Raw genomic sequence first — 113772 nt, 5'->3', positions numbered from 1 at the left:
CTCGACGGGGCGCCGCTGCCGTACCTCTCCACGCTCATCGCGCCCGCCCGGCGCGACGGCGGGCGGGGTGGGAAGTTGTGAGCCCTTCCGGGCCGGCCTCAGCCCGCCGCTCCCACCACGAGCCAGATGAACAGCACCCCCGCGATCGTGCACAGCAGTGTCGAGCGGGCCGGGTGTTCGTGGTGGGCCTCGGGGAGGATCTCCGCCGCCGCGAGGTAGAGCAGGGCACCGCCGAACAGGCCCAGATAGCCGCCGAGCAGGCCCTCGGGGATGGTCACGAACGTCGTACAGGCGGCGCCCACCACGGGCGCGACCGCGTCCGCGAACAGCATGGCGAGGGCTCTGCGGCGGGCGTTGCCGTACAGGCTCGTGATCGTGTACGTGTTGAAGCCGTCCGCGAAGTCATGGGCGATCACCGCGAGAGCGACCGCCGTGCCCATGCCGCCGCCCACTTGGAAGGCCGCGCCGATCGCCACGCCGTCCATCGCGCTGTGACCGACCATCGCCGCGGCCGCCGTGAGGCCCACCTCAGGGGCACGGCCGTCCTTCTCGTCCGCGCCGTGCGCGGCCTGGCGGGCGGCCAGCAGCCGTTCCACCAGGTGGGCCAGGAGGAAGCCGGCCACGAACAGAAGCAGCGCGGCCGGTACGCCGTAGATCTCCTCGCCCGCCGCCTCCAGCGCCTCAGGCAGCAGGTCGAGGCCGACCACGCCCAGCATCAGGCCGCCGGCCAGGCCCAGCACGAGGTGGCGGCGGTCCGTCACGCGTTGCGCCGTCCAGCCGCCGGCCAGCGTCATCAGGAACGCGCCGAGCGCTACGAAGACCGCCATAGGGCCTTGCTATCCGATCGGCGTCCGTCCGTGCGTGTCCGACGCCCGCGTGCCCACTGACTTTCAACCCCGACAGCACCACCGCTCTGTAGGAGAGGACCGATCCCCATGGCCGATGCCCCCACCGGCAAGGTGACCTTCGTCGGTGCCGGCCCCGGCGCCGCCGATCTGCTGACGTTCCGTGCCGCGCGTGCCATCGCCGAGGCCGACGTGGTGATCTGGGCGGCCAGCCTGGTCCAGGCGGAGGTCCTCCAGCACGCGCGCGAGGACGCGGAGATCCTCGACTCGGCGACCATGTCCCTTGAGGACGTCGTCGCCGTGTACGAGCGGGCCCTTGCAGAGGGTCTGCGGGTCGCCCGTATTCACTCCGGGGATCCCGCTCTGTGGGGCGGTACCCAGGAGCAGCTCGACCGGTGTGCCCGGATCGGGATCGCCACCGAGGTGATCCCCGGCGTCTCCGCCTTCTCCGCCGTCGCCGCGCTCGCCCAGCGCGAGCTGACCATTCCCGAGGTCGCCCAGTCCGTCGTACTGACCCGGCTGGGTGGCGGCAAGACGCCCATGCCGCCCGGTGAGGAGGTACGGGAGTTCGCCAAGCACGGGACCACCATGGCGATCTTCCTGTCGGCGGCCCGTAGCGGGCAGTTGGTGCGGGAGCTGCTGGAGGGCGGCTATCCGACCGACACCCCGGTCGTGGTCGCCTACCAGGCCACCTGGCCGGAGGAGCTGATCGTGCGGTGCACGGTCGGCACCCTGGAGGAGACCGTCAAGGAGCACAAGCTCTGGAAGCACACCCTCTTCCTGGTCGGCCCGGCGCTCTCCGCGCACGGCACCCGCTCGCACCTGTACCACCCCGGTCACTTCCACGGCTTCCGCAAGGCCGACCCGGAGGCCCGCAGGGCGCTGCGTGAGCGGGGGGCGAGCACGTGATCACGGTCGTCGGTACGGGGACGGGGGCGCCGGTTCCAGCCGAGGTGCTGGCCGGGGCCCGGCTCGTCGTCGGCGGGCGGCGGCATCTGGACGCCGCGCCGGTCCCGGCCGGTGCCGAGCGGGTCGTCCTCGGTCCGCTGGCGCCGGCGCTGGACGTCATCGAGCGGCATATGGAGAAGTCGGACCGGGTGGTGGTGCTGGCCTCCGGGGACCCGGGATTCTTCGGGATCGTGCGGGTGCTGGCCGAGCGGTTCGGGTCGCGGGAATTGGACGTGCGGCCCGGTGTCTCCTCCGTGGCCGCCGCCTTTGCGCGGGTCGGGGTGCCGTGGGACGACGCGGTCGTGGTCAGCGCGCACGGGCGGGAGTTGCGTACGGCCGTCAATGTCTGCCGGGCGCGGCCGAAGGTCGCCGTGCTGACCGGGCCCGGGTCCGGTCCTGCCGAGCTGGGCGCTGCCCTCAGGTGCGAGGCGCGGGTCCTGTTCGTCGCCTCCACGCTGGGCACCGCCGAGGAGCGCGTCGAGCGGGTCACGCCCGCCGAGGCCGCGGCCCGCGACTGGGGTACGGCGGTGAGTGTCGTCCTGTGCCTGGACGAGACGCGGTCGCTGGGACCGGCGCGTACGGTCGCCGGGCCGCCCGTCGGCCCCGCCGGATGGGCGCTGGACGAGACGGAGTTCGCCCACCGCGACTCGATGATCACCAAGTTCGAGGTGCGGGCGCTGGCCCTGGCCAGGCTCGGGCCCCGGCTCGGCGATCTGGTCTGGGACGTCGGCGCGGGCTCGGGTTCGGTGGCCGTGGAGTGCGCACGTCTCGGCGCCGCCGTCACCGCGGTCGAGAAGACCCGGGACGGCATCGAGCGGATCCGCGCCAACGCGGCCGCGCACGGGGTCGACGTACGGGCCGTGCACGGGGCCGCGCCCACGGTGCTGTCCGATCTGGACGATCCCGACGCCGTGTTCATCGGGGGCGGGGGGCGCGAGCTGCCCGCCATCGTGACCGCGTGTGCGCGGCGGGCGCGGCGGACCGTGGTCGTCGCCATGGCGGCACTGGACCGGGTGCCGGCCGCGCAGGCCGCGCTCACCGGCGCGGGGTTCGACTGCGACGGGGTGCTGTTGCAGTCCTCGCGGCTCGCGCCGCTGCCGGGGGATGTGTCCCGGCTGGCGGCGACCAATCCCGTATTTCTGCTCTGGGGTGTGCGAACGCCCCTTTCTCACGAAGGAGTTGCTCAGTGATCGGCCTGATTTCCGCCACCGCGGCGGGGGCGGCTGCGCGGGACCGGCTGGCCGCGGCGTGGCCGGACCGTACGCGTGTGTACGAGGGTCCCGTGACGGACGCCGTACGGGCCGCGTTCGCGGAGTGCGAGCAGCTCGTGTGTTTCCTGGCCACGGGGGCGGTGGTGCGGCTGGTCGCGCCGCTGCTCGATGACAAGCGGACCGACCCGGGCGTGGTCTGCGTCGACGAGGGCGGGCGGTTCGCCGTGTCGCTGGTCGGCGGGCACGGCGGCGGCGCCAATGAACTCGCGGACGAGGTCGCCGAGTTGCTGGGCGCGCGGCCGGTGGTGACGACGGCGACCGATGCCGTGGGGCTGCCGGGTCTGGACACCCTCGGCTTCCCGGTGGAGGGTGATGTGGCCGCCGTCTCGCGGGCCCTGCTGGACGGCGAACCGGTCGCGCTGAAGGCCGAGTTGGCGTGGCCCCTGCCGGCGCTGAAGGTGTCCGAGGAGGGTGCGTACACGGTCCGTGTGACCGACCGTGCCGTCGAACCCGCCGAGCGGGAGGTCGTGCTGCGGCCGCCGTCCCTCGTCGTGGGCGTCGGCGCCTCGAAGGGGGCGCCGGTCGAGGAGATCCTCGGGCTGATCAGCAGCTCGCTGGAAGGTCTCTCGGTCCGCTCGATCGCCCGACTCACCACCGTGGACGCCAAGTCCGAGGAGCCCGGCATCGTCGAGGCGGCCGAGCGGCTCGGCGTGCCGCTGGTGACGTACCCCGCCGAGCGACTGGCCTGCGTGGAGGTGCCGAACCCCTCCGACGCGCCCCTCGCCGCCGTGGGCACCCCCTCCGTCGCCGAGGCCTCCGCGCTCGCGGAGGGCGGTGAACTCCTCGTCCCCAAGCGGAAGTCGGCCATGGCGACCTGTGCGGTCGTACGGCGTCCCGCGCGCGGGCGGCTCGCGGTGGTCGGGCTCGGGCCCGGCGCCCGGGATCTGCTCACCCCGCGCGCGAAGGCCGAGCTGCGGCGCGCTTCCGTGCTCGTCGGGCTCGACCAGTACGTCGACCAGATCCGCGATCTGCTCCGTCCCGGCACCCGGGTGCTGGAGTCCGGGCTCGGGGCCGAGGAGGAGCGGGCGCGGACGGCCGTGGCTCAGGCCCGGAAGGGGCACGCCGTCGCGCTGATCGGCAGCGGGGACGCCGGGGTGTACGCCATGGCCTCCCCCGCGCTGGCGGAGGCGAGCGACGACATCGAGGTGGTCGGTGTGCCCGGAGTCACCGCCGCGCTGGCGGCCGGGGCGATCCTCGGCGCTCCGCTCGGCCACGACCATGTCTCGATCAGCCTGTCCGATCTGCACACCCCGTGGGAGATCATCGAGCGGCGGGTGCGGGCGGCGGCCGAGGCGGACATCGTGGTCACCTTCTACAACCCCCGCTCCCGGGGCCGCGACTGGCAGCTCCCGAAGGCACTGGCGATCCTCGCCGAGCACCGGGAGCCGACGACGCCCGTCGGTGTCGTACGCAACGCCTCGCGACCGGACGAATCCAGCCGCCTGACCACGCTGGGCGCCCTGGACCCGGCGACGGTCGACATGATGACGGTCGTGACCGTGGGCAACACGGCGACCCGGAACATCGCGGGGCGCATGGTGACGCCGCGCGGCTACCGCTGGCAGGAGGGCTCCGAGTGAACCGTGTGGTCCATCCGATCGAGGAGGAGTCCTACCGGCGGCTGCGCGCCCGGCTGGACACCTCGCACTTCCCGCCGCTGACCCGGGCGGTCGTGGAGCGGGTCATCCACTCCGCCGCCGACCTCGACTACGCGACGGATCTCGTCATGGACGAGAGCTGCCTCGAAAAGGCGCACGCCGCGCTGCACGCAGGGGCGCCCGTCGTGGTGGACGTCGAGATGGTGGCCGCCGGGATCACCCGGCGGGAGACCGTCTGCCGGCTCAGGGACGCCGTGGCCGGTGACGGTCTTACGCGTTCGGCGCACGCCATCCGGCTCGCGTACGAGCAGGTCGGCCCCGGTGCCCTGTGGGTGATCGGCAACGCGCCGACCGCCCTGGAGGAGCTGCTGACCCTGGACGCCTCCCCCGCGCTCGTCATCGGGCTGCCCGTCGGTTTCGTCGGCGCGGTCGAGTCCAAGGCCGCGTTGCGCGAGAGCGGGCTGCCCGCCGTGAGCAACGTGTCCGAGAAGGGCGGTTCCGCGGTCGCCTCCGCGGCGCTCAACGCCCTGCTGTACCACCCCACTTCACCCGAGGAGAAACCGTGACCACCCCCCCGCCCGCGCTGATCGTCGCCGGCCATGGCACCCGGGACGATGCCGGAGCCGAGGCGTTCCGCGACTTCGTACGGGAGCTGGGCCGCCGCCACCCCGACCTGCCCGTCGCGGGCGGTTTCATCGAGCTGTCCCCGCCGCCGCTGGGCGACGCCGTCACCGAGCTGGTGGAGCGGGGCGTCCACCGGTTCGCCGCGGTGCCGCTGATGCTGGTGTCCGCCGGGCATGCCAAGGGCGACATCCCGGCGGCGCTGGCCCGCGAGAAGGAGCGGCACCCCGGGATCACGTACACCTACGGCCGCCCGCTGGGCCCGCACCCCTCGCTGCTGAACGTGCTGGAGCGGCGGCTCGACGAGGCGTTCGGCGGCACGGCACGCACCCCCGAGGACCGGGCCGATGTGACGGTGCTGCTGGTGGGGCGCGGGTCGACGGACCCGGACGCCAACGCCGAGGTGCACAAGGCGGCCCGGCTGCTGTGGGAGGGGCGCGGGTACGCGGGCGTGGAGACGGCGTTCGTGTCGCTGGCGGCGCCGGACGTGCCGAGCGGCCTCGACCGGTGCGTGAAGCTGGGCGCGAAGCGGATCGTGGTGCTGCCGTACTTCCTGTTCACCGGGATCCTGCCGGACCGGGTGCAGCAGCAGACCGAGGGGTGGGCGGCCGCGCACCCGGAGGTCGAGGTGCGCTCCGCCGAGGTGATCGGCCCGGAGCCGGAGCTGCTGGATCTGGTCATGGAGCGGTACGAGGAGGCCGTCAAGGGCGATCTGCGGATGAACTGCGACTCCTGCGTGTACCGGATCGCGCTGCCCGGCTTCGAGGACAAGGTGGGCCTGCCGCAGCAGCCGCACTTCCACCCGGACGACGACGGCCACCATCACCACCACGGTCATCACCACGGGACCCACTCCCATGCGCACTGAGGGCCACGACCTTCGGCACCACGGGGACGCCGAGGTCCGTGACGACGGCTCGGCGCTGGTCGACCTGGCGGTGAACGTCCGCGCCGACACCCCGCCGGCCTGGCTGCGGGAGCGGATCGCCGACTCGCTCGCCTCTCTCGCGGCCTACCCGGACGGGCGGGCCGCGCGGGCGGCGGTGGCGGCACGGCACGGGCTCCCGGTGGAGCGGGTGCTGCTGACGGCGGGCGCCGCCGAGGCCTTCGTACTGCTGGCACGCGCCCTGAAGGTCCGTCAACCCGTGGTCGTGCACCCGCAGTTCACCGAGCCGGAGGCCGCGCTGATGGACGCGGGGCACACGGTGGACCGGGTGCTGCTGCGCGAGGAGGACGGCTTCCGGCTCGACCCGGCGGCCGTCCCCGAGGACGCGGATCTGGTCGTCGTCGGCAACCCGACGAACCCGACCTCGGTCCTGCACCCGGCCGCCTCCCTCGCCGAACTGGCCCGCCCCGGGCGGACGTTGGTGGTGGACGAGGCGTTCATGGACGCGGTCCCGGGCGAGCGGGAGGCCCTCGCCGGACGCACGGACGTGCCCGGTCTGGTCGTCCTGCGCAGCCTGACCAAGACCTGGGGCCTGGCCGGGCTGCGCATCGGCTATGTCCTCGCCGCTCCGGAGACCATCGCGGAACTGGAGCGGGCGCAGCCGTTGTGGCCGGTGTCCACTCCCGCGCTGACCGCGGCCCGGGCCTGCGTGGAGCCGCAGGCGCTGGCCGAGGCGGCGCACGCGGCCCATCGCATCGCCGCCGACCGGGCCCATCTCGTCGCGGGCCTCCGCGAGTTCGCCCCGGAGGGCCTGCGGGTGGTGGAACCGGCTGAGGGCCCCTTCGTCCTCGTACGGCTGCCGAGGGCGGCGGCCGTACGAGGGCATCTGCGGGACCTGGGGTTCGCGGTGCGCCGTGGGGACACCTTCCCCGGCCTGGACGAGGAGTGGCTGCGTCTGGCGGTGCGGGACCGGGCGACGGTCAACTCCTTCCTCCAGGCGCTGGACCGGGCGCTGGCCCTGGCGCACCGGTGATCTGAGCGTCAGCCCGACAGCTCCGCCGCGGTGGTGCGCACCGACTCCACCACGGCGGGCAGGACGTCGCGCGCGTCGAGGGTGTCGGCCAGGTCGGTGGTCAGCCGGACCGCCTCCTGGGTGACGCCCTCGCCGCCCGCGGCCAGGGCGACCGCCACCTGTTCGACCTGCTGGGTCAGACCGATGTGGCCGAGGGTGTCGGCCGCGGCGCCCAGGTTGCCGTACGCCTTCTCGATCAGCGGCAGGGCCCGCTCCGGATCGGGTACGACGGCCCTGAACTCGCGGTTGCCGGGCTGCTCGGGGTCCTCGACGAGGATGCGGCCCGGCACGGTCGCCGTACGGCTGAGGGCCGCGGCGGCGTGGACGGCCAGCGCGCTGTCCGGGAGCCGTTCCATGACCTCGCGCAGGATGTCGCCCGCGTGGTCGAGGGCCGGTGTCCGGCCGCGGCTGCCGCCGAAGGCGAGCACCCGGCCGACCTCGTCGGTGTACACGTCCGGGGCGAGCAGTTCCTCCTCGCGGCTCGCGGGCGGCCGGACGTCGATGCCGAGCGGCGCGGAGAGGATCTCGCCGGCCTCGCTCTTCAGCAACGCGTGGATCCGGTAGTGCCCGGGTTCGGCGAGGTCGAAGCCGTTGAGTCCGGCGCTGAGGAACAGCGGCGCGTAGAGGGATTCGCCGGGCTTGAGGACGTACGGGTCGTCCAGGTAGCAGTGGCGGGCGTACGGCACCCACTGGCGGGGCTCGCGGCCGTCGGCCGAGATGATCACGGTCAGGCGGTCGCCGAGCAGGGAGTTGCGGTCCACCACGACCGGCACGAAGGAGGTGTTCTTCAGCTTCACCTCGGCGACCACGGGCTCCAGTGCCTCGAAGCGGGCGGCGGGCCTGTTGACCCGTACGGTGAGCTCCAGGGCGTTCGGCGCGGCCTGCCGGATCCGCTCGAAGGCGTGCTCCTCGAACCAGGGGGCGGCGCCCTGCTTGACCACCCGTTCCGGGGCGTGGCGCAGGAAGAGGAGTTCGTTCTCGCTGAAGCCGTACCGGAAGTCGGCGAAGAACGCGCTCTCGCCGCCGGGGTAGCGGAACGGATAGTTCATGTAGCTGAGGGCGAGGGGCTCGTCCGCCAGCGGGATCCACCGGGTGAGCTCGTCCTTGTCCCAGGAGTGGGCGAGGTTGAAGGTGTGCCCGATCTCGTGCACGGCCGTCCAGAAGCGCAGTCGCTGCACGGCCTGGTCCGAGTGCGGGTCGCCCGGGCGCGGTTCGGAGATGAAGGAGTTGCTGAAGACGGCGCAGCCCTGGCGCTGGGCGGTGCCGATGTCGTCGAACATGATCCCGCCGAGCCCGCTGCCCCGGATGTGCTGCCCGGCGAAGAGCGTCCACACCTGCCACTGGGGTGTGTCGGCCCACTTGGACCAGTGCACCTGCATGGCGTCGTGCATCTCGATGTCGGTCCACAGACCGTCGCTGCCCGCCTTGATGACCGGGACCACGTCGTCGCCGCCCGTCTTGGTGACGGCGATGCCGAGGCGGGTGAAGGCGCCCTCGATGGTGAGGTGGGTGTTCGGCAGGTCTGCGGGCCGGTTCGGGTGCGCGTGCAGGTGGTAGTCGGTGACCGCGGTGGCGTCGCTCGCGCAGTCGTACTCGATGCCCAGCTCGCGGAAGGCGGCCCGCCGGAAGACGAAGGTGCGGGTCGCGTCCGGGCGGCCGCCGCCGGTGAAGGTCACCCGCGCCCTGCGCTGCCCGCCGAACGGGAAGCCGCCGGACAGCGTCACCAGCACATCCGTGTGCGGTACGAGGGACGTCCTGCCGTCGCGGTAGAAGATCGTTCCCGTGTACGCCCGTTGTACGTCGTCCCAGGCCACCCTCGCGATCCAGGTCACCCCGCCGCCGAAGAGCTGGGTCCTGGTGCCGCTGACGGTCATGGTGGGCATCATGCCGTCCACGTCGACGCGGAGTTCCTCCAGCACGAGCCGCGCGGTGGGGATGGTGGGCCGGGGCAGCTCCAGGGCGTAGACGCCGCTGCGCCGCGGGAACGGGATCGGGATCGCGGACGGATCCGTCGCGTCGTCCGCTGTGGGCTCCCTGGTGCTCTCGATGTCGTCGATGCTCATGTGGTCCTCCCCCGAAGACTGTCGGACTCCGGGCGCCCGGCCCGGAGTTCCGGTGGGGCCCACCGTCCTGCCGCGCGGGAACCCCGTCAATGCGCCTTTCTGCGCATTGACGAGGTCCTACGGCCGACCGCGTGGGGAGGACCGGATCCGCTCAGCCCTTGCCCCGGCGGGCCAGTGCCACCGCTCCCCCGCCCGCGGCGAGCAGGACGACCGCGCCGCCCGCGAGATACGGGGTCAGCGAGTTGCCGCCGGTCTCGGCCAGGCCCTCCTCGTCGACCGGGCCGCCCTGCGGCTCGACCGCGGGTTCCTCGCTCGGGGCTGTCTTGACGGCCGGTGCTTCACAGGTCGCCTTCGCCAGGGTCACGGTGCCGGTCACCTCGGCCACGTTCAGCTTCAACGGGTTGACGGACACCGTGAGTTCGAGGGCGGTGGCGGCCGCCGTACGAGAGGTGGTCTCCGTCTTGGACAGGTCCAGGCGGACCTCGCCCACGCCGGGCACCTGGACGTCGGTCGTGCCGCCGGTCGTCACGGTGACCTTCTTGCCCAGGACCGTCACCGCGCCGTGCAGGTTGGAGGTCGCGCTCGGGGTCTTCCCCGCCTCGCAGGTCGCCTTGGAGGTGACGCCCTCCAGCTCGATCAGGGACAGCAGGGGCAGCCCGGGGACATGGAGCTGGGCGTGTGCGAGGTTGGTGCGGCCCTCGGACTTGGTGTCGGTCACCATCGCCTTCGCCGAGGCCACGTCGGCGCGCAGGACGTTGAAGGGCTGTCCGCCGTCCACACCGTCCAACTGGGCGGTGAGCGCGGTCTTCTCGGCGCTCTGCGGTGCCTGGACCTCGTTGAGGGAGACCGCGAGCGGGACGTTCGCGCTCTTGTCGAGCAGGGACACGTCGAGCCCGGTGCGCAGGGCCACGGCGCTCGCGCGGCCCTGGTCGTCGGTCGCGTGCGCGGAGCCCGCGCCGGCCAGCGCCACGGGTCCGGCGGCGAGGGCCGTGGCCGCCGCGACGGTCGCGAAACGGCGTGCGGGCAGGCGGAAGTTGTTGCCGTTCAAGGTGGTGGGACCCCCAGAGAGACGTGCTTGGGACCCCGTAAGGATTACGCGCGGACAGGTGGCCGTCAGCAAGCTGACGAGTGTTCACTCCTACGTGACCATTCCGTGCATGTCTTCGATTCCCAGGGCACGCACATCCTCCACAGTCACCCGGTCAACTCACGACGCGGCCGTTCAGGACGATCCGCCGCGGCACTGCCAGCACCCGTACATCGGCCCTCGGGTCCGTCTCGTACACCACCAGGTCCGCCGGCGCGCCCTCATCCAACCCGGGGCGTCCGAGCCAGCGCCGTGCGCCCCAAGTCGTCGCCGAGAGCGCCTGGGTGGGCGGAATGCCGGCGGTGACCAGTTCCTCGACCTCGGCGGCGACCAGGCCGTGCGGCAGGCTGCCGCCGGCGTCGGTGCCGACGAAGACCGGGATACCGGCGTCGTAGGCGCCCCGGACGGTGTCGTAGCGGCGCTCGTGGAGCCGGCGCATATGGGCCGACCAGCGGGGGAACCTGGACTCGCCGCCCTCGGCGAGCTTGGGGAAGGTCGCGATGTTGACCAGGGTCGGCACGATGGCGACGCCGCGCTCGGCGAACAGCGGGATCAGGTCCTCGGTCAGTCCCGTGGCGTGCTCGATGCAGTCGATGCCCGCTTCGACCAGGTCCTTCAGGGAGTTCTCGGCGAAGCAGTGCGCGGTGACGCGGGCGCCGAGGCGGTGGGCCTCGGCGATGCCCGCCTCGGCCGCCTCGCGCGGCCAGCTGGGGGCGAGGTCGCCGAGGTCGCGGTCGATCCAGTCACCGACCAGCTTGACCCAGCCGTCGCCGCGGCGGGCCTCCTGGTTGACGTAGGCGACCAGGTCCTCGGGCTCGATCTCATGGGCGTAGCCGCGGATGTAGCGGCGGGTGCGGGCGATGTGACGACCCGCCCGGATGATCTTCGGGAGGTCCTCGCGGTCGTCGATCCAGCGGGTGTCGGAGGGGGATCCGGCGTCGCGGACCAGCAGGGCGCCGGCCTCGCGGTCGGTCAGCGCCTGCTTCTCCGCGATGTCCTGGTCCACGGGGCCGTGTGCGCCGAGCCCGACGTGGCAGTGCGCGTCGACGAGGCCGGGCAGGGCCCAGCCGTCGACGGTACGGATGTCCTGGGCGGCCGTGGGACGGTCGTAGGAGATACGGCCGTCGATGACCCACAGCTCGTCCCGGACGTCGTCGGGCCCGACCAGGACCCGGCCTCGCACGTGCAGCACCGCGTGATCGCTCATGTACCGCACACTAGTGCCCTCGCAGGCAACGTTCGCACGGGGCGAACGTTGCCTGTTGGGGCACTGGTCAGCCGCTACTCGGACTTCCCCACCTGGTCGGAGGTCTCCTCCTCCACCTCGGCCATCGCCGGGTCCAGCAGGCGGGAGAGGAAGTGGCGGGTGCGTTCGTGGCGGGGGCTGCCGATGACCTGCTCCGGGGCGCCGTCCTCGACGATCACCCCGCCGTCCATGAAGACGACCCGGTCGGCGACCTCGCGGGCGAAGGTCATCTCGTGGGTGACGACCATCATCGTCATGCCCTCGTTCGCCAGCATGCGCATGACCGCGAGGACATCGCCGACCAGCTCGGGGTCGAGCGCCGAGGTCGGCTCGTCGAAGAGCATCACCTCGGGGCCCATGGCCAGCGAACGGGCGATGGCCACCCGCTGCTGCTGACCGCCGGAGAGGGAGGACGGGTAGGCGTCCGCCTTCTCCGCGAGGCCCACCCGCTCCAGGTTCTCGGCGGCGACCTTGGCGGCCTGGGCCTTGCCGCGCCTGAGCACCCGGCGCTGCGGCAGCGTGAGGTTCTCGGTCACGGTCAGATGCGGGAAGAGGTTGAACTGCTGGAAGACCATGCCGATACGACGGCGTACGGCGTCGATGTCGACGTCCGGGTCGGTGAGCTCGGTGCCGCCGACGAAGACCTGGCCCTTGGTCGGCTCTTCCAGCAGGTTCACGCAGCGCAGCAGCGTCGACTTGCCAGAGCCGGAGGGGCCGATGACACAGACGACCTCGCCCTGCTGGATCTCCAGGTCGATGCCCTTGAGGACCTCGTTGTCGCCGAAGGACTTGTACAGGTCCTTGACGTGGATCTCGGGACGACTCACTTCACGGCCTCCTGGGCCTTGGCCTCCATACGGCGCACGACGAAGCCGAGCGGGATCGTGACCAGCAGGTAGCACAGGCCCGCGACGAGGATCGGAGTGGAGTTGGCGGTCGTGCTGGCCAGGTCACGGCCGTACTTGGACAGCTCGCGCTCCTCCAGGGTGACACCGAGGAACAGCACCAGCGAGGAGTCCTTGAAGAGCAGGACGAGTTCGTTGGTCAGCGGCGGCAGGATGATTCGGAACGCCTGCGGGATGATGATCGAGACCATCGCGCGGGCGGGCGAGAAGCCCAGCGAGCGAGCCGCCTCCATCTGTCCCTTGGGCACCGCCTGGATGCCCGCGCGGATGGTCTCGGCCATGTACGCGGCCGCCACCAGGCCGAGCGCGAGCGCGACCTTGCCGTAGGTGCCGCCGGGGATCTCCGTGCCGGGGAAGGCCAGCGGTACGGCCACGCCGATGAAGATGAAGATCAGCAGGGCCGGCAGGCCGCGGAAGATCTCGATGTACACCCCGGCGAACCAGCGGTACGGGCCCACGGACGACAGCCGCATCAGCGCGATCACCATGCCGAGGACCAGCCCGAAGGCGAAGCCGGACAAGGTGTACAGCACGGTGTTCTTCAGCGCCAGCGTGATGATGTCCGGGAACATCTGCTCGGCGATGTCCGCCTGGGCGAACTGGTTCTGGAGCCGGTCCCAGTCGGCCGCGACCGCGAAGGCGATCACGGCCGCGACGAAGACCGTGTACTGGATGCCGCGTGACAGCTTGCGCTTCTGACGCCGGGTCAGTCCCTTTTTCTTCGGCTGGAGTTGTACGTCTGTATCGGCCATGGGGTCAGGACGCCGACGGCGAGGCGGCGGACTCGTCGTACGGGCCGATCCACTTCTCGTAGATCTCCTTGTACGTGCCGTCGGCCTTGGCGTCGGCGAGCATCTTGTTGATGGCGGCGAGGAGCTTGGTGTTGCCCTTCTTCACCGTGAAGCCGTACTGCTCGCCGGTGTTGATGTTGTCGGCGATCTCGAAGGCGTCGGCGTTGGCCTTGTCCTTCAGCCAGCCCTGGACGACCGGGTAGTCGATGACGACGGCGTCGACCTGGCCGGTGCGCAGACCGTTGAGGACGGCGTCGGAGGACTCGAAGGAGACCGGGTCCAGGCCCTGGTCCTTGGCGTAGTCCTCGCCGGTGGTCTGCGCCTGGGCGCCGACCTTCTTGCCCTTGAGGTCGGCGAAGGACGTGATGCCGCTGTCCTTGTCGGCCAGCACGGCCTGGGTGGCCTCGAAGTACGGGTCCGAGAAGTCGACGTTCTTCTTGCGCTCCTCGGTGATGGTCATGCCGGCGGCGGCCAGGTCGCACTCGCCGGAGTTGAGGAACGCGCCGGTCTTGAAGTTCTCGAACGGCGTGTCGAGGATCTCCTGCTTCACGCCCAGGTCGTCCGCGACGAGGTCGATGAGCGAGACGTCGAAGCCCTGCACCTTGCCGTCGATCTCCGACTGGAAGGGCGGGTAGGGCAGGTGGGTGCAGGTGGTGAGCTGGCCCGCCTTGACGAGCTCGACGCCACCGGCGGCGGTCTTGGTACCGCTGCCGCCGTCGTCGTCCGAGGAGCAGCCGGCCACGAGCACCAGCCCGGCCGTCGCGGTGGTGGCGGCCAGAATGCGGGTCCGGCGCCCGAGGGTCGTCTTCACGGGGGGAGCCTCCTGTACGGGAACTGTGCCTTCCGATTATAAGGAGAAGTTTGAGTGCCTCAAACCAAACCCATGGCCGCCGGGGGCGTTCGGCCTAAGAAGTCGGGGAGCGAGGGGCGCGCTCGGGTGGCGGTCGCCGAAGGTCTGGCCGTACGGGCCGGTGCGCTCAGCGGGGCGAGGTCCAGGAAGGGGTGGGTCAACCCTCAGGCCCCGCGCCGCTCGTACCTGTCGCTGCTGGACTGGAAGGAACGCTGGATCGACGGCGGCCGCCGCGCGCTGCTGTACGGGTCCAGACCCCCGCCCAGCGCCACCGCCCCCGCCCGCGTCGCCGCCGCGGCAGACGCGTGCCGGGACATCACCGTGCTGACGGTGGATGTCGAGGGCGCGGTGCGGGCCGTGGAGGGCGGCCGGCGGTAGCGGTAGCTGTGCGCATCGACGGAGTTACCGGGACCTGAATTCGGCGTAATTCCGAATTCCTTTTCCGGGGCAGCTCCCCGGTCTCTTCTGCCCGCTTTCTTTCGAGCTAAACGCAAAGATTTCGCGAACACCAATCGGAGTAATTCGGACAGGTCTCGTGCAGATTACATGGCTGTGACGCGTTCCACATCCCGACCGATTTGCACTGTATATCACGGGCAAATCGGGTGTTTGACCCCTCGCGCGGATAACACATCGACCCCGTTCACGTAACCCCGTACACCCGTGCATTTTTGAATTTCCCTCGGTAAGTTCAATTCGCATGACTGCCGCACAAGCAGACCTGCAAATCGACCGGCCAACGGTGGCCGACGGCGCCGCGCTGTGGCGGATCGCCAGAGACTCCAAGGCCCTCGATCTGAACTCGTCCTACAGCTATCTGCTGTGGTGCCGCGACTTCGCCGGCACCACGGCGGTCGCGCGCGACGAGCACGGGCAGCCGGTCGGCTTCGTCACCGGCTACGTACGGCCGGACCGTCCGCACACCCTGCTCGTCTGGCAGGTGGCCGTGGACGACGCGTACCGCGGACGCGGGATCGCCGCCGCCCTGCTCGACGGGCTCGTCGCCCGGGTCGGCGGCGAGTACGGCGTCACCCGCGTCGAGACCACCATCACGCCCGGCAACACCGCCTCGGAGCGGCTGTTCGCCTCCTTCGCCGAACGGCACGGCGCCGCCCTGGAGCGCGAGGTGCTGTTCGACACCAGCCTGTTCCCCGACGGGCCGCACGAACCCGAAGTCCTCTACCGCATCGGTCCCCTCACCCACTGACCTCCCCCACGCATCGAGGAGCGATTCGTCGTGACCATCACCCAGCCCGACCTCAGCGTCTTCCAGACCCTGGAGTCCGAGGTGCGCAGCTACTGCCGAGGCTGGCCCACCGTCTTCGACCGTGCGCGTGGCAGCCGTATGTACGACGAGGACGGCCACGAGTACCTGGACTTCTTCGCCGGCGCCGGATCACTGAACTACGGGCACAACAACCCGGTCCTGAAACGGGCGTTGCTCGACTACCTGGAGCGGGACGGCGTCACGCACGGGCTCGACATGTCGACCAGTGCGAAGAGGGCCTTCCTGCAGACCTTCCAGGACCTTGTGCTGCGGCCGCGTGATCTGCCGTACAAGGTCATGTTCCCGGGGCCGACGGGCACCAACGCCGTGGAGTCCGCGCTGAAGCTGGCGCGGAAGGTGAAGGGGCGCGAGGCCATCGTCTCGTTCACCAATGCCTTCCACGGGATGTCGCTGGGCTCCCTCGCCGTCACCGGCAACGCCTTCAAGCGCGCCGGTGCCGGGATCCCGCTGGTGCACGGCACGCCCATGCCGTTCGACAACTACTTCGACGGCCGGGTCCCGGACTTCCTGTGGTTCGAGCGGCTGCTGGAGGACCAGGGCTCCGGGCTCAACAAGCCGGCCGCGGTGATCGTGGAGACCGTGCAGGGCGAGGGCGGCATCAACGTCGCGCGGCCCGAGTGGCTGCGGGCGCTGGCCGATCTGTGCGAGCGGCAGGACATGCTGCTGATCGTCGACGACATCCAGATGGGTTGCGGCCGTACCGGCGCCTTCTTCTCCTTCGAGGAGGCCGGCATCACCCCGGACATCGTCACCGTGTCCAAGTCCATCAGCGGCTACGGACTGCCCATGTCGCTCTGTCTGTTCAAGCCCGAGCTGGACATCTGGGAGCCGGGCGAGCACAACGGCACCTTCCGCGGCAACAACCCCGCCTTCGTCACCGCCACCGCCGCCCTGGAGACCTACTGGGCCGACGGTTCGGCGATGGAGAAGCAGACCCGGGCCCGCGGTGAGCAGGTCGAGCAGGCGCTCATCGCCATCTGCGAGGAGAACCTCGCCGACATCAAGGAGTACCGCGGCCGCGGTCTCGTCTGGGGCATGGAGTTCCACGAGAAGTCCCGCGCCGACCGGATCGCGCGGCGCGCCTTCGACCTCGGGCTGCTCATCGAGACGTCAGGACCCGAGAGCGAGGTCGTCAAGCTGCTGCCCGCCCTCACCGTCACCCCCCAAGAACTGGACGAGGGCCTCAGCGTCCTCGCCCGTGCCGTACGAGAAACCAACTGAGCAGGAGGCGTCCAGAACCGTGATCGTCCGTTCGTTCAAGGACATCGAAGGCACCGACCGGCATGTGAGGTCCGCATCCGGCACATGGGAGAGCAAACGCATCGTCCTCGCCAAGGAGCGGGTCGGGTTCTCGCTGCACGAGACGATCCTGTACGCGGGTACGGAGACGTCGATGTGGTACGCGAACCACATCGAGGCGGTCGTCTGCGTCGAGGGCGAGGCCGAACTGACCGATCACGAGTCCGGGCTGACCCACACGATCACGCCCGGGACCATGTACCTCCTGGACGGCCACGAGAGGCACACGCTGCGGGTGAAGCAGGACTTCCGCTGCATCTGTGTCTTCAACCCGCCGGTGACCGGCCGGGAGGACCACGACGAGAACGGCGTATATCCTCCCCCAGATCCAAAAGACTGGGGGGACCCCCAGCTCACCGAGCCCGAGGAGGTGTGACGCATCATGACGATGACTGATCTGTACCCGAGCCGAGGCGCCACCGAGGTGTCGACCCCGCGCAAGGACCCGGTCGTCTGGTCCCCGCCCGGCGCGCCGGGCCCGATATCGGTCCCGGACCTCCAGGCGTACGAGCGCGACGGCTTCCTCGCCGTCGAGCAGCTCATCACCGACGACGAGGTGGCCGTCTACCGGCAGGAGCTGGAACGGCTGGTCGCCGACCCGGAGATCCGTGCCGACGAACGCTCCATCATCGAACCGCAGTCCAAGGAGATCCGGTCGGTCTTCGAGGTGCACCGGATCAGCGAGGTGTTCGCCTCCCTGGTGCGCGACGAGCGCGTCGTCGGACGGGCCCGGCAGCTGCTCGGCTCGGACGTGTACGTCCACCAGTCCCGGATCAACGTCAAGCCCGGGTTCGGGGCCAGCGGCTTCTACTGGCACTCGGACTTCGAGACCTGGCACGCCGAGGACGGTCTGCCGAACATGCGCACGGTGTCCGTCTCGATCGCGCTGACCGAGAACTACGACACCAACGGCGGGCTCATGATCATGCCGGGGTCGCACAAGACGTTCCTCGGCTGCGCGGGGGCCACGCCGAAGGACAACTACAAGAAGTCCCTGCAGATGCAGGACGCGGGCACGCCCTCGGACGAGGCGCTGACCTCGCTCGCCGCCCGGCACGGCATCCGGCTGTTCACCGGCCGGGCCGGTTCGGCGACCTGGTTCGACTGCAACTGCATGCACGGCTCGGGCGACAACATCACGCCGTTCCCGCGCAGCAACGTCTTCATCGTGTTCAACAGCGTGGAGAACAAGGCCGTCGAGCCGTTCGCGGCTCCCGTACGGCGGCCGACGTTCATCGGAGCGAGGGATTTCACTCCAGTCCGGTGAGCCGAACCCGGCCGGGGGTCCGGGGGGTGTCCCCCGGAGAATGCAGTATCGGGGCGAGGGATTTCACCCCGGTGAAGTAGCCCTCACAGCCACGCCAGCGACGCGGCCGTCTCCAGTACGTTCCGTACGGCGGCCGCGTCGCCCGTGGCGCCCCTCGGCACCTCCTCGGGCGTGCACCGTCCGCCCACGAGGAGGCAGAAGTCGACGGGGTCCAGGGCCAGTTCGGCCTGCACGGGCTCGTCGGCGGAGCCCAGCACCCACTGCTCGCCGCCGCTGACGGAGAACAGCACCGGCGCCGCGTCGGGCCCGAGCGCAAGCCCGAGGACGCGGACGGCGAGCCGCACCAGCCGCTCCAGGTGCTCCTCGGGCGGCGGCGGAACCACGAGCCCGAGCGCCCGGCCAATGTCGTCGGTGTGGATCCACGTCTCGAAGGCGCGCACCACGAAGTGGTCGGCGATCGGCAGCCGGATCCCCATCAACATCTCGGCCCGCGCCGCGAGTTCCCCGTCGCGTGCCTCGGGCGTGGCGAGCAGCGCGTCGGCCTGCGCCGCCCAGTCGGCCACCGTCTCCTCGGGCGTACGGCCGTGCTCGTGGGCGATGACGTCGGCGGTACGCCGGTTCCAGGCATCCTCCCAGCGGGTGTCCTGCGGAAGCACGCTGGCCGGGACCCGCGCGGCGATGCCGAGCCGCCCGGCCAGCGCCTCGTCGGCGGCCAGCAGATGGGCGACGGTCGCGTGCACGTCCCAGTCGTGCACCACCGGCGTGGCCCAGCGGCCCTCCGCCTCGGGCAGGAGTGCGCGCAGGCCCCGGACGGCGGCGGCGTAGGGCGCGGCGTGCGCGGCGGTGCGGGGTGCGGCCGGGCGCCGGGAGAGCAGGGCCGGCGGGAGTCCGGCGGCGGGGCGGGCGGGCAGTCCGCCGATGGGCGGGCCGTCGAGCAGCCGTACCGTCTCGCGCAGCCGCTCGGCCTCCGCCGCGCAGCTCTCGCACCCGGCGAGGTGCGGCGGGACCCGCTCGGCGTCGGCCGGGTCCAGGGCGCCGAAGGCCCAGGCGGCCAGCAGATCGCGTACGTCGTCGTGCTCGGTCACCGAGCGCCTCCTTCCCGTGCGGCACAGGTCCCTACCGCCATCATGCGCCTCTTTCCAGCGCGGGGTCGGGTGGGTCGGCCAGCGTTTCGGCCAGGGTGCGCAGGGCGGTGCGCAGTCTGGTCTTGGCGGTGCCCTCGGGAATGCCGAGTTCCACGGCGGCCTGGCGGTAGGTGCGGCCCGCGAAATAGGCGAGGTGCACCACCTCCCGCTGGGGTTGGGGGAGTTCGGCGAGCGCGGTGTGCAGCAGCAGGGAGCGCTCCCGGTCGACCACGGTCTCGTCGGGGCCGGGTCCCGGCTCCGGGACGGTGTGCAGGGCGGAGTCGTCGGCGTGGGCGTGTTTGCGGTGCCGGGCCTCGCTGCGCACCCAGTCCACGGCCCGCCGGTGGGCCAGCATGGACAGCCAGGTGCGCAGCGAGCCGCGGCGCGTGTCGTAGGCGTACGGTCTGCTCCACAGCTGGGCGAAGACCTCCTGCGCCACGTCCTCGGCGGCGGCCGGGGCGTGGGTGACCCGCACGGCGATCCGCCGCACCAGAGGTCCGTACGCCGTGTACACCTCGGCCAGCGCGGACTCGTCGCCGTAGATCAGCCGCCGGTGCACCTCCGCGTCGGCGGCCGGCGGTACCGACGTATCGCCCGTGGACTCCACGTGCCCTTCCTAGCGTCCCGGCCGGGCCCGCGCCAGTGGTTCAGGCCGACAGGGCGTCCAGCAGCCGGTCGACATCGGCGAGGGTGTTGTAGAGGTGGAAGGCGGCGCGCAAGTTGCCCGCGCGGTTGGACACCTCGATGCCGGCCTCGCTCAACTCGGGCTGGCGGTGGCCGAGTCGGGGGACGGAGACGATCGCCGAGCCCGGGGACGGGATCGGGGTGTGGCCGAGGTCGGCGAGTCCGTCCCGGAAGCGGTCGGCGAGGGCGAGGTCATGGGCGTGGACGGCGTCGACGCCGAGTTCCTCGATGAGGGAGAGGGAGGCGTTCAGGCCGGAGTAGGTGAGCAGCGAGGGGCTCACGTCGAACCGGCGTGCGGAGTGGGCGAGTTCCTCGACCGGGCCGTAGCAGCTCTCCCAGGGCAGTTCGCCCGCGACCCAGCCGGCGAGCAGTGGGGTCAGACCGCCGAAGTCCTCGGGGGTGACGAAGAAGGCGTTGCCGTGCGGGCCCATGAGCCACTTGAAGCCGACGGCGGCGAGGAAGTCGTGGGAGCCGGCCTCCATGGGCAGCCAGCCCGCGGACTGGGAGGCGTCCACATACGTCCGGGCGCCGTGCGCGGAGGCCGCCTCGCGCACCGCGGGCAGATCGGCGAGGCGGCCGTCGGCGGACTGCACGGAGCTGACCGCGACGAGCGCGGTGCCCGGCCGGACCGACTCGGCGAGCCGCTCCAGCGGGACGGCCCGCACCTTGAGATCGCCGCGCATGTGGAAGGGGTTCACCAGGGAGGCGAAGTCGGCCTCGGCGGTGAGGACTTCGGCTCCGGCGGGCAGCGAGGCGGCGATCAGCCCGCCGTACTCGGCGACCGAGGCCCCCATCGCGACCCGCTCGACCGGCACCCCGGCCAGCCGGGCGAAGGCGGCCCGGACACGCTCGGCGTCCTCGTAGAGGGAGCCGATCGGCCGCCCTTCGGCCCGCATCCGCACGGCCTCCTGTACGGCGGCGACGGTGCGGGCCGGCAGGAGGCCGTTGCTCGCGGTGTTGAGGTAGGTGTGCTCCGGGGCGAACTCGGCACGGACGAGGCTCTCGAAGGTCTCCATGGGACCACTCTGCGTCCCTGGGAACTCCCCGTCCATTGCGATTTTTTACGTGGATTCGCTAAGCGGTCCTTATACGTCCGCCCCGACCTGCGGCTTTCAGCCCTGCTGCGGCACCGCGCACCCGTCGGGACCGCAGACCTCGCCGTTGTCGCTCTCGCCCTGGTCGATCAGCGTCAGCGGGGAGCGCTCGCCCCACGCCTGGGTGAGGGCCTGCGCGAAGACCTCGGCGGGCTGGGCGCCGGAGACGCCGTACTTGCGGTCGATGACGAAGAAGGGCACACCGGTCGCGCCGAGCTGGGCGGCCTCGCGCTCGTCGGCGCGGACGTCGTCGGCGTAGGCGGTGGGGTCGGCGAGCACCTTGCGGGCGCCGTCCGCGTCGAGCCCGGCGGCGACGGCCAGCTTCACAAGCCGCTCGTCGTCGCCGAAGACGGAGGCCTCCTCGGCGAAGTTCGCCTCGTACAGGGCCTGGATCAGCTCGCCCTGGCGGCCCTGCTCCTTGGCGAAGTGCAGCAGGCGGTGCATGTCGAAGGTGTTGCCGTGGTCACGGCCCCGGGTGCGGTAGGCGAGGCCCTCGGCGGCGGCCTGGGTGCCGAGGTTGTCCTCCGCGGCCTGGGCCTGCGCCTCGCTCATGCCGTACTTCTTCGCGAGCATCGGGACCACCGGGCCGGTGTCGTCCTTGGCGCGGTTCGGGTCCAGCTCGAAGGAGCGGTGCACGACCTCGACCTCGTCATGGTGCGGGAAGGCCGCGAGCGCCTTCTCGAAGCGGGCCTTGCCCACGTAGCACCAGGGGCAGGCGATGTCGCTCCAGATCTCGACGCGCATGTTTCTCGGCTCTCTCCGGCTCGGACGAATACGGAGACTCCCTCCGCAAAGATGGGTGAACGTTCAAGCGGCCGGGTTCATTCCCCCGAGCCCGCTGCCCCGGGTGTCGGCGCAGGCGGTGCACCGCTCGGGCGGCAGCGGGGTCTGGGTGAACCGGGTCTGCCCGCCGGGCCGTACCGGGGCGACCAGGGCGAGCCGGGCCACCTCGTGCATCGGCATCAGTGCGGGGCTGCTCACGGTGGCCTTCGCGCTCAGCTTCCGTCTCGCAGGTCGTCCGGCCAGCTCGGCCTGAACTCGATGTGCTCGTACGTCACGACACATCCCTCCCCCATCGGCGACTGGGTCATGAAGCCGACGAGGGCCGCGTCGGTCTCCTTCTCGTCGGCGAGCGTGAACAGCCGGACGAAGGTCCACCGCTCGCCGTCACGGGAGGCGTGGAAGGCGAAGGCACGTCCGGTGCGGCTGACCCTGAGCCACACCGAACTCCCCTCCACGGTGAAGGAGTTGGCGTCGTCGGAGTGTCCCCGGGTGACCACCGTGCAGACGGTGGGCACATCCGGGGAGTACTCCAGACAGAGCTTCGCCCAGGCCCGCTCCCCGACATGGACGTACAGCACACCGGCGTCGAAGGCCCCGGCGAACCCCACGGTCACCCGGGCGAGGAGCTGGAAGTCCCCCTCGGGCGCCCCGAGCAGCCGGGGCGCGTCCGAGGCGGGGTCCAGTGCCTCACCGGTGGGCGGCACGAACCGGTCCTGCCGGGCGCCGGCCCATCCGGTGAGCACACCGTCCTCGTAGGACCAGTGGCCGTCGGGGCCGTAGGTACGGAGAGGGAAGGGGAGTTCGGGGAGTTCGAGGTCCATCGACCTAGCGTTCCAGACGGCCGTCGAACCTACGCGGCAGACCCAGCGGATTGTCGTCCTTCAGCTCCGGCGGCAGCAGCGCCTCCGGCGCGCCCTGGTACACGACCGGCCGCAGCCACCGCTCGATGGCCGTACCGCCGACGGACGTCGACGTCGACGTGGTCGCCGGGTACGGACCGCCGTGGTGCTGGGCCGGGGCCACGGCGACACCCGTCGGCCAGCCGTTGACCAGCACACGACCGGCCAGCGGTGTCAGCTCCGCGAGCAGTTCGGGCCCACGGCCCTGCCCCGCCGCCTCCTCCGCCGACAGATGAACCGTCGCCGTGAGATTCCCGGGCAGCCGCGACAGCACCGACTTGGCCTCGACCTCGTCCTCGTACCGCACGACGACGGTGACGGGACCGAAGCACTCCTCCAGAAGAAGGTCGTACGCGCCCTCCTGCGCCAGCTTCTCGGCCGGCACCGTCAGGAAGCCCGGGCTCACCGTGTGCTCGCTGCCCGCCCCCGGCGTCACCGGCGACTGGACCTCGGGCAGTTCGGCACGCTCGGCGACCCCGGCGATGAAGTTGTCCCGCATCCGGTGATCGAGCAGCACCCCGGCGTCGACGTTGCTGACGGCGTCCGTGAGGGACTTGACCAGCTGATCTCCCGCGTCACCGGCCGGCGCCAGCACCAGCCCCGGCTTCACACAGAACTGCCCGACGCCCATGGTCATCGAGCCCGCGAGCCCGGTGCCGATGGCCTCCGCCCGCTCGGCCGCCGCGGCCTCGGTGATGAGCACCGGGTTCAGCGAGCCCAGCTCGCCGTGGAACGGGATCGGCACCGGCCGCGCCGCCGCCGCGTCGAAGAGGGCACGGCCGCCGCGTACCGAACCGGTGAATCCGGCCGCGGAGACCAGCGGGTGCCTGATCAGCTCGACGCCCGCCTCGAAGCCGTGGACCAGGCCGAGGACGCCCTCGGGGATGCCGTGCTCGGCGGCGGCCGTACGCAGCACCCTGGCGACCAGCTCGGACAGCGCCGGATGGTCGGGGTGGGCCTTGACGACCACCGGGCACCCGGCGGCCAGCGCGCTCGCGGTGTCACCACCCGCGACCGAGAAGGCGAAGGGGAAGTTGGAGGCGGAGTAGACGGCGACGACGCCGAGCGGCACCTTGTAGCGGCGCAGGTCCGGGATCGGGGGGGTCGCGGTGTCGTCGGGGTGGTTGATGACGACGTCCAGGAACGCGCCCTCGTCGACGATGTCCGCGAAGGCCCGCAGCTGGTAGCAGGTGCGCGCGAGTTCTCCGGTCAGCCGGACCGGGCCGAGCGCGGTCTCGGCGTCGGCGGCCTCGACGAGCTGCTCCTTGGCGGCCTCAAGCCGCTCCGCGGCGGTGCGCAGGAAGGCCGCGCGCACCGTCCGGTCGACGAGGGCGCCCCGCGCCTCCAGCGCGGCGCGGACGGCGGCGTCCACCTCCTGGGCTGTGGCCTCCACCGCAACCTGCTCACGCTGCTTCCCGGTTCGGGGGTCGACACTCCAGACTGGTGCTGCTGCCACCGCGGGTCCCTCCACACATGTATTGCCGCAGTACTGGGTCATTCACCAAGGCTGTTCGATATACTGAACGCTGTCTCTCATGGTGAATATGCTGTTGGAGACTATTTCGCGTCGAACGAAGGGGTCAAGGGCGATGTCGGCTGGCGAGACGGGGGGCGGCGCGCAGGTCAAGTCCGCCGTACGGACGGTTGAACTGCTCGAATACTTCGCCGGACGCCCCGGTATGCACTCCCTCGCGGCGGTCCAGGAGGCCGTCGGCTACCCCAAGTCCAGCCTGTACATGCTGCTGCGCACGCTGGTGGAACTGGGCTGGGTGGAGACCGACGCGACGGGCACGCGGTACGGCATCGGGGTGCGGGCGCTGCTGGTCGGCACCTCGTACATCGACGGCGACGAGGTGGTCGCGGCGGCGCGTCCGACGCTTGACCGGCTGTCGGACGACACCACGGAGACGATCCACCTGGCGCGCCTGGACGGCACGAACGTCGTCTACCTGGCCACCCGCCAGTCCCAGCACTATCTGCGCCCCTTCACCCGGGTCGGCCGCCGGCTCCCCGCCCACTCGACCTCCCTGGGCAAGGCGCTGCTCAGCACCTACACCGACGAGCAGGTCCGCAAGATGCTCCCCGAGACGCTCCCGGCGCTGACCGAGAACACCATCACGGACCGCGAGCAGCTCATCGAGGAACTCCACCAGGTCCGCGAGCAGGGCTTCGCCGTGGACCGCGAGGAGAACACCCTGGGCCTGCGCTGCTTCGGCGTCGCGATCCCCTACCGCACCCCGGCCCGTGACGCGATCAGCTGCTCGGTCCCGGTGGCCCGGCTGACCCCGGCGCATGAACAGCTGGTGAAGGACGCCCTGTTCGATGCCCGGGACCGGCTGACGCTGGCCACCCGCCGGCTCTGAGTCGATGCCCTTCTCCCCCGTCGGGCGGAGCAGGATCGTCACCGTGCAGGAGGTGGGCCGGGCCACCCTCGCGAGACCGTGAACGCATGACGCAGTCACTCCTCGCCCGGCCCGCCGGCACCCTCGCCCCCTCCCGCCCCCGTGCGCTTCTGCGGGCCGTCGCGATCGTCTCCTGTCTGCCGTATCTCGGGCTGAAGGTCGCCTGGCTCGCGGGGAGCGAGATCGGGATCCCCGAGGGCAGCTCGCTACTGGAGCACCGCACCGCCGTGGCCGTCGCCAACGGTGTCACGGTGCTGATGGACGCCTGTGTCATCGTGCTCGCGCTGGTGCTGACCCGGCCCTGGGGACTGCGGGTGCCGGCCTGGCTGTTGGCGGTGCCGGTCTGGGTGGCCACCGGGCTGCTCACGCCGATCATGACCGGGTTCCCGCTCCAGCTCCTGGTGAGGCTGTTCGGCGGCACGGTGAACTCCGCCGACAACACCGGAGACGAACCCTTCCTCCACGACTGGGTCTTCGGGGTCGTCTACGGCGGTTTCATCGTGCAGGGACTGGCGCTGGGCACGCTGTTCGCGCTGTACGCCCGCGATCGCTGGGGCCATCTGTGGCGGGGCCGGGTGTGGGAGCTGCCCCGCGCCTCCGTCGGCGCCGTCCAGCGCGCCGGAGCCCTGGCGGCCGCTGTGGTCGCCCTGTTCCCGCTCACCCTGCACCTGCTCTGGGCGTTCGGCGCCACCACCGGTCTCAACGAGGGCCGGATCGCCGACCGGACCACCGACTTCCATGTCCTCCAGGCCCTGGACGCCCTCTTCCTCCTCGCGGCCGTGACCGGCGCCCTGCTGCTCGCCTTCCGGCGCGCCCCGGTGCTGCCCGTCCCCGTCCCGCTCGCCCTGGCCTGGGTCGGCTCGGGCGCCGCGGCCTGCTGGGGAGCCTGGCTGTCGATGGCCTCCCTGATCGCCACCGACGACAGCGCCGACCACCCCACACCGCTGATGAACCTCACCTACGCTGGTCAGATGATCACCGGCATCCTGGTGGCCGCCGTAGCCGCCCGCTTCCTCGCGGAGCGGTCCGCCGTCCTCCCCCGGCGCCGCGCGTGAGGAATGTCGCCCGGCTGCTGTTCGGGCGGGGGGCGCGTCGCCGGTGGCTGCATCTGATCATCGGCGGCGCGCTCGCCATGCCGTATGTCTTCGTCGGCCAGCTCGTCGTCGGTCCCGCCACCCACGCCCGGTACGTCTTCTACGACCTGGCGCTGCAACTCCTCTCCTTCGCGGTCGGGTTGCCGCTCGCCGCGGTGACCTCCGTGCTGTTCCCACTGACCCGGCCGCTGGAGGCCGGGGCGGTGCGGTGGCTGTGCGGGGTCGACGGGGACCGGCTCGCCGACGGACCGGCCCGGACGCGGGACGCGAAGGGGCGCACGGCGGCCTGGTTCACGCTGCATCTCGGCTTCGGCGGGATCATCGCGGGGATGTCGCTGGCGGTGCCGCCGTTCTCCGTCGTGCTGATCGCGCTGCCCGTCATCACCGTGTTCAGCGACGATCTGCTCGGACTGCCCGAGGCCATGGGCCAGGGCTGGGTGCTGGCGCTCATGCCGGTGGCGGGCGTGGCCTGTCTGGTCGCGCTCGCCGCGTGCGCGGTCGTCGCGGGCGCCCTGCTCGCCCACTGGGCTCCGGCGCTGCTCGGCCCCACCGCCGAGGAGCGGCTCGCGGCGGCCGAGGCGCGCGCCGCCGATCTCGCCGTACGCAACCGGCTCGCGCGCGAGTTGCACGATTCCGTCGGACACGCCCTGAGCGCGGTCACCCTCCAGGCGAGCGCGGCCCGCCGACTCCTCGACAGCGACCCGGAGTTCGTCCGTGAGGCGCTCGCCGCGATCGAGGACACCACCCGGCGTACCGTCGGTGAACTCGACGCCGTCCTAGGGGTGTTGCGGGAGGGCGACGCGCCCGGCACGGCGCCCGCGCCCACCCTCGCCGCCGATCTCGACGGTCTGCTGCGCCGCACCAGGGCCGGCGGACTGCGCGTCACGGCCACCGTCGACGCCGACCCTCAGGCGCTGTCGCCGGTGCTGTCCCGCGAGGCGTACCGGATCGTGCAGGAAGGGCTGAGCAACGCCCTCAAACACGCGGGCGGCCAAGTGACCGTGACCCTGGGCATCGGGATCGCGGACGGACACCTGGAGATCACCCTGGAGAACCCCCTCGCCATCGCCTCCCCCTGCCGCCCCGGCGGCGGCCACGGCCTGCGCGGCATCGCCGACCGGGCGCGACTGCTGGGCGGTACGGCGCAGGCGGGCGCCGAGGACGGCACCTGGCGGCTGCGCGTGCGCCTCCCCATGAAGAGCCCCATATAAGAGCCCCGCATGAAGAGCTGTGTGAGAGGACCCGCATGACACCCCGCCCACCCGTCCGGATCGTCGTCGCCGACGACGAGCGCATGGTCCGCACCGCCCTGCGCGCCATCCTCTCCGCCGAGCCGGACCTGGAGGTCGTCGGGGAGGCGGCGACCGGCGCGGAGGCGGTGTCCGTCGTCCGGGAGCAGACCCCGGACGTCGTCCTCATGGACGTCCGGATGCCGGAGACCGACGGCATCCGCGCCACCGAGCAGATCCTCGCCACGCTCGCCGAGCCGCCCCGGATCGTCGTGGTCACCACCTTCGAGAACGACTCCTATGTGTACGACGCCCTGCGCGCCGGAGCCGCCGGGTTCCTGCTCAAGCGGGCCGACGCCGACGCGCTGGTGCAGGCGGTACGGCTGGTCGCGCGCAGCGACACCCTGCTGTTCCCGGCGGCCGTACGCACCCTCGCGGCCGAGCACGCGCGCGCGTACCCGGCGTCGCCGCCCTGGGTGGCGAGGCTCACCGGGCGGGAGAGCGAGGTGCTGCGGCTGATGGCGGGCGGGCTGACCAACGCGGAGATCGCCGAGCGCATGGCGGTCGGTCCGGCCACCGTGAAGTCGCATGTGGCGGCCGTACTGGCGAAGACCGGCACCCGGGACCGTACGCAGGCCGTGATCGCGGCGTACGAGGCCGGGTTCATGAACACTCGATGAGAAAGGCCGCGGAACGGAACGATTCGCCCCGCCCCGCTCGTCCTGACCGGTGGGATGAACAAGACGATCAGGCGCGCATCGGTCATCACGCTGCTCATGGTGCTGGCTCTGCTGGTCAGGGCCACCTGGGTGCAGTTCTACGAGGGCCAGGCACTCGCGGACGACAAGGACAACCGGCGGAACGCGATCGAGACGTACGCGGCACCGCTCGGGAACATCATCGTGGCCGGTGAGTCGATCACCGGCTCGGCACGGACGAAGGGCGGCGACCTCGCGTACAGACGCACGTACACCGACGGCGAGCTGTACGCCGCGGTGACGGGCTATGCCTCGCAGTCCTATTCGGCCACCCAGCTGGAGGGGATCTACCAGGACATCCTCAACGGCACGGACAACCGGCTGAAGACGCCCCTGGACACGGTCACCGGCAAGCGGGCCGATCCGGGCAACGTGGTCACGACGATCGACCCGGACGTGCAGAAGGCGGCGTACGAGGCGCTCGGCGACAAGAAGGGCGCGGCGGTCGCGATCGATCCGACGACCGGGGAGATCCTCGCGGTCGTGTCGACGCCGTCGTACGACCCCTCGTCGCTCACCGACGCCAACACGGCCGGGTCGGCCTGGAAGAAGCTGACCAAGGACTCGGACAAACCGCTGACCAACCGTGCGCTGCGGCAGCCGGTGGCGCCGGGTTCGACGTTCAAGCTCGTCGTGGCGGCGGCCGCCCTGGAGGACGGGCTGTACTCCTCGGTGGACGAGAAGACCGAAAGCCCGGACCCGTACACGCTGCCGGGCACGGTCACGGTCCTGGAGAACGAGAACAAGTCCGCGCCCTGCGAGAACGCCTCGATCCGGGTCGCGCTCCAGTACTCCTGCAACAACGTCTTCGCGAAGATGGCCTACGACCTCGGGCAGGACAAGGTGAAGGCGATGGCCGAGAAGTTCGGCTTCAACGACGACGAGCAGGACGTGCCGGTGCGGGCGTACGAGAGCGTGTACCCCTCCGGCATGGACGACGCGCAGACCGCGCTGACCGGTATCGGCCAGTTCGACGTCACGGCGACCCCGCTCCAGATGGCCATGGTGTCGGCGGCCATTGCGAACGGCGGCAAGCTGGAGTCGCCGCACATGGTGTCGCAGGTGACCGACGGTGGCGGCGATGTCCTCAAGGACTACGACTCCGACACGGACACCAAGGAGGTCGTCAGCTCCTCGACGGCCGAGCAACTGCAGTCGGCGATGGAGACGGTGGTCTCCGAGGGCACGGGCACCAACGCGCAGCTCTCCGGTGCCACGGTGGGCGGCAAGACGGGCACGGCCCAGCACGGGGAGAACAACAGCAAGACGCCGTACGCCTGGTTCACGTCGTACGCGAAGTCCGACTCGGGCGGCAAGCAGGTCGCCGTGGCGGTGATGGTGGAGCAGTCCGACGCCGCCCGCTCCGAGGTCAGTGGCAACGGGCTGGCGGCGCCGGTGGCGAAGGCGATGATGCAGGCGGCCCTCAAGGACTGAGGGCCGCCCGGCTACTTCACGCCGAGGAGCTGCTCGATGGGGTCGATGGCGAAGTAGACCAGGAACAGCGCCGAGGTGCCCCACAGCAGCCAGTGGACCTCCTTCGCCTTGCCCAGCACCGTCTTGATGAGGACGTAGGCGACGAAGCCGGCCCCGATGCCGTTCGTGATGGAGTAGGTGAACGGCATCACGGCGATCGTCAGGAACGCCGGGATCGCGATCTCGTACTTGTCCCAGTCGATGTGCTTGACCTGCGTCATCATCAGGAAGCCGACCGCGACCAGGGCGGGGGCGGCGGCCTGGAGCGGGACGATGGTGAGCAGCGGGGTCAGGAACAGGGCGAGGGCGAACAGGCCGCCCGTGACCAGGTTCGAGAAGCCGGTGCGCGAGCCCTCGCCGACGCCGGCCGCCGACTCGATGTAGGAGGTCGCGGAGGACGAGGAGGCCGCGCCGCCCGCGACCGCGGCCGCGCCGTCGATGAGCAGGACGCGGCCGAGGTTCGGGACCTTGCCCTCCTCGTCCAGCAGGTCGGCCTCCGCGCTGATGCCGACGACCGTGCCCATGGTGTCGAAGAAGTCGGACAGCACCAGCGTGAAAACGAGCAGTACGACGGTGATGACGGTGGTCTCGCCGAACGCGCCGAACAGGCTGAACTGGCCGATCAGTCCGAAGTCGGGGGTGTCGACCAGCTTGTCCGGCCACTCGGGCGTGGTCAGGCCCCAGGACTTGATGTCGGCGATCGAGTTGATGACGAGCGCGACGACCGTCATGACGACGATGCTGATCAGGATCGCGCCCTTGACCTTGCGGGCGAGCAGTCCGATGGTCAGCAGCACGCCGAGGCAGAAGACGAGGATCGGCCAGCCGGTGAGGTTGCCGGTGCCCCCGAGCTGCACCGGAACCGTGGTGTTCGCCGCGTCCGGGATCCGGCTGACGAAACCGGCGTCGACGAAGCCGATGAAGGCGATGAACAGGCCGATGCCGACGCTGATCGCCTGCTTGAGCGGTTGCGGGATGGCGTGCATGACGGCCTCGCGCAACCCGGTGACCACCAGCACGCAGATCAGCACGCCTTCGAGGACGACCAGACCCATCGCGTCGTCCCAGCTCATCAGCGGGGCGATCTGGAAGGCGACGACGGCGTTCAGACCGAGGCCCGCGGCGAGCGCGAGGGGCAGGTTGCCGCCGACGCCCATGATGATCGTCATGACGGCGGCCACCAGGGCGGTGGCGGTGGTGAGTTGGACCGGGTCGAGGGTCTCGCCGAACTTGTCCTTCGCGCTGCCGAGGATGATGGGATTCAGGACAAGGATGTAGGCCATCGTGAAGAACGTGGCGAAGCCGCCGCGTATCTCACGACTGAAAGTCGACCCCCGCTCGGAGATCTTGAAGAAGCGGTCGACGCTGCTCACGGCGGGGGGCGGTCCCCCTGGCCGGTCGACGGTCTTCTGGGTCTCGGACATGGCTGTCGCTCCTTGTTGCCTGAATGATCGGTGTGCGGATGCTGGCTGGATTGTTCCCGTGTTGAACCCGTCTCAGGTTTTCCCCGTGTTACGGAATCAGGCCTGCTCACGTGCGAAGGGCCACACGTTGTTCGAAGCCCCGTACGAACCATGCATTCGATCACTGCTACGCTTCCGCACCTCGATCGGAAGATCGCCGGACGATCACAGTCATCACATGTCATTCACATGTCACTCATAGGCACACTCATAGGCAGGAGAGGTCGCCCGTGGGCACAGTCGTCGACGACGCCGCCTCCGTGGAGTTCCATGCCTTCTTCGAGCGCCACTACGCCGAACTGTCCCGCCTGGCCCATCTGTTGACGGGCGAGGCGGACGCCGCCGACGATCTGGCGGCGGACGCGTTGCTGGCCCTGTGGCACCGCTGGGACCGGGTCCGCGCGGCCGACCACCCCGTCGCCTACGCCCGGGGCGTGGTCGCCAACCTGGCCCGTACCCGGATCCGCAGCGCGGTCCGCGAGCGGCGCCGGATCTCCCTGTTCTGGTCGCAGCGCGAGGAGAAGACCGAGAACCCGGACGTGGCCGACGTGGTCGACGTACAGGCGGCCCTGCGTAGACTGCCGTTCCGCAAGCGGGCCTGTGTGGTGCTGCGGCACGCCTTCGACCTCTCGGAGAAGGACACCGCGGCGGCCCTCGGTGTCTCGGTGGGTACCGTGAAGAGCCAGACCTCGAAGGGAATGGCGGAACTGCAGCGACTGCTGGGCCCCAAGGCGGCACCGCTCAGGATGCATAGGGCGATGGCGCGCACCGGTGACGCCGTGGGAAGGGACCGATGACGATGCAGCGGGACGTGCACGACGAGCTGCGCGCCCGGCTGCACGAGGCGGCCGAGGCGCACGAGCCGAACCGCGAGCGCATCCTCGCCCGGATCGAGCGCGGTATGGCCGAACAGACCCGTCCCGACCACCGGGCGACCCGTCCGCCGGTGTTCGGCTGGGTGCGGGTGGTCAGCGCCACCGCCGCGGTCGCGGGCGTGCTCGCCATCGGCGGTTACGCGGTGGCCTCCGCCGTGAAGGAGGACACCCCGCAGCAGACGGTGGCCACCTCGCCGACGCCCACGCCGTCCCCGGACGCGACGAGCCGTGCGCCCGTCCCGCCGGCGCCGCCCGCGGACCCGACGCCGGAGGCCACCCCGGAGTCCCGGGAGCCGAGTTCGTCGCCGTCGACACCACAGCCCACGCCGACCGCGAAGCCGCCCGCCGCCGGCGAGGAGGACGGCCCGCTGTGGTCGGACGGCTCGGTCGACCCGCACAGCAACGAGTTCTGGGCGCAGAGCAATGTGACCCTGAAGACTCAGGAGCAACTCACCGAGCTCACGGTCGAGTTGAAGGTCGCGCAGACCGGCGGGGTGACCTCCGCCGGTGCCTGGCGGTCGCTGCCCGAGGACGACTTCGAGCTGACGGTCGGCGAGCGGGACGGCTTCCTCGTCTACACCTGGGTGCTCAAGGAGGGCCGTACGGTCCCCGCGGGCGAGTGGGTGTTCGCGGGGCAGTACGACCATGGGCGCGGCGGCCGGGACGCCCAGGCCGACGGCTACGCTGCGACGGCCCGCGCGGGCGACGAACAGCTGTCCGTGGCGGGCGACTTCGCGCCGCACGAGGACGACGACGCGGACGCCGAAGGCGACTCGTAAAAAACTTCCGAAGAAGCGGCAACCCTTTCCCCGGCCGTGGCGACCAGGTAGCGCAAGGAACCTCTCCCCACACAAGGAATGGGCATGACTGCACCAGCTGAACAGCGCGTCCGCCACCGTCGCAAGGTCACCAAGCGACGGGCGATGATCGCCGGAGCCTCGGCGCTCGGCATCACCGGTGCGGCGATCGTCACCACGACGATGCTGTCCTCCGCGGGCGCCGCGCCCTCCTGGCCGACGGCCAAGGGCAGCCAGGCCGTGACCAGCACCATCAAGGTCTCGGGCACCTACGACGGCGGCTACAAGAAGTTCTACGGCAGCGGCGCGCTCGGCGGCGACAGTCAGGACGAGGGCCAGGACCCGGTGTTCCAGCTGGCCGACGGCGCGGTCCTGAAGAACGTGATCATCGGGACGCCGGCCGCAGACGGTGTGCACTGCATGGGCTCCTGCACGCTGCAGAACGTGTGGTGGCTGGACGTCGGCGAGGACGCGGCGACCTTCAAGGGCAAGTCCGCCTCCTCCGTGTACACGGTCTACGGCGGTGGCGCGAAGAACGGCTCGGACAAGGTCCTGCAGTTCAACGGTGCGGGCAAGCTGGTCGTGTCCAAGTTCCAGGTCGCGGGCTCCGGCAAGCTGGTGCGCAGTTGCGGCAACTGCTCCACGCAGTACAAGCGCACGGTCATCATCAACGACGTGGACGTCACCGCGCCGATGAACTCGATCGTCGGCATCAACTCCAACTACGGGGACACGGCCGCGCTGCGCAAGGTCCGCATCCACGGCGACAGCGGCAAGAAGATCAAGACGTGCGTCCGCTTCAAGGGCAACAACACCGGCGCCGAGCCGACCCAGCTCGGTGTGGGCCCGGACGGAACGTCATGCCGCTTCACGGCGTCTGACATCACGTACCAGTAACCCCAGGGACCTGCTGGCCTGAGCCCCCCTCGGCCAGCGGAAGAAACGCCCCCGCCGGTGACGACCGGCGGGGGCGTTTTCCTGTGTGCGGTACGTCAGTTCATGGTGGCGCCGATGGTGGTGGAGCCGGTGGTCAGGAAGGTCGTCGCGGGCAGCGAACCGTCCGCCTTGCGGGCGCCGTAGGCGGTCGCCGCATCCACCGACTTGAAGGCCGGCGTCGACACACCACTGTCCCAGTTGTTCGCGGCGGACACCGTCGACGAACAGAGCTTGGAGAGAACCCGGCCTCGGCATTGGAGTACGCGGTGTTGCGGTTCAGCACGATGGCGCCCGGGTTGGAGTTCTCGGTGAAGCCGTTGAGCGTGTTGTCCCAGCCCGCGTTGTTGTTGACGATGTGCGCGACCGTGACGCCCCCGCCGCCCAGCTTGTAGCCGTTGCCGTTGCCCTCGAAGGCCGTGTCGCCCCAGCGGTTCTTGCCGTTGCCGAACGCCCAGGAGTGGTCGATGGTGATCGGCGAGGAGAACTGCCACAGGTCGACGCCGTCATCCAAGTTGTTGTACAGACGCGCCCCGGTGATCCGGTTGCCGGTCCCGGAACCGAACTTCACCGCGATGCCGTCGGCGTTCTGCCCGTGCCCGGCCGGGTCGTAGTTGCCGTAACTGTCCAGGTTCTGCACGAGGTTGTTGCTCGTGCCGTCGCCGCGCAGGGTGAATCCGGAGTCGCCGTTGTCGGCGGTGACGAGGTTCTTGAAGACGCCGCCGACCGACGAGGTGACGACGAAGCCCTGGGCCGGGGAGTTCTGGAAGGTGATGTTCTGAACGGTCCAGTAGTCGCCGAAGATCCCGGCCGGCCAGGAGCCGTCGGCCAGCTTGGAGCCGTCGATCTTCACCTTCTCGCTGCCGTGTGCCTTCAGCGTGATCCGCGCCGAACTGGTGCCGTTCGCGGTCGACTTGAGCGTCGCCGAGGGCGTGTAGGTGCCGCCGCGGACCTGGATGGTGGTGCCGGCGGCCGCGTTCTTCACGGCCGACTCCAGCTGGGCGGTGGAGGAGACGGTGATCGTCGTGGAGGCGGCCTCGGCACCGCCGTTCGTCAGGCCGAGGTAGACACCGCCCGCCCCCGGGGGGACGCCTTGCAGTCGCCACCAGGCCCCGTGAGGTTGCCGCGCCTCAACGAAAACAAGCGAAACTTTCGCTCCCCCTCATCCCGCCCCTACCGATTGACGTGCTGTTTCCCGCTGGTGACACTCCGAAGGCGCGCCCATCATCCAACAGAAACCATCGCACTCACACAGGAGCGACATGCGCCCACGCCTCCTCCTCGTCGCCTGTCTCTCGCTACTCCTGACCCTGCTCACCGCACCGCCCGGCACCGCCGACTCAGGAGCACCACCCGTGAAGAACCCGAAGTACGCCGGCTATCTCTTCGCCTACTTCACCGGCGAGGGCACCGCCGACGGCGAGCAGATCCGCTACGCCCTCAGCCGCGGCAACGACGCCCTGCACTGGCGTGAGCTGAACGCGGGCAAGCCGGTGCTGACCTCCACCATCGGCGAGAAGGGCCTGCGCGACCCGTTCGTGATCCGCTCCCCCGAGGGCGACAAGTTCTACATGATCGCCACCGATCTGCGCATGTACCGGAGTTCCAGCGGCAGTTGGGACCATGTCCAGCGGCACGGCAGCAAGTCCATCATGGTCTGGGAGTCCACCGACCTGGTGAACTGGACCGACCAGCGGCTGGTGAAGGTCTCCCCCGACACCGCGGGCAACACCTGGGCGCCGGAGGCGTACTGGGACGAGACCCTCGGCGAGTACGTCGTCTTCTGGGCGTCCAAGCTGTACGCCGAGGACGACCCGGAGCACACCGGCTCGACGTACAACAAGATGCTGTACGCGACGACGAAGGACTTCCGCACCTTCAGCGAGCCCAAGGTGTGGAACGACCCCGGCTACTCGGTCATCGACTCCACGGTCGTCGAGCACGAGGGCACCTACTACCGCTACACCAAGGACGAACGGGACCCCAGTTCCTCCAGCCCCTGCTCGAAGTTCATCACCGGCGAGAAGTCGACGTCGCTGACCTCGACGAAGTACGACTTCGTCGCCGACTGCATCGGCAGCGGCGCGATGGACCGCGGCGAGGGGCCGACGGTGTTCAAATCCAACACCGAGGAAAAGTGGTACCTGTTCATCGACGAGTACGGCGGCCGCGGCTATCTCCCCTTCGAGACGACCGACCTCGACTCCGGACAGTGGACCCCGTCCACGCACTACCAACTCCCCGCGAGCCCACGGCACGGCACGGTCATCCCGGTGACCCGAGCCGAGTACGCCCGGCTGCTCGCCGCGTATCGCCGGTGAGCAGAACGCTCGTGGGCGCTTAGCTCGATCGTGTGATGGTCGACCCGCAGGCTTGCGGTGCCCAGCGGACGACCAGTGCGCCCAACTACCGTTCGGGGCGTGCGGCTGATCAGGGTCGCTCCTGCTCGGTCCCCAGGGACGGTACGCGATCGTCACCGAGGGCTCCTCGAAGGGGCCTGATCCACTGGAAGGACCACGGGGGATCCTGGATCTGGGCCCGGATGTGAGCTGGGCGGACAAGTACCGTGGGCGCTCGGCGATCGCCGAGCGCGACGGCACGTACTACTTGACTTGACATCCTCCCCCTCGTGGACAAGGGAGATTCCAGCCCTTGCGGACTGAGGTTCACGGGCGCTCGAACCCTTTCGGGCTGTCACCCCTCCGGCGTGTCCCGCCGCGACACGGGTATTGCTCAGGTTGGCGCACGCTTGGCTATCGCTGAGCGCCGAGCCGATCGTACTGTGGCTGGACGTGCGCCGAATCGCCCTGGCGGTGGTTCGACGTCCGATGCCCCGCTACGCGGAAGCCGCATTCACCCCGGCCCTGTGGGACCGGGCACGATCCTGTCCAAGCGCCCCGAGTACGGCATCAAAGGCACCGGACGGTCGACCGTCTGGAGTTCGCGGCCGACGGCACGATCGCACCGGTGGTGCCGACCCTGGAGTCGATCAGGCCGGTCAGGTCCCAGCTCAGTCCATCGTCGCGCCGATGGTCGTGCTGCCCGTGGTCAGGAAGGTGGTCACGGGCAGCGCGCCGTTGGACTGGCGGGCGTTGTAGGTGCTGGTCGCGTCCGTCGAGCGGAACGCCGGGGTGGAGATCCCGGAGTCCCAGTTGTTGCCGGCCGAGACGACCGAGGAGCCCTTGTTCACCAGGCCGCTGCCGTTGCTCACGGCGAGGTTCTTGCCGAGGCGGGCCGCGCCGGTGGCGAAGTAGTAGCCCCACTTGCCGTTGGCGTAGGCGGTGGTGCGGTTGATGACGATGGCGCCCCTGTTGCTGTTCTCGGTGAACCCGTTCCCGGTGTTGCCCCAGGCGGCGGAGTTGTTGACGACGTGCGCGACGACCTCTCCGTCACCGCCCAGCTTGTAGCCGTTGCCGTCGCCCGCGAAGGCCGAGTCGGACCAGCGGTTGACGCCGTTGCCGAAGGCCCAGGTGTGCTCGACGGTGACCGGTGAGGAGAAGGACCAGAAGTCCAGCCCGTCATCCGAGTTGTTGTACAGGCGGGCCCCGGTGATCAGATTCCCGGTGCCGGAGCCGTACTTCACGGCGATCCCGTCGGCGTTCTCGCCGTGGTTGGCGGAATCGTAGTGGCCGTAACTGTCGATGTTCCTGACGGTGTTGTTGACCGTGCCGTCCCCGGTGAGCGTGAAGCCGGAGTCGCCGCCGTTGATGGTCTTGATGTTGTTCCAGACGGTGCCGGTGCAGGACTGGCAGACGACCGCGCTGTCCGGGGAGTTCTGGAAGGTGATGCCGGAGACGTTCCAGTAGTCGGCGGTCAGCTTGAAGATCCAGTCGCCGTCGGGGAGGGACGAGCCGTCGATCTTCACGGTCTCGCTGCCGTAGGGCTGGAGGTAGATCGGGTTGGACGAGGTGCCGTTGGCCGTCGACTGAAGGGTGGCGGTCGGGTAGTAGGTGCCGCCGCGCACCTGGATGAGGGTCCCGGCGGTGGCGCTGGAGAGGGCGCCGCTCAGCTCGGCGCTGGTGTCGACGACGGTCGCGGCCTGGGCCTGGGTGGGGAGCACGGCCAGTCCGGCGCCGAGGGCGAGGGCGGCCGTCAGGGAAAGAGCGGTTCGACGAGACATGGAGTGCGGGTCCTTTCGCCTTGTCAGTGGGGGGAGTCAGGGCCGCCAGTCGCCCAGGTAGGCGCGCTTGGTGTGCGCCTCGGCTTCCGCGGCGGTCAGGGTCTGCCAGGGGTAGGCCTCGCGCATGTTGGTATAGGGCGTCCTCGGCACCCGAGGTGATGCGGGAGCGGACCGCGAGGATGCCGTGGGGGTTGGCGCGGGCCGTGGCGGGGGCGAAGGCCATGCCCTTGGGGGTGAAGTTCACGTCCCTTTGCAGGGTGTGGAAGTGACAGTGCTCGAAGAAGCCCTCTGTGGCCCAGCGCAAGTACTGCCGGTCGAAGACGTCCAGGGCGGTCATGTCGACGAAGAGGGTGTCCTGGTGGGCGAGCAGACGGACGTTGTCGAAGTGCGACCGGTCCCCTGTCACATACGCCGCCACCGCCTGGGTGCCGGTGATCTCGGGGTGGTCGGCACGCAGCCAGTCGTTGGCGAGGGTGACGTCGCGGACGTGCAGGCCGGGGGGCCGCCGAGGTGAAGGTGGCGGATCCGGCCGTGCCGTACGTGCCCGAACCGTCCGTCTTCTGGGTGCCGTTGGCGTTGTCGTGGACGAGGACGGCGTCACGCGGGTCGCGGGTCGCGCCTCGCAGGGTCAACTCGGCCGTGTCCGCGGGCACTTTGACGAGCTCACGGTAGGTGTCCGGGTGCACCACGATCGTCCAGCCGGGGCCGGTGACCGCGTCCACGGCGGCCTGTACGGAGTCACCGGGGCGGACGTGCAGGACACGAGGGCCGTGCGCGAACGCCGGTCCGGCGGTGGCGGCCAGCCCCGCCGTGAGTCCCGTCAGGAGGGTGCGCCTGCGCATCTCAGCAGTCCTCCTTCCATGGCTCCCAGTCCCCGAGATACGCGCCCCGGGTCTCCGACTCGGCCTGCTCGGCGGCGAGTTGGGGGCGGTTCTCCGGCAGGGAGATCTCCGCGCCGGGGCCGGAGTTGCGGTACTCGGCGAACCGCTGGTTCTGCCATGGGTAGGCGTCCGACATGTTGGCGTAGGGCGCCACCGCGTCGATGCCGGGGCCCAGCCAGGTCTCCCGGACGGTGAGCATCGGACTGGCGGTGCGGTCGGAGCTGGGTACCCAGGGGCGGGCCAGCTTGTAGTAGGCGTCCGGGGCTTCGCTGGTCACCCGGCTCCTGGTGACCAGGTAGCCGCGCGGGTTGGCGCCCGCCGTCGAGGGCGCGAAGACGAAACCGTACGGGGCGGAGGCCCGGTCGGTACGGGTCAGCGTGCGGAAGTGGCAGTGCTCGAAGACGGCCGTCGCCCGCCCGAAGACGAAGTCGACGTCGCCCTCGGCGTAGCAGTGCGCGAAGTACTGGCGGGCGAAGACGGTCAGCGCGCCCGTGTCGGCGTACAGGGTGTCCTGGTGGCCGAGGAAACGGCAGTGGTGGAAGGCGGAGCGGTCGCCCATCACCTTGATGGCGACGGCCTGGGTGCCGCTGATCCCGGGGTGGTCGGCGCGCAGCCAGTCGTTGGCGAAGGTGATCCTGCGGGCGGTGAATCCGTCGGCTCGCACGGTGGTGGTGGCCGAGCCGGTGGTGCCGTAGGTGCCGGAGCCGTCGGGCTTGGGGGTGCCGGCGGCGTTGTCGTAGACGATGACGACGTCCCGGGGGCCGTCGCCGGCGCCGAGCCAGGTCATCTCGGTGCGGGTGAGGTCGACGCTCACGGTCTCCCGGTAGGTGCCGGGTGCGAGGACCAGCGTCCAGCCGCTGCCGGTGGCGGCGTTCACGGCGGCCTGGACGGTGGTGTGGTCGCCGCTGCCGTCCGGATCGACGTAGAGCGTGGTCGGGGTGAGGCGGGCGGCCGGTGAGCCGTACGGTCCGAACGGGCGGGGTCCGGCGGCGGCCCGCGCGGGGACGGAGGCAAGGCCGAGAGCGGCGCCCGCTCCGGCGCTCGCCATCAGGAATCCCCGTCTGGACAGGGGTAGTTGGAGGTGGGGCGAGGGCATGCGAGTGCTCCTTCGAAGGCTGCGGAGGGGGCCGGGAGGCCCGGCCCCCTGGGCGGATCAGCAGATACGGCCGGCACCCGCGCGGTGGTCGACGATGCCGGGGACGGCCCGCGGGTGGTCGACCTGGGTCCGCAGCGTGGGCGTCCATCCCGCGCCGGACTGGAGGGTCTCGGCGGGGATCTCCGTGTTGTGGACGGCGATCAGGTCGGTGAGCCTGCCGTTGACGTAGTTGTTCGCGGCGGTGAGGGGTGCCTCGTTCCACTTCTTCAGCACCTTGCCGGTGCTCACCCCGGGCGCCAGCGTGAAGGCGTTGTCGGTGGCGTTGAGCTGGGAGGAGGCGCCGATGCCGAAGACGTAGCCGAACTTCTGGCCGCCGGTCACCACGAAGTGGTTGTTGTACGAGTCGACCTGCCCGAACCGGACGCGTGGCGCCCGCTCCACGATGCCCTCGAACCGGTTGTGGTGGAGGGTGACCTTGAGCTTGCCGGTGTCGGTGGAGCCCGCGCCGTCGCTGTTGCCGATCAGCATGGTCTTGTCGTGGTCCTGGAAGGAATTCCAGGACACCGTCACATGGTTGGCGCCGCGCACCACGTCCACCAGGCCGTCGTGCTGCTGGTAGACCTTGCCGAAGTACTCCGGCAGGGAGCTGTCGGGATAGCGTCCGTCGGTGAGCGTGTTGTGGTCGATCCACACATGGGTGGAGCCGTAGACGACGACACCGTCGTACTCGGAGTTCCAGGCGCCGGTCTTGTTGTCGTCGGTCGGGTCCCACTGCGGGAAGCAGTCGAGCGGGGCCTCGATGGTGAGGTTGCGGACGATCACATTGTCGACGCCCCGGATCTGCAGGCTGCCGCCCCGGATCCCGGAGTCCCGGCCGACGCCCACGATCGTGGTGTTGGCCGGCACGCTCGCCTTGATCATCTTGTTCTGATTGGCGGCGGACGCGGCCCGCAGGGTCTCCTGCTCGCCGCTGACCGGGGTCTCGTTGCCCCACACGGCGGGGTCGTAGTCGGCGAGGTACTGCTGGAAGTCGTACCCCTCGGCGGCGAGGGCGTCACAGCCCTCGGACACCGCGTCGATCACGCCCTTGACCTTGATGATCCGGGGCGCGGTGCCACCCTCCGCGAGCGCGGCCCTGAACTCGGCCCAGGTGGTCACGGTGTGGACATGCGCGGCGTCGGCGGCCGACCCACCGGTGGTCCCGGCCCCCTCCGACGCCCACCCGTCCCCGGCGCCGAGCACCTCGCGCCCGAGGTCACGGGCCGACCCGGCCTGGGCGATCCCGGCACCGCTGGCTCCGAGGACGAGCGAGACACAGCCGGCCAGCACGGCGGCTCCTATGGCATGCCCATGCCATGTCTGTGCGTTCATGATGCGGCTCTCTTTTCTATGTCTCTACGCGATAGGGGTCAGGCGGCGGCTTCCGGCCAGGTGATCCAGGACTGAGGGATCTCCTCGTCCAGCCGCCGCAGGTCCTGCGGGCTCAACACCCGCGTCCGCAGCAACTCCCGCGCCACGAGCCGCGCCACCGCGATGGCCCCGGGCGGGTTGAAGTGCGTGTTGTCCTGCTCGGTGGCGGTCCAGTTGAAGTACTTCTTGGTCTCCTCGACCCCCAGCGACTGCCACAACTGAAGCGACAGCGCCTGAATGTCGAGCAGCGCGACCCGCTCCTCCTCGGCGAGCGAGCGCATGGCCGCCGGGTAGTCGCCGTGACTGGCCTGAGCGTTGCCCTGAGCGTCGAACCGACGCCGCTCCACGGCGGTGGCGAGCACCGGCCGGACACCACGGGAACGGGCACCCTCGATGTACAGCCGCAGATAGTCCTTGTACGTCGTCCAGGGCTCGGTGTATCGAACCGGATCCGTGACCTTCTCGTCGTTGTGAGCGAACTGGATCACCAGAAGGTCCCCGGGCCGAATGGCCCCGAGAATGACATCGAGCCGCCCTTCATCGACGAAGCTCTTGGAACTACGCCCGTTCACGGCGTGGTTGGAGACGACAAGCCCCTTGTGGAGAAAGAAGGGAAGAGCCATCCCCCACCCGGTCTCGGGCGCGGCGTCCGCATACTTCTGAGCGGCGGTGGAATCCCCGGCGATGAAGAGAGTACGACTCCCCCGCTCACCGGCCTGAGCGGTACCGAAGGTGAGAGGCACGGCAGCGACAAAAGCGCCGGCAACCTGTCTACGGGAAAGCGACATGCCTTGGCCTTTCAGGAAGAGGGACCGGCAACACCCTCAGGGGCGCGGGGAACTGCGCGACCAGCCGCAACCGGCCGGCAGTCCCCCACGACAGCAACCCCCGAGTACTCAGGACTTCTGCTCGTTCCACTCGGCCTGAGCCTCGTTCAGCTGCTCGGCAATCGTGTCGAGGAAGGCCTTCGCACTCATCTTCCCGAGCAGCACCTTCTGGAAGTTGGGCTCGTTGTCCGCCTTGGAAATGGTGTTCCAGTCAGGCAGGTAGTAAGGAAGCTGGACGATGGTCGTAGAACCATCGTTCAGCGCGGCGGCAGCCAGCTTCGTGGGCTCGGCCTCATTGATCCAAGCGTCCTTGGCCGCCTCGGTGTTGGACGGAATCGCTCCCGCCGACTCGTTCCACTTCGAGTTCGCCTCGTGCGAGGCAGCGAACTCGATGAACTTCCAGGCCGCGTCCTTGTTCTTGGAGCTCTTGAACAGCCCGAGCCCGTCAACGGGGTTGGACACCTGAACCCGCTTGCCGCCGGAGCCAACAGGCTGCGGAATGCCCCGGAACTTCTCGACCCCGAGCGCCTTCACATGATCCTGGTACGAGCCCAGGTTGTGGTTGAGCATCCCGATCGTGCCGGAGTCCCACTGCGCGACCATCTTGGTGAAGTCGTTGTTGAGGTCGGCGGCCGGAGTGACCTTCTTGAACAGGGCCGCGTACTTCTCCAACGACTCCACGTTCTTGGGGTCGTTGACGGTGGTCTTGTCACCGTTCCAGAACGTGGTGATCCCGCTCTGCCCGTACATCGCGTCCAGGGCCTGCGCGATCGACCCCGCGCCACCGCGGATCGTGTACCCGAACTCGTTCTTGCCGGAGTTCGTGAGCTTGTCGGCGGCCTCGTAGAAGGCGTCCCAGGTCGTCGGCTCCTCAAGCCCCGCCTTCTTGAACAGGTCGGTGCGGTAGTAAAGGACGCCGTTGTTGGCGGAGGTGGGGATCGAGTACATGTGCTCCTCGGAGCCGCCGGCCACCTTCACCGACTCGACCATGTCCTCGTTGAGCTTGCCGTTGAGGGAGGACTCGGCGAGCCGCCCCTCCACGGGCTCCAGCGAGTCCTGCGCGGCGATGCCGGCGAGCATCGCGGCGCCGACACCGCCGACGTCGGGCAGTCCGCCGCCCTGGATGGCGGTGTCGTACTTGGACTGCACCTCGGTGGCGGCGATCGGGACGTACTCGACCTTGATGTCGGGGTTCGCCTTCTCGAAGTCGGCGATGATCTCCTTCCAGATGTCGGTGCGCACACCGCCGTTGTTGTCCCAGAAGACGATCTCGCCCTTGCCGGAGCCCTCGGATCCCTTGTCCCCGCCACTGCCGCTGCCGTCGTCGCCGCAGGCGGTGGCGGTCAGGGCGAGCACGGAGCCCAGGGCGACGGCTGTGGCAGCGCGCCTGCTTCTACGGATGCTGATCTTCATTGGTCGGCTCTCTTCTTCTGGATCCTGCGAGATATGGAGTTGTGGGGGTCAGTGGCGCGCGTACGGCGCCCAGCCGTCCGTGCCCTTGAGGTAGTCGGCGACGGTGTGGGCCCGCGCCTCGATGTCGCCCATCTGCGGCCGGTCCGGCGAAGTCGCCGCCCCCGGGCCGTAGTTGCGGTACTCCGTGAACCGCGCGTCCTTCCACGAGAACCCGCTCATGTCGGTCCACGGCGCGGCCTTGATCGCGGCCGGCAGTTCGGTGTTCCTGATCAGCACCTGGGCGACGGCGTCGGGTTCGCCACCGGGGTGCCAGGGCCGGCCGAGGTGGAAGGATCCGGCCGGGGCGTCACTGACCACCTTGGAGTCGGTGATCAGGAAGCCGTAGGGGTTGCCCTTCCAGGTCGAGGCGGCGGTGATGTAGCCGTTGTTGGTGGCCGAGCCGCGGCTCAGCGCGCGGATCACCGACCGCTCGATGACGGTGGTCGCCCGCCCGTAGACGAAGTCGACGTCGCCCTCGATGTACGAGTCGCGGATGTATACCCGGCTGACGGTGGTCAGCTTGGGGCTGTCGGTCATCAGCGTGTCCTGGTTGCCCAGGAAGGCGGTGTCCTCGAAGACGATCCGGTCACCGGTCGTCTTCATGGCGAGGGCTTGCTCGCCGTTCAGCTCGTGCGCGGCCTCGTCGAAGTCGTTGCTGAAGGTGAGGTTCCGCGCCGTGACGTCGTTCGCGGCGATCCGTACGGTGGCGCTCCCGGTGGAGCCGCCGTACGCGGCGGGCGTGTCGTAGACGATGACGGTGTCGGACCGATCTTGTCCAGTCCCGCGCAGCAGGATGTTCGGCTTGGTCGCGGGGATGAACACCTTCTCGCGGTACGTCCCGGGCGCGACGGCGATGGTCAGCGGCACGGTGTTGCCGTCGGGCACGGCGTCCACGGCGGACTGCACGGTCGGGTAGTCGCCGGGAACGCGCAGCACCACACCGATCCGCTCCTGCGGCCCCGAGAACCGCTTGACCAGCGCGGGCACGGCGGTGGCCGGGTCGAGCCGGTAGTCGTAGAACTCCCGCGGATCGAAGGCGGCACCCCACTCGTCATGGCGGCCGGTGGTGTTCTTCAGGATCGACCCGCGCTGCACCAACTCGGCCGTGGCGTCGGCCTGGTAGGGGTGCTGGACGTCCTGGTAGTAGCTGTTCTCGATGACCATCCTGGTCTTTCCGCGCGACCAGTTCCCGTACGTCCACACGGGGTCGCCCGGATCCGCCTGTGCGGTCAGGTAGTTGTTGTAGAGGTGCGCGTAAGCGGCGTTGTCCACGGACGGGTTGCGCTGTTTGGTGTTGGCGAACCAGTTGTGGTCGATGGTGATCTGCGTCTTCACATTCGTCGTCCAGCCGAGCCCGAACGTCTTGTTGTTGTTCTCGAACCGGTTGTAGGAGACGGTCACGTACTCGCTGTCCTTGCGGACGTCGAGCTGCCCGTCGCAGATGTTCGAGAAGCGGTTGTGGTCGACCCAGACGTGGTGGACGGTGTCCATCTGGATGCCGTCGAAGTCGGTGTCCTTGCAGTCCCAGTTGCCCTCGACCGCCGAGTCGCGGATCGTCAGATTGCGGATGATGACGTTGTGGGTGCCGGGGCTGAGATGGAACTCGCCCTGCACCAGCTCCCCGCCGTCCCCGACCCCGACGATCGTCTTGTCGGAGGCGACCTCGATGTTCGCGCCGAACGGCTCGGCGGTGATCGAGCCCTGGACGCGGATGATGTACGGCTCGGCCGCCGCCGCGTACTTGGCCAGCGAGGCCTGGTCGGTGACCGTGACGACCTTGCCGCCGGCGCCACCGGTGGTGCCCCCTTCGAGGGAGGCGAACCCGTGCGGGCGGTCGCCGAAGCGGTCGGCCGTCGCACCGGGGGCGGTCGCGGCGTCCGCCTCGCCGATGGCCCCGAGTCCGAGGGCGGCGACCAGGCCCAGGACGGCGGCCGTGGTTCTGCCCGCCCCTGGCAAGCGCTTGCCACGGAGTTGCGTCATTGCGGCTCCCAACAGGCGTTCTGATGAGGTGAGTTACGAGGGGGTGACCGTGAAGTGCGTGAAGGTTGCCGCGCCGGCGTGTCCCTGACCGGTGGGCGCGAGGGCGAAAAGGCCGAGCAGGGCGCCGACCCAGCGCCAGGGGGTGGCGGCGAAGACGGGCCCGGACGAAGTCCAGCCGTCTCCGACGTCGTGGAAGAAGCGGCAGCGGGCGCCGGAGGTGATCTCGATGCGGAGCCGGGCGCGGCCCTCGGGGGCGGGGCGGGGGTGGCTCGCGTCGCGTTCGTTCCCCCACTGCCCGAAAGGCGTGGGAGGTGCCCCCATGGCGACGGCCTCGGCGAAGCGGTGGACGAGGTGGACGGTGCCGCCGGTGCCTCGCTGGAGCCCGATCCAGCTGAAGGCGTCCCCGAGCACCGCGAGTCCGGCCCGCGCCCCGGGCTCGGCGCTGTCCAGGCGCAGCTCGACCTCGATGGTGGCCGGCATTCCGGGCAGCCGCTGGGTGAGGACGTTCGGCAGTCTGCGCAGGTCATGCGCGTCGGCCGAGCGGACGCAGGTGAGCCGTAGCCCGTCGGCGGAGTGCTGGGTGGACCAGCCCTCGCGCGGATTGGCCGTCCACTGCCACTGCCGTCCGTGCCGTCCGCCGGGGAAGTCGTCGTCGGTGGCGGGCGCGGCCGGCGGCTGCGGGGGCAGAGCGGGCTTCTTGTGTACGGCGACGGGGGCGCCGTCGGCGCCGAGCACCGGCCAGCCGTCGGGGCCCCAGCGCATCGGCTGGAGGTGCACGACCCGGCCGTAGGCGCCGCGCTGCTGGAAGTGGACGAACCAGTCCTCGCCGGACGGGGTGCGCACCCAGCCGCCCTGGTGGGGGCCGTTGACGTCGGTGTCCTTCTGTTCGAGGACGATCTTCTCCTCGTACGGGCCGAAGAAGCCGCGCGAGCGGAAGGCGCCCTGCCAGCCGGTCTCCACTCCCCCGGCGGGGGCGAGGATCCAGAACCAGCCGTCGTGCCGGTAGAGCTTGGGGCCCTCCAGGGTGAACCAGCCGGGGATGCGGTCGCCGTCGACGATCACCTTGCCCTCGTCGAGGAGTTCGCTGCCGTCGGGGCGCATCCGGTGGCCGGTGAGCCGGTTCTTGATGCCGGAGCGGGACTTGGCCCAGGCGTGCACCAGGTAGGCCTCGCCGGTCTCCTCGTCCCACAGCGGGCAGGGGTCGATCAGGCCCTTGCCGGCCTTGAGGAGGTGCGGCCGGGTCCAGGGGCCGCGGATCTCGGGGGCGTTGATCTGGTGGATGCCCTGGTCGGGGTCGCCCCAGAAGATCCAGAAGCGGTCGTCGTGATGGCGCAGGGAGGGTGCCCAGACCCCGCAGTCGTGCCGTGGGGTCCTGAACTCGGCCGCCGGTTCCAGGCGTTCGAGGGCGTGGCCGATCAGGGTCCAGTTGACGAGGTCGCGGGAGTGCAGCAGCGGCAGTCCGGGGACGCGGCCGAAGCTGGAGGCGGTCAGATAGAAGTCGTCGCCGACGCGCAGGACGTCCGGGTCGGACCAGTCGGCGTCGAGGACGGGGTTGGTGTAGGTGGTCATGCGCTCACCGCCTTGCGGACCAGGGAGGAGGCGGCGTCCCGGTCGAGCCGGCCGTCGGCGACGACCGTGACGATCCGCCGTACGACCGTGTCGCCGGGCGCGATCGGCAGCCGTTCGGTGTGGGCCAGCGACGAGCCCACGCCGGGATATTCGGCGGTGCGCACGAACCACGGGTCCTGGCGGGTCTGTTCGGTGGCCCCGGCGAACACCAGCGTCCAGGTGGCGCCGACCAGGGCGAGCCAGTCGGCGACGCGCCCGTGGGCGTCGGCCTCGCCCTCGGCGTCCGGGGTGAGGACGTCCGGTGCCGTGTCCTCCTTGCGGGCCCGCCAGAAGAAGCCGCCGTAGGCCGCGCCGGGGCGTCCGTTGGTGGCGGGGCTGCCGATGGACAGCGTGCCCGCGGTGACATTGGTGAGCGCGAAGGTGAAGTCCAACGACCAGGCGGATTCGGTGAGTTCGGTGGCGGCGACGGTACGGCGCTCGCGCAGCAGCTCGGCTCCGGCCGCCATCCAGCGCAGCTCCTGGACGAACCCGTCGGGGTCCCGCAGTTGGAAGCCCGCGTGGCGCTGGGCGCCGTGGTTGTCCAGCTCGGTCGGGCCCTGGTCGCGGACGTAGGTGCGCCCGCCCCAGAAGTTGTGCCCCTCGACGTCGGGAACGGCGACGCCGACGCCGAGGTGGTGTGCGTGGTCGGCGGGGCTGAGCTCGCTGACCGCCGTGCCGGCCAGGGTGGTGACCGGGTGCAGATACGGGCGCGGGGAGAGCCGGTCCGGCAGTTCGGGCCGGGTGACGTACCGGCCGACCGGGCGGCCCGCGACGCGCAGGACCGGGGTGTCGTTGGTCGTCATCATGTGCTCACCTCTTTGCGGAGACCGTGGGGAAGCGCCCAGGGGGCGCCGAGCTCGGAGTAGAGGGCGAGGGTGTCGGCGGCGGCCGCGACCAGTCCGTCGACGCCGGGCACGACCCGGCGCTGTTCGTCGGGCAGCAGATGCCAGGCCCCGGCGGGCAGCGGAGCCGGGTCGGGGGCCAGCCGGATCGCCTCGACGACCTTCATGAAGGCGCCGGTCTCCTCCGGGGTGACCAGCAGTTCGTCGCCGTCGGTGAGATGCCGGACGAGGTTCTCCAGCAGGTCGGTGCGGCCGTACTCGGCCTCCTCGGGGCCGTGCCCGGCGCGCTGGAGCAGTACCCGGTCCTGCTTGTACCAGAAGGTGATCCGGCCGCTGCTGCCGTGCACCACGACATACGGCTCGTCGGGGTGCTCGGCGCACAGGGTGACGGCGACGGTGACGGGGTGGCCCTGGGCGGTGGCGACGCGGACGCAGGAGGTGTCGTCGGACTCGATGTCGTTGGCGCGCAGCAGCTCGGTCTCGACGCCCGTGACGTCCTCGGAGCGGGTCGAGCCGCCGAGCGCGAGGGCGGTGGCGACGGCGTGCGCGAGCGGGTTGGTCAGCGCGCCGTCGATCACGTCGACGCCGTTCAGGCGGCGCTTTCCGGCCCAGGGCGCGCGCCGGTAGTAGGACTCGGCGCGGGCCCAGGCGCCGGCCCCGCCGACACCGACGAGCTCGCCGATGGTGCCCTCGGCGATCATCCGCCGGATCGCGGGCACCGCCCGTGAACCGAGCGACTGGAAGCCGATCTGGCAGGTGACTCCGGCCTCGGCGACCCCGTCCGCCATGCGCCGGAACTCGGCGTACGACGGGGCGGGCGGCTTCTCCAGCAGGACATGGACGCCCTTGCGCGCCGCGGTCAGCGCCAGGTCCGTGTGGGTCGGGATCGGGGTGCAGATCACCGCGACCCGGGCGCCGGTGGTGTCCAGGAGGGCGCCGAAGTCGGCGGACTGCTCGGGCGTGCCGAGGCCCTCGGGGATCTCGTCCGCCGTGAGGGGCCACAGCTCGCAGATGCCCGCCAGACGGACGATGCCCTTGTCCTGGAGCCCCCGGATGTTGTCCAGGTGCCAGCGGCCGTGGCCGCGCGCGCCCGCCAGGACGATGTCTACGGTCATGGGATCCTCCCTGCGCCCGCGCCGCGCGCCACCGCTCGGTCGGCCGTCCCGGCGCTGTCGATCTTTGTGTGCAGGGTAGGTGTCCAGCCGACGTCCGCCGTGAGGTCGCGCTCGCTGCCGGAGTTGTAGGCGTTGTAGATCGTGCGCAGGTCCACGGGGAAGCCGTTGAAGAGGGTGCCCTCGTCGTGCAGGGCGCTGCCGTTCCAGCTCTTGACCAGGTCGGCGACCTCGATATGGCCCGGGGCGGTGAAGGCGTTGTTCTGGACGTACAGGGCGGACTCGGTCGAGACGCCGATCGAGTACCGGTGGCCGTCCTTGACGACGTACCGGTTGTTGTAGACGTGCACCTGTCCGAAGCGCACCCTCGGCGCCCGCTGTACGACGGACTCGAACTGGTTGTGGTGCAGGGTGACCCGGAGCTTGCCGCGGTCCCCGGTGGCGGTGTCGCCGTTGCCGATGAGCATCGCCTTGTCGTGGTCGGCGAACCGGCTCCAGGAGACGGTGACCAGGTCGGAGCCGTTGGTGATGTCGAGCAGACCGTCGTGACGCAGGTAGTTGCGGCCGAAGTAGGTGGGCTCGTCCTCGTCGGGGTGGCCCTTGTCGCTCAACGTCACATGGTCGACCCACACATGCGTGGCGCCGCGCAGCCAGAGGTTGTCGTACGCCGTCTTCCAGTCGCCGAGGCCGCCGGAGTTGGGCTGCCAGACGGGGAAGCAGTCGTAGGCGTCGCGGAGTTCGAGATTGCGGACGATGACGTTGGAGGCGTCCTTGATCTGGAGGCCGGCACCTTTCAGGACGGCTTTGTCGCCAAGACCGACGATCGTGGTGTTGGAGCCGACGGCCAGCTCGACGCGCTCGGCCTGCTTGGCGGCCGAGGCCTGGCGGGCCTGTTCCTGGGGGCCGCTGGGCTTGGCGGAGCCCCAGGTGCGGGGGTCGTAGGCGGTGAGGTACTCCTTCAGGTCGTAGCCGTCGGTGGCGTAGTCGGCGCAGTCCAGGTGGTCGCCGTTCTCGTCGGTGTTGGCGTCGATGGCCCCGGCTATCTTGATGATCTTCGGGGTGTCGCTGCCGCCGTCGAGGGCGCGGACGAGTCCGGCGCGGTCCGTCACCGTGAACACATGGGCGTCGTCGGCGGCCGAGCCTCCGGTGGTGCCGGTGCCGTAGGACGCCCAGCCGTCGTTCGCGGGCAGGGTGTCGCGGCTGATGTCGCGGCCCTCGGCGTGCGCGGGGAAGCTCAGCACCCCGAGCAGGGCGAGCGGCACGATGAACCGATGCGTTCTCATCCCTTCACCGCCCCCGCGCTGAACCCGGTGATCAGCCACTTCTGGATGAAGGCGAACACGATCACCACGGGTACGGCCGCGATGATGCCGCCCGCGGCGAGCGCGCCGAGGTCGACGCTGTCCGCGCTCATCAGGGTGTTGAGGCCGACCGGGATGGTCTGCTTGTCCTGGTTGTTGAGGAACATCAGGGCGAACAGGAAGTGGTTCCAGGAGTGCACGAAGGCGAAGGAGCCGACGGCGATCAACCCTGGCCGCAGCAGCGGGAGTACGACGATGCGGAACCCGGTGAAGCGGTTGCAGCCGTCCACCCAGGCGGCCTCCTCCAGCGAGTACGGCACGTTCTTGATGAAGTTGCTGAGCAGGATCATGGACAGCGGCAGTTGGAAGACGGTCTCCGCGAGGATGACGCTGCCCAGCGAGTTGATCATCTGGAGTTCGGCGAAGATCTCGAACAGCGGCACCAGCAGCAGCGCGCCGGGCACGAACTGCGAGCAGAGCAGGGCGAGCATGAAGGCCCGCTTGATCTTGAAGTCGAACCGGGCGAGGGCGTAGCCGCCGGCCAGGGCGACGAGTGTCGTCATGAGGAGGGTGGCGACACCGACCAGGACGCTGTTCTGGAAGTAGGTGCCGAAGCTCCGCTCGTTCCAGACCTTGTCGAAGTGGTCGAAGGTCATCGGCCAGGGCACGAGCGAGGTCGAGCCGCTCGGGCGGAGCGCGAAGAGCAGGATCCAGTAGAAGGGGATCAGGGTGAAGAGCAGATAGATGCCGAGCGGGAGGTAGATCTGCCAGCGCGGGACCTCGTCCCAGGCGCGGTGCCTGCCGGAAGGGTGGGACGGCGGTGGTGTCCTCCGGGCGGCGGGCACGACCGGGGTGGCTTCCTTGATGCTCACTTGCTCTCACCTCCGAACTTGCTCAGCCGCAGATAGACCATCGAGCAGAAGAGCAGGATCACGAACGCGACCGTGGTCAGGGCCGACGCGTAGCCGAAGTTGTGGGCGTCGACGCTGGTGTTGGCGATGTAGAGCGGGAGTGTCGTCGTCTCGCCGGCGGGTCCGCCGCCGGTGAGGGTGTAGAGCAGGTCGACGTTGTTGAACTCCCACACCGCGCGCAGCAGCGTGGACAGGATGATGGCGTCCTTCAGATGGGGCAGCGTGATGTGCCAGAACTGCTTGATCCGGCTGGCCCCGTCGACCTCGGCGGCCTCGTACAGATCCTTCGAGACGGACTGGAGGTCGGCGAGGATGAGGATCGCGAAGAAGGGCACACCGCGCCACAGGTCGGCGACGATCGCCGCCGGGAAGACGGTGGAGGTGTCCGACAGCCAGCTGGTGCCGTAGGAGCCGATGCCCATGTCGGCGAGGTAACGGGTCATGCCTGTCTGGGAGTTGTAGAGCAGCACCCAGATCGCGGAGGTCAGCACACCGGAGACGGCCCACGGCGAGAAGACCATCGCACGGCCCAATCCCCGTCCTACGAAGGTCTGGTTGACGATGAGGGCCAGCGCGAGACCGAACAGCAACTGGAGTCCGACCTCGACGAAGACCCACTTGGCGCTGAAGACCAGCGTGTCCCAGAACAGCGGGTCGTCGGTGAAGGCGTGCACGAAGTTGTCGAAGCCCGCGTAGCCGTTGCGCCATGGCTTGGTGGGGTTGTAGTTCTGCAGGCTGTAGTAGAAGACGCTGATCACCGGGTAGGCGATGAAGCCCAGCATGAGCAGGGCGGCCGGGGCGATCAGCAGGTACGGGAGCCTGCGCGGGGTCGCGGAGGCACGGCGCCGCCTCGGTGGCGCGGGCGGTTTCGCCACGGCTGCGGCTTGGGCCATGACTGTTCTCCGTTCTCGGTGAAGCGCTTTCCGATCACTGTTCGGGGTCTCGACCAAAGGAGGTGGTGGTCGAGGGGTGGTTCAGCCGGCGTACGGGTCCTGCACCTTGCCGGGACGGGCGAGGAACTCGAAGTCGCAGCCGGTGTCGGCCTGGGTGATCTGTTCGTTGTAGAGCGCGCCGTAGCCGCGCTCGTAGCGCGCGGGAGGTGGTGTCCACTCGGCCCGGCGGCGTTCCAACTCCTCGTCGTCCACGTTGAGTTGGAGCGTGCGCGCCTCGACGTCCAGGGTGATGGAGTCCCCGGTCCGTACCAGGGCCAGCGGTCCCCCGATGTACGACTCGGGCGCCACGTGCAGCGCGCAGGCGCCGTAACTGGTGCCGCTCATCCGGGCGTCGGAGATCCGCACCATGTCCCGTACCCCCTGCTTGAGCAGATGGTCGGGGATCGGCAGCATGCCGTACTCGGGCATGCCAGGACCGCCCTTGGGCCCGGCGTTGCGCAGCACCAGCACGCTGTCGGCGGTGATGCCCAGCGACGGGTCGTTGATGGTGCGCTGCATGGTCTTGTAGTCGTCGAAGACGACCGCGGGACCGGTGTGCTTGAGCAGATGCGGCTCGGCGGCGATGTGCTTGATGACGGCGCCGTCCGGGCAGAGGTTGCCGCGCAGCACGGCGACCCCGCCCTCGTTCGCGACCGGGTTGTCGCGGGGCCGGATGACGTCGTCGTTGTGGACCTGGGCGCCCTCGATCTGCTCCCCGAGGGTGCCGCCCACGGTCGGCCGGTCCAGATGGAGCAGGTCGGTGATCCGCGAGAGGAAGGCGGGCAGACCGCCGGCGAAGTAGAAGTCCTCCATGAGGTACGTCTGTCCGCCGGGCCGGACGTTCGCCAGCACCGGTACGGTACGCGCGATGCGGTCGAAGTCGTCCAGGGTGAGCTTGATGCCGGCGCGGCCGGCCATGGCGATCAGATGGATGACGGCGTTGGTGGAGCCGCCGAGGCCGAGGATGGTGGTGACGGCGTCCTCGAACGCCTCGCGGGTGAGGATCCGTGACGGGGCCAGCCCGGTCCAGGCGAGTTCCACGGCGCGGCGCCCGGAGGCGGCGGCCATCCGCTCGTGCGCCGAGTCGACTGCGGGGATCGAGGAGGCACCCGGCAGGGTCATCCCGAGGGCCTCCGCCGCAGCGGTCATCGTGGACGCGGTCCCCATGGTCATGCAGTGGCCGGGCGAGCGGGCCAACCCGCCCTGGAGCTCCCGCAGTTCGCAGTCGGTCAGATTGCCCGCGCGGTGCTCGTCCCAGTACTTCCACATGTCCGTGCCGGACCCGAGGGTCTCACCGCGCCAGTGCCCCGGCAGCATCGGCCCCGCGGGCACGAAGAGCGACGGCACGTCGGCCGAGGCGGCGCCCATCAGCAGCGCCGGCGTCGACTTGTCGCAGCCGCCGAGCAGGACCGCCGCGTCGACGGGATAGGAGCGCAGCAGCTCCTCCGTCTCCATCGCCAGCAGGTTGCGGTAGAGCATCGGGGTCGGCTTCTGGTAGGTCTCGGAGAGCGTGGAGACCGGGAATTCGAGCGGGAAGCCACCGGCCTGCCACACGCCCCGCTTGACCGCCTCGGCGCGCTCGCGCAGATGGACATGGCAGGGGTTGATGTCGGACCAGGTGTTGAGGACGGCGATCACCGGGCGGCCCCGGTACTCCTCCGCCTCGTAACCGAGCTGGCGCATACGGGCGTTGTGCGACCAGGTGCGCAGCTGACCCTCGACGCCGAACCACTGATGGCTTCTGAGGGCCTGTGTCGCATCCCCGGTCGGATCAGCGTGCGGCGGCGATGGGGGTGCCCCCGCGCGAGTCGGCGAAGCCGTTCGAGCGCGGGGGAGCGTGCGATCGCAAGGCGCCGGAGCGCCCTCGATGGGGGTGCCCCCGCGCGAGTCGGCGAAGCCGGTTCGAGCGTGGGGGAGGAGCCACGTGGGTGGTTCGGTAACGCGGCTGGGGGTCCCCCCTCTGGGGGAGTGCGTGCCAGGCGGCGTGCGCCCGGCCGGGGATGCGACACAGGCCCTCAGTTCCTCGGGGCGCTTGCGGCCGGTCATATCGACCATCCGGCGGCTATCGCGGCGACCTCGGCGCGCTCGCTCTCGGGCAGCGGCTTGCTCGGCGGGCGGACCTCCCGGCGGCACAGTCCGAGGGAGGCGAGGGCCTCCTTCACCACGGTGACGTTGTTGGCGGAGCCGTTGGCGGCGCGCAGCTCCTCGAAACGGCGGATCTGCTCCCAGACCTTCATGGCGGCCGGATAGTCGCCGGATCGAAGCGCTTCGATCATGTTCAGCGAAACGGCCGGAGTGACGTTCACCAGCCCCGAGGTGAAGCCGGTGGCGCCCGCCGAGAAGTAGGAGGGAGCGTACGGCTCGGCGAGACCCGCGACCCAGACGAACCGGTCGAGCCCCGCGTCCCGGGCGAAGGCGGCGAACTTGGCGGCGTCCGGAACGGCGTACTTGACGCCGATGACGTTCGGGCAGAAGTCGGCGAGCTCGGCCAGGCGGTGGCCGCTGAGCTGGGCGTTGCGGATGTACGGGACGACCCCCAACTCGGGGACGGCCTCGGCGATGGCCCGGTGGTAGTCGACCCAGCCGCCCTGCGAGACATAGGGATGGACGGGCTGATGGACCATCACCATCGCCGCACCCAGCTCACGGGCGTGCCGGGCGGAGGCGACGGCGGTGGGCACGTCATGGCCGACGCCGACGAGGATCACTCCACGGTCGCCGACCTCGTCGATCGTGATCTCGGTGACGAGCCGGCGTTCCTGCGGGGTGAGGGCGTAGAACTCGCCGGTGTTCCCGTTGGGGGTGAGGGTCCGGATCCCCCCGTCGAGCAGACGACGCAGCAGGGCCCGGTGGACGTCCTGGTCGACGCTGCCGTCCTCGGCGAACGGGGTCACCGGGATCGCCACCACATCGGCCAGGGCAGCCCGCTGGGTCTCGAAGCTCTCGCTGCTCATTCCTGGCCTTCCTGGTCCCCGGCGCCGGGGAACGCTCGCTCGACGAAGGACGCGATATGGGCGTGCAGGGCGCGCGCCGCGCCGTCGGCGTCGCCGTCGAGGGCGAGCCGCAGGATCTCCCGGTGCTCACCGGCCTCCCGCTCCCAGGAGGGGGAGGCGGCCCAGGCGACGGCGGAGACGAGGGCGGCCTGGTCACGGACCTCGTCGAGCATCCGGCCGAGCAGCGGGTTGCCGCAGGGCAGGTACAGGGCGCGGTGGAACTCCCGGTTGGCGAGGGAGCGTTCGGCGGTGTCGGACGCCTGGTCCGCCCGGGTCAGCGCGTCCCGGGCGGCGTCGAGGGGGGCGCCCCGCCTGACGGCCCGCTTCAGCGCCTCGGGTTCGATAAGCAGCCGCACGTCGTAGACCTCGCGCGCCATGTCCGCGTCCACCATGCGCACCGTGACGCCCTTGTACTGGCTCATCACGACGAGCCCGGTCCCGGCGAGCGTCTTCAGCGCCTCGCGCACCGGGGTCTTGGACACCCCGAACTGCGCGGCGAGCTCGGTCTCCACCAGGGCCTGCCCGGGCGTCAACTGCCCGGTGAGGATGCGGCGTTTGATCTCCTCCAGCACGAACTGCGTGCGGGAGGGGATCGGCGTGGGCACAGAGGTCATGCGCGCCTCTCGGATCTCACATATCGCGTCTCATATATGACGTACGAAGTACGACGCGTTGAAGGTAGGAGCGCCTCCGTGTTTCGTCAATGCTTCTGACAAAGGAAGTTGGCGTTGCGTCAGAGGGTGTGGGTGTCTCCGACGCGGGCGGTGACGGTGGGACCGCCGAATGACAAGGCGGCGCGGCTGGTGGCCGCTTCCGGAGTGAGCGTGGGCCCGACATGCGTGACGGCCAACCGCCGAACACCGGCAGCCCCCGCGACACTTCCGGCGTCCTCGGGGGTCAGATGAACCTGTTCGCCTTCGCGATGCCGGTCGATGTCGGCCTCGCACAGGAACAGGTCTGCGGAGTCGGCGAGTTCGGTGAGTGCGGAGCAGGGTCCCGAGTCCCCGGAGTAGGCGAGGACACGCTCACCGACCTGGGCGCGCAGCCCGTACGCCTCGACGTCGTGCACGACTTGACGGGCGGTGAGGGTCATGTCGCCGTGCCGGGCCGCATGCCCATCGTACAGGGCCCGGAAGTCGAAGACGCCGCCGAGGAACCCGGCATCCGGCCGGCCGAAGAACCCGGCGAGGCGCCGGGCGCAGTCACTCGGGGCGTAGACGGGCATGGGGGCTGCGGGGGTGAGCCCGCCGTAGGCGAACCCGTAGAAGGCGGCGGTCAGATCGGCGAAGTGGTCGGCGTGGAGATGCGAGATCCACACGGCATCGAGCCGTCGTGGGTCGGTGTGCCGCCGCAACTCCGCGAAGGTCCCGGTACCGGCGTCCACCCACACCTCTGCGCCCCCGCCGCTCAGCAGATAGCCGGAGCAGGGGCGGTCGGGGTCGGGGTGGGGGGAGGCGGTACCGAGGACGGTGAGGGTGATCGACATGCGGGGAGGCTATGTCTGCGTCCCGCTCCCCCGCCTCCGCCTATGGACTGTGTCCACTCCGGTCTGCTCATGACCGCGTCCACTCCGGATCCCGCCCGCTCAACCCCACCGCCCGGTCCAGCAGGGACGCGTCCTGGGGCACGGGGACGATCGGGCCGAAGATCTCGTCGCGGCTGGGGTCGTCCTTCGCCGCGAGTTGGAAGTCGTGACAGGCCTGGAGTGCGGTCGGGTCGGGGGCGTACGGCTGGCCCGTGGCCCTGGCCAGGTCCCAGCCGTGGATGACCAGTTCGTCGATGGCGACGGCGCCGGCGACCGCGCCGGGGAGGTCGAAGCCGCCCGCTCGGGTCATCCCGGTCCAGGCGGCCGGGTCCCGCCAGGCCTCGGCGAGTTCGTCGAGGACCTTGGGGAACTCCTCGCGCCAGCCGGGGCCGATGTCGGGGACGGTGTCGAAGGGGTTGGTGTCGGTCGTGTTGCCCAGGCTCTTGCGGCCGGCGTCACGGAAGGCGATGGTCAGGCCCAGCAGGTGGCCCAGCATGTTGCGGACCCTCAGGTCCGGGCACGGTGTGGCGTCCGTCAGCTGCTCGTCGGTCACGCGCTCGGCGAGGCGGGCCAGGACCTGGGTCTGGGGCCCCAGATCGATGATCGAGTCCGTCATTGGATGCTCCTCAACGTCTCCGCGGTGGTCTTGAAGGGTGGACCGTCCACGCCCCGGAAACTCATCGCTAGCCCCGGAAGAAGCAGCTCCCGCAATGATCGGGTTCCCCCATCACGTGGTGCACCACCACGTCCCTCAAGGGCACGGCGTGGGCCGACGGATTCCGCCGCGCCCCTCCTTCAGCCCCCGGCGAGCGCCGAGCGCACCAGCTCCAGGTCTCCGTCGGACGCCAACCCCGCGTGATACAGCCGCAGTTCCGTCGCCCCGAGCTCACGCGCGCGTGCCACGTCCGCGGCGAGCGTGCCCGGACTGCCGCCCATCCCGGAGACCACGGTGAGGTTGGCGGCGAGTACTCCGCGCCCCTGCTCCGCGAACGGCGTCAGCAGGCCGGGACCGCCCGTACAGGGCACGACCACACCGTCGGCGACGGACAGTATGTGGGCCGGATCCACACCGGCGTTCGCCCCGCAGTGGTACGTCACGGGGTCGGCGTGCAGCAGCACCTGGAAGCCGTCCGGCGCCGCCGCACGAACGGCGGCGACGGCCGCCTCCTGGAGCGTACGGGCCCTCTCGTCGCGCCACGCGCGTGTGGCGGCCGCGTCGGCCTCCCCGAGCAGCTTCTCGACGTCCGCCCAGCCCTCGTCGGCGGCGACGCCCTGCCACAGCGGCTCCAGCGCTGCCCGTACGACCGCCGCCAGCTCTTCGGCGTCCAGCCCCTGTGCGCCGTAGCCCTCCCGGCAGGCCGGGCAGAAGCAGAGCGACATCAGGTACTGGCCTGCCTCCCCGAGGCCGACGCCGCCGGTCTTGTCGTGGGCGTGCAGATGGGCGAGGCCGTACCAGCCGAGGGACTCCAGCTCGGTGCCGCGCGCCCCTGGCCGTACCGCCGCCTCGGCGGCCAGGTCGATCAGGTACGCGCGCGTGGCGGGCTGGGCGATGCACGGGGCCCAGGGGTAGCGGTCGCCGTAGGCGTTGACGACGGAGGTGTCCGGGTGCTCGGCGCCGAGGCGGGAGTTGTGGGCGAGCACGACCCAGGTGTGCACGTCGAGGCCCGCGTCGGCGAGCGCGGCCGCCGCCTCGCCGTAGGCGTCCCCGGGCGCCCAGTCACCGGCGGCGTAGGGGCGCAGCTCCCGGCCGTCCCAGCGCGCGTCCGTCGGGTACAGCACGGCCGCGTGTTCGGCCGTGACGATGCGGTGGCGCGGGTGGCGGGGGGTCAACGCGCGCGTGGAGTGGTAGGCGGCGGCCAGCGTCACCTGCCCCACCCCGAGGGCGGCGATCCTCGTGGCCGCCTCCGGGTCTCCGTTGACGTCCCAGGGGTAGACGAATGCCGACGCCGTCACTTGCCGTCCTCCTCCAGGAGCGCGTACCCACGCTCGATCAGCAGAGCGAGCCGCTTGACATGATCCTCGCTCGGTTCGTGCAGCGGCGGCCGGACCTCCCCCACGTCGAGGCCGCGCAGCCGGACGCCCGCCTTGACGAGTGCGACGGCGTAACCGCGGCCCTGGGCGCGCAGTTCGACGAACGGCTGGTAGAAGCCGTCCAGGAGGCGGCGCGCGGTGGCGTCGTCGCCGTGGTGCAGTGCCTGGTGGAAGGCGAGGGCGATCTCGGGGGCGAAGCAGAACACGGCCGACGAGTAGAGCGTGATGCCGATGGCGCGGTACGCGAGCTGGGTCTGCTCGGCGGTCGGCAGCCCGTTGAAGTAGAGGAAGTCGCCGGGGACCTCGGTGCGTACGGCGCTGACGATCCGCTGCATGAGGTCCAGGTCGCCGAGGCCGTCCTTGAACCCGATGATCCCGTCCGTTCGGGCGAGGTCGACGACCGTCTGCGGGGTGAACACGGCGTTGTCGCGCTGGTAGACAATCACGGGTAGCGCGGTGGCCGCGGCGACCTCCCGGTAGTGCCGCAGCAGCCCCTCCTGCGCGGCGAGCACGAGATACGGCGGCATGGCGAGCAGCCCGTCGGCGCCGGCCGCCTCGGCGAGCCGCGCGTACCGCACGGCGAGCGCTGTGCCGTATCCGGCGCCCGCGACGACCGGCACCCGGCCCGCCGTCTCCTCGACGGCCGCCCGTACGCACTCCTGGTACTCCTCGGGCGTCAGCGCGTGGAACTCCCCGGTGCCGCAGCACGCGAAGACGGCGGCGGCCCCGGCCTCCACCCCGCGGCGCACATGCTCGCGGTAGACGTCGAGGTCGACGGCGCCCTCGGAGTCATAGGCGGTGACGGGGAAGAACAGCGGCCCGCTGGGGATGCCGAGTCGAGCGGCGAGGTCGGCTGGCGTCACAGGCTCTCCCTAGAACGGGTCGATCACGACTGTGTGCGTGTTTCTGATCGAAGTTTATGTTTATGAACAGCACCTCCGCCACCCTTGACGGGACGGGGCGATGATCCATAGCTTGTCCACGAATGTGAATACCGTGCAGTCACACGGCCGTCTACTCAAGGAGACCCGAGGATGCCAGCGCCCCGCACCGTTCTGCTCACCGGCGCCGCCGGCGGACTCGGCACCCTGATGCGGGATCTGCTGCCCGAGTACGGCTACCGGCTGCGCCTTCTCGACCTGCGCCCCATCGAGGGCGAGCCGGACGCGATCGTCGCGGACCTCGCCGACAAGGATGCGCTGCGCGAGGCCGTCCGGGGTGTCGACGCGATCATCCACCTCGCGGGCATCTCCCTGGAAGCCCCGTTCGAGAAGATCCTCCGGGCGAACATCGAGGGCACCTACAACCTGTACGAGTCCGCACGCGAGGAGGGCGTCGCACGCATCGTCTTCGCCTCCTCCAACCACGCGGTCGGCTTCACCCCCCGCCCCCAGGAGGGCGACCCCCTCATCCCGATCGACACCCCGCGCCGCCCGGACACCTTCTACGGCCTGTCCAAGTCCTTCGGAGAGGATCTCGCGCAGTTCTACTGGGACAAGTACGGCCTGGAGACCGTCTCGGTCCGCATCGGCTCCTGCTTCCCGAAGCCCACCGGCGTCCGCATGCTGTCGCTCTGGATGAGCCCGGCGGACGGCGCCCGCCTCTTCCACGCGGCCCTGACCGCCGAGGACGTCGGCCACAAGGTCGTCTACGGCTCCTCCGCCAACACCCGCCTGTGGTGGGACCTCAGCACGGCACGCTCCCTCGGCTACGACCCCCAGGACGACTCCGAGCCCTACGCCGAGAAGCTGATCGCGGAGCAGGGCGAGCTGGACCCCACGAACGAGGCCCACACCCACCTGGGCGGCCACTTCGTGAACGACCCCCCGATCTGGCCGTACTGACCCAAAAGAGCTGCGGCAAGGGGCGGACGGGCAAAGAACGGGCCCGTCCGCCCACTCATTCGGGCACGGCAGATCGATGCCCCGAGCATCCGGGACCCAGCACGACAGCGCAGGCCAAGGGGCGCGGGGAACTGCGTGACCAGCCACAACACACCCGCAGCCGCCATACGGCCGACACCCCCGCCCCCTGGGCCCGACCCGGACCCGTACAAGACCGAACGGGCACACAAGGTCAGCATCACCCCGGTAACAAACCTGGTCACCGCCAGACACCCGCTGTAGAAATTCCCTCATGAGCCCGAACGGGCAGCGCAGCGCAAAGGCGGGTGACGACATTGAACAGAACCGCGGAAGAACGCCAACGCGAGATCATCCGCGCGGCACGCGCCAGCGGTTCCGTGGACGTCAACGCACTCGCCGAACGGCTCGGCGTGGCCAAGGAGACCGTACGACGGGATCTGCGCGCCCTTGAGGACCACGGCCTGGTCCGCCGCACCCACGGCGGCGCCTACCCCGTGGAGAGCGCCGGTTTCGAGACGACGCTCGCCTTCCGCGCCACCAGCCATGTGCCCGAAAAGCGCCGGATCGCGACCGCCGCGGCCGAGCTGCTCGGGGACGCCGAGACCGTCTTCGTCGACGAGGGCTTCACCCCCCAGCTCATCGCCGAGGCGCTCCCCCGGGACCGGCCGCTGACCGTGGTCACCGCGTCCCTGCCGGTCGCGGGCTCGCTGGCGGAGGCCGAGAACATCTCGGTCCTGCTGCTCGGCGGCCGGGTACGTTCCGGCACGCTGGCCACCGTCGACCACTGGACGACGAAGATGCTGGCCGGCTTCGTCATCGACCTGGCGTTCATCGGCGCCAACGGCATCTCCCGCGAACACGGTCTGACCACCCCCGACCCCGCGGTCAGCGAGGTCAAGACACAGGCCGTACGCGCCTCCCGGCGCACCGTGTTCGCGGGCGTGCACACCAAGTTCGGGGCGGTCAGCTTCTGCCGGTTCGCGGAGGTCGGCGCGCTGGAGGCGATCGTGACGAGCACGCTGCTCCCGGTGGCGGAGGCCCACCGCTACTCGCTGCTGGGACCACAGGTCATCCGCGTCTGAATTTCCAACTCACCTCCCCTGCGGGGCACACCCATACCCGGCTGCGCCCTTTATCTCCCCATACGACCAGGAGCGATCCATGCGAACCCAGAGCCGACGGGGGCCGCGAGCCACGCTCGCCACGGCCGCCGTAGGGACGCTGCTCGCCCCGCTGCTCTCCGGCTGCTGGGTCGGAGCGGGCGGGGCCGGATCGGGCGGCGACTCGATCAACGTCCTCATGGTCAACAACCCGCAGATGGTGGAGCTGCAGAAGCTCGCTCCCCACTTCACCGAAGAGACCGGCATCAAGGTCAACTTCACCGTGCTGCCCGAGAACGACGTCCGCGACAAGATCAGCCAGGACTTCGCCAACCAGGCCGGCCAGTACGACGTCGCGACCCTCTCCAACTACGAGATACCGATCTACGCCCGCAACGACTGGCTGAAAGAGATGGACTCCTACGTCGCGCAGGACCCGGCCTACGACGAACAGGACATTCTCAAGCCGATGCGCCAGTCCCTGACGGGCGACGACGGCAAGCTCTACGGCCAGCCCTTCTACGGCGAGTCGTCCTTCCTGATGTACCGCAAGGACATCTTCCAGAAGGAGGGCCTGACGATGCCCGCGCACCCCACCTGGCAGCAGGTGGCGGACCTCGCCGCGCGGGTCGACGGCGCCGAGTCGGGCATGAAGGGCATCTGTCTGCGCGGTCTGCCCGGCTGGGGCGAGGTCATGGCTCCCCTCACCACGGTCGTGAACACCTTCGGCGGCACCTGGTTCGACAAGGGCTGGAAGGCCCGGCTCGACTCCCCTGAATGGGAAAAGGCGACGAAGTTCTATGTCGGCCTGGTTCGTGAGCACGGCGAGTCCGGCGCGGCCCAGTCCGGCTTCGCCGAGTGCCTGAACAACATGACCCAGGGCAAGGTCGCCATGTGGTACGACGCCACATCCGCCGCCGGCTCCCTGGAGTCCGCCGACTCCCCGGTCAAGGGCAAGGTCGGCTACGCGCCCGCGCCGGTCGAGGAGACCGACTCCTCCGGCTGGCTCTACACCTGGGCCTGGGGCATCCAGGAAGCCTCCCGCAACCCCGACAAGGCCTGGCAGTTCGTCTCCTGGGCGTCGAGCAAGCAGTACGAGGAACTGGTCGGCGACGAGATCGGCTGGTCCGACGTACCGGCGGGCAAGCGCGCCTCGACGTACGAGAACCCGGCGTACCGCGCGGAGGCCGCCGCCTTCCAGGAGATGACGAAGGAGGCCATCGAGGGTGCCCGCCCGAACGACCCGGGGGTGCAGCCGCGTCCGGCACCCGGCATCCAGTTCGTCGGCATCCCCGAGTTCACCGATCTCGGCACCAAGGTCTCCCAGGAGATCAGCGCGGCCATCGCCGGACGTCAGTCCGTCGAGTCGGCCCTGAGGAAATCGCAGGAGCTCGCCGAGGAGATCGCCGAGGAGTACGAGGGACGATGACCGCCACAACCACCGCTCCGACAGCCGCACCATCCGTACGCACCGAGAAGCGCCCCTCGGACCGTCTGCGCGCGTGGGCCACCCGCGCCCCGCTCCTCCCCGCGCTGATCTTCATGATCGCGGTGACCCAGCTGCCGTTCGTGGCCACGCTGGTGATCTCGTTCTTCGACTGGAACTCGCTCTACCCCGACGCCCGCAGCTTCACCGGCTTCGCGAACTACTCGGAAGTCCTCACCGACGCCGACCTGCGCCGCTCGGTCTGGACGACGGTCCTGCTCACGGTCGCCGTGGTACTGGCGAGCCTGATCCTGGGCCTGGTCCTGGCGCTGCTGCTGGACCGGAAGTTCAAGGGCCGGGGAGTGGTCCGCACTCTGCTGATCGCCCCCTTCCTGGTGGTCCCGGTGGCGGCTGCCCTGCTCTGGAAGCACGTCCTCTACAACCCCGAATACGGCCTGTTCAACGGCCTGTTGCAGTACGTGGGCGGCCCGCAACCGGACTGGATCTCCAACACCCCGCTCCTCGCCGTGGAAGCCGCCCTGGTCTGGCAGTGGACCCCGTTCATGATGCTGATCCTGCTGGCGGGCCTGCAGAGCCGGGACCAGCAACAGATCGAGGCGGCACGGGTGGACGGCGCGAGCGACTGGCAGATCTTCCGCCACCTGACACTCCCCCACCTGCGCAGGTATCTGGAGTTGGGCGCCCTGCTGGGCTCGATCTACATCGTCCAGAACTTCGACGCGGTCTTCACGATCACCTCGGGCGGCCTGGGCACGGCGAACCTCCCCTACACCGTCTACCAGAGCTTCTACCAGGCCCATGAGAACGGCCTCGCCTCGGCCGCCGGCGTCCTGGTCGTCATCGGCTCGATCATCATCGCGACCTTCGCGCTGCGGGTCGTCTCGTCCCTGTTCCGCGAGGAGGTGTCCCGCGCATGAACGTCATACGCCGAAACGGTCTTGGCCTGGTGGCCTGGTTCGTCGGGATCCTGTTCTTCCTGCCCATCGCCTGGATGGCCCTGACGTCCTTCCACTCGGAGGAGGACGCGGCGACGAACCCGCCGTCGTTCGGGGCGGCGCTCACCCTGGACGGCTACCGGGAGTTCTTCGGCACGGGCGGCGGGGCGAGCCCGTGGCCCTCGCTGATCAACTCGACGGTGGCGTCGGTGGGTTCGACGCTGCTGGTACTGCTGCTGGCGCTCCCGGCCGCGTACGCCCTGTCGATCCGCCCGGTGAAGAAGTGGACGGACGTCCTGTTCTTCTTCCTGTCGACAAAGATGCTCCCGGTGGTGGCAGGCCTGCTGCCCATCTATCTGTTCGCGAAGAACACGGACATGCTGGACAACATCTGGCTGCTGGTCATCCTCTACACGTCGATGAACCTGCCGATCGCGGTCTGGATGATGCAGTCGTTCCTGTCCGAGGTGCCGGTGGCGGTGATCGAGGCGGCGCGGGTGGACGGAGCGAAGCTGCCGACGATCCTGGCCCGGGTGGTGGCCCCGATAGCCCTCCCCGGAATAGCGGCGACAGCCCTGATCTGCTTCATCTTCAGTTGGAACGAGCTGCTCTTCGCTCGGGTGCTGACCGGCGTGGTGGCCGAGACCGCCCCCGTCTTCCTGACCGGCTTCATCACCAGCCAGGGCCTGTTCCTGGCGAAGGTGTGCGCCGCGTCGCTCGTCATCTCCCTGCCGGTGCTCGCCGCGGGGTTCGCCGCCCAGGACAAGCTGGTCCAGGGCCTGTCGTTGGGAGCCGTGAAATGAAGGCCGCCGTCATCGAGTCCGTGGGCCGCGCCGTGGTCGCCGAGGTTCCGGATCCGACACCGGGCCCGCGTGAAGTGGTCGTCGAGGTCGCGGCCTGCGGCCTGTGCGGCACGGACCTGCACATCCTCCAGGGCGAGTTCGCACCGAAGCTGCCGATCGTGCCCGGGCACGAGTTCGCGGGCGAGGTGGTCGGGGTCGGGACCCAGGTCACGGAACTGTCGGTGGGCGACCGAGTGGCGGTGGACCCCTCCCTCTACTGCTACGAGTGCCGCTACTGCCGTACCGGCCACAACAACCTCTGCGAACGCTGGGCGGCGATCGGCGTGACGACGGCGGGGGGCGCGGCGCAGTACGCGGTGGCTCCGGTGGCGAATTGCGTACGGCTGCCCGAACACGTCCGCACGCAGGACGCGGCGCTGGTGGAACCGCTGTCGTGCGCGGTACGGGGCTACGACGTCCTGCAGTCCCGCCTGGGCGCGCACGTCCTGATCTACGGCTCGGGGACGATGGGCCTGATGATGCTGGAGCTGGCGAAGCGGACCGGGGCGGCGCGCGTCGACGTGGTGGACGTGAACCCGGCGCGCCTGGAGACGGCACGGCGGCTGGGGGTATCGGCGTCGGCGGCGAACGCGGACGAACTGGACCGCCCGCAGGGCTGGGACGTGGTGGTGGACGCGACGGGCAACGCGGCGGCGATCCAGGACGGCTTGGAGAGGGTGGCCAAGGCGGGAACATTCCTGCAGTTCGGAGTGGCGGACTACGCAACACGCGTAACGATCGACCCGTACCGCATCTACAACCAGGAGATCACGATCACCGGCTCGATGGCGGTCCTCCACAGCTTCGAACGAGCGGCGGAACTCTTCGCGAACGGCGCCCTGAACCCAGAGATCTTCATCAGCGACCGCATCCCCCTGGACCGCTACCCGGAGGCACTGGACCAGTTCGCCGCGGGGGTGGGCCGCAAGACAGTGGTGGTCCCGTAGTGTCACAGCCGGTGGCAGGCTTGTCCGCCGCCCTGCACCCATGGCAGTACTCGGCATGCAACAGCCTCCATCCCAACAGCCCCCGTAGAGACCGCACTTGACCTCAAGCGAGGTTGAGGTCGGAGGGTGGTCTCCGTACCGATCATCGACGTACTGGAGGCCTGCCATGACCCGCCGTACCGACGCCCACCCCGACCCGACCCGCCCCGGGATCGGGGCGCCCTTCTTCAGTACCTGGCGTGTGGGCAGTCCCGAGCGTCAGGCGCAGACCGTCGAGGCCATCGCCCGTACCTGGGAGGGCCGTCCCTGGGGCAGTGCCGCGCTGCTCGGGTATCACGTCTACGCCGGCCACGACGGCAGCACCCTGATGCACTACTCGCAGTGGCGCAACGAGCAGGGCTACGAGGCCTACTTCAAGACCCTCCGCCAGGAGCGCAACGACGAGATCGACACCGCCGTGCCCGGCATCGAGCGGGTGCGTCTGGACCGGTACCGGCTCTACCGCAGCCATGCCCGCGCCGCCGGTGACACCCGGGTGCCGGGTCTGATCGTGACCGTGCGGATCGACTTCGAACCGGACGCTGCCGAGAAGCGGGCCGACTGGGTGGACCTCGTCCTGTCCGCCCTCGCCGGACCGGACGCCGACCGAGGTCTGATCAGCGCGCACTTCCACCTCAGCACCGACGGCACGCATGTCCTGAACTACGCCGAGTGGGAGAGCGACCAGGCCTATGACGAGGCCATCGGCGGGCCCGAGTCGCCCCAGTGGGAGCGGGTGCGGACGTATCCGGGTGTGAAGGGCTTCACGGGCAACCGGTACCGGCACGCGCTCGGGCTCGTGCCCTGACCCGACCTCGCCCGACCCTCCCCGACCCGGGCCCGCCGACAATTCCATCCGCCTGGACAAAAAAAGTTTTCGGTGAGACCGTGGACTCATGTTGGACGTGACCGTGATCGAGGACCCCGAGGCGGCGGCCGTCTCCCTGGACCCCATAAGGGCCCGGCTGCTCGCCGAGCTGGCGGCCGGGCCCGCGTCGGCCGCCATGCTGGCCGGCAAGGTCGGGCTGCCCCGGCAGAAGGTGAACTACCACCTGAAGGCGCTGGAGCGGCACGGCCTGGTCGAACTGGCCGGGGAGCGCCGCAAGGGCAATGTCACCGAGCGGCTGATGCGGGCGACCGCCGCGTCGTACGTCATCTCGCCGCTCGCCCTCGCCGCCGTGCAGCCGGACCCGGAGCGCTTCCGGGACCAGCTCTCCGCGCGCTGGCTGCTGGCGCTCGGCGCCCGGCTGGTGCGGGACGTCGGCTCGCTGGTCACCGGCGCGACCAAGGCCCGCAAGCGGCTGGCGACCTATGCGCTGGACGGCGAGGTGCGCTTCGCCTCGGCGGCCGAACGGGCCGCGTTCATCCAGGAGTTGACGGCGGGTGTCACCGGCCTGATCCGCAAGTACGACGCCCCGGACGCCGAGGGCGGCCGTGACCACCGGATCGTCGTGGCCGTACACCCCACGCTGAAGACAGAGCCAGAGATTTCGGAATAGTTCAGGAGCCCACCATGTCCAAGGAATTCGAGATCGCCCGGGAGTTCGAGGTCGACGCCACTCCGCAGGAGGTCTGGGAGGCGGTCACCACCGGAACCGGGGGGTATCTGTGGCCCATGGAGCCGCCGGAGCCCCGGGTCGGCGGCCAGGGGCCCTTCGGGTCCACGGTCACCGCCTGGGACCCGCCGCACCGCTACTCGAACCGCGTCGAGGACGTCGAGGGCATCTCCGAGCAGACCGTCAACCAGCTCGACTACACCATCGAGCCGCGTGACGAGGGCAGGGGGGCCTGGGTGCGGTACGTGCACAGCGGGATCTTCGTCGACGACTGGGACAACCAGTACGACGGCGCCGCCAAGCACACCGACTTCTATCTGCACACCCTGCGCGAGTACCTCACCCACTTCGCGCCCCGCCCGGCCGCCTTCGCGACCTTCGACGGGCCCGAGGCCTCCAAGGCCGCCGACGCCCTCGAAGTCGTAGGACGGGCGCTCGGCGTCGGCCCGGACGTGGTCGCCGGCACAGAGCTGAGGGTGCACGGGCCCGACGAGTTCGACGCCGTGGTCGACTTCCGCAACCCGTACTTCATCGGGCTGCGCACGGACCGGGGCCTGACCCGGATCTTCGGGCGCAACCACTGGGGCTACCCGGTCGGCATCTCCCTGCACGACTTCACCTCGGGCACGGAGATCAAGGAGTGCGAGACCGAATGGCAGGGCTGGCTGAACAAGGTGTTCAACCAGCCCTGACCGAACGGGAGTTACGGCTTGAAGCGCAGGACCTGCGGGTCGTGGTCGCTGATCTGGTCGTTGAACTCCGCGTTGATGTGCACGCTGTCGTACTCGAAGCCACAGCCGCGCCGGATCGACGGGCTGACCAGGATCTGGTCCAGGACCTGGCTGTTGCCCTGGTAGACGTACGAGTAACGCTCGCTGCGCGGCAGCGACTTGATCGCCGACCACAGGGCGCCGTCGCTCTCCAGGATCTTGGTGGTCTCGGAGAACTCGAAGTCGTTGATGTCGCCGAGCGTGACGACGTCCGCGTTCTTCTGGGTGTCGAGGATGTCCTTGACGAAGGCGTTCACCAGGGTCGCCTGCTGGTGCCGCTGGATCTCCGAGCTGCGCGAGACCGGCTGGTACTGCGAGGTCAGACTCTGGTCGCCGCCCTTGGAGTTGAAGTGGTTGGCGATCACGAAGACCGTGCGGCCTCGGAAGACGAACTCACCGACCAGCGGCTTGCGGCTGTTGGCGAACGCCGTGTTCGCCGGGTCGATACGGCCCGGGGAGACCGTCAGCGCGGCCTTGCCGTCCTCCTCGGTGACCTGGGCGGCCGTCGTGGCGTCGCCGCCCGCGCGGTCCGTGAAGGAGACCCGCTCGGGGTTGAACAGGAACACCTGGCGGATGTTGCCGCCCGGCTCGCCGCCGTCGGCCTTGTCGGCCGGGTCGATGGAGCGCCAGTCGTACGTCGGGCCGCCCGCGGCGACGATCGCGTCGATCAGCCTCTGCATCGTCTGGTCGGCGGCGACCGTGCCGTCGTTCTTCGCTCCCGTGTTGTCCTGGATCTCCTCCAGGGACACGATGTCGGGCGCCTTGAGGTTGTTCACGATCGCGGAGGCGTGCTCCTCGAAGGTGGCGTCGGACGGGTCGAGGTTCTCGACGTTGTACGTCGCGACCGCCAGCTCGCCGTTCTTCTGCTTCTCGGTGGTCTCCCGCTTCAGCTCGGCGCTCTCCAAGGTGCCGAGCTGGTTCGCGACCAGGGTGTAGCCGCCGAACTGGTTGTAGTCCAGCGGGCCCGCGGTGGCGCCGGTGAGGGTGTCACCGACGTTCGCCTTCGGGAAGGCGGCGACCGCGCCGAGCGACTGGATCTGGAGGCGTCCGGTGTTCTGCGACTCGTAGGAGCCGTACACCGTGCCGCCGCGCCAGTTGCGGTTCTCCCACGGCTTCACCGTGACCCACAGCTCGGTGTACGGGTCGGTGGCGCCGACCACCCGGGTGTCGGAGACCTGGACGTTCATGCCCTCCAGGGACTCGTACAGGTCCAGGGCGTACTTCGACGGCTGGAGGGGCAGACCGTTGATCGAGTTGTTCGCGGCGCTGTCCCCCGCCGGGGCATAGGCGCTCGGCACCGACTTGGCGTCGATGACCGTGGCGGCCGGAACGGCGTTGCCGCTGGAGACGACGGTGATCGTCGGCTTGGTGATCTCGGTCAGCGCCTGGTTGCCGGAGGAGGTGCCGCCGGGCACGTACTCCGAGACCGTGCCGGAGACCGTCACCAGGTCGCCTACGGCCACGCCCTTGGGCGTGGCGCTGGTGAAGACGAAGACGCCCTCACTGGTGGCCGGGTCGGCGTCCGCGTTCGGGTCCTGGATCCAGAAGCCGCGGGACGAACCGTAGGTGCGCACGCCGGTGACGATGCCGGTCACATCCGTGACCTGCTTGCCGGCGTACGGGGATATGCGGGTGCTGCCCTGGATGTCATGGATGCGCACCGAGTCGGCGTGCGCGGGCGAGGTGAGGACGACAGTGGACGCCGCGGAACAGACAGCGGCGACGGTGAGCGCGGCGAGGCGCGCGGACGACTTGCTCGGCAACGGGATCCCTCCGGGGACGTGCGTGGGCGCCGGGACGAGGGTGGTGCTTCGGTGCAGGTGGTGCGTCGAACGGTGGGAGCCGCGACCGGTGGGGCGGTGCGACGCGCGTAGAGATTCGGTGAACAGGTGTCCTATGAATTTCTACGCGCGTAATCTCCTGCCTGGTCAGGCCAGTTGTCAAGGTTTCAGCCATGTACACCGGTCAACGGGTAGATGAACCGGGCGGCATGGGGCCAAATCCGTCTAGGCTGAGCGGCTGAGTGGTACGACGCGTCCTAGGAGAACCAGCCGATGTCAGACAGCTCCCCCCTGCCGCCCGTGCGGCTGCATCCCGAAGCGGAGCTGGCGCGGGACGCGCTGTCCACGCCCCTGCTCTCCCGGGCCGCCCGGCTCGCGCGCTGGGCCGGCCCCGACACCCGTGTCGACGCCGGCGGCGGGCTCGCCGAGGAACAGCTCCCCGCGGCCGCCGAGGCCCTCGGCCTGACCGGCGACGACGCCGCCGCCCAAGCGAGCGAGGCCTGGCGCGTTGCTCTCGACGCCGGGCTCATCGAGATCGTCGACGAGGAGGAGGGCACCGTCGCGGCCGGCGAGGACCTGGCGCTGCTCACCGGCGGCACCCCGCACGACGTACTCGCGGTGTGGCAGGCCGCGCTGGAGACGGTGCTCGCGGACGCCGGGGTCCCGGACCTCGACGACCTGGTCGACGCCCTGGACGAGGGCGGCGAGGTCGATCTCTCCCAGCTGGACTGGGACCCCGAGGCCGAGGCGGAGTTCCTTGACGGCGTGCTCGGGAACCTGTACCTGCTGACCGTCGGCGAGGACACGCCCCGCGAGGCCCCGGTGCCACTGCCCGCACTGGCCGCGTCGATGATCGTGCCCAGCGACATGGGGGAGCCGACCAACGACGTACTGGAGCAGGTGTCCGACGCGATGATGCGTCTCGACGACCAGTTCCGGATGCTGGAGCCGGTCGGGCTCGTGGAGTACCAGCCGGTCGACGAGGCGCTCATGGCGGACACCGAGGAGGAGCCGTCCGCGCCGGTCGACGAGACGGACGTGTCGCGCTATGGCATGGTGCGCCTGACCCCGCTCGGGCTGTACGGCCTGCGGGCGCGGCTGCTGGAGGCGGGGTTCGCGGCACCGGCCGTGGGTGACCTCGCGGACAAGGGCGCCGATGCGCTGCTCGACGGTACGGCCGTCTTCCCGCCAGGTGCCGCGCAGGCCGAGACCGAGCAGTGGCTGACCCGGCGTGAAGTGCTGCCCGCGGCACGGGAGTTGCTGGCGGCGGCTCGGGGGTCGGACTCCGGGGCGCCGTTGCGCCGACTGCGGTGTCAGCAGGCGCTGTCGCTGGTGGGGATCGAGGCGGAGCCCGCGTTGCGGGAGGTCCTGGACGACCCTGAACTGGGTGGGCTGGCCCGGGTCTGGCTGACCGAGCGGGGGGCCTCGGATGTGCCGGCGCCTTCCGAGGCGATGGTGTTCTGGCTGACCATCGACACGGTTGCCGCGCAGCTCGCGGCGGAGGGTAATTCCGAGGAGCTTCGGGCTCTGGTGTCCGGGCTAGCCGAGCAGCACAGTGGGTTCTTCGCGGCGGTGTGGCGGGTGGATCATCCCGCCACGGCGGAGGTGTTGGAGGCGATGGGGCGGTTGCATCCGGACAAGCGGATCGCCAAGGAAGCGCGGAAGGCTGCGTTCAAGGCTCGGTCTCAGGCCTGAGGGGGTGGGGTGTGGGGGCTCGTTGGCGGCTGCGGGTGGTGTGTGGCTGGTCGCGCCCACGCGGCGGAGCCGCAAATCGACACAGCCCCGCGCCCCTTATAGGGGGTTGGTGTGCTCGAAGAGTGGCGCCCCGGAAGTTTTCTCGGCGGGTTGAGCAGTGATGCTCGCCTTGCGCTCGCCGCTCGTGCCGAATCGGTTTCTTTTGGGCGTGGCGCACTTCTCATCTCCGAAGGTGACTTCGGTTCCGATGTCTTCGTGCTCCTCTCCTCCTACGTCAAGGTCACCGCTTCCCTCGCCGACGGGGGCTGGACCCTCGTCGCCGTACGTATGTCCGGGGACCTTGTCGGGGAGCTCGCCGGGATGAGTGGGGCACCGCGCAGTGCCTCCGTCATCGCTTGCGGGAGTGAGCCCGTCACCGCGCTTCGGCTCGGGTGGGAGGACTTCGAGCGGGTCAAGTCGGAGCATCCCGAGGTGCTGTCGCGGTTGCAGGAGTCCGTCAGCCGGAAGCTGGCGGCAGCCACCCGGCGGCGCGTCGACTTTCATCGACGGAGCCCCACCGTCCGGCTTGCCCGGGTTCTGGTGGAGATGGCCGATGACTTCGGTCAGTCGGTGCGTGGACGGGAGGTAATCCTTCCGATGGACCTCAAGCACATGGAGTGGGGCGAGCTGATCGGGGTCTCGGAGAGCACCGCGTACCGCGCGCTGAGGGACCTGCGTGATCTCGTGGACGCTCATCACCGGCGCCTCATCGTCACAGATCTGACGGGGCTTCGGACAGTGGCCGAACAGGAGTGAACGCCGGGGCGTGAGACGGGCGCGGAGGCAGGTGGCGACCCTTCGTTCGGGTGTGATATTCACCTCCTGTCACCACGTCAGGGACTTCGTCCTCCTCGGGAGAGGTCGCACGCACTTGCACGGCTACGACTCCGAGTCCGGTGACGGACACGGATCAGATCCAGTCGAGAATCTCTTCGAAGCGGTATTCGTTCGAGCCGATCTGGGCGACTACAGCAGTTTCCTCGGCCCCGAGATGGTCGAGGCGCAGGCGGCGCTGTACGGGGCGTACCAAGAGGCGCTCGTACAGATGCCCGAGGTGCTGCGCCTGGAGTGGAAGGGCTTCCAGAAGGACGGTGACGGTTTTCTCGTCCTGTGGCCGAGCAAGCGCATGAGCCTGGTCCTCTCCAGATTCGTCGCGGCCTTCCAGGACACCCTCGCCAAGAAGAACGTCGGCCGGGAACCCGCCAAGCTGCTGCGCGTCCGCCTCTCCGTCGTCACCGGCCTCGCCGCCGACAGTGCGCTCGGCACCGCGGGCGAGGGGGCCGTCGAGGCCAAGCGGCTGGTCGACTGCCAGCAGGCGAAGTGGCTCCAGCGGGAATTCGCCGACCAGCAGCTCGTAGTGATCGTCAGTCAGTACGTCTACGAGCAGACGGTGCGCGGAGGCTGGGCGGCCGGCGTCGCCCCGGAGAGCTTCCAGCCCGTCCAGGTGCTCGACAAGCACAAGAAGCGCCGCGGCGCCTATCTCACCGCCCCCGGCCGCACCGCGGAAGAGGTGCGCAGGACGGTCAACCCCTCGGTGTTCGCCTGGATCCGGCGCCGTTTCGGCAGAACCGTCGGACCCCGGATCCGCCGTATCTCGGGGGCCGTCAAGTGGACCCCGAGGCTGGTGCTGGCCTCCCTGGCGGCACCTGCCGTGGCCGCCCTGACGGCGGCGACGCTGCTCGGCACGCTGACGTTCAGCTGGCCCTACGGCGGTGCCGGAACCGTCGACGCCTCCGTGTGGGCGGCGGAGACGGCGTACCCCTGGCCCGACGACCGCCCGGGCCCAGCGACCTCGCGCTCGGAGGCCGGGCGGCCCTCCCTGTCCGTGTCACCGTCGACCGCCGAGGACGAGCGTGGCGCCGTCGGCAACGTGGGCGACGGCGGAGTCCTCGCCGCCGGCGCGGAGGGCGTCCGGCTCGTGGACGACCCGCACGCCGCCGGACGGACCTGGCGGTGGAGCCCGGCGGGCGGCGGACGCCTGCGGCTGACGACCGACCACGACCGGGCGCTGACCCTCGACACGGGCAGCGGCGAGGTACTCCTCGACGGGTACGCCGACATCCCCGCCCAGCAGTGGTGGGCCGTACCCGTGCCCGGCGGCAAGGGCTCCTTCCGGCTCCACAACGGCGCCCGCCCCGACGACTGCCTCACCGCCGACGGCGACGGCGGCGCGCCCGCGATGGAGACCTGCCGGCCGGGCGACCGCATACAGGAGTGGACGGCCCGCTGACGTCCGCCCCCGAGCGCGCGGCCACGTCCTCCCCCGTGCCCCGGAGCCACCCCGTCACCTGACGGGCGATGCCCGGTCCCGCGACCGGCCCCCGCACCCTGGTGACACGGGAGTCGGGGCAGGGGGCGTCGATGTCGGAGTACGGGGGCGGCCGGGCGATGGAGATCGCCGTGGCCGCTGGGCTCGGGGCGCTGTCGGCCTTCCAGGGATACGTCCAGGAGGCCGACGCGAAGATCAACAGCATGCTCGTGGTGCATACCGGCGGTGTGGTCGCCGTGGTGACCACCCTCGGCAGCAGCGGCCCGGGCCGGCACGGAACGGTCACCGACGCCGCCCTGGCCCTGTTCGCCGTCACCTTCCTGGTCTCCGGCTATCACCTGGCGCGGGCCATACGGCCCCGGCTGCACGTACCGCTGCCGCTCAGCCCCTTCGGCTTCATGGGCCTGGACATCCCGCCGGCCGCCGACCCGCGCGAACTGTGCGCCCAACTCTGGGACATGGCACGCCTGTTGGGCGTCATCGCACACGCCAAGAACCGCCATCTGCTGCGGGCCATGCCATGGACCGGCCTGATGCTGTGCTGCGGAGTGGCGGTGGCGGTGTCAGGCAGGTAAGTCGTGGGCCCGCGGCCGCCCGGAGTTCAACCGCCGTTCAGACGCGGGCGGGACGGTGGCGCCGACCGAGGTCCGCCACCCTTCACGGCATCCCCCCGTCACAGGAGACAGCATGTCGCTCACCCGCAGGGACTTCGCCAGAACATCCGCGGTCACCGGAGCCGGTGTCGCACTGGCGGGCAGTGTCGGCGCTCTCGCCACCGCTCCGAACGCCCTCGCCTCCACCGAGACGGTGACCGAGGGCGCGGACCCGGCGCGCGCACACATCGGCATCGGGTACGGGCCGCTGCTCCCCGACCCCGACGGCATCCTCGCGCTGCCCGCCGGGTTCTCGTACCGCGTCATCACCTACACGGGCAGGACCAAGCTGGAGTCGGGCGAGTCGACGCCGTCCAACCACGACGGCACCGCCGCCTTCGAGGGCCCGCGCGGCACCACCCTGCTGGTCAACAACCACGAGATAGGCGGCGCCTACGCGAACGCCGAGCACCCCGTCCCGCTCGCCGAGGGCCTCGTCTACGACCCGGCCGCGGCCGGCGGCTGCACGGTCGTCGAGGTCCGCCCCGGCGGCAAGGTCGCCGAGTGGGTCGGCATCGCCGGCACCTCCACCAACTGCGCGGGCGGCAGCACCCCCTGGGACACCTGGCTCACCTGGCTCACCTGCGAGGAGACCGAGGACAAGGCCGGGTCCCGGGGCATGAACAAGGACCACGGCTATGTCTTCGAGGTCGACCCCGTCGACCGGCGCGCCAACAAGAACCCCGAGCCCATCAAGGCGCTCGGCCGCTACGCCCACGAGGCCGTCGTCATCGACCCCAAGCGCGGCCACGCCTACCTCACCGAGGACGCCTCCAACCCCAACGGCCTGCTGTACCGCTGGACCCCGCCCGAGGGCTACCGTCACGGCCGCGGCAGGTTCCGCACCCTCGCCGACGACGCGGGCATGCTCCAGGCGTTCAAGTGCTTCGACTCCGGCGGCCAGTTCGTCGACGACCTCTCCCGCGCCACCAAGATCGGCACGGTGTACGGCGTCGACTGGATCGACGTGCCCGACCGGGACGCCAGGACCACCTCCGTGCGCAAGCAGTTCAGCACCGGCCAGATCACCCGCTGCCGCAAGCTTGAGGGCATGTGGTGGGGCGACGGCGGCGCGTACATCGTCTCCTCCTACGCCCGTGCCGAGAGCCCCGGCCGGCCGCATGACGGCCAGGTCTGGTTCTACGACCCCAAGCGCCGCACCCTCACCCTCAAGGTCCTCCTCGGAGTGAACGCGGACCCGTCTGTCGACGGCGCCTTCGACGGCCCCGACAACATCACCGTCTCCCCTTACGGCGGCATCATCCTCGCCGAGGACGGCGACGGCATCTCGCATCTGTTCGGCGCCACGGACAGCGGCCGCACGTACCCCATCGCCCGCAACGACCTCAACGTCGGCACCGAAGAAGAGCCGGAATACAGCGAGTTCGCCGGCGTCACCTTCTCCCCCGACGGCCGCACCCTGTACGCCAACATCCAGGACCCGGGCATCCTGCTCGCGATCACGGGGCCCTGGAAGCGCCAGGGGCGGTAATTATATTCGCTCGCCCACCCGAAGCTGCGCCTCCTACAGTGAGATCACGACGTCACGCACCTCCCGGTGCGATGGCAGCGGCTACTTCTCTCTCAAAGAATCCAATGCCGCAGCCGACTTGATCTCGGGAGGCGCAGCTCATGGTGGGTGCCCGGTGCGCAGGCAACGGTTACTTCATTGGATCGGACGGTTGCGGGTTCGAGTCCCGTCATCGACTTCAGGTCGATGTAGCTCAATTGGCAGAGCATCTGGCTAAGTCCGTCGCCGACTCCTGATCTCGGGCATCCACCTTTTGCTGCGCCTCCCTCCGAAACCACTTTGAATTCGGGGGGAATTCAGCATGTCCCGCTTCAACATCCGGACCGCGAAGGCCCAGCCGACCTCGCGGGTCACCTCGACCGGCCGAGTGCTGCGCACCTACGAGGGCGGCCGGGGCCGTGAGCGTGACGCGCGCTCCGACCTCTTCCTGCTCTCGGTCTCCAACTTCGTCTCCCAGCAGACCTTCTACGAGTCCGGCGCCGACCGCGACGACCGCTTTCAGACGCTGGTGCGCGAGCTCGCCGTCACCGACCCGGAGTGGACGGCCGGCCTGCTCGGCTGGCTGCGCGGCGAGGGCAACCTCCGTACGGCCGCCGTCGTGGGTGCCGCCGAGTACGTGAAGGCACGGCTGGAGGCGGGCGCGACCGACGGTCCTTCGAACCGGCGGGTCGTGGACTCGGTGCTCCAGCGGCCCGACGAGCCCGGTGAGCTGCTCGCGTATTGGACCGCGCGGTATGGCCGTAACGTCCCCAAGCCCGTGAAGCGGGGCATCGCCGACGCCGTACGCCGGCTGTACAGCGGCAAGTCGCTGCTGAAGTACGACACCGCGTCCAAGGGTTACCGCTTCGGCGACATCCTCAACCTCGTGCACGCGGCGCCGGACCCGGAGAAGGCGTGGCAGGGCGATCTGTTCCAGTACGCCCTCGACCGTCGGCACAACCCGGACACCGCCCTGCCGCCCGCGTCGAACCGGACGCTGGTCGCCCACCGCGAGCTGATGGCGCTGCCCGTCGAAGAGCGGCGTGCGGTCGTGACGTCGGACGGCGGCGTCGAGCGGCTCGCGGCGGCCGGGATGACCTGGGAGGCGGTGGCGGGCTGGCTCCAGGGACCGATGGACAAGGCGGCCTGGGAGTCCGTGATCCCGTCCATGGGCCCGATGGCACTCGTGCGGAACCTGAGGAACTTCGACGAGGCCGGGGTCTCGGACGAGGTCGCCGCCCAGGTCGCCGCCCGGATCAGCGACCCGGCGGAGGTCGCGCGCTCGCGGCAGTTCCCCTTCCGGTACCTCGCCGCATACCAGCACGCGCCGTCGCTCCGCTGGTCGTACCCGCTGGAGCAGGCGCTCGGACATTCGCTGGCCAACGTGCCCGCGCTGGCGGGCCGGACGCTGGTGCTCGTCGACCGCTCGGGCTCGATGTTCTACTCGCGGCTTTCGGACCGCTCGGAGCTCAACCGGGCCGACGCGGCGGCGATCTTCGGCACGGCGCTCGCGCTGCGGGCGGCGAACGCGGATCTCGTCGAGTTCGGTACGGCGAGCCGGCGGCTGACGTTCGGCAAGGGCGAGTCGGTGCTCAAGGTCCTGGAGCGCTTCGGCGACCTGGGCGGCACCGACACCACCTCGGCGGTCCGGGCCCACTATCGGGGCCAGGACCGGGTGCTGATCGTCACGGACGAGCAGTACGCGGACAACCGCCACGGCGGCCCGACCGAGCAGGTCCCGGCCGACGTCCCGGTCTACACCTGGAACCTCGCCGGGTACCGGGCGGGCCATGGCCCGTCGGGGAAGGGGAACCGGCACACCTTCGGAGGTCTTTCGGACGCGGCTTTCCGGATGGTTCCGCTGCTTGAGGCCGCCCGGAACGCCGACTGGCCCTGGGCTGCCTGAGCCCTGAGCGTGGCCCGCATTTCACGGGGTGCGGGCCACACCCTTGTCCGCGCCCGAGATTGACATCTAACATTTCAGTTCATGGAGGCCATCCGACCGGTGGGCCGCACCCTGCTCAGGGACCGCGCCTACGCAGCCATCAGGGACGCCATCGTCGCCGGGGAGATCGAACCCGGCGCGGTCGTGCGGGACGCGGAGCTGGCCGAGCGCCTGGGGCTGTCCCGGGCCCCGGTCCGCGAGGCCTTCTCACGTCTCGTGGACGAAGGCCTGCTGGAGAGCAAGCCGCAGAGCTATACGCGGGTGACGCCGGTGGTCGCGGCGGACGTACGGGACGCGGCGGCGGTGGTCGGGGCGATGCACGAGCTGGCCACGAGGGTGGCCGTGCCCCGACTGTCCGCTGTGGACATCGCGACGATGCGAGAAGCCAACGCGAGGTTCGCGACCGCGGTCGCGAGGGGCGACGTGGACACGGCTGTGCGCGCCGACGACGAACTGCACGACGTCCTGATCCGTGCGAGCCGTAACCGCGCGGCCGCCGCCACCGTCGCCCGCTACACCCCCCTCATCCGCCGCCTGGAGCGACGGCGCTTCGGGGAGGGGGGCGCCTGCCGTTCGGCGGGCCTGCACGAGCGGCTGATCGAGGCGTGCGCGCACGGAGACACGGACGAGGCGGTCCGCGCCACGGCAGAGATCTGGCGGGGACTTGAGGAGCTGGCCGCCGACTGAACCGGTAGACCGTTGACCAGGGGAGGACCGTATGTCCCTTTCTTCTTATGAGCGTTACCCGCTACTCTTCGGCCCCTCACCGGTGCACCGGCTGGAGCGCCTGACCGAACACCTCGGCGGCGCCTCGATCTGGGCCAAGCGTGAGGACTGCAACTCCGGGATCGCGTACGGCGGGAACAAGACCCGGAAGCTGGAGTACCTGGTCGCTGACGCTCTCGCGCAGGGGTGCGACACGCTGGTGTCGATCGGTGGGGTGCAGTCCAACCACACCCGTCAGGTCGCCGCGGTGGCAGCCCGCGCCGGGCTCAAGTGTGTCCTGGTCCAGGAGAGTTGGGTGGACTGGCCGGACGCGGTCTACGACAAGGTCGGCAACATCCTGATCAGCCGCCTCGCCGGAGCGGATGTCCGGTTGGTGCGGGCCGGATTCGGCATCGGGTTCAAAGAGAGCTGGGAGCTGGCGCTCAGGGAGGTCGAGGAGATGGGCGGCAAGCCGTACGCCATTCCCGCCGGCGCCTCCGACCATCCGCTCGGCGGACTGGGCTTCGCGGGCTGGGCGTACGAAGTTGCCGAGCAGGAGCGGAAGTTGGGGGTCTTCTACGACACTGTGATCGTCTGCTCGGTGACCGGGTCGACGCAGGCCGGCATGATCGCCGGGTTCCGGGCGCTGGAGGAGGCCGGTGGGCGGACCCGGCGCGTGATCGGCGTGGACGCGTCGGCGGCGCCGACCCGGACCCGGGAGCAGATCGCGCGGATCGCGCAGGGCACCGGGCGGCTGATCGGCGTACAGAAGGAAGTGACCGAGGCGGACGTCGAGCTGGACGAGCGGTATCACGCGGGGACGTACGGCATCCCCGACGAGGCGACAATGGCGGCGATGCGGCTGGCGGCGCGCACCGAGGGGATGGTCACGGATCCGGTGTACGAGGGGAAGTCGATGGCCGGGCTCATCGACATGGTGACCCGGGGAGAGATCGGGCGGGAGTCGACAGTGCTGTACGCGCACCTGGGCGGACAGCCGGCGCTGAACGCGTACAGCGCACTGTTCTGACCCGCTCGGCGCCGGGCGCCCCCTGGGGGTCGGGGGCGCCCCGGAGCTCTTGGGTGCCCGCTACAGCGACTGGGCCGCGGGCTTGACCATGCCGCGGACCGTGCGGGACTTCACGAAGTCGCCCATGGCCGTCATCTCCCACTCGCCGGAGAACTGCTTGATCAGCTTGGCCATCATCACGCCGGTCTGGGGTTCGGCGGAGGTCAGGTCGAAGCGGACGAGTTCCTCGCCGGTGGTGCCGTCGAGGAGGCGGCAGTAGGCCTTGGCGACCTCGGTGAACTTCTGTCCTGAGAAGGAGTTGACGGTGAAGACGAGGCCGGTGACGTCCTGGGGGAGGCGGCCGAGGTCGACGGTGATCACCTCGTCGTCGCCTCCGCCCTCGCCGGTGAGGTTGTCGCCGGAGTGGCGGATCGCGCCGTTCACGATCTGGAGCTTGCCGAAGTAGCAGCTGTCGATGTGGTTGCGCTGCGGGCCGTAGGCGATGACCGAGGCGTCCAGGTCGATGTCCTTGCCGCGGTACGCCGGCTCCCAGCCGAGGCCCATCTTGACCTGGGAGAGCAGCGGACGGCCGCCCTTGACGAGGGAGACGGTCTGGTTCTTCTGGAGGCTGACGCGGCCCTTGTCGAGGTTGATCTTTCCGGTGGCGGGGGCCGGGGGCGCCGCGGGGGGCGGGGGCGTGGACATCGGCGGGGCGGGCGGGGTGACCGGGGGCTGCATGGTGGGCTGGGGCGGGGCCACGGGGGTGGGCGTCGGAGCCGGGGTCGGTTCCTCGACGGTCACTCCGAAGTCCGTGGCGATGCCCGCGAGGCCGTTGGCGTAGCCCTGGCCTACCGCTCGGGCCTTCCATGCGCCGTTGCGGAGGTAGACCTCCACGATGACCAGCGCGGTCTCGGTGCCGAGCTGCGGGGGTGTGAAGGTGGCCAGGACGCTGTTGTCGTCGGCGCTGCGGATCGTCGCCGTCGGTTCGATGCCCTGGAAGGTCTGGCCGGCGGCGTCCGGGCTGGCGGTGACGACGATCTTCTCGATGCCCGGAGGTACGGCGGCCGTGTCGACCGTGATCGCGTCCGGGGCCGTGCCGCCGCCCGAGCGGTAGGTCACGCCCGGGCCGGAGGGCTGGTTGTAGAAGATGAAGTCGTCGTCCGAGCGCACCTTGCCGTCGGCGGTGAGCAGCAGGCCCGATACGTCTAGCCGCACCGGGGCGGTGACGTCCACCGTCACGCGGGCGACGGGGAGTGGGATGTTCGAGCCGGGGGTCATAGCTGTCATGCCCCGTGAACGACTGAGGTCGCTTTACCGTTCCCTTACCAGGGGACCGATCGGGTCAATGGCGGTTGCGGGGGTGGTTTCGGGCGGTTCGCTCATTGCCGCGCTTGTAGTTTCCGGTCCAGCGGGCCATGACGAGCTGGGGGTCGGTGGTCTCGACCTCGGTGAGGAACTGTTGGGCTCGGGTGCCGCGGAGGATGGTGGCGGGGTGGCCTGCGTGGGTGATGCGGACGGTGCCGTCGGGGTGGGCGGCGTAGGCGAAGCCGTGAGGTTTGGGCATGGTGGGGATGCTAAGGCCGGCTGCGCCACCGGACCGAGCGCTTTCTCGCCCCGCCGCCCCTACCCGTCCCATCCCCCGCTACCCCTGTCGTTCACCCCCCGCCCCCCACTCCCCCAGCCGCGCCAGCTGGCTCTGGAACCAGTCCAGGCGCGCCTGCAACAACGCGGCTTCGGCGGCGAGTTCGGGCACCCCGAGCTCCTCGGCGGCGGCGACCGCACCACCCCTCCCCGCCACCACCCGCAGCCCCTCCCCCGCCAGCCGCGCGAAGGCGGCGAGCGAGACGGATGTACGACCGCGCAAACAGCCCGCGCAGGAGGGGGCGAGGCCGCGCCAGCCCGGTCGGCCCCAGCCCGCGTCGGCCAGCGCCACGGCGCTCGCGCCGCAGGTGCACGGGCCGACCGTCGCGGTGCGCACCCGCTGGCGGGCGTAGCGGAAGCCCAGTTCGAAGCGGAGGTAGCGGCCCAGCACCGTGACCTCCAGCAGCACGGCCGCCCGGTGCTCGGCCGTGCACAGCAGTGCTTCGGCGGCCGTGCGGTCGTGCACGCAGTGGAAGCCGCAGTCGCAGCGCCGGTGCGGTGCCCGGTGTCTGAGGCCGTAGACGCAGGACGCGTCGGCCAGGACTCCGTACGGCAGCGCGCCGCCGAGCGACACACCGGTGAAGCCGGCCCGGGTGCCGTCGTGGGACAGCACCGGGTGGGCGATCTTGTATCCGGTCGGCGGCTCCGTCGGGCGTTCCTCCGGAAGCCGCAGCCTCATCGGGCCGCCGGTACCTCTTCGGGGGCCTTCAGTTCCTTGATCTCCTCGGTGATCTCGGGCAGTTCGGGCTCTTCGTCATGGATCAGGGGCCGCTCTTCAGCGACTCCGGTGGCGAGTGCCTTGCCGAGCTTCATGACGCCTCCAGGACCAGGGGTCGTTGACCTTCTGGCCCATGGTGACCCATCGCGCCCCGGTTTGGACATAGGGCCTCCGTGCACCATATGACAGCGATGCTTAGCGATACCTTGTAGGAAATTTAAGTGGAGCTTCAGTGTCGTGCTGCCGAGACTACTCCCATGACGACCACGAACTCCCCCTTCGGCCGCGCCCTCTGCGCCATGATCACGCCCTTCACGGAGGAGGGCGCGCTCGATCTCGCCGGGGCGCAGCGGCTCGCCGAACGGCTGGTGTCCGAGGGCTGTGACGGTCTGGTGCTGTCCGGCACCACGGGCGAGTCACCGACCACGACGGACGAGGAGAAGTCCCTGCTCGTCCGCGCGGTGCGGGAGGCGGTGGGCGAGCGGGCGTCAGTACTGGCCGGGGTCGGCACCTACGACACCCGGCACACCGTCGAGCTGGCGCTGGCGGCCGAAAAGGCCGGCGCGGACGGGCTGTTGGTGGTGGCGCCGTACTACAGCAAGCCTCCGCAGGACGCGCTGGAGGCGCACTTCCGGGAGATCGCCGACGCCTCGGGACTGCCGCTCACGGTCTACGACATCCCTGGCCGTACCGGCGTCCGTATCGAGCCGGACACCATGCTCCGCCTCGCCGAGCACCCGAGGATCGTCGCGGTGAAGGACTGCTCCTACGACTTCCTCGCCGCGCAGAAGGTCATCGCCCGCACGGAGTTGGCGTACTACGCGGGCTGCGACGAGCACAACCTCGCGCTGTACGCGGTGGGCGGCGCGGGCTGCATCAGTACGGTGGCCAACGCGGCCCCCGCCGGGCTCCGCGCCGTCCTGGACGCGTTCGACGCGGGCGACACGGCGGAGGCGGCCCGGCTCCAGCAACGGGCCACCCCGCTCATCGAGCTGATGATGTCGGCGGGCCTGCCCGGCACGGTCACCGCCAAGGCCCTGCTGAACGAACTGGGCCTGCCCGCGGGCCCGGTCCGCGCCCCCCTGCGGCCCGCCGGCCGCGAGGCGACCGACGGGCTGCTGACGGCGTACCGGAGCCTGGTGGAGGGCTGATCAGCGCCGGGCGAAGACCGGCTCCCAGTCCCACTCCACGGAGTCCCCCTGCGTGCGCGGCCCGCTGAGCCACTGCACCGTGTCGCTGCCGAGGGTGACCAGCGCGAGCCGGGGCTCGTACGCCTCCTTCCCCGCGGACCGCTCCCAGGCGATGAGCCGCCGGTCGTCCGCCCAGGCGATCAGCTCGGCCCCGCGCACCCTGGTGATCTCCTCGCCGGTACGGGGGTCCCGGATCGAGGAGTACGACTTGTCCGGCACCTCCTTGGTCAGGCCGAGCGCGGCCAGCGTGCCGTCCGGGGAGAGCCGGGCGCCGACGTCCGACCTCAGGTGCCGCTCCTCGGCGGGAGCGGCGACCGCGGCCCCTGTGAGGTCGTAGAACTTCTGCATCCCGTCCCGGCTGCCGACGATCTTCGAGTACACCAGTCGCCCGTCGCGGCTGAACTGCAAGTCCGAACGGAAGTTGGCGTTCCGGTCGGACGGGAGTCCGCGCCATGGGTCCTCGGTCCCCTGCGTGGGGTCGAGGACGGTGAACCCGGTCCTGGCCGTCCGCCCGACGGGCTCGTGCCAGCCGATCCCGCCGGTCTTGGCGTTGTACGTCCCCTCGCGCAGGTCAGGATGCTCGTCGTATGTCGTCGCCAGGAGCTTCGTCCCGTCGTACGAGTAGGCGAGCCCGCCGACGCCGTGCCGGACCGGGATCCACCGCTCCACCTCCCCCGTCGCGAGGTCGAGCAGCCCGATCCGCTTCGCGGGCAGCGTCCGCTCCAGCACGGCGGCGGTGCGCAGGCCCGGGGAGACGGCGACGAAGGACCACCGGGTGTCCTTCTCGTACCGGCCGCTCTCGGGGTCGAGCAGCCAGTACGTACGGAGGTCGACGGCATGCTCGCCGATCCGCTCCTGAAGCTCCGTCGTGTAGTAGGCGGCCAGCGCCACCTCGCCCGCCGCGATCAGCTCGCGGGGCGGCGACTGATCGGGGTGCGCGCTCGTCCCGCTGCCGTCCAGGAGGCCCGCGGGCCGCACGTCGTCCTTGGCGGACTCCAGTTGCGGGACGGCGACCGCGAGGGCGACGACGGCCACGGTGGCCGCGGCAGCGGCGGCGATCCTACGGCCGCGACGGCGCCGCCGTACGGCCAGCACCCGGTCGGCGAGCCCGGGCCCGGCCGGAGACTGCGCCTCGGCGGTCTCCCGCAGCGCGTCACGCACGAGTTCCTCGACGTTCACGGACGTACCTCCACGGGAGAGAAGTCGGGCACGCGTTCCACCGCCGTCAGGGCGGCCAGCTCGGGCGCGAGGGCGCGCAGACGGGCGAGGGAGCGGTGGGTGGTGGACCGTACGGTGCCGACGGAACAGCCGAGGATCGCGGCCACCTCCGCCTCGGGCAGGTCCTCGAAGTAGCGCAGCACCAGCACGGTCCGCTGCCGGGCGGTGAGCCGGGCCAGCGCGCCGCGCATGACGAGCCGGAGCTCGGCGGCGGAGTCGTCGTACACGGCGCCGGTGTCGGGCGGCTCGGCGACACTCACCTCGCGCCGCCACCACTTCAGCCGCCAGCGGCTGATCTGCTGCCGGTACAGGATCTGCCGTACATAGGCCTCGGGTTCATCGATCCGGTGCCAGCGTCCGGCCGCCTTGATCAGCGCGTTCTGCAGCAGGTCCTCGCCGGCGTGGCGGTCCCCTCCGCTGAGCAGCACGGCGGTCCTCAGCAGCGCGGACGAACGGTTCTCCACGAACTCCCGGAAACCGGCCTGCGCCTCGCCATCCATCGTCACCTTCGCTTCCCCGGACGAGCCCGCTGCCCGCCCCCTCCACCAGGGATGACGCGCGCCACCGCACCCAGCTATGCCAGGCCGCCCGAGAAAAATCCCCGCCCGGCCCACCACCGCTCCCGTACGGTGACCCCGTGAGCCGCCCCCTGCTGTTCCTGGACGTCGACGGCCCCCTGAACCCCTGGGCCGCCCAGCCCGAACGCCGCCCCGAGGGTTACACGACGCTCAGGGTCGCCCTGCACCCCGGCCGCCCCCTCCGGGTCTGGCTGAACCCCTCCCACGGCCCGGCCCTCCTGGCCCTGGACTACGACCTGTGCTGGGCCACGACCTGGATGGACGCCGCCAACCGCTGGATCGCCCCGGTCCTCGGCCTCCCCGAACTCCCGTACGTCGACTTCGGCGAGGGCCTGTTCGCGGAAGGCCCGGACGGGGTGCACTGGAAGACGGCGGCGATCGTGGAGTACGCGGAGGGCCGCCCGTTCGCATGGGTGGACGACGAACAGAGTGAGGCGGACGAGGCGTACGTGGCAGAGCATCACAGGGGGCCGGCGCTACTGCACCACGTGGACCCGAGGATCGGACTGCGGGAGCCGGATTTCAGGGCACTGGAGGAATTCGCGGCAACGATTCCCCCTTAGGGGCGCGGGGCTGTATCAATTTGCGGCTCCGCCGCGTGGGCGCGACCAGCCCCCACAGGCCCGCAGATTCACCGCGCCCCCACGGAGCTAGTTGTGGCTGTGAAGGATCTCGTTCAGGCCGCCCCACACCGCGTTGTTCGGCCGAGCCTCCACCGTCCCCGTGACCGAGTTGCGCCGGAACAGAATGTTGGACGCCCCGGACAGCTCACGGGCCTTGACGATCTGTCCGTCCGGCATGGTCACGCGCGTACCCGCGGTGACGTACAGCCCCGCCTCCACCACGCACTCGTCGCCCAGCGCGATCCCGACACCCGCCTCGGCGCCGATCAGGCACCGCTCGCCGATGGAGATGATCACGTTGCCGCCACCCGACAGCGTGCCCATCGTGGAGGCGCCGCCGCCGATGTCCGAACCGTCGCCGATGACGACACCCGCGGAGATACGGCCCTCGACCATCGACGTACCGAGCGTGCCCGCGTTGAAGTTCACGAAGCCCTCGTGCATGACCGTCGTGCCCGCGGAGAGGTGCGCGCCCAGGCGGACCCGGTCGGCGTCGGCGATGCGAACGCCCTTCGGCGCGACGTAGTCCGTCATGCGCGGGAACTTGTCGATGGACGTCACCTGGAGGTGCAGCCCCTCGGCGCGGGCGTTCAGCCGGACCTTCTCGATGTCGTCGACCGCGACCGGCCCGAGCGAGGTCCAGGCGACGTTGGCGAGGAAGCCGAACATGCCGTCCAGGCTCTGGCCGTGCGGCTTGACCAGGCGGTGGGAGAGCAGGTGCAGCCGGAGGTAGACGTCGTGCGCGTCGATCGGCTTCGCGTCGAGCGAGGAGATGACCGTACGGACCGCGACGACCTCGACGCCACGGCGGGCGTCCGGGCCGATCGCCTTCGCGGCGCCCTCGCCGAGCAGCTCCACGGCCTTCTCGGAGGACAGCCGCTCCGTGCCGGAGGGGCCGGGCTCGGCGGCGAGCTCGGGCGCGGGGAACCAGGTGTCGAGGACGGTGCCGTCGGCGGCGATCGTGGCGAGGCCGGCGGCAACGGCGCCGGTGGTGCGAGGTGCAGTCGTGTCGGTCATGAGGGCAACCTAACTTGGCGGGGCCCACCGGGGCGAACCGGTGCGCCCGGCATCTCACGTGCCGGGCGCCCGTTCGGCCGGGATGACCCGCCGCAGCACCTCACGCGCGTACTCCTCGTCGTACGGCACCCCCGTGAGCAGCACCTGAAGGCAGATCCCGTCCAGCAGCGCCACCAGCGCCCGGGCGGTGACCGGGTCCGTGCGGCGGCCCAGCAGCTGCGCGAGGTCCGTCGCCCATTCGGCGGCGACCGGGCGCAGGGCGGGGCGGCGGAGAGCGGCCAGGTAGAGCTCGCACTCCAGCTCCACGCCCGTGCGGTCCCCGGCGAGCCATTCGCCGATCCAGCCCGCGAGCTCGTCCGCCAGGTCGGCCGCCGGATCCGTGAGACCTCCGCGCGCGGCGACGACCTTGGCGAAGCCCTCGTTCGCCTGGCGCAGGGCCGCGACCATCAGCTCGTCGAGGGTCGCGAAGTGGTACGTCGTCGAGCCGAGCGGGACATCGGCCTCGGCCGCGACCGAGCGGTGGGTGAGCCCCGCGAGGCCCTTCGCGCCCACGACCCGGATCGCGGCGTCGATGATCCGCTGCCGTCGCTCCGGGTCATAACGCCGGGCCATCAGTGCGCGCCTCCCAGGTTGAGGACCACGACCCCCGCGACTATCAGCAGGATTCCCGTGACCTTGGCGAAGGTCAGCGCCTCGCCGAAGGCCAGGAGCCCGATCAGGGCGATGCTCGCGGTACCGACGCCTGCCCAGATCGCGTAGGCGGCGCCGATGCCGACGGTCTTCAGGGTCTGGGCGAGCAGGGTGAAGGAGATGACGTAACCGAGCGCGGTCAGCAGCGAGGGCCAGAGCTTGCTGAAACCGGCGCTGTACTTCATGGCGGTGGTCGCGGCCACCTCGGCGGCGATGGCGCCGGCGAGCGTCAGGTATCCCATGCGTACAAGCGTACACAATGATGCGTACGGGCGTACACAACCAGGGTCGGTCACCGGATCACATCGCGATCGACGCCACGGGACCCGGTTCACGCACCCGCACCAGGTGGTCGAGCATCCGCCGCCTGGCGTGGGCCGCGCGCCTGAGCGCCGACACCTTTCGGTAGTGCAGGAGTTCGGCGGGATCGGGCCGTACGGCGCCGCTGAGCGCGTAGCCGCTGCGCATCAGCCGCTCGCCCAATCGCACAGCCGTATCCGATCCGGGGTCAGCCGCTGCTGCCAACTGCCCGCCCGTGACACGTCCAGCGCGCCGTGGGTGCGCCGGTGCCAGGTCTTGCGGGCCGGTACGGCAGCGGCGGCCATGCGGTGCGGCTCGGTCATCTCGGGGGCGTACTCCTCGCCCAAGTAGGCGCAGAGTTTTCGCAGTTGCTCCTCCGGGTCGGCGACGAGATCCTCGAACCGGAGCTCGTGCCAGCTGTCGGGGCCAAGCCTGCGGGCGTAGCGACGCGTCACGTCCATGACCTGCGCCCAGGTGGCGACGGCCTCGTGGAAGCCGCGGTGCGACCAGGGCATCCCTAGGGCCTGTCCGGCGGATCATGCCGGCGTCGCGGGCCCTGGCACGCGCATCTGCGGCGTTGTCGTCGGTTGCCGACTCCCCCATCGCGTCGCCGCCCTCCTCCGCCTTGCAGCTGCACGCACCAGACCCCGCTCGGCTCAGCTGAAATGCGCTGTTCCTTGCAGCCGACCTGATCCGCCGGACAGGCCCTAGCAGCGAGGCCACGCAGTCCCGTCCGTCGGACGAGATGCACGAACTGCGCGTCCGGGAAGAGCCGCAGGATCTCCGCCACGTGCAGGGCGTACGCGGGCCGCTTGTCGCCCCAGCGGACCTTGCCATGGCGTTCGGCGTACGCCTTGAGCGGGACGCCCAGCGCCGAGCCGAGGGTGGGCGGGCCCGGGCCGGGCTCGCCCGCTGGATCACCGGGCGCAAGGAGACGCGGTTCCACGAGCTGGGGCTGGACGCCGACTCCGTGGCCGAGCGGATCGCGGGCGTCAGGGTCGTCCCGGACCGGGGACACCCGAGGACGAACACGGGACGGGTACTCGTAACCACGCTCCCACGGTGCCGCGGGCGGATGAGACGGACCTGGGAGGCGCCTGAGAAGGCGATATGGAAAGCGCTCGCTTCAATTCGCCGAACAGCCGCCCCGAGAACCACACCCTCCACTACTGTTTCACCGTTCATCTACCGGGCCATCGCAGTCGCGGCCGTCCCCTCATGACGCCGCCGAAGGAACGCGCATGCCACACGACAAGCCCCGGCCCCCTCAGGACCGTCCCTGGGAGAGCGGCTGGGCACCGGACACCTCCCGGACACCGGGCACGCGCCGCCTCTGGCTGGCCGGGGCCCTGGCGCTGGCCACGATCGCGGCATGCGTGACGGCGATAGCCGTGACCCGCAGGCCCGCTGACGATCTGTCACACTCGGCGACGCCGTCGACGAGCGCCTCCCCACCGGGCCTGATCTCCTTCGCGAGCCCATCGGCGAGCACGCCGACTCCCCCGTCGGCCGAGCCGAACTCCCCCTCCGCGCCCGCGAAGACCAGCACACCCCACCCGTCCCCGACCCCCACCCGGGCCGAGCCACCTGCCGCGTCACCGACCCCGAACCCGACCATCACTCATCGCTCGGTCCGTTCGGTCAACTACCCCGACCGCTACTGGCAGGTGGACGACGGCCTGGTCCGCCTCACCGCGTCCCCGGACACCTTCAAGCTGCTCGAGGGCCTGGCCGAGCCGTCGTGCTACTCCTTCGCCACGGCAGACGGCACCTACCTCCGCCACCGCGAGTTCGTCCTGCGCGCCGAACCGAACGACGGTTCCGAACTCTTCGCCCAGGACGCCACCTTCTGCCCCCGCACCGCGTCCCACCCCGGCGCGATCATGCTGGAGTCGGTGAACTACCCGGGCCGCTATCTGCGCCACAAGAACTTCCAACTCCGCCTGGACCCGTACCAGTCGAGCGAGCTGTACATCGCGGACTCGGCGTTCCGGCTGGTGAGCTGAGCACACAGAGGCTGAACACAAAGAAGCGGCGACGCCCCCGAGGGCATCGCCGCTTCCACGGATCAGCGGGTCTCAGACGTTGAACCCGAGCGCCCGAAGCTGCTCGCGGCCGTCGTCCGTGATCTTGTCGGGGCCCCACGGCGGCATCCAGACCCAGTTGATGCGCAGCTCGCTGACGAGGCCGTCCGTGGCGGACTTGGCCTGGTCCTCGATGACATCCGTCAGCGGACAGGCCGCCGAGGTCAGGGTCATGTCGATCGTCGCGATGTTCGCGTCGTCGATGTGGATGCCGTAGATCAGGCCGAGGTTGACCACATCGATGCCCAGCTCGGGGTCGACGACGTCGTACAGCGCCTCGCGGAGTTCTTCCTCCGAGGCCGGCTTCATCTCAACGGTCTCGCTCATGCCGTCTTCCTTTCCGCGTCGGCTCCGCCCAGGGCCTGGGCCGTTGCGTCCTTCCACGCCATCCAGCTCAGGAGAGCGCACTTCACCCGTGCCGGGTACTTGGAGACACCCGCGAACGCGACCGCGTCCTCCAGGACCTCCTCCATCGCGTCATCGGGCTCGATCCTGCCCTTGGACTGCATCAGCTCCAGGAAGGTCTCCTGGATCTTCTGCGCGTCGGACAGGTCCTTGCCGACCAGCAGCTCGTTCAGCACGGAGGCCGAGGCCTGGCTGATCGAGCAGCCCTGGCCCTCGTACGAGACGTCCGCGATCTTCGTGCCGTCGTACTTCACGCGCAGGGTGATCTCGTCACCGCACGTCGGGTTCACATGGTGCACCTCGGCATCGCCATCCCGCAGACCACGCCCGTGAGGGTTCTTGTAGTGGTCCAGGATGACTTCCTGGTACATGGAGTCCAGCTTCACCGATCAGCCCTTCAGCCGAAGAAGTTCCGTACGTGCTCCAGGCCGTCCACCAGAGCGTCGATCTCGGCCGGCGTGGAGTACAGATAGAACGACGCTCGCGTGGTCGCAGGAATTCCGTACCGCAGGCAGACCGGGCGGGCGCAGTGGTGGCCCACGCGGACCGCGATGCCCTGCTCGTCCAGTACCTGGCCGACGTCGTGCGGGTGGATGTCGCCGAGCGTGAAGGAGATCGCCGCGCCCCGGTCCTCGGCCGTGGTGGGGCCGATGATCCTGAGGTCGGGCACCTCCTGGAGCCGCCGCACGGCGTACTGGGTGAGCGCGTGCTCATGGGCGAGGATCTTGTCCATGCCGATCGAGCCCAGGTAGTCGATCGCCGCGCCCAGACCGACCGCCTGCGCGATCGGCGGGGTGCCCGCCTCGAACTTGTGCGGGGCGGGAGCGTACGTCGACGAGTGCATCGACACCGTCTCGATCATCTCGCCGCCGCCGAGGAACGGAGGCAGGTCCTCCAGCAGCTCCTGGCGGCCCCAGAGGACACCGATGCCGGTCGGGGCGCACATCTTGTGGCCGGTGAAGGCCACGAAGTCGGCCTGGAGGGCCTGCACGTCCAGCGGCATGTGCGGAGCGGCCTGGGAGGCGTCGACGCAGACGAGGGCGCCGACCTCCTGCGCCCGGCGGACGATCGCCTCGACCGGGTTGACCGTGCCCAGGATGTTGGAGACCAGCACGAAGGAGACGATCTTCGTCTTCTCGGTGATGATCTCGTCAATGTTGGACAGGTCGAGCCGACCGTCGTCGGTCAGCCCGAACCACTTCAGCTTCGCGCCGGTGCGCTGCGCCAGCAGCTGCCACGGCACGATGTTGGAGTGGTGCTCCATCTCCGTGATGACGATCTCGGTCTCGGAGTCCACGCGGTAGGGCTCGTCGGCCCAGCCCAGCATGTTCGCCACGAGGTTCAGCGACTCCGAGGCGTTCTTGGTGAAGATCACCTCGTCGCGGCTGGGCGCGTTGATGAACTCGGCGACCTTGTCACGCGCGCCCTCGTACAGCGCCGTGGCCTCCTCGGCGAGCACATGCACACCGCGGTGGACGTTGGCGTTGTAGCGCTCGTAGTACTCGTTCAGGGCGTCCAGCACCTGGCGCGGCTTCTGCGAGGTCGCCGCGTTGTCCAGGTACACGAGCTTCCGGCCGTCGTGGACCTGGCGGTCCAGGATGGGGAAGTCCTTGCGGATCGCCTCAGTGTCGAGGAGGCCCGGCAGCTGTGTCACTCGGATGCGCCGCCCTTCGTGTAAGCCTCGTAGCCCTCGTTCTCCAGCTTGTCGGCGAGTTCGGCGCCGCCGGACTCGACGATCCGGCCCGCGGAGAAGACGTGGACGTAGTCGGGCTTGATGTAGCGCAGGATGCGCGTGTAGTGCGTGATCAGCAGGGTGCCGACCTCGCCGGTCTCCCGGACCCGGTTGACGCCCTCGGAGACGATGCGCAGGGCGTCGACGTCGAGGCCGGAGTCGGTCTCGTCGAGGATCGCGACCTTCGGCTTGAGCAGCTCCAGCTGAAGGATCTCGTGACGCTTCTTCTCACCGCCGGAGAAGCCCTCGTTGACGTTGCGCTCGGCGAACGAGGGGTCCATGTTGAGGCGCTCCATGGCCTCCTTGACCTCCTTCACCCAGGTGCGCAGCTTGGGGGCCTCGCCGCGGACGGCGGTGGCGGAGGTGCGCAGGAAGTTCGACACGGACACACCGGGAACCTCGACCGGGTACTGCATCGCGAGGAAAAGGCCGGCGCGGGCGCGCTCGTCGACGGACATCTCCAGGACGTCCTCGCCGTCGAGGGTGACGCTGCCGCCGGTGATCGTGTACTTCGGGTGACCGGCGAGGGAGTAGGCGAGGGTCGACTTGCCCGAGCCGTTGGGGCCCATGATGGCGTGCGTCTCGCCCTGCTTCACGGTGAGGTCGACGCCCTTGAGGATCTCCTTCTCGGCGTTGTCGGCCTCGACGGTGACGTGCAGGTCTCGGATTTCAAGCGTTGCCATGGGTGCCTCAGGACTCCTGGGTGAGGGAGACGAGCACGTCGTCCCCTTCGATCTTTACGGGGTATACGGGGACGGGGCGCGTCGCGGGAAGGCCGGACGGCTTGCCGGTGCGGAGGTCGAAGCTGGAGCCGTGCAGCCAGCACTCGATCTGGCAGTCCTCCACCTCGCCCTCGGAGAGCGAGACGTTCGCGTGGGAGCAGATGTCGTAGATGGCGAACACCTCCCCCTCGGTCTTCACGACCGAGACCGGCGTGCCGTCGAGTTCCACCCGCTTCGGGGTGTCATCCTCCAGCTCGCTCAGCCCACAGGCGCGTACGAACGTCATCAGACGGTCGCCTCCAGCTCCTCGTCGATCTTCACGAGAAGGCGCTCTTCGATGTCGTCGACGCCGATCTGCTGGACCAGCTCGGCGAAGAAGCCGCGGACGACGAGGCGACGGGCCTCGTGCTCCGGGATGCCGCGGGCCATCAGGTAGAAGAGCTGCTCGTCGTCGAAGCGGCCGGTCGCCGAGGCATGGCCCGCGCCGACGATCTCGCCGGTCTCGATCTCCAGGTTCGGCACGGAGTCGACCCGGGCGCCGTCCGTCAGGACGAGATTGCGGTTCATCTCGTACGTGTCCGTGCCCTCGGCCTTGGCCTCGATGAGCACGTCACCGATCCACACCGCGTGCGCGTCGTCGCCCTGGAGCGCGCCCTTGTAGGCGACGTTGGACTTGCAGTGCGGGGTGTTGTGGTCGACCAGGAGACGGTGCTCCTGGTGCTGGCCGGCGTCGGTGAAGTACAGGCCGAAGAGCTCGGCCTCACCACCGGTGCCGGCGTAGGCGACGCGGGGGTGCAGACGTACGAGGTCGCCGCCGAAGGTGACCACGAACGACTTGAAGCCGGCGTCCCGGCCGATGAGCGCGTTGTGCTGGCCCACGTGGACGGCCTTGTCGTCCCAGTCCTGGACCGAGACGACGGTCAGCTTGGCGCCGTCGCCCAGGACGTAGTCGACGTTGGCGGCGAGCACGGCGTCACCGGTGTGGTCGATGACGACGACAGCCTCGGCGAAGGCGCCCAGCTCGATGACCTGGTGGCCATAGGCGATCCCACCCTCGCCGTGCACGGCGATCCGGATGGGCTCGGTGAGCACCGTCTCCTTGGGGACGGTGACCACGCCGGCCTTCTCGAACGCCGAGTACGCCTGGGCCGCGACGCGGTCCACCGGGGTGCCGGCCTTGCCGAGCCGCGCGTCGTCACGGCCGACGGTCTCGACGACGACACCCGCGGGCGCCTCGACGGTGACCTTCACGCCGTCGCCGGTCGCGGCGGCGGTGCCGTCGTGCAGGCCGCGCAGGCGCTCCAGCGGGGTGAACCGCCACTCTTCCTCACGGCCGTGCGGGACCGGGAAGTCCGCCACGTCGAAGGACGGGGGCGCGCTCATGCGCGTGGCGACGGTGGACTCGGCGGCCACCGCGATCTGGCCCGCGGTGGTGGAGCCCACGGGGATGTTCTGAGCCTCAGCCATGGCTGTCGGTCTGCTCTCTTCCTACGTCAGATTTCGCTAGCTGCTTGTCGAAGGACCGGTCTTAACCGACCGCGCCTTCCATCTGCAGCTCGATCAGCCGGTTGAGCTCAAGGGCGTACTCCATGGGCAGCTCCTTGGCGATCGGCTCGACGAAGCCGCGCACGATCATCGCCATCGCCTCGAACTCGCTCAGACCCCGGCTCATCAGGTAGAAGAGCTGGTCCTCGGAGACCTTGGAGACGGTCGCCTCGTGGCCCATGGACACGTCGTCCTCGCGGACGTCGACGTACGGGTAGGTGTCGGAGCGGGAGATGGTGTCGACGAGCAGCGCGTCGCACAGCACGTTGGACTTCGAGCCGTGCGCACCCTCGCCGATCTCGACCAGACCGCGGTACGAGGTACGGCCGCCACCGCGCGCCACGGACTTCGACACGATGTTGGAGGAGGTGTTCGGCGCCATGTGGACCATCTTGGAACCGGCGTCCTGGTGCTGGCCCTCGCCCGCGAAGGCGATGGACAGGGTCTCGCCCTTGGCGTGCTCGCCCATCAGGTAGACGGCCGGGTACTTCATCGTCACCTTGGAGCCGATGTTGCCGTCGATCCACTCCATGGTCGCGCCCTCGTACGCCACGGCGCGCTTGGTGACCAGGTTGTAGACGTTGTTCGACCAGTTCTGGATGGTCGTGTAGCGGCAGCGGGCGTTCTTCTTGACGATGATCTCGACGACCGCGGAGTGCAGCGAGTCCGACTTGTAGATCGGGGCGGTGCAGCCCTCGACGTAGTGCACATAGGCACCCTCGTCGACGATGATCAGGGTCCGCTCGAACTGGCCCATGTTCTCGGTGTTGATCCGGAAGTAGGCCTGGAGCGGAATCTCGACGTGGACGCCCGGCGGAACATAGATGAACGACCCACCGGACCACACAGCGGTGTTCAGGGCCGCGAACTTGTTGTCACCAGCGGGGATGACGGTCCCGAAGTACTCCTTGAAGAGCTCCGGGTGCTCCTTCAGCGCGGTGTCGGTGTCGAGGAAGATGACGCCCTGCTCCTCCAGGTCCTCGCGGATCTGGTGGTAGACGACCTCCGACTCGTACTGGGCGGCGACGCCGGCGACCAGGCGCTGCTTCTCCGCCTCCGGGATGCCCAGCTTGTCGTAGGTGTTCTTGATGTCCTCGGGCAGGTCCTCCCAGGACTCCGCCTGCTTCTCCGTGGAGCGCACGAAGTACTTGATGTTGTCGAAGTCGATGCCCGACAGGTCCGAGCCCCAGTTCGGCATGGGCTTCTTCTCGAAGAGCTTCAGGCCCTTGAGACGGAGCTTGGTCATCCACTCCGGCTCGGACTTCTTCGAGGAGATGTCCACGACGACGTCCTCGTTGAGGCCGCGCTTCGCCGCTGCACCGGCCTCGTCGGAGTCGGCCCAGCCGTACTCGTACTTGCCCAGACCCTCAAGTTCGGGGTGGGCAGTCTCCGTGGGGAGAGTCATGCGGGGTTCCTCCCGGCCGTGCTTGCAGATGCGTTGTGGGAAATCTTGGGGATGAACGTCGTGCAGACGCCGTCGCCGTGCGCGATGGTCGCCAGTCGCTGGACGTGGGTTCCGAGCAGCTGGGAGAAGATCTCGGTCTCCGCCTCGCAGAGCTGCGGGAACTTTTCCGCCACGTGGGCGACGGGGCAGTGGTGCTGGCACAGCTGTTCGCCGACCGGGGCGCTACGCGCGGTAGCAGCGTACCCGTCCGCGCTCAAGGCCTTGGCCAGGGCTTCGGTCCGTTCCTCGGGGGCGGCGGCCTCGATGGCCTCGCGGTACGCGGTCGCCTGCTCGGCGATCCTCGCGCGCGCGAAGGCGACGACGGCCTCGTCCCCGCCGAACCGCTCCTGGATCCAGCGCAGGGCGTCCGCGGCGAGCTTGTCGTACGACTGGTCGAAGGCGTCGCGTCCGCAGTCGGTCAGCGCGAACACCTTGGCGGGGCGGCCCCGGGTGCGGGCGCCGTACACGCGCTGCTCGCGCGCCTCCACGACATCGTCGACGACGAGCGCGTCCAGATGCCGTCGTACGGCGGCCTGCGTGAGCCCCAGCCGTCCGGCGAGCTCGGCGACGGTCGACGGACCGTGGTCCAGGATGGACCGCGCGACACGGTTGCGGGTGGACCGCTCACCGGTCGCGAGCTCCTCATGGGCCTCGCCGACGTTTTTCACAACGCCATTGTTGCGTAATTCCTCAGACTCGGGCAAGCGGCGTTCGAACCCGCGGACGGTGCCCTGCGTCACTTAGGTTTACCTAATCTGACCTGCGAAAACGATCTTTGATCGATCAAACGCGCCCACAATTCAGTGGCGCCCCGTGGCCCCTTCCGGAACACTCCCGAGGCATGCCGATACCCCCTCCGACCGGCCCACTTGTCTCTCGGACGACCGTCGCCGACGGCCTTGGCGAGCTGGGCGTCAAACCTGGCGAAATCCTCCTTGTGCACTCCTCGCTCAGCTCGCTCGGCTGGGTCTGCGGCGGCGCCGTCGCGGTCGTCCAGGGTCTGCTCGACGCACTCGGCCCGGACGGCACGCTCGTGGTCCCCACGCAGTCCGGCGACCTGTCCGACCCGGCGGTGTGGGGCAATCCGCCGGTGCCCGAGGAGTGGTGGGAGCCGATCCGGGCCACGATGCCCGCCTACGACCCTCGCGTCACGCCCACGCGCGGGGTAGGCGTTGTCCCGGAGACCGTACGGACCTGGCCGGGCGCCCTGCGCAGCGCGCACCCGCAGACCTCCTTCGCCGCCGTCGGCCCGCGCGCGGCGGAGGTGCTGGACGGACACGCCACCGACTGCCGGCTCGGCGAGCAGAGCCCGCTGGCGCGGCTTGAGGCGCTGCACGCGCGCGTGCTGCTGCTCGGCGCCGGATACGACGCCTGCACCAGCTTCCACCTCGCCGAGTACCGCATCCCCTCTCCCCGCGTGAAGGTGGGCCGACCCGGCCGGGACGGGTGGGAGACCGTCACCGAGGTGTCGATCAGCTCGGACCGCTTCGACGAGCTGGGCCACGACTTCGAACGGGACCGTCCTGTCGTACGGGGCAAGGTGGGCGCCGCTGACGCACGGCTGTTCCCCGTGGCGGACGCGGTGGCCTACGCGCGGCGGTGGCTGGCCGTGCACCGGTCCCGTGAGGAGGAGAACTGAACCCGCCGGTCCGGGCGGGGCGGCGCGTACCTAGACTCTTGAGCCATGCGAACTGAGCCCGTGGTCCAGGTCCAGGCCCTGGTGAAGCGGTACGGCACGAAGACCGCGGTGGACGGCCTCGACCTGGTGGCCCGGGCGGGCGTGACCGCCGTACTCGGACCCAACGGCGCGGGCAAGACGACCACGGTCGAGACCTGCGAGGGGTACCGCAAGCCTGACTCGGGCACGGTGCGTGTCCTGGGCCTCGACCCGGTGAGACAGTCCGGTCGGCTCCGCCCCCGGATCGGCGTCATGCTCCAGTCCGGAGGCGTGTACTCGGGCGCCCGGGCCGACGAGATGCTCCGCCACGTGGCCAAGCTGCACGCCCACCCCCTCGACGTGGACGCCCTGATCGAGCGCCTCGGCCTCGGCAGCTGCGGCCGGACCGGCTACCGCCGCCTCTCCGGCGGCCAGCAGCAGCGGCTCGCGCTCGCCATGGCCGTCGTGGGCCGTCCCGAGCTGGTGTTCCTGGACGAGCCGACGGCCGGCCTCGACCCGCAGGCCCGCCGGGCCACCTGGGACCTGGTCCGCGATCTGCGCGCCGACGGTGTCTCGGTCATCCTGACCACCCACTACATGGACGAGGCCGAGCAGCTCGCCGACGACGTGGCGATCATCGACGCGGGCCGGGTCATCGCCCAGGGCTCCCCCGAGGAGCTGTGCCGCGGCGGCGCCGAGAACACCCTGCGCTTCATCGGCCGCCCCGGCCTGGACGTCGGTTCCCTGCTCAAGGCCCTCCCCGCCGACTGCACGGCCGCGGAGCTGACCCCGGGCTCGTACCGGGTGGCCGGAAAGGTCGACCCGCAACTGCTCGCGACGGTCACCTCCTGGTGCGCGCAGCACGGGGTGATGCCGGAGAAGATCTCGGTGGAACGGCACACCCTCGAAGACGTCTTTTTGGAGCTGACCGGCAAGGAGCTGCGCTCGTGACCGTGGGTACCTACACCCCGAGGCCCGGGGCCGCCCCGCTCCCCCGCATGATCATGGCGCAGGCGGCGCTGGAGACGAAGATGCTGCTGCGCAACGGCGAGCAGCTCCTGCTCACGGTCGTGATCCCGACGCTGCTGCTGGTCCTGTTCAGCACCGTGGACATCGTCGACACCGGTGAGGGCGAGGCCGTGGACTTCCTCGCCCCCGGCATCCTCGCGCTCGCGGTGATGTCGACGGCGTTCACCGGCCAGGCCATCGCGACGGGCTTCGAGCGGCGCTACGGCGTCCTGAAGCGCCTGGCCTCCTCCCCGCTCCCGCGCTGGGGCCTGATGACCGCGAAGACCCTCTCGGTCCTGGTCACCGAGGCCCTCCAGGTGCTCCTGGTCACGGTGATCGCCTTCGCGCTCGGCTGGAACCCGCAGGGCAACCCCGTGGCCGTCGTCCTGCTCCTGGTCCTGGGCACCGCCGCCTTCTCCGGCCTCGGCCTGCTGATGGCGGGCACGCTCAAGGCGGAGGCCACCCTCGCCGCCGCCAACCTCGTCTTCCTGCTGCTGCTCATGGGCGGCGGAGTCGTCGTGCCGCTCGACAAGTTCCCGGACGCGGCACAGGAAGTGCTCGGGCTGCTGCCCATCTCGGCGCTGTCGGACGGGCTGCGGGACGTGTTGCAGCACGGGGCCGGGATGCCGTGGGCCGACCTGGGGATTCTGGCCGTCTGGGCGGTCGTGGGTCTGTCGGCCGCCGGGAAGTTCTTCCGCTGGGAGTAACCCCTCGTGAAAGCGTGCACAAGCCCGGGCCTACGATAGGGCGCGTGCCAAATCTGACCCGCGCCGACGCCGTAGCGGCCGTGCGCAACCCGCTCGCCTTCATCGCCGCACGCTGGACCCCGGATCCTAAGACGGTTCAGCGGGCGGCCCTCGCCGCGCTCGTCATGTCGGTGGTCATCGTGGTCACCGGCGGCGCGGTGCGGCTGACCGGCTCCGGGCTCGGCTGTCCGACCTGGCCCAAGTGCACCGAGGACTCGATCAACAACACCGCCGAGATGGGCATCCACGGCTACATCGAGTTCGGCAACCGCATGCTGACGTACGTGCTGTGCGCCGCCGTCGGCTGGGCGATCATCGCAGCCCGCTCCGAGAAGCCGTACCGGCGGGGCCTGACCCGGCTCGGCTGGGCGCAGTTCTGGGTGGTGATGGGCAACGCGGTCCTCGGCGGGATCGTCGTGCTGGTCGGTCTGAACCCGTACACGGTCGCCGCGCACTTCCTGCTCTCCACAGTGCTGATCGCGGTCGCCACCGTGATGTGGCAGCGCACCCGGGAGGGCGACGCGGCACCGCGTCCGCTGGTCGGCAAGGCCGTGCAGCAGCTGGTCCGGGTCCTGCTCGTGGTCACCGTGCTGCTGATCGCGGTCGGCACGGTCGTCACCGGCGCGGGACCGCACGCGGGCGACTCGAGCGAGGTCGAGCGCATGCCGCTGGACTGGGAGAACGTCAGCAAGCTGCACGCGGTCCTGGCCTGGATCGTGGTGACGCTGACCTTCGCCCTGTGGTTCGTCCTCAAGGCGGTCGACGCCCCGCGCGGGCCCTTGTCCCGCACGCGCGACCTGTTCCTGGTCCTCCTCGCGCAGGGTGCCATCGGGTACGTCCAGTACTTCACCGATCTGCCCGAGGTCCTGGTGGGAGCCCACATGTTCGGCTCCTGCCTGGTGTGGATCGCGACACTGCGGGTCCTGCTGTCGCTGCGGGAGAGGCCGTCCGCGGAGATCGAGGTTCCGGGTCCGGCCGCCGAATCCACGCTGACCAGGGCCTGAGCCCGGCTCAGTCCAGCCCGTACACCCGCCGGGCGTTCCCCGCCGCGATCAGCCCCGCCACCCGCTGGGCGTCCGCCAGGGACCACGCGCCCTCCGCGACCCAGGTGCCGAGCACCCGGCCGAGGGCCTCGCGGAAGAGGCGGGCGCCCACTACATGGAGCTCCGGGAGTTCCTGGCCACCACTGGAGAAGAGGATCTTGCCGAAGGGGGCGAGTTCCAGGATCTCCGCGAGGACCGTCGCCGCGCGGGCGCCGGTGCGGACCAGGGCGGCGCCCGAGTCGGCGTAGACGTGGGGGAAGACGCCGGCCAGGTGGGCGGCGTGCCGGTGGTACGGGTAGCTGTGCAGCAGGATCAGGTCGGTGCCGAGGCCCGCCGTCGCGCGGACGAGGTCCGTCAGGAGGACCGGGTCCGTACGGTCGATGCGCAGGCCCGGTTCGCCCAGGCCCGCGTGCAGTTGGAGCGGCAGGCCCGAGGCGACCGCGCTCCACAGCAGATGCCGTAACAGCACCGGGTCGGTCAGCTCGCCGCCCACCCTGCGCCCGGCCAGCCAGCGGCCCGCCGCGCCGCGCACCTCGCCGGGACCCGGCGGCTCGGGCGCCAGCGCGAGTCCGTGCCGTACGCCCGCGACCGAGGTGAAGGCAACCGCGTGCGCGGCCGCGCCGTGAACCGATTCGGCGAGGTTGGCCAGGAAGGAATCGACGGTTCCCGAGGTATCGGCGACCTGTTCCGCAAGGAGTTCCAGGCGCACGATCTCGTGTGCCCGCGCGGCCCCGGTGCAGGCCAGTTCGTCGGGTCCGGTGAGGTCGCCGGGCAGTCCGGTGTCGACCAGGTACGTGGTGATGCCGCTGCCGCGCAGCAGCCGCCGACCCGCCTCCTGTACGCCGAGTTCACGACGCCGGGCGAGATAGCGGGCGGGCGGACAGTGCGGTTCCAGGCCGAGCAGCGGGGGACACCAGCGCCGTACGGCGAAACCCGTCTGGGTGTCGAAGAGGGTCGTGCCGGGGGCCGGCGGGCCCTCGGTGCGGGCGAGTCGGGCCTCGAAGGTGCCGAGGCCCAGCTCCGTGCGCAGCACTCCGTGGCAGTACTGGTCCACGAGGGACGGCGTTTCGATCATCCGGACTCCCCGTGCTCGCCTTTAAGGGGCTTAACGGGTGAGCCGGGGTTCAGGTTCGGGGGCTGCGGCGAGGTTCCTCAGCCGTTCTTCGGGCCGCCGACCTGAATTCCGGCCATCCGGGTCCACTCGTAGGGGCCCGTCTTCACCTTCGCCGCGAACTCGCCGTCGAATTCTTCGTGAACAGTGATGCCGGCCTTCTGCACCGCCTGTTCGGCGATCTCGTGCGTCGGGGCCACCAGGTTGCCCCAGTTGCCGTCCTCGCCGACGAGAGCGATCCGGGCGCCGCGCTGCCCCATGTAGGCCACCTGGGCCTCGGCGCCGCCGTGTGCCTTGGAGAAGGCGCTGATCTGCCTGGCGAGCTTGGCCGCCCGGCGCTCGGCCTTCGCGTCAACCGCTTGCGTGTCTGCCATGGTCAGGATGCTACCGACGAGTAGACCAAAGGGCGATGCCGAGGCGGAGTGACCCTTGCCTCAGGACGGGTCCACTACCTCAGGAAGGGGTCCACGGCCACGGCGACGAACAGCAGCGAGACATAGGTGATGGACCAGTGGAACAGCCGCATCTCCTTCAGCTTCGCGCCCGTCACCTCGGCCTTCGCCCGGTTCTGCAGGGCGTGCGCCTCCCACAGCCACCAGCCGCCCGCCACCAGGGCGACCAGCGTGTAGAACCAGCCCGTGTAGCCGAGCGGGGTGAGCAGCAGCGAGACCGCGACCATGACCCAGCTGTAGAGCACGATCTGCTTGGCGACGGTCTTGTTGGAGGCCACGACCGGGAGCATCGGCACGCCCACGCGCGCGTAGTCGTCCTTCACCTTCATCGACAGCGGCCAGTAGTGCGGCGGCGTCCAGAAGAACATGACGAGGAACAGCACGACCGGCGCCCACGACAGCGAGTTCGTGACGGAGGACCAGCCGATCAGCACGGGCATACAGCCCGCGATACCGCCCCACACGATGTTCTGGGAGGTACGGCGCTTGAGGATCATCGTGTAGACGACGACGTAGAAGAGGAGTGCGCCGAGGGCGAGCCAGGCCGAGAGCCAGTTGACGGTGAGGCCGAACAGCAGGGTGGAGACGACCGCCAGGGTGATGCCGAAGGCCAGGCACTCGCGCGGGCTGACCATGCCGGTGACCAGCGGGCGCTGCGAGGTGCGGTCCATGAGCGCGTCGATGTCACGGTCGATGTACATGTTGAGCGCGTTGGCGCCGCCCGCGGAGAGGTAGCCGCCGAGGCAGGTGAGCAGCACGAGCTTGAGATCGGGCACGCCCTGCTGCGCCAGGAACATCACCGGGACGGTGGTGATCAGCAGCAGTTCGATGATCCGCGGCTTGGTCAGCGCCACGAACGCCTTGACCCGCGCCCCGATCGGCCGCCGGCTCGGGCTCTGGCTCGTCCCGATAATCCCCGCTGGACGGGATTCAACGGCCGTCACGCACACCCCTGACAGAGACATCCCAGCGAGCCTCCCAGTGTGAAGTCCCGGTAAAGGCTCGCGCGTACCACGCCACTGTAGACGTTGCCCAGACCCCGACATTCGCGGGGGTGGCCTCGTGTTGGCAGGCACGACCGGAAGAGCCGGTCGGCACTCTGTTGAGCACTCGTTCGAGCGGCTTCGTATTCACTTGCCGAACACGTTACGGACCAGTCGGCAGGCGGATCCCGGCGAGTCCCGGCAGTCTGGAATGACTCGAAAAAACGCACGTACATACGGGGGTAGGCTCGACAACGGCCGGGGCGCTCCGTGCACCGGCAATTCGACATGCGTGACATGTGGAGAGGAGCCCTGACCCAGGGTGAGCACCAAGCCGACCACCACAGACCTCGACTGGACCGAGCTGGACCAGCGGGCCGTGGACACCGCCCGCGTCCTGGCCGCCGACGCCGTACAGAAGGTCGGCAACGGCCATCCCGGTACGGCGATGAGCCTTGCGCCTGCCGCGTACACCCTCTTCCAGAAGGTGATGCGGCACGACCCGGCGGACGCCGACTGGGTCGCCCGGGACCGCTTCGTGCTGTCCGCGGGCCACTCGTCCCTGACCCTCTACACCCAGCTGTACCTGGCCGGCTTCGGCCTGGAGCTGGACGACCTCAAGTCGTTCCGGACCTGGGGCTCGAAGACCCCCGGCCACCCGGAGTACGGCCACACCACGGGCGTCGAGACCACCACGGGCCCGCTCGGCCAGGGTGTCGCCAACGCGGTGGGCATGGCGATGGCCGCCCGCTACGAGCGCGGTCTGTTCGACCCGGAGGCTCCCGTCGGTGAGTCCCCGTTCGACCACTTCGTCTACTGCGTCGCCGGTGACGGCTGCCTCCAGGAGGGCATCTCCGCCGAGGCCTCCTCGCTCGCCGGCCACCAGGAGCTCGGCAACCTCATCCTGCTGTGGGACGACAACCACATCTCGATCGAGGGCGACACCGAGACGGCCGTCTCCGAGGACGTCACCAAGCGGTACGAGGCGTACGGCTGGCATGTGCAGCGCGTCGAGCCGCAGGCCAACGGCGACCTCGACCCGGCCGCCATCTACGCGGCCGTCCAGAAGGCGAAGGCCGTCACGGACAAGCCGTCGTTCATCGCGATGCGCTCGATCATCGCCTGGCCGGCCCCGAACGCGCAGAACACCGAGGCCGCGCACGGCTCGGCGCTCGGCGACGACGAGGTCGCGGCCACCAAGCGCGTCCTCGGCTTCGACCCGGAGCAGTCCTTCGAGGTCGCCGACGAGGTGATCGACCACACCCGCCAGGCGCTGGAGCGCGGCCGTCAGGCCAAGGCGGAGTGGGAGAAGTCCTTCCAGGAGTGGCGCAACAACAGCCCGGAGCGCGCCGCGGAGTTCGACCGCATCAGCAGGGGTGAGCTGCCCGAGGGCTGGGAGTCCGCGATCCCGGTCTTCGAGCCCGGCAAGGGTGTCGCCACCCGCGCCGCGTCCGGCAAGGTGCTCCAGGCGCTCGGCCCGGTCGTCCCGGAGCTGTGGGGCGGCTCGGCCGACCTGGCGGGCTCCAACAACACGACGATCGACAAGACGTCGTCGTTCCTCCCGGCGGACAACCCGCTGCCCGAGGCGAACCCGTACGGCCGCACGATCCACTTCGGTATCCGCGAGCACTCCATGGCCGCGGAGATGAACGGCATCACGCTGCACGGCAACACCCGTGTCTACGGCGGTACGTTCCTGGTGTTCTCCGACTACATGCGCAACGCCGTGCGTCTGTCGGCGCTGATGCACCTGCCGGTGACGTACGTGTGGACGCACGACTCCATCGGTCTCGGTGAGGACGGCCCGACGCACCAGCCGGTCGAGCACCTCGCCTCGCTGCGCGCCATCCCGGGCCTGAACGTGGTCCGCCCGGCGGACGCCAACGAGACCGCCATCGCCTGGCGCGAGATCCTCAAGCGGTACACCAAGGTCTTCGGCAAGGGCCAGCCGCACGGCCTGGCGCTGACCCGTCAGGGTGTGCCGACGTACGAGCCCAACGAGGATGCCGCCAAGGGTGGTTACGTCCTGTTCGAGGCCTCGACGGGGACGCCCGAGGTGATCCTGATCGCCACCGGTTCCGAGGTGCACGTGGCCGTCGCGGCGCGCGAGCAGCTGGAGGCCGACGGGGTGCCCACGCGCGTCGTGTCCATGCCGTCCGTGGAGTGGTTCGAGGAGCAGGACCAGGGGTACCGGGACAGCGTTCTGCCGCCCGCGGTCAAGGCACGTGTCGCGGTGGAGGCCGGTATCGGACTCACCTGGCACAAGTACGTCGGGGACGCCGGCCGCATCGTTTCGCTGGAGCACTTCGGTGCTTCGGCCGACGGCAAGGTCCTTTTCCAGGAGTACGGCTTCACTGCGGAGAACGTGGCCGCGAAGGCCCGGGAATCCGTCGCCGCCGCCCAGCGCTGACGCTCACATACGACACGTAGGAGATGTAATTCCATGACAGACGCACTCAAGCGCCTCTCCGAGGAAGGCGTCGCGATCTGGCTGGACGACCTGTCGCGCAAGCGGATCACGTCCGGCAACCTCGCCGAGCTGATCGACCAGCAGCACGTCGTGGGCGTCACCACCAACCCGACCATCTTCCAGAAGGCGATCTCGTCGGGCGACGGTTACGAGCAGCAGCTCGCCGACCTCGCCGCCCGCAAGGTCACCGTCGACGAGGCGGTCCGCATGATCACCACGGCGGACGTCCGGGACGCCGCCGACATCCTGCACCCGGTCTTCGAGGCGACCGGCGGCCAGGACGGCCGGGTGTCGATCGAGGTCGACCCGCGGCTCGCGCACAACACCAAGGCGACGATCGCCGAGGCCAAGCAGCTCGCCTGGCTGGTGGACCGCCCCAACACGCTGATCAAGATCCCGGCCACCAAGGCGGGCCTGCCGGCCATCACCGAGGTGATCGGCAACGGCATCAGCGTCAACGTCACGCTGATCTTCTCGCTGGAGCGTTACCGCGAGGTCATGGACGCCTACCAGGCGGGCCTGGAGAAGGCCAAGGAGAAGGGGCTCGACCTGTCCCTGATCCACTCGGTGGCGTCCTTCTTCGTGTCCCGTGTGGACACCGAGATCGACAAGCGGATCGACGCGCTCGGCACCGACGAGGCCAAGGCCGCCCGCGGCAAGGCCGGCGTCGCCAACGCGCGTCTGGCCTACCAGGCGTACGAAGAGGTGTTCGGCACCGACCGCTGGAGCGCGCTGGAGAAGGCGGGCGCCAACAAGCAGCGCCCGCTGTGGGCCTCCACCGGTGTGAAGGACCCGGCCTACAAGCCGACCTTGTACGTCGACGAGCTGGTGGCCCCGAACACGGTGAACACCATGCCCGAGGCCACCCTGCAGGCCACCGAGGAAGGTGGCCAGATCCGCGGCAACGCCGTCGCCGGCACCTACGAGCAGGCCCGCGCCGAGCTCGACGCCGTCGAGAAGCTCGGGATCTCGTACGACGACGTGGTGCAGCTGCTGGAGGACGAGGGCGTCGATAAGTTCGAGGCGTCCTGGAACGACCTGCTGAAGTCGACCGAGGCGGAGCTCAACCGCCTCGCCCCCTCGGAGGGCTGATCTCTTGTCGAGCAGCAACCCGCTGCGTGACCCCGCCGACCGACGGCTCCCGCGTATCGCGGGGCCGTCGGGCCTGGTCATCTTCGGCGTCACGGGCGATTTGTCACGAAAGAAGCTCATGCCCGCCGTGTACGACCTCGCGAACCGGGGTCTGCTGCCGCCGGGTTTCTCGCTGGTCGGCTTCGCCCGGCGTGAGTGGCAGAACGAGGACTTCGCCCAGGAGGTCCACGACGCGGTCAAGGAGCACGCCCGCACCCCCTTCCGCGAGGAGGTCTGGCACCAGCTCATCCAGGGCATGCGGTTCGTCCAGGGCACCTTCGACGACGACGAGGCCTTCGAGCGGCTGCGCGACACCATCGACGAGCTGGACAAGGCACAGGGCACCGGCGGCAACTTCGCCTTCTACCTGTCCGTGCCGCCGCGCTCCTTCCCGGTGGTCATCCAGCAGCTGAAGAAGCACGGTCTCGCCGACCAGTCGGGCGGCTCCTGGCGCCGCGCGGTCATCGAGAAGCCCTTCGGCCACGACCTGAAGTCGGCCGAGGAGCTCAACAAGGTCGTGCACGAGGTCTTCGCCCCGGACCAGGTCTTCCGGATCGACCACTACCTGGGCAAGGAGACCGTCCAGAACATCCTGGCGCTGCGCTTCGCCAACACCATGTTCGAGCCGATCTGGAACCGGTCCTTCGTGGACCACGTCCAGATCACCATGGCCGAGGACATCGGCATCGGCGGCCGCGCCGGCTACTACGACGGCATCGGCGCCGCCCGTGACGTCATCCAGAACCATCTGCTCCAGTTGATGGCCCTGACGGCCATGGAGGAGCCCGCCTCCTTCGACGCGGACGCGCTGGCCGCCGAGAAGACCAAGGTGCTCGGTGCCGTACGGCTGCCGAAGGACCTGGGCCGGGACACCGTGTTCGCGCAGTACGCGGCAGGCTGGCAGGGTGGCGAGAAGGCGGTCGGCTACCTCCAGGAGGAGGGCATCGACCCCAAGTCGAAGACCGACACCTACGCCGCGATCAAGCTGGAGGTCGACAACCGCCGCTGGGCGGGCGTCCCCTTCTATCTGCGCACCGGAAAGCGCCTCGGCCGCCGGGTCACGGAGATCGCGGTGGTCTTCCAGCGGGCCCCGCACTCCCCCTTCGACCACACGGCGACGGAGGAGCTCGGCAAGAACGCGATCGTGATCCGCGTCCAGCCGGACGAGGGCGTCACGGTCCGCTTCGGCTCCAAGGTGCCCGGCACCTCGATGGAGATCCGGGACGTGTCCATGGACTTCGCCTACGGCGAGTCCTTCACGGAGTCCAGCCCGGAGGCGTACGAGCGCCTGATCCTGGACGTCCTGCTCGGCGACTCGAACCTCTTCCCGCGCACCGAGGAGGTCGAGCTGTCCTGGAAGATCCTCGATCCGATCGAGGAGTACTGGGACAAGAGCGGCATTCCGGCCCAGTACCCGGCCGGTACCTGGGGTCCCGTCGAGGCGGACGACATGCTGGAGCGAGACGGACGGAGCTGGCGCCGGCCATGAAGACAGACCTGACCGACACCACGGCCAGCAAGATAAACAAGGCCCTCGTCCAGGGGCGCCGGGCCATCGGCACCCCTGCCGTCGGCATGGTGCTCACGCTGGTCATCGTGACGGACGAGGAGAACGCGTACGACGCGCTCAAGGCCGCGAACGACGCCTCGCGCGAGCACCCCTCGCGCACGCTCGTGGTCATCAAGCGCGTCTCGCGCTCGCCCCGCGACCGTACGAAGTCCCGCCTGGACGCCGAGGTGCGGGTGGGCGCGGACGCGGGCACCGGCGAGACGATCGTGCTGCGGCTGTACGGCGATGTCGTCAGCCACGCCCAGTCGGTGGTCCTGCCGCTGCTGCTGCCGGACGCGCCGGTCGTGGTCTGGTGGCCGGTGAACGCGCCGCTGGACCCGGCCAGCGACCCGCTGGGCGCGCTGGCGCAGCGCCGGGTGACCGACACCTATGCCTCCGAGCAGCCGGTACGGGACCTGGAGGCACGGGCCGGCACCTACACCCCCGGCGACACGGACCTGTCGTGGACCCGCATCACGCCCTGGCGTTCGATGCTGGCGGCGGCCCTGGACCAGGTCGTGTGCGAGGTCAAGGGCGTCGAGGTGGAGGGCGAGGAGTTCAACCCGAGCTGTGAGCTGCTGGCGATGTGGCTCGCGGACCGCCTTGACGTCCCCGTGAAGCGGTCGCTGTCGTCGGGCCCCGGTCTGACGGCGGTGCGGCTGGCCACCGACTGCGGCCCGATCGTGCTCGACCGGGCGGACGGCTCGCTGGCGACCCTGTCCATCCAGGGCCAGCCGGACCGCGCCGTGGCGCTCAAGCGGCGTGAAACGGCCGAGCTGATCGCGGAGGAGCTGCGGCGGCTCGACCCGGACGACACGTACGCCTCGGCGCTGCGGTTCGGGGTGGAGCGGCTGAACACGGCCGACGAGGAGCCGGTCGCGGTGGAGACTCCGGAGGAGGAGGCCGCGAAGGCGCCCGCCAAGAAGGCCGCGAAGAAGGCTCCGGCGAAGAAGGCGGCGGCGAAGTGAGCACTCCGCAGCTGGTCGTGCACCGCGACAAGGAGCTGATGGCGCAGGCCGCGGCGGCCCGGCTGATCACGAAGGTCGTGGACGCCCAGGCCTCCCGGGGCTACGCCTCCGTGGTCCTCACCGGCGGCCGCAACGGCAACGGCCTGCTGGCTGCGCTGGCCGCCGCACCGGCCCGGGACGCCATCGACTGGGGGCGGCTCGACCTGTGGTGGGGTGACGAGCGGTTCCTGCCCGAAGGGGATCCGGAGCGCAATGTCACGCAGGCCCGTGAGGCCCTGCTGGACTCGGTGCCCCTGGATCCCAAGCGGGTGCACGCCATGCCCGCGTCGGACGGCCCGTACGGTGCGGACGCGGATGCGGCGGCGGCCGCTTACGCCGCGGAGCTGGCCCGTGCGGCGGGTCCGGAGAACCATGGCGCGGTACCGACGTTCGATGTCCTGATGCTGGGCGTCGGACCGGACACGCACGTCGCGTCGCTGTTCCCGGAACTCCCGGCGGTCCGCGAGACGGAACGGACGGTGGTCGGCGTACACGGCGCGCCCAAGCCCCCGCCGACCCGGGTCACCCTCACCCTGCCCGCGATCCGGGCGGCCCGCGAGGTATGGCTGCTGGCGGCAGGCGAGGACAAGGCCCAGGCGGCAGCCATCGCCCTCTCGGGCGCGGGCGAGATCCAGGCCCCGGCGGCGGGCGCGCAGGGCAGACAACGCACGCTGTGGCTCCTGGACGCGGCAGCGGCTTCGCAGTTGCCGCGGTCGCTGTACCCGCCGGCGTCGGCGTAGGACGCGAAGAGCGGTGGGGGCTTCACCGGATCCCCCGTGGACCCGGTGAAGCCCCCACCGCTTCCCCCTACTTCACCGACCCCGCCATCACCCCCTGCACAAAGTGCCGCTGGAACGCGAAGAACACCACGACCGGCACCACCAGCGACACAAACGCCCCCGGCGCCAGCACATCGATGTTGCTGCCGAACTGCCGTATCTGGGACTGGAGTTCCACGGTCAGCGGCTGGGACGCGCTGTCCGCGAAGAGCAGGGCGACCAGCATGTCGTTCCACACCCACAGGAACTGGAAGATGGCGAGGCTGGCGATCGCGGGCCGGCCGACCGGCAGGACGAGCCGGGTGAAGATCCGCCACTCCCCGCCGCCGTCCATCCGCGCGGCCTCCAGCATCTCCTTGGGCATCTCGGCGAAGTAGTTCCGCAGCAGGAACACCGCGAACGGCAGCCCGTAGGCGACATGGAAGAGCACCACGCCGGGAATCGTGCCGAACAGCCCCAACTGGCCGAAGAGTTTGGCCACCGGCAGCAGACCGATCTGCACCGGGACCACCAGCAGCGCCACCACGACCAGGAAGATCGCCTCCCGGCCGGGGAAGTCCAGCCAGGCGAAGGCGTATCCCGCGAGCGCCGCGAGGACCACGACCAGCACGGTCGTCGGTACCGAGATCAGCACGGTGTTCCAGAACGCCTGGGTGATGCCCGCGTTCTCCAGCAGCGCCGAGTAGTTGTCCAGGGACAGCTGGCCCGGGCTGGTGAACACCGTCCACCAGCCGCCTGTCGCGGTGTCCTCGGCCGATCTGAGCGAGGACAGCAGCAGCCCGGCGAGCGGGGTGAGCCAGACCAGGCCGACCAGCACGAGGAAGGCCTGCACCACACTGCTGCCGAGGGTCCGGCGGACGGCGTTCATCGCTGACTCCTTCGGAAGCGGCGGAGGTTGAAGACCATGGCGGGGACGACCAGGAGCAGCAGAAGTACGCCGAGGGCGCTGCCGAGGCCCTGGTTGTTGCCGCCGCCGAACGACACCAGCCACATCTGGGTGGCGAGCACGGTGGCGTCCTCCTGCACCGGCCCGGGCGCGATGATGTAGACGAGGTCGAAGACCTTCATCACATTGATCACCAGCGTCACGAAGACCACGGTCAGCACAGGCGCCAGCAGCGGCACGGTGATCTTCCGGAAGATCTGCCACTCGTTGGCGCCGTCCATCCGCGCCGCCTCCAGCGCGTCCCGCGGCAACGTGGCGAGTCCGGCGCCGATCAGCACCATCGCGAACCCGGTCCAGATCCACAGGTACGCCCCGATGATCGCCGGAGTGACGAGCACGGGACCGAGCCAGGAGATCCCCTCGTAGGGCGCAGCGAAGTTCGAGGCGGGCAACCGTATTTCGTAGTCGCCCCGGTCCAGGCCGGAGAAGCGGAAGGAGCCGTCGGAGGCGGTGGTCGTGGTGGCGGCGGTACTGCCGTCGCGCACGGCCTCGACCTTGATCTCGGGCAGCCCGCTCTCCCGCCGATCGACCTTCCCCTCCTCCCCTCCCCCACCAGGTGTGAAGTCCAGGTAGACGACTCCGCTCAGTTCGCCGGGGGCGGCCTGGCGGGCGGCGGCCCGGTACGCGGGCTCAGCGCCGGCGGGCAGTTCCTTCGGCGGCACACCGACCAGCCCGAGCGTCACCGACTCCCCGGTCGAGGCGCTCGTACGATACGAGCCGTCCGCGGACTTGCTCAGCCCCTGCCCCTCCCTGCCACGCGCCGTCGGGTACGCCGACGTGCCCTTGATCGCGTCGTGCACGGAGACGACGGCGGCGTTGAGGACGCCCTTGTCGGGGTCCTCGTCGTAGGCGAGCCGGAAGATGATGCCGGCGGCGAGGAAGGACACCGCCATCGGCATGAACAGCAGCAGCTTGAACGCGGTGGCCCAGCGGACCTTCTCCACCAGCACGGCCAGGATCAGGCCGAGGCCGGTCAGCAGGGCCGGGGCCACCACGACCCAGATCGCGGTGTTGCGGACGGCCTTGAGGGTGGCCGGGTCGCGGAACATCTCGGAGTAGTTCTCGCCGCCCACGAACTCGGTGCCGGAGGCGTCGAAGAAGCTGCGGCCGACGGAGAACAGCACGGGGTAGACGACGAGCGCGCCGAGCAGGAGCAGCGCGGGGAGGACGAAGAGGAGGGCGATGATCCGCCCGCGCCGCCGCAGGCGCCGGGCCCGTTCGGGGAGGGTGGCGGGCGGCGGGGGGTTCGTCTCCTTGACGAGGGTCGCGGTCATGGTGTGTCAGCCCCGGTAGGCCTTGGCCGCCGCGGCCTCCAGCTTCGCCGCGGTCGCCTTGGGGTCGGAGGGGTCGCGCAGGAAGTCCTGGAGGATCTTCCATTCGCCGGCGCCCTTGGTGCCGCCGAAGGCCGCGGGAGCCTGGTCGGACATGTCGAAGCGGACCGAATCCCCGGCGGCGATCAGGGACTTGGCGGTCGCCCGGGTGACGCCGTCGCTGTACGCGGCCGGGTCGAGTTCCTTGTTCGGCGACAGGAAGCCGCCCGCCTCGGCCCACACGGCAGCGGCCTCGGGCGTCGCCAGGAACTCCACGAGCGCCTGAGCGGCCTTCTGGTTCTTGCCGTCCTTCAGTACGACGGCCGCGTCACCGCCGCTGACGACCGGCGCCTCGCCGCCGTCGACCGCAGGGAACGGGAAGAAGTTGGCGTCGTCGCCGATGGACCTGCCGAACTGGTCCTTGGCGACCCCGGCGACGAAGTCGCCCTCGTAGACCATGCCGGCCTCCGCCTTCGGCCCGAAGACCTTCTCCACCGAGCCCGGGAAGTCGGTGTTCAGGGCGCCGTCCGGGCCACCGGCTATGAGCTGCTCGTCCTTGAAGAGCGTGCCGAGGGTGGTGAGCGCCTCGACCACGCTGGCGTCGGTCCACTTCAGCTCGTGCGCGGCGAGCGCGTCGTACTTCTCGGGCCCTGCCTGGGAGAGATAGACGTTCTCGAACCAGTCGGTGAGCGTCCAGCCGTCCTGTCCGGCGACGGAGAAGGCGGCGAGCCCGGAGTCGGAGACGGTCTGCCCGGCCTTGAGCATCGCCTCGTATGTGCGCGGCGGCTCCACCCCGGCCTGGTCGAGGGCGTCGGGGCTGTACCAGACGGTCGACTTGTGGGCAGCCTTGAAGTAAAGGCCGTAGAACGAGCCGTCGACGCTGCCGTAACTCTTCCAGACGCTCGCGAAGTTGGCGTCGACGGCGCTCTCGGTCTTCTTCGACAGGGGCTTGAGCCAGCCCTGCTGGGCGAACTGCTTGAGGACGCCGACCTGGGGGACGAGGACGACGTCGGGGGCGTTGCCGCCCTCGATCTTGCTGCCGACGACGGTGGAGACGTTGTCGCCGGTGGACATGAACTGGGTCTTGGCGCCGGTCTTCTCGGTGAAGGCGTCCAGCACCTTCTGGAAGTTCTTCTGTTCGCTGCCGGACCAGACCCCGGCCACGGTGACCGTCTGGCCGCTGAGCGCCTGGTCGCCGCCGCCGGCCGTGACGGGGCCGCCGCCGCAGGCGGTCGCGCCGAGGGCCAGGGTGAGGGCGGTGCAGCCCACGAGCAGTCGTCGCATCATCGTTGATGTCCCTTCAAGAGGTTGGGAGTTGACGGAAAATCAGAGGTCGCCGATCCACCAGGCGGCCGTGGAGCCGGGCAGCACCCCGGCCGGGCAGGGGCCGCTGGACAGCAGCGGGGAGCCGGAGACCGGCGCGGGGGCGGGGGCCGTACCGAAGTTGACGGCGCAGACGACCCCGTCGCCGCGGGTGAAGGCGAGGACGCCGGGCGCGCTGTCCAGCCAGCGCAGTTCGCCCTCGCCCAACTGCGGCAGCGAGGCCCGCAGTTGGAGGCCGTCGCGGTACAGGTGCCAGAAGGAGCGGGTGTCGGCGAGGGCCCGGTCGGTGGCGTACTCGGCGAAGTACGAGGGCTGCGGCAGCCAGGGCTTGGCGCCCTCGACCCCGGAGGTGAAGCCGAACGGCGAGGCCTGTCCCGACCAGGGCAGCGGCACCCGGCAGCCGTCCCGGATGCGGGCCCTGTTTCCGGTGCGCCGGAAGATCGGGTCGGTGAGCACGTCGTCGGGCAGATCGACGACCTCGGGCAGCCCCAGCTCCTCGCCCTGGTAGATGTACGCGGCCCCGGGCAGCGCCAGCATCAGCAGCGCGGCGGCGCGGGCGCGGGCGGCACCGAGGCCG

110 protein-coding genes and 4 pseudogenes (2 of these 114 running past the window's edge) are annotated in these 113772 nt (G+C 70.2%); 50 read left to right on the top strand and 64 right to left on the bottom strand.

The features are described 5' to 3' along the window. Positions 1-81: the final stretch of a precorrin-2 C(20)-methyltransferase gene (gene cobI / locus H4N64_RS09390; RefSeq protein ID WP_186281700.1), read on the top strand. 666 nt of this gene lie to the left of the window's left edge; the window shows 81 of its 747 coding nt (coding positions 667-747); its start codon lies off the left edge, out of view; the stop codon is at positions 79-81. Between the two features lie 17 nt (positions 82-98). Here the strand turns inward: cobI and H4N64_RS09385 are convergent, their stop codons facing one another. Then, positions 99-827: a ZIP family metal transporter gene (locus tag H4N64_RS09385; protein WP_186281698.1), complete on the bottom strand. Its 729-nt coding sequence runs from the start codon at positions 825-827 to the stop codon at positions 99-101. 108 nt (positions 828-935) lie between these two features. Between H4N64_RS09385 and cobM the strand changes: the two genes are divergently transcribed. Genes cobM through cobC form a run of 6 tightly spaced genes read left to right on the top strand, consistent with a single transcriptional unit; the run spans position 936 to position 7202 of the window. Continuing rightward, a complete protein-coding gene (cobM, locus tag H4N64_RS09380) occupies positions 936-1754 on the top strand; it encodes a precorrin-4 C(11)-methyltransferase (RefSeq protein WP_186281696.1) in 819 nt (272 codons plus the stop codon). Beyond that, positions 1751-2983, top strand: coding sequence for a precorrin-6y C5,15-methyltransferase (decarboxylating) subunit CbiE (cbiE, locus tag H4N64_RS09375; RefSeq protein WP_186281694.1), 1233 nt, complete (start codon positions 1751-1753; stop codon positions 2981-2983). Before cobM ends, cbiE begins: the two co-directional genes overlap by 4 nt. After that, the gene (cobJ, locus tag H4N64_RS09370) at positions 2980-4644 is read left to right on the top strand and encodes a precorrin-3B C(17)-methyltransferase (RefSeq protein ID WP_186281692.1); all 1665 of its coding nucleotides are present in this window, start codon (positions 2980-2982) and stop codon (positions 4642-4644) included. The genes cbiE and cobJ overlap by 4 nt, the downstream gene beginning before the upstream one ends. Beyond that, positions 4641-5228, top strand: a complete 588-nt coding sequence (locus H4N64_RS09365; protein ID WP_186281690.1) for a precorrin-8X methylmutase — start codon at positions 4641-4643, stop codon at positions 5226-5228. The genes cobJ and H4N64_RS09365 overlap by 4 nt, the downstream gene beginning before the upstream one ends. Continuing rightward, positions 5225-6151 (top strand): CbiX/SirB N-terminal domain-containing protein, encoded by a 927-nt coding sequence (locus H4N64_RS09360; RefSeq protein ID WP_186281688.1) that lies wholly within the window; start codon positions 5225-5227, stop codon positions 6149-6151. The genes H4N64_RS09365 and H4N64_RS09360 overlap by 4 nt, the downstream gene beginning before the upstream one ends. After that, positions 6141-7202 carry an Rv2231c family pyridoxal phosphate-dependent protein CobC gene (gene cobC / locus H4N64_RS09355; RefSeq protein WP_186281686.1) on the top strand — a complete coding sequence of 354 codons (1062 nt, stop codon included), beginning with the start codon at positions 6141-6143 and terminating at the stop codon, positions 7200-7202. The genes H4N64_RS09360 and cobC overlap by 11 nt, the downstream gene beginning before the upstream one ends. 8 nt (positions 7203-7210) lie before the next feature. Here cobC and H4N64_RS09350 read toward each other — a convergent pair whose 3' ends face one another. From H4N64_RS09350 to H4N64_RS09325, 6 genes are all read right to left on the bottom strand, one after another. Continuing rightward, positions 7211-9304 (bottom strand): zinc metalloprotease, encoded by a 2094-nt coding sequence (locus H4N64_RS09350; protein ID WP_186281684.1) that lies wholly within the window; start codon positions 9302-9304, stop codon positions 7211-7213. Positions 9305-9455: 151 nt separating this feature from the next. Next, positions 9456-10352, bottom strand: coding sequence for an SCO1860 family LAETG-anchored protein (locus H4N64_RS09345; RefSeq protein ID WP_186281682.1), 897 nt, complete (start codon positions 10350-10352; stop codon positions 9456-9458). Positions 10353-10506: 154 nt separating this feature from the next. Then, the gene (locus tag H4N64_RS09340) at positions 10507-11598 is read right to left on the bottom strand and encodes an amidohydrolase family protein (RefSeq protein ID WP_186281680.1); all 1092 of its coding nucleotides are present in this window, start codon (positions 11596-11598) and stop codon (positions 10507-10509) included. A 74-nt stretch (positions 11599-11672) separates the two neighbouring features. Next, positions 11673-12464, bottom strand: a complete 792-nt coding sequence (locus tag H4N64_RS09335; protein ID WP_186281678.1) for an ATP-binding cassette domain-containing protein — start codon at positions 12462-12464, stop codon at positions 11673-11675. Beyond that, positions 12461-13294, bottom strand: a complete 834-nt coding sequence (locus H4N64_RS09330) for an amino acid ABC transporter permease (RefSeq protein WP_186281676.1) — start codon at positions 13292-13294, stop codon at positions 12461-12463. The genes H4N64_RS09335 and H4N64_RS09330 overlap by 4 nt, the downstream gene beginning before the upstream one ends. Positions 13295-13298: 4 nt before the next feature. After that, on the bottom strand, positions 13299-14144 hold the full coding sequence (locus tag H4N64_RS09325; RefSeq protein ID WP_186281675.1) for a transporter substrate-binding domain-containing protein: 846 nt from the start codon (positions 14142-14144) through the stop codon (positions 13299-13301). Between the two features lie 126 nt (positions 14145-14270). Between H4N64_RS09325 and H4N64_RS09320 the strand changes: the two genes are divergently transcribed. The 5 genes from H4N64_RS09320 to thpD all read left to right on the top strand — a co-directional run bounded on the left by H4N64_RS09320 (position 14271) and on the right by thpD (position 18037). Then, on the top strand, positions 14271-14561 hold the full coding sequence (locus H4N64_RS09320) for a hypothetical protein (RefSeq protein ID WP_186281805.1): 291 nt from the start codon (positions 14271-14273) through the stop codon (positions 14559-14561). Positions 14562-14883: 322 nt separating this feature from the next. Then, on the top strand, positions 14884-15390 hold the full coding sequence (ectA, locus tag H4N64_RS09315) for a diaminobutyrate acetyltransferase (RefSeq protein WP_186281673.1): 507 nt from the start codon (positions 14884-14886) through the stop codon (positions 15388-15390). A gap of 30 nt (positions 15391-15420) precedes the next feature. Then, the gene (gene ectB / locus H4N64_RS09310; RefSeq protein ID WP_186281671.1) at positions 15421-16692 is read left to right on the top strand and encodes a diaminobutyrate--2-oxoglutarate transaminase; all 1272 of its coding nucleotides are present in this window, start codon (positions 15421-15423) and stop codon (positions 16690-16692) included. Between the two features lie 19 nt (positions 16693-16711). After that, positions 16712-17146: an ectoine synthase gene (locus tag H4N64_RS09305; protein WP_186281669.1), complete on the top strand. Its 435-nt coding sequence runs from the start codon at positions 16712-16714 to the stop codon at positions 17144-17146. Between the two features lie 6 nt (positions 17147-17152). Continuing rightward, positions 17153-18037: an ectoine hydroxylase gene (gene thpD / locus H4N64_RS09300; protein ID WP_186281667.1), complete on the top strand. Its 885-nt coding sequence runs from the start codon at positions 17153-17155 to the stop codon at positions 18035-18037. Positions 18038-18120: 83 nt separating this feature from the next. Here thpD and H4N64_RS09295 read toward each other — a convergent pair whose 3' ends face one another. The 7 genes and pseudogenes from H4N64_RS09295 to H4N64_RS09265 all read right to left on the bottom strand — a co-directional run bounded on the left by H4N64_RS09295 (position 18121) and on the right by H4N64_RS09265 (position 24077). Continuing rightward, entirely contained in the window at positions 18121-19122 is a 1002-nt protein-coding gene (locus H4N64_RS09295; protein ID WP_186281666.1) for a maleylpyruvate isomerase family mycothiol-dependent enzyme, read from the bottom strand. A gap of 40 nt (positions 19123-19162) precedes the next feature. Beyond that, entirely contained in the window at positions 19163-19768 is a 606-nt protein-coding gene (locus tag H4N64_RS09290) for a sigma-70 family RNA polymerase sigma factor (RefSeq protein WP_186281664.1), read from the bottom strand. A 40-nt stretch (positions 19769-19808) separates the two neighbouring features. Then, complete coding sequence (locus H4N64_RS09285; protein ID WP_186281662.1) at positions 19809-20861, bottom strand: aminotransferase class V-fold PLP-dependent enzyme; 1053 nt, start codon at positions 20859-20861, stop codon at positions 19809-19811. 96 nt (positions 20862-20957) lie between these two features. Next, on the bottom strand, positions 20958-21683 hold the full coding sequence (locus H4N64_RS09280; protein WP_186281660.1) for a DsbA family oxidoreductase: 726 nt from the start codon (positions 21681-21683) through the stop codon (positions 20958-20960). Positions 21684-21779: 96 nt separating this feature from the next. Next, positions 21780-21893 (bottom strand): annotated as a pseudogene (locus tag H4N64_RS09275) (AraC family transcriptional regulator); the annotation flags it as partial. A 41-nt stretch (positions 21894-21934) separates the two neighbouring features. Further along, positions 21935-22543 carry a DUF1349 domain-containing protein gene (locus H4N64_RS09270; protein WP_186281658.1) on the bottom strand — a complete coding sequence of 203 codons (609 nt, stop codon included), beginning with the start codon at positions 22541-22543 and terminating at the stop codon, positions 21935-21937. A 4-nt stretch (positions 22544-22547) separates the two neighbouring features. Then, positions 22548-24077 (bottom strand): aldehyde dehydrogenase family protein, encoded by a 1530-nt coding sequence (locus H4N64_RS09265; protein WP_186281656.1) that lies wholly within the window; start codon positions 24075-24077, stop codon positions 22548-22550. Positions 24078-24210: 133 nt separating this feature from the next. Between H4N64_RS09265 and H4N64_RS09260 the strand changes: the two genes are divergently transcribed. From H4N64_RS09260 to H4N64_RS09240, 5 genes are all read left to right on the top strand, one after another. Further along, positions 24211-24984 carry an IclR family transcriptional regulator gene (locus H4N64_RS09260; RefSeq protein WP_186281654.1) on the top strand — a complete coding sequence of 258 codons (774 nt, stop codon included), beginning with the start codon at positions 24211-24213 and terminating at the stop codon, positions 24982-24984. Positions 24985-25070: 86 nt separating this feature from the next. Beyond that, a complete protein-coding gene (locus tag H4N64_RS09255) occupies positions 25071-26078 on the top strand; it encodes a hypothetical protein (RefSeq protein ID WP_186281652.1) in 1008 nt (335 codons plus the stop codon). Then, a complete protein-coding gene (locus H4N64_RS09250) occupies positions 26075-27328 on the top strand; it encodes a histidine kinase (RefSeq protein ID WP_186281651.1) in 1254 nt (417 codons plus the stop codon). Before H4N64_RS09255 ends, H4N64_RS09250 begins: the two co-directional genes overlap by 4 nt. 35 nt (positions 27329-27363) lie before the next feature. Continuing rightward, positions 27364-28026: a response regulator transcription factor gene (locus H4N64_RS09245; RefSeq protein ID WP_186281649.1), complete on the top strand. Its 663-nt coding sequence runs from the start codon at positions 27364-27366 to the stop codon at positions 28024-28026. Positions 28027-28080: 54 nt separating this feature from the next. Next, a complete protein-coding gene (locus H4N64_RS09240; protein ID WP_186281647.1) occupies positions 28081-29538 on the top strand; it encodes a peptidoglycan D,D-transpeptidase FtsI family protein in 1458 nt (485 codons plus the stop codon). Between the two features lie 11 nt (positions 29539-29549). Here H4N64_RS09240 and H4N64_RS09235 read toward each other — a convergent pair whose 3' ends face one another. Continuing rightward, entirely contained in the window at positions 29550-31001 is a 1452-nt protein-coding gene (locus tag H4N64_RS09235; RefSeq protein ID WP_186281645.1) for an NCS2 family permease, read from the bottom strand. Positions 31002-31270: 269 nt separating this feature from the next. Here H4N64_RS09235 and H4N64_RS09230 point away from each other — a divergent pair, with 269 nt between their 5' ends. From H4N64_RS09230 to H4N64_RS09220, 3 genes are all read left to right on the top strand, one after another. Beyond that, entirely contained in the window at positions 31271-31837 is a 567-nt protein-coding gene (locus H4N64_RS09230) for a SigE family RNA polymerase sigma factor (protein WP_186281643.1), read from the top strand. Beyond that, entirely contained in the window at positions 31834-32694 is an 861-nt protein-coding gene (locus H4N64_RS09225; protein ID WP_186281641.1) for a hypothetical protein, read from the top strand. Before H4N64_RS09230 ends, H4N64_RS09225 begins: the two co-directional genes overlap by 4 nt. An 84-nt stretch (positions 32695-32778) precedes the next feature. Continuing rightward, positions 32779-33609 carry a pectate lyase gene (locus tag H4N64_RS09220; RefSeq protein ID WP_186281639.1) on the top strand — a complete coding sequence of 277 codons (831 nt, stop codon included), beginning with the start codon at positions 32779-32781 and terminating at the stop codon, positions 33607-33609. A 95-nt stretch (positions 33610-33704) separates the two neighbouring features. On the opposite strand, the pseudogene H4N64_RS09215 reads toward H4N64_RS09220, so the two are convergent. Next, positions 33705-34744 (bottom strand): annotated as a pseudogene (locus tag H4N64_RS09215) (right-handed parallel beta-helix repeat-containing protein). Between the two features lie 163 nt (positions 34745-34907). On the opposite strand from H4N64_RS09215, the pseudogene H4N64_RS46715 reads away from it, so the two are divergent. Then, positions 34908-36651, top strand: a pseudogene (locus H4N64_RS46715) (glycoside hydrolase family 43 protein); the annotation flags it as partial. A 4-nt stretch (positions 36652-36655) separates the two neighbouring features. Here the strand turns inward: H4N64_RS46715 and H4N64_RS09205 are convergent. The 20 genes and pseudogenes from H4N64_RS09205 to H4N64_RS09110 all read right to left on the bottom strand — a co-directional run bounded on the left by H4N64_RS09205 (position 36656) and on the right by H4N64_RS09110 (position 59529). Continuing rightward, positions 36656-37765: a right-handed parallel beta-helix repeat-containing protein gene (locus tag H4N64_RS09205; RefSeq protein ID WP_186281637.1), complete on the bottom strand. Its 1110-nt coding sequence runs from the start codon at positions 37763-37765 to the stop codon at positions 36656-36658. Between the two features lie 36 nt (positions 37766-37801). Next, a pseudogene (locus tag H4N64_RS09200) lies at positions 37802-38607 on the bottom strand (pectinesterase family protein). 1 nt (position 38608) lies between these two features. Then, positions 38609-39742: a pectinesterase family protein gene (locus tag H4N64_RS09195; RefSeq protein WP_186281636.1), complete on the bottom strand. Its 1134-nt coding sequence runs from the start codon at positions 39740-39742 to the stop codon at positions 38609-38611. 57 nt (positions 39743-39799) lie between these two features. Continuing rightward, entirely contained in the window at positions 39800-41113 is a 1314-nt protein-coding gene (locus tag H4N64_RS09190) for a pectate lyase family protein (protein ID WP_186281634.1), read from the bottom strand. A gap of 38 nt (positions 41114-41151) precedes the next feature. Further along, positions 41152-41940 (bottom strand): rhamnogalacturonan acetylesterase, encoded by a 789-nt coding sequence (locus tag H4N64_RS09185; RefSeq protein WP_186281633.1) that lies wholly within the window; start codon positions 41938-41940, stop codon positions 41152-41154. Positions 41941-42048: 108 nt separating this feature from the next. Beyond that, entirely contained in the window at positions 42049-43392 is a 1344-nt protein-coding gene (locus H4N64_RS09180) for an ABC transporter substrate-binding protein (protein ID WP_186281631.1), read from the bottom strand. 48 nt (positions 43393-43440) lie between these two features. Beyond that, positions 43441-45411 (bottom strand): pectinesterase family protein, encoded by a 1971-nt coding sequence (locus H4N64_RS09175; RefSeq protein ID WP_186281629.1) that lies wholly within the window; start codon positions 45409-45411, stop codon positions 43441-43443. Positions 45412-45444: 33 nt separating this feature from the next. Next, the gene (locus H4N64_RS09170; protein ID WP_186281627.1) at positions 45445-46980 is read right to left on the bottom strand and encodes a glycoside hydrolase family 43 protein; all 1536 of its coding nucleotides are present in this window, start codon (positions 46978-46980) and stop codon (positions 45445-45447) included. After that, on the bottom strand, positions 46977-47822 hold the full coding sequence (locus H4N64_RS09165; RefSeq protein WP_186281799.1) for a DUF6807 domain-containing protein: 846 nt from the start codon (positions 47820-47822) through the stop codon (positions 46977-46979). The genes H4N64_RS09170 and H4N64_RS09165 overlap by 4 nt, the downstream gene beginning before the upstream one ends. Continuing rightward, the gene (locus tag H4N64_RS09160; RefSeq protein ID WP_186281626.1) at positions 47822-48976 is read right to left on the bottom strand and encodes a Gfo/Idh/MocA family protein; all 1155 of its coding nucleotides are present in this window, start codon (positions 48974-48976) and stop codon (positions 47822-47824) included. Before H4N64_RS09160 ends, H4N64_RS09165 begins: the two co-directional genes overlap by 1 nt. Beyond that, a complete protein-coding gene (locus H4N64_RS09155; protein ID WP_186281625.1) occupies positions 48973-50256 on the bottom strand; it encodes a pectate lyase family protein in 1284 nt (427 codons plus the stop codon). The genes H4N64_RS09160 and H4N64_RS09155 overlap by 4 nt, the downstream gene beginning before the upstream one ends. Then, positions 50253-51146: a carbohydrate ABC transporter permease gene (locus H4N64_RS09150; protein ID WP_186281624.1), complete on the bottom strand. Its 894-nt coding sequence runs from the start codon at positions 51144-51146 to the stop codon at positions 50253-50255. Before H4N64_RS09150 ends, H4N64_RS09155 begins: the two co-directional genes overlap by 4 nt. Further along, positions 51143-52078 (bottom strand): carbohydrate ABC transporter permease, encoded by a 936-nt coding sequence (locus tag H4N64_RS09145; protein WP_186281623.1) that lies wholly within the window; start codon positions 52076-52078, stop codon positions 51143-51145. Before H4N64_RS09145 ends, H4N64_RS09150 begins: the two co-directional genes overlap by 4 nt. 81 nt (positions 52079-52159) lie before the next feature. After that, a complete protein-coding gene (gene araD / locus H4N64_RS09140; protein WP_186281798.1) occupies positions 52160-53986 on the bottom strand; it encodes an L-arabinonate dehydratase in 1827 nt (608 codons plus the stop codon). Positions 53987-54159: 173 nt separating this feature from the next. Further along, complete coding sequence (locus H4N64_RS09135) at positions 54160-55071, bottom strand: dihydrodipicolinate synthase family protein (RefSeq protein WP_186281622.1); 912 nt, start codon at positions 55069-55071, stop codon at positions 54160-54162. After that, on the bottom strand, positions 55068-55724 hold the full coding sequence (locus tag H4N64_RS09130) for a GntR family transcriptional regulator (RefSeq protein WP_186281621.1): 657 nt from the start codon (positions 55722-55724) through the stop codon (positions 55068-55070). Before H4N64_RS09130 ends, H4N64_RS09135 begins: the two co-directional genes overlap by 4 nt. A gap of 119 nt (positions 55725-55843) precedes the next feature. Beyond that, positions 55844-56596, bottom strand: a complete 753-nt coding sequence (locus H4N64_RS09125; RefSeq protein ID WP_186281620.1) for an MBL fold metallo-hydrolase — start codon at positions 56594-56596, stop codon at positions 55844-55846. Between the two features lie 67 nt (positions 56597-56663). Then, complete coding sequence (locus H4N64_RS09120) at positions 56664-57251, bottom strand: TIGR03086 family metal-binding protein (RefSeq protein WP_186281619.1); 588 nt, start codon at positions 57249-57251, stop codon at positions 56664-56666. A 179-nt stretch (positions 57252-57430) separates the two neighbouring features. Further along, a complete protein-coding gene (locus tag H4N64_RS09115) occupies positions 57431-58588 on the bottom strand; it encodes a hypothetical protein (RefSeq protein WP_186281618.1) in 1158 nt (385 codons plus the stop codon). Next, entirely contained in the window at positions 58585-59529 is a 945-nt protein-coding gene (locus H4N64_RS09110; protein WP_186281617.1) for a 5-dehydro-4-deoxyglucarate dehydratase, read from the bottom strand. Before H4N64_RS09110 ends, H4N64_RS09115 begins: the two co-directional genes overlap by 4 nt. Positions 59530-59700: 171 nt before the next feature. Here H4N64_RS09110 and H4N64_RS09105 point away from each other — a divergent pair, with 171 nt between their 5' ends. From H4N64_RS09105 to H4N64_RS09065, 9 genes are all read left to right on the top strand, one after another. After that, positions 59701-60510: an NAD-dependent epimerase/dehydratase family protein gene (locus H4N64_RS09105; RefSeq protein WP_186281616.1), complete on the top strand. Its 810-nt coding sequence runs from the start codon at positions 59701-59703 to the stop codon at positions 60508-60510. 335 nt (positions 60511-60845) lie between these two features. Further along, positions 60846-61613, top strand: coding sequence for a DeoR/GlpR family DNA-binding transcription regulator (locus H4N64_RS09100; protein ID WP_186281615.1), 768 nt, complete (start codon positions 60846-60848; stop codon positions 61611-61613). A 79-nt stretch (positions 61614-61692) separates the two neighbouring features. Further along, entirely contained in the window at positions 61693-63060 is a 1368-nt protein-coding gene (locus tag H4N64_RS09095) for an ABC transporter substrate-binding protein (protein ID WP_186281614.1), read from the top strand. Further along, positions 63057-63995 carry a carbohydrate ABC transporter permease gene (locus H4N64_RS09090; protein WP_186281613.1) on the top strand — a complete coding sequence of 313 codons (939 nt, stop codon included), beginning with the start codon at positions 63057-63059 and terminating at the stop codon, positions 63993-63995. Before H4N64_RS09095 ends, H4N64_RS09090 begins: the two co-directional genes overlap by 4 nt. Further along, a complete protein-coding gene (locus tag H4N64_RS09085) occupies positions 63992-64816 on the top strand; it encodes a carbohydrate ABC transporter permease (RefSeq protein ID WP_186281612.1) in 825 nt (274 codons plus the stop codon). Before H4N64_RS09090 ends, H4N64_RS09085 begins: the two co-directional genes overlap by 4 nt. After that, positions 64813-65802 carry a zinc-dependent alcohol dehydrogenase family protein gene (locus H4N64_RS09080; protein ID WP_186281611.1) on the top strand — a complete coding sequence of 330 codons (990 nt, stop codon included), beginning with the start codon at positions 64813-64815 and terminating at the stop codon, positions 65800-65802. Before H4N64_RS09085 ends, H4N64_RS09080 begins: the two co-directional genes overlap by 4 nt. Before the next feature lie 166 nt (positions 65803-65968). Beyond that, entirely contained in the window at positions 65969-66649 is a 681-nt protein-coding gene (locus H4N64_RS09075; RefSeq protein ID WP_186281610.1) for an antibiotic biosynthesis monooxygenase, read from the top strand. Between the two features lie 88 nt (positions 66650-66737). Beyond that, the gene (locus H4N64_RS09070; protein ID WP_186281609.1) at positions 66738-67340 is read left to right on the top strand and encodes an ArsR/SmtB family transcription factor; all 603 of its coding nucleotides are present in this window, start codon (positions 66738-66740) and stop codon (positions 67338-67340) included. A 14-nt stretch (positions 67341-67354) separates the two neighbouring features. Further along, positions 67355-68089, top strand: coding sequence for an SRPBCC family protein (locus tag H4N64_RS09065; RefSeq protein ID WP_186281608.1), 735 nt, complete (start codon positions 67355-67357; stop codon positions 68087-68089). Positions 68090-68100: 11 nt separating this feature from the next. On the opposite strand, the gene H4N64_RS09060 is transcribed toward H4N64_RS09065, so the two are convergent. Next, positions 68101-69930 carry an endonuclease/exonuclease/phosphatase family protein gene (locus tag H4N64_RS09060; RefSeq protein ID WP_186281607.1) on the bottom strand — a complete coding sequence of 610 codons (1830 nt, stop codon included), beginning with the start codon at positions 69928-69930 and terminating at the stop codon, positions 68101-68103. A gap of 291 nt (positions 69931-70221) precedes the next feature. Here H4N64_RS09060 and H4N64_RS09055 point away from each other — a divergent pair, with 291 nt between their 5' ends. The 8 genes from H4N64_RS09055 to H4N64_RS09020 all read left to right on the top strand — a co-directional run bounded on the left by H4N64_RS09055 (position 70222) and on the right by H4N64_RS09020 (position 79794). Beyond that, on the top strand, positions 70222-71643 hold the full coding sequence (locus H4N64_RS09055; RefSeq protein WP_186281606.1) for a hypothetical protein: 1422 nt from the start codon (positions 70222-70224) through the stop codon (positions 71641-71643). A 111-nt stretch (positions 71644-71754) separates the two neighbouring features. Further along, complete coding sequence (locus tag H4N64_RS09050; protein ID WP_336246670.1) at positions 71755-72438, top strand: Crp/Fnr family transcriptional regulator; 684 nt, start codon at positions 71755-71757, stop codon at positions 72436-72438. A 115-nt stretch (positions 72439-72553) separates the two neighbouring features. Next, complete coding sequence (locus tag H4N64_RS09045) at positions 72554-73912, top strand: RICIN domain-containing protein (protein WP_186281604.1); 1359 nt, start codon at positions 72554-72556, stop codon at positions 73910-73912. Between the two features lie 131 nt (positions 73913-74043). Beyond that, positions 74044-74526, top strand: coding sequence for a Pycsar system effector family protein (locus H4N64_RS09040; protein ID WP_186281603.1), 483 nt, complete (start codon positions 74044-74046; stop codon positions 74524-74526). A 112-nt stretch (positions 74527-74638) separates the two neighbouring features. Next, a complete protein-coding gene (locus H4N64_RS09035) occupies positions 74639-76096 on the top strand; it encodes an alkaline phosphatase PhoX (protein ID WP_186281602.1) in 1458 nt (485 codons plus the stop codon). Between the two features lie 340 nt (positions 76097-76436). Next, positions 76437-78020: a TROVE domain-containing protein gene (locus H4N64_RS09030; RefSeq protein ID WP_186281601.1), complete on the top strand. Its 1584-nt coding sequence runs from the start codon at positions 76437-76439 to the stop codon at positions 78018-78020. A gap of 81 nt (positions 78021-78101) precedes the next feature. Next, positions 78102-78746 carry a GntR family transcriptional regulator gene (locus H4N64_RS09025; RefSeq protein WP_186281600.1) on the top strand — a complete coding sequence of 215 codons (645 nt, stop codon included), beginning with the start codon at positions 78102-78104 and terminating at the stop codon, positions 78744-78746. A 31-nt stretch (positions 78747-78777) separates the two neighbouring features. Next, positions 78778-79794, top strand: coding sequence for a 1-aminocyclopropane-1-carboxylate deaminase (locus H4N64_RS09020; protein ID WP_186281599.1), 1017 nt, complete (start codon positions 78778-78780; stop codon positions 79792-79794). Positions 79795-79854: 60 nt separating this feature from the next. Here the strand turns inward: H4N64_RS09020 and H4N64_RS09015 are convergent, their stop codons facing one another. The 4 genes from H4N64_RS09015 to H4N64_RS09000 form a co-directional block, all read right to left on the bottom strand. Continuing rightward, positions 79855-81051: a TerD family protein gene (locus tag H4N64_RS09015; RefSeq protein WP_186281797.1), complete on the bottom strand. Its 1197-nt coding sequence runs from the start codon at positions 81049-81051 to the stop codon at positions 79855-79857. 64 nt (positions 81052-81115) lie between these two features. Beyond that, positions 81116-81337 (bottom strand): hypothetical protein, encoded by a 222-nt coding sequence (locus H4N64_RS09010; RefSeq protein WP_186281598.1) that lies wholly within the window; start codon positions 81335-81337, stop codon positions 81116-81118. Between the two features lie 78 nt (positions 81338-81415). Beyond that, positions 81416-82093, bottom strand: a complete 678-nt coding sequence (locus tag H4N64_RS09005) for a hypothetical protein (protein WP_186281597.1) — start codon at positions 82091-82093, stop codon at positions 81416-81418. Continuing rightward, entirely contained in the window at positions 82090-82227 is a 138-nt protein-coding gene (locus H4N64_RS09000) for a hypothetical protein (protein WP_186281596.1), read from the bottom strand. The genes H4N64_RS09005 and H4N64_RS09000 overlap by 4 nt, the downstream gene beginning before the upstream one ends. Positions 82228-82389: 162 nt before the next feature. Here H4N64_RS09000 and dapA point away from each other — a divergent pair, with 162 nt between their 5' ends. Next, entirely contained in the window at positions 82390-83283 is an 894-nt protein-coding gene (gene dapA / locus H4N64_RS08995; protein WP_186281595.1) for a 4-hydroxy-tetrahydrodipicolinate synthase, read from the top strand. Here dapA and H4N64_RS08990 read toward each other — a convergent pair whose 3' ends face one another. Then, a complete protein-coding gene (locus H4N64_RS08990) occupies positions 83284-84501 on the bottom strand; it encodes a WD40 repeat domain-containing protein (protein WP_186281594.1) in 1218 nt (405 codons plus the stop codon). After that, complete coding sequence (locus H4N64_RS08985) at positions 84498-85040, bottom strand: SigE family RNA polymerase sigma factor (protein ID WP_186281796.1); 543 nt, start codon at positions 85038-85040, stop codon at positions 84498-84500. Before H4N64_RS08985 ends, H4N64_RS08990 begins: the two co-directional genes overlap by 4 nt. Before the next feature lie 137 nt (positions 85041-85177). On the opposite strand from H4N64_RS08985, the gene H4N64_RS08980 reads away from it, so the two are divergent. Then, positions 85178-85681, top strand: coding sequence for an HAD domain-containing protein (locus tag H4N64_RS08980; protein ID WP_186281593.1), 504 nt, complete (start codon positions 85178-85180; stop codon positions 85679-85681). A gap of 87 nt (positions 85682-85768) precedes the next feature. On the opposite strand, the gene dapD is transcribed toward H4N64_RS08980, so the two are convergent. From dapD to H4N64_RS44375, 6 genes are read right to left on the bottom strand one after another with little or no spacing between them, the layout of a single operon-like run. Then, the gene (dapD, locus tag H4N64_RS08975; RefSeq protein ID WP_186281592.1) at positions 85769-86758 is read right to left on the bottom strand and encodes a 2,3,4,5-tetrahydropyridine-2,6-dicarboxylate N-succinyltransferase; all 990 of its coding nucleotides are present in this window, start codon (positions 86756-86758) and stop codon (positions 85769-85771) included. A 54-nt stretch (positions 86759-86812) separates the two neighbouring features. Further along, entirely contained in the window at positions 86813-87370 is a 558-nt protein-coding gene (locus tag H4N64_RS08970; protein WP_186281591.1) for a TetR/AcrR family transcriptional regulator, read from the bottom strand. Beyond that, the gene (locus tag H4N64_RS08965; protein ID WP_186281590.1) at positions 87370-87690 is read right to left on the bottom strand and encodes a DMT family transporter; all 321 of its coding nucleotides are present in this window, start codon (positions 87688-87690) and stop codon (positions 87370-87372) included. Before H4N64_RS08965 ends, H4N64_RS08970 begins: the two co-directional genes overlap by 1 nt. A 58-nt stretch (positions 87691-87748) precedes the next feature. After that, positions 87749-87931 (bottom strand): hypothetical protein, encoded by a 183-nt coding sequence (locus tag H4N64_RS08960; RefSeq protein WP_186281804.1) that lies wholly within the window; start codon positions 87929-87931, stop codon positions 87749-87751. Further along, a complete protein-coding gene (locus tag H4N64_RS08955; protein WP_186281589.1) occupies positions 87916-88263 on the bottom strand; it encodes a sulfotransferase family protein in 348 nt (115 codons plus the stop codon). The genes H4N64_RS08960 and H4N64_RS08955 overlap by 16 nt, the downstream gene beginning before the upstream one ends. Before the next feature lie 2 nt (positions 88264-88265). Continuing rightward, the gene (locus H4N64_RS44375; RefSeq protein ID WP_222108719.1) at positions 88266-88766 is read right to left on the bottom strand and encodes a sulfotransferase; all 501 of its coding nucleotides are present in this window, start codon (positions 88764-88766) and stop codon (positions 88266-88268) included. 223 nt (positions 88767-88989) lie between these two features. Here H4N64_RS44375 and H4N64_RS08945 point away from each other — a divergent pair, with 223 nt between their 5' ends. Then, the gene (locus tag H4N64_RS08945) at positions 88990-89754 is read left to right on the top strand and encodes an AbfB domain-containing protein (protein ID WP_186281588.1); all 765 of its coding nucleotides are present in this window, start codon (positions 88990-88992) and stop codon (positions 89752-89754) included. A 72-nt stretch (positions 89755-89826) separates the two neighbouring features. On the opposite strand, the gene H4N64_RS08940 is transcribed toward H4N64_RS08945, so the two are convergent. The 8 genes from H4N64_RS08940 to H4N64_RS08905 form a co-directional block, all read right to left on the bottom strand. Beyond that, positions 89827-90159 (bottom strand): metal-sulfur cluster assembly factor, encoded by a 333-nt coding sequence (locus H4N64_RS08940; RefSeq protein ID WP_094214784.1) that lies wholly within the window; start codon positions 90157-90159, stop codon positions 89827-89829. Then, positions 90156-90623: a Fe-S cluster assembly sulfur transfer protein SufU gene (sufU, locus tag H4N64_RS08935; protein ID WP_186281587.1), complete on the bottom strand. Its 468-nt coding sequence runs from the start codon at positions 90621-90623 to the stop codon at positions 90156-90158. Before sufU ends, H4N64_RS08940 begins: the two co-directional genes overlap by 4 nt. Positions 90624-90634: 11 nt before the next feature. Then, positions 90635-91891: a SufS family cysteine desulfurase gene (locus H4N64_RS08930; protein ID WP_186281586.1), complete on the bottom strand. Its 1257-nt coding sequence runs from the start codon at positions 91889-91891 to the stop codon at positions 90635-90637. Continuing rightward, positions 91888-92652: a Fe-S cluster assembly ATPase SufC gene (gene sufC, locus H4N64_RS08925; RefSeq protein WP_186281585.1), complete on the bottom strand. Its 765-nt coding sequence runs from the start codon at positions 92650-92652 to the stop codon at positions 91888-91890. Before sufC ends, H4N64_RS08930 begins: the two co-directional genes overlap by 4 nt. A gap of 7 nt (positions 92653-92659) precedes the next feature. Next, positions 92660-92977, bottom strand: coding sequence for a non-heme iron oxygenase ferredoxin subunit (locus H4N64_RS08920; RefSeq protein ID WP_186281584.1), 318 nt, complete (start codon positions 92975-92977; stop codon positions 92660-92662). Next, on the bottom strand, positions 92977-94158 hold the full coding sequence (sufD, locus tag H4N64_RS08915) for a Fe-S cluster assembly protein SufD (protein WP_186281583.1): 1182 nt from the start codon (positions 94156-94158) through the stop codon (positions 92977-92979). The genes H4N64_RS08920 and sufD overlap by 1 nt, the downstream gene beginning before the upstream one ends. A 61-nt stretch (positions 94159-94219) precedes the next feature. Next, positions 94220-95641 carry a Fe-S cluster assembly protein SufB gene (sufB, locus tag H4N64_RS08910; RefSeq protein WP_186281582.1) on the bottom strand — a complete coding sequence of 474 codons (1422 nt, stop codon included), beginning with the start codon at positions 95639-95641 and terminating at the stop codon, positions 94220-94222. Continuing rightward, positions 95638-96348: an ArsR family transcriptional regulator gene (locus tag H4N64_RS08905; RefSeq protein WP_186281581.1), complete on the bottom strand. Its 711-nt coding sequence runs from the start codon at positions 96346-96348 to the stop codon at positions 95638-95640. Before H4N64_RS08905 ends, sufB begins: the two co-directional genes overlap by 4 nt. A 173-nt stretch (positions 96349-96521) precedes the next feature. Here H4N64_RS08905 and H4N64_RS08900 point away from each other — a divergent pair, with 173 nt between their 5' ends. The 4 genes from H4N64_RS08900 to H4N64_RS08885 are packed head-to-tail and all read left to right on the top strand — an operon-like array spanning position 96522 to position 100095. After that, entirely contained in the window at positions 96522-97319 is a 798-nt protein-coding gene (locus H4N64_RS08900; protein ID WP_186281580.1) for an AAC(3) family N-acetyltransferase, read from the top strand. Between the two features lie 45 nt (positions 97320-97364). Beyond that, a complete protein-coding gene (locus H4N64_RS08895) occupies positions 97365-98288 on the top strand; it encodes an ABC transporter ATP-binding protein (protein ID WP_186281579.1) in 924 nt (307 codons plus the stop codon). A gap of 47 nt (positions 98289-98335) precedes the next feature. Further along, complete coding sequence (locus tag H4N64_RS08890; RefSeq protein WP_186281795.1) at positions 98336-99052, top strand: ABC transporter permease; 717 nt, start codon at positions 98336-98338, stop codon at positions 99050-99052. A gap of 53 nt (positions 99053-99105) precedes the next feature. Continuing rightward, on the top strand, positions 99106-100095 hold the full coding sequence (locus tag H4N64_RS08885) for a COX15/CtaA family protein (protein WP_222108738.1): 990 nt from the start codon (positions 99106-99108) through the stop codon (positions 100093-100095). A 7-nt stretch (positions 100096-100102) separates the two neighbouring features. Here H4N64_RS08885 and H4N64_RS08880 read toward each other — a convergent pair whose 3' ends face one another. The 3 genes from H4N64_RS08880 to H4N64_RS08870 form a co-directional block, all read right to left on the bottom strand. Further along, positions 100103-101209 carry an amidohydrolase family protein gene (locus H4N64_RS08880; protein ID WP_186281577.1) on the bottom strand — a complete coding sequence of 369 codons (1107 nt, stop codon included), beginning with the start codon at positions 101207-101209 and terminating at the stop codon, positions 100103-100105. A 77-nt stretch (positions 101210-101286) separates the two neighbouring features. Further along, entirely contained in the window at positions 101287-101619 is a 333-nt protein-coding gene (locus H4N64_RS08875; protein ID WP_186281576.1) for a hypothetical protein, read from the bottom strand. Between the two features lie 74 nt (positions 101620-101693). Continuing rightward, positions 101694-102647 (bottom strand): heme o synthase, encoded by a 954-nt coding sequence (locus tag H4N64_RS08870; RefSeq protein ID WP_186281794.1) that lies wholly within the window; start codon positions 102645-102647, stop codon positions 101694-101696. A gap of 355 nt (positions 102648-103002) precedes the next feature. Here H4N64_RS08870 and tkt point away from each other — a divergent pair, with 355 nt between their 5' ends. The 5 genes from tkt to pgl are packed head-to-tail and all read left to right on the top strand — an operon-like array spanning position 103003 to position 109577. After that, positions 103003-105090 carry a transketolase gene (tkt, locus tag H4N64_RS08865; protein ID WP_186281575.1) on the top strand — a complete coding sequence of 696 codons (2088 nt, stop codon included), beginning with the start codon at positions 103003-103005 and terminating at the stop codon, positions 105088-105090. A gap of 33 nt (positions 105091-105123) precedes the next feature. Next, positions 105124-106242 (top strand): transaldolase, encoded by a 1119-nt coding sequence (gene tal, locus H4N64_RS08860; RefSeq protein ID WP_186281574.1) that lies wholly within the window; start codon positions 105124-105126, stop codon positions 106240-106242. 4 nt (positions 106243-106246) lie between these two features. Beyond that, positions 106247-107770, top strand: coding sequence for a glucose-6-phosphate dehydrogenase (zwf, locus tag H4N64_RS08855; RefSeq protein WP_186281573.1), 1524 nt, complete (start codon positions 106247-106249; stop codon positions 107768-107770). Beyond that, positions 107767-108798: a glucose-6-phosphate dehydrogenase assembly protein OpcA gene (gene opcA / locus H4N64_RS08850; protein WP_186281572.1), complete on the top strand. Its 1032-nt coding sequence runs from the start codon at positions 107767-107769 to the stop codon at positions 108796-108798. Before zwf ends, opcA begins: the two co-directional genes overlap by 4 nt. Beyond that, a complete protein-coding gene (gene pgl / locus H4N64_RS08845; protein WP_186281571.1) occupies positions 108795-109577 on the top strand; it encodes a 6-phosphogluconolactonase in 783 nt (260 codons plus the stop codon). The genes opcA and pgl overlap by 4 nt, the downstream gene beginning before the upstream one ends. A 67-nt stretch (positions 109578-109644) precedes the next feature. On the opposite strand, the gene H4N64_RS08840 is transcribed toward pgl, so the two are convergent. The 4 genes in view from H4N64_RS08840 to H4N64_RS08825 are tightly spaced (at most 39 nt apart) and all read right to left on the bottom strand, a layout consistent with a single transcriptional unit that may run on beyond the window. Next, positions 109645-110484, bottom strand: a complete 840-nt coding sequence (locus tag H4N64_RS08840; protein WP_186281570.1) for a carbohydrate ABC transporter permease — start codon at positions 110482-110484, stop codon at positions 109645-109647. Beyond that, positions 110481-111836, bottom strand: a complete 1356-nt coding sequence (locus tag H4N64_RS08835; protein ID WP_186281569.1) for a carbohydrate ABC transporter permease — start codon at positions 111834-111836, stop codon at positions 110481-110483. The genes H4N64_RS08840 and H4N64_RS08835 overlap by 4 nt, the downstream gene beginning before the upstream one ends. Positions 111837-111842: 6 nt before the next feature. Further along, positions 111843-113159, bottom strand: a complete 1317-nt coding sequence (locus tag H4N64_RS08830; protein ID WP_186281568.1) for an ABC transporter substrate-binding protein — start codon at positions 113157-113159, stop codon at positions 111843-111845. A 39-nt stretch (positions 113160-113198) separates the two neighbouring features. Next, positions 113199-113772, bottom strand: partial view of a glycoside hydrolase family 13 protein gene (locus H4N64_RS08825; RefSeq protein ID WP_186281567.1) — the end only. It continues 1037 nt past the right edge of the window; 574 of the gene's 1611 nt are visible here — the last part of the coding sequence; its start codon lies off the right edge, out of view — the gene reads right to left on this strand; it ends in the stop codon at positions 113199-113201.

The organism is Streptomyces cupreus, from assembly GCF_014257025.1.
Taxonomy (GTDB): domain Bacteria; phylum Actinomycetota; class Actinomycetes; order Streptomycetales; family Streptomycetaceae; genus Streptomyces; species Streptomyces cupreus.
This window is presented reverse-complemented; position numbering and strand designations above follow the sequence as displayed.

Excerpts from the sequence above, each read along its gene's own strand:
- H4N64_RS09385 (WP_186281698.1), bottom strand. The coding sequence starts at position 827 with ATGGCGGTCTTCGTAGCGCTCGGCGCGTTCCTGATGACGCTGGCCGGC.
- cobM (WP_186281696.1), top strand. The coding sequence starts at position 936 with ATGGCCGATGCCCCCACCGGCAAGGTGACCTTCGTCGGTGCCGGCCCC.
- cobC (WP_186281686.1), top strand. The coding sequence starts at position 6,141 with ATGCGCACTGAGGGCCACGACCTTCGGCACCACGGGGACGCCGAGGTC.
- H4N64_RS09350 (WP_186281684.1), bottom strand. The coding sequence starts at position 9,304 with ATGAGCATCGACGACATCGAGAGCACCAGGGAGCCCACAGCGGACGAC.
- H4N64_RS09340 (WP_186281680.1), bottom strand. The coding sequence starts at position 11,598 with ATGAGCGATCACGCGGTGCTGCACGTGCGAGGCCGGGTCCTGGTCGGG.
- H4N64_RS09330 (WP_186281676.1), bottom strand. The coding sequence starts at position 13,294 with ATGGCCGATACAGACGTACAACTCCAGCCGAAGAAAAAGGGACTGACC.
- ectA (WP_186281673.1), top strand. The coding sequence starts at position 14,884 with ATGACTGCCGCACAAGCAGACCTGCAAATCGACCGGCCAACGGTGGCC.
- thpD (WP_186281667.1), top strand. The coding sequence starts at position 17,153 with ATGACGATGACTGATCTGTACCCGAGCCGAGGCGCCACCGAGGTGTCG.
- H4N64_RS09285 (WP_186281662.1), bottom strand. The coding sequence starts at position 20,861 with ATGGAGACCTTCGAGAGCCTCGTCCGTGCCGAGTTCGCCCCGGAGCAC.
- H4N64_RS09280 (WP_186281660.1), bottom strand. The coding sequence starts at position 21,683 with ATGCGCGTCGAGATCTGGAGCGACATCGCCTGCCCCTGGTGCTACGTG.
- H4N64_RS09270 (WP_186281658.1), bottom strand. The coding sequence starts at position 22,543 with ATGGACCTCGAACTCCCCGAACTCCCCTTCCCTCTCCGTACCTACGGC.
- H4N64_RS09260 (WP_186281654.1), top strand. The coding sequence starts at position 24,211 with ATGTCGGCTGGCGAGACGGGGGGCGGCGCGCAGGTCAAGTCCGCCGTA.
- H4N64_RS09255 (WP_186281652.1), top strand. The coding sequence starts at position 25,071 with ATGACGCAGTCACTCCTCGCCCGGCCCGCCGGCACCCTCGCCCCCTCC.
- H4N64_RS09245 (WP_186281649.1), top strand. The coding sequence starts at position 27,364 with ATGACACCCCGCCCACCCGTCCGGATCGTCGTCGCCGACGACGAGCGC.
- H4N64_RS09240 (WP_186281647.1), top strand. The coding sequence starts at position 28,081 with ATGAACAAGACGATCAGGCGCGCATCGGTCATCACGCTGCTCATGGTG.
- H4N64_RS09235 (WP_186281645.1), bottom strand. The coding sequence starts at position 31,001 with ATGTCCGAGACCCAGAAGACCGTCGACCGGCCAGGGGGACCGCCCCCC.
- H4N64_RS09225 (WP_186281641.1), top strand. The coding sequence starts at position 31,834 with ATGACGATGCAGCGGGACGTGCACGACGAGCTGCGCGCCCGGCTGCAC.
- H4N64_RS09220 (WP_186281639.1), top strand. The coding sequence starts at position 32,779 with ATGACTGCACCAGCTGAACAGCGCGTCCGCCACCGTCGCAAGGTCACC.
- H4N64_RS09205 (WP_186281637.1), bottom strand. The coding sequence starts at position 37,765 with ATGTCTCGTCGAACCGCTCTTTCCCTGACGGCCGCCCTCGCCCTCGGC.
- H4N64_RS09195 (WP_186281636.1), bottom strand. The coding sequence starts at position 39,742 with ATGCCCTCGCCCCACCTCCAACTACCCCTGTCCAGACGGGGATTCCTG.
- H4N64_RS09190 (WP_186281634.1), bottom strand. The coding sequence starts at position 41,113 with ATGAACGCACAGACATGGCATGGGCATGCCATAGGAGCCGCCGTGCTG.
- H4N64_RS09185 (WP_186281633.1), bottom strand. The coding sequence starts at position 41,940 with ATGTCGCTTTCCCGTAGACAGGTTGCCGGCGCTTTTGTCGCTGCCGTG.
- H4N64_RS09180 (WP_186281631.1), bottom strand. The coding sequence starts at position 43,392 with ATGAAGATCAGCATCCGTAGAAGCAGGCGCGCTGCCACAGCCGTCGCC.
- H4N64_RS09175 (WP_186281629.1), bottom strand. The coding sequence starts at position 45,411 with ATGACGCAACTCCGTGGCAAGCGCTTGCCAGGGGCGGGCAGAACCACG.
- H4N64_RS09170 (WP_186281627.1), bottom strand. The coding sequence starts at position 46,980 with ATGACCACCTACACCAACCCCGTCCTCGACGCCGACTGGTCCGACCCG.
- H4N64_RS09165 (WP_186281799.1), bottom strand. The coding sequence starts at position 47,822 with ATGACGACCAACGACACCCCGGTCCTGCGCGTCGCGGGCCGCCCGGTC.
- H4N64_RS09160 (WP_186281626.1), bottom strand. The coding sequence starts at position 48,976 with ATGACCGTAGACATCGTCCTGGCGGGCGCGCGCGGCCACGGCCGCTGG.
- H4N64_RS09155 (WP_186281625.1), bottom strand. The coding sequence starts at position 50,256 with ATGAGAACGCATCGGTTCATCGTGCCGCTCGCCCTGCTCGGGGTGCTG.
- H4N64_RS09145 (WP_186281623.1), bottom strand. The coding sequence starts at position 52,078 with ATGGCCCAAGCCGCAGCCGTGGCGAAACCGCCCGCGCCACCGAGGCGG.
- H4N64_RS09135 (WP_186281622.1), bottom strand. The coding sequence starts at position 55,071 with ATGAGCAGCGAGAGCTTCGAGACCCAGCGGGCTGCCCTGGCCGATGTG.
- H4N64_RS09130 (WP_186281621.1), bottom strand. The coding sequence starts at position 55,724 with ATGACCTCTGTGCCCACGCCGATCCCCTCCCGCACGCAGTTCGTGCTG.
- H4N64_RS09125 (WP_186281620.1), bottom strand. The coding sequence starts at position 56,596 with ATGTCGATCACCCTCACCGTCCTCGGTACCGCCTCCCCCCACCCCGAC.
- H4N64_RS09120 (WP_186281619.1), bottom strand. The coding sequence starts at position 57,251 with ATGACGGACTCGATCATCGATCTGGGGCCCCAGACCCAGGTCCTGGCC.
- H4N64_RS09105 (WP_186281616.1), top strand. The coding sequence starts at position 59,701 with ATGCCAGCGCCCCGCACCGTTCTGCTCACCGGCGCCGCCGGCGGACTC.
- H4N64_RS09095 (WP_186281614.1), top strand. The coding sequence starts at position 61,693 with ATGCGAACCCAGAGCCGACGGGGGCCGCGAGCCACGCTCGCCACGGCC.
- H4N64_RS09090 (WP_186281613.1), top strand. The coding sequence starts at position 63,057 with ATGACCGCCACAACCACCGCTCCGACAGCCGCACCATCCGTACGCACC.
- H4N64_RS09085 (WP_186281612.1), top strand. The coding sequence starts at position 63,992 with ATGAACGTCATACGCCGAAACGGTCTTGGCCTGGTGGCCTGGTTCGTC.
- H4N64_RS09080 (WP_186281611.1), top strand. The coding sequence starts at position 64,813 with ATGAAGGCCGCCGTCATCGAGTCCGTGGGCCGCGCCGTGGTCGCCGAG.
- H4N64_RS09075 (WP_186281610.1), top strand. The coding sequence starts at position 65,969 with ATGACCCGCCGTACCGACGCCCACCCCGACCCGACCCGCCCCGGGATC.
- H4N64_RS09070 (WP_186281609.1), top strand. The coding sequence starts at position 66,738 with ATGTTGGACGTGACCGTGATCGAGGACCCCGAGGCGGCGGCCGTCTCC.
- H4N64_RS09065 (WP_186281608.1), top strand. The coding sequence starts at position 67,355 with ATGTCCAAGGAATTCGAGATCGCCCGGGAGTTCGAGGTCGACGCCACT.
- H4N64_RS09055 (WP_186281606.1), top strand. The coding sequence starts at position 70,222 with ATGTCAGACAGCTCCCCCCTGCCGCCCGTGCGGCTGCATCCCGAAGCG.
- H4N64_RS09040 (WP_186281603.1), top strand. The coding sequence starts at position 74,044 with ATGTCGGAGTACGGGGGCGGCCGGGCGATGGAGATCGCCGTGGCCGCT.
- H4N64_RS09035 (WP_186281602.1), top strand. The coding sequence starts at position 74,639 with ATGTCGCTCACCCGCAGGGACTTCGCCAGAACATCCGCGGTCACCGGA.
- H4N64_RS09030 (WP_186281601.1), top strand. The coding sequence starts at position 76,437 with ATGTCCCGCTTCAACATCCGGACCGCGAAGGCCCAGCCGACCTCGCGG.
- H4N64_RS09025 (WP_186281600.1), top strand. The coding sequence starts at position 78,102 with ATGGAGGCCATCCGACCGGTGGGCCGCACCCTGCTCAGGGACCGCGCC.
- H4N64_RS09020 (WP_186281599.1), top strand. The coding sequence starts at position 78,778 with ATGTCCCTTTCTTCTTATGAGCGTTACCCGCTACTCTTCGGCCCCTCA.
- H4N64_RS09015 (WP_186281797.1), bottom strand. The coding sequence starts at position 81,051 with ATGACCCCCGGCTCGAACATCCCACTCCCCGTCGCCCGCGTGACGGTG.
- H4N64_RS09010 (WP_186281598.1), bottom strand. The coding sequence starts at position 81,337 with ATGCCCAAACCTCACGGCTTCGCCTACGCCGCCCACCCCGACGGCACC.
- H4N64_RS09005 (WP_186281597.1), bottom strand. The coding sequence starts at position 82,093 with ATGAGGCTGCGGCTTCCGGAGGAACGCCCGACGGAGCCGCCGACCGGA.
- H4N64_RS09000 (WP_186281596.1), bottom strand. The coding sequence starts at position 82,227 with ATGAAGCTCGGCAAGGCACTCGCCACCGGAGTCGCTGAAGAGCGGCCC.
- dapA (WP_186281595.1), top strand. The coding sequence starts at position 82,390 with ATGACGACCACGAACTCCCCCTTCGGCCGCGCCCTCTGCGCCATGATC.
- H4N64_RS08985 (WP_186281796.1), bottom strand. The coding sequence starts at position 85,040 with ATGGATGGCGAGGCGCAGGCCGGTTTCCGGGAGTTCGTGGAGAACCGT.
- dapD (WP_186281592.1), bottom strand. The coding sequence starts at position 86,758 with ATGACCGACACGACTGCACCTCGCACCACCGGCGCCGTTGCCGCCGGC.
- H4N64_RS08970 (WP_186281591.1), bottom strand. The coding sequence starts at position 87,370 with ATGGCCCGGCGTTATGACCCGGAGCGACGGCAGCGGATCATCGACGCC.
- H4N64_RS08965 (WP_186281590.1), bottom strand. The coding sequence starts at position 87,690 with ATGGGATACCTGACGCTCGCCGGCGCCATCGCCGCCGAGGTGGCCGCG.
- H4N64_RS08955 (WP_186281589.1), bottom strand. The coding sequence starts at position 88,263 with ATGCCCTGGTCGCACCGCGGCTTCCACGAGGCCGTCGCCACCTGGGCG.
- H4N64_RS08945 (WP_186281588.1), top strand. The coding sequence starts at position 88,990 with ATGCCACACGACAAGCCCCGGCCCCCTCAGGACCGTCCCTGGGAGAGC.
- H4N64_RS08940 (WP_094214784.1), bottom strand. The coding sequence starts at position 90,159 with ATGAGCGAGACCGTTGAGATGAAGCCGGCCTCGGAGGAAGAACTCCGC.
- sufC (WP_186281585.1), bottom strand. The coding sequence starts at position 92,652 with ATGGCAACGCTTGAAATCCGAGACCTGCACGTCACCGTCGAGGCCGAC.
- H4N64_RS08920 (WP_186281584.1), bottom strand. The coding sequence starts at position 92,977 with ATGACGTTCGTACGCGCCTGTGGGCTGAGCGAGCTGGAGGATGACACC.
- sufD (WP_186281583.1), bottom strand. The coding sequence starts at position 94,158 with ATGGCTGAGGCTCAGAACATCCCCGTGGGCTCCACCACCGCGGGCCAG.
- sufB (WP_186281582.1), bottom strand. The coding sequence starts at position 95,641 with ATGACTCTCCCCACGGAGACTGCCCACCCCGAACTTGAGGGTCTGGGC.
- H4N64_RS08900 (WP_186281580.1), top strand. The coding sequence starts at position 96,522 with ATGCCGATACCCCCTCCGACCGGCCCACTTGTCTCTCGGACGACCGTC.
- H4N64_RS08895 (WP_186281579.1), top strand. The coding sequence starts at position 97,365 with ATGCGAACTGAGCCCGTGGTCCAGGTCCAGGCCCTGGTGAAGCGGTAC.
- H4N64_RS08890 (WP_186281795.1), top strand. The coding sequence starts at position 98,336 with ATGATCATGGCGCAGGCGGCGCTGGAGACGAAGATGCTGCTGCGCAAC.
- H4N64_RS08880 (WP_186281577.1), bottom strand. The coding sequence starts at position 101,209 with ATGATCGAAACGCCGTCCCTCGTGGACCAGTACTGCCACGGAGTGCTG.
- H4N64_RS08875 (WP_186281576.1), bottom strand. The coding sequence starts at position 101,619 with ATGGCAGACACGCAAGCGGTTGACGCGAAGGCCGAGCGCCGGGCGGCC.
- tal (WP_186281574.1), top strand. The coding sequence starts at position 105,124 with ATGACAGACGCACTCAAGCGCCTCTCCGAGGAAGGCGTCGCGATCTGG.
- opcA (WP_186281572.1), top strand. The coding sequence starts at position 107,767 with ATGAAGACAGACCTGACCGACACCACGGCCAGCAAGATAAACAAGGCC.
- H4N64_RS08840 (WP_186281570.1), bottom strand. The coding sequence starts at position 110,484 with ATGAACGCCGTCCGCCGGACCCTCGGCAGCAGTGTGGTGCAGGCCTTC.
- H4N64_RS08835 (WP_186281569.1), bottom strand. The coding sequence starts at position 111,836 with ATGACCGCGACCCTCGTCAAGGAGACGAACCCCCCGCCGCCCGCCACC.
- H4N64_RS08830 (WP_186281568.1), bottom strand. The coding sequence starts at position 113,159 with ATGATGCGACGACTGCTCGTGGGCTGCACCGCCCTCACCCTGGCCCTC.